Here is a 112,578-nt window from a genome sequence, read left to right as displayed (position 1 = left end):
GAAGGCCAGCGCGGCCTCGTGCGTCTCGGTCACGTAGCCGTCGGCGACATCGGCGTCGAGCGCCGCGAGCACCGGCGGCTGGCTGGCCGGCGCGGCCGGCCGGTCGTCGAACACGAACGCCTGCCGCGCGTCGAGCGCGACGCCGCGCTCGTGCCACGCGCCACCGGCCTTCGCGAACAGCCGCACGGGCATCGCGTCGAGCACCTCGTTGCCGACCACGACGCCCTCGAACCGCTCGGGCAGCGCGTCGAGCCAGCGCACCTTCGCGGCGAGCGCGGGCGCGTCGGCCGCGATCGTGTCGCGCTGCCGTTCGCGCAGTTCGCCGGACAGGTCGACGATCAGGTATTCGTCGAGTTCTGCGCCGAGCGCGTCGAGCGCCCCGAGCAGCCCGGCCGCGAGCTTGCCCGTGCCGGCGCCGAACTCCATCACGCGGCGCGTGCCGCTCGCCGCGAGCGCTTCCGCGACCGGCTGCGCGAGGGTCTGCGCGAACAGCGGCGACAGCTCGGGGGCGGTGACGAAGTCGCTGCCGTCGTCGGCGCGGCGCCCGAACTTGCGCGCGCCGCCGCTGTAATAGCCAAGGCCCGGCGCGTACAGCGCGCGTTCCATGAAGCGGTCGAACGGCAGCCAGCCGCCGGCCGCCGCGATCTCGTCGCGCAGTTGCGCGGCGAGGGTTTCGGACTGCGCGAGCGCGTCAGGGCCGGGAGCAGGTAAACTAGCGGGTTCGTGAGCTTTCGGGTTCATCCCGGCATTGTAAATGACCGTTTCAGCCGATACGTCGACCCAGCGCGTGGTGCTCGTCGCAGGCGCCCTGGGCAGTGCGGCCGACGCCGCGTCGATCGGCCGTGCGCTCGCGACGGGTTTTGCGCGGCGCGGCTGGGACGTCGCGCTGCAGCGCGGCCAGGGCGCGCCGCGCGCGGCCGCCGATGCGATCGTCGCCGAAGTCGCGGCGCTCGGCCGCCGCGCGGCCGTGCTCGACGCCGATCTGGCCCTGGAAGCCGACGCAGCCGCGCTCGTCGCCGCATGCGGCGCGGCGCTCGGCCGGCCCGCGTGCGCGGTGTTCGTGAGCGCCTGTGCACTCGCCGACGACGCGCATACGATAGACAGCACGTCGCTCGCCGGCGCCCTCGCGCGCAACGTGACGGCGCCGCTCGCGCTGGCCCGCGCGCTCGCCGATGCGACGCCCGACGCCGCGTGCGAGAACGAAGCGCTGCGCGCGTGCGCGATCCACGTGCTGGATCAGGCGCTGTTTCACCCGGCGCCGCAGCAGTTGTCGCACGCGCTGATGCAGGCCGCGCTGAACCGCGCGACGTCGGCGCTGGCGCTGGCGCTCGCGCCGAAAGTGCGGGTCGCGGCGCTCGTGCGCGGCCACGCGCCGCACGCGGACGACATCGCGGCGGCCGCCTGCTACCTCGCGAGCGCGCCCGGCGTCACGGGCGCGACGCTGACCGTCGACGGCGGCGAGCACCTCGTGCCGCCCGCCGCCGGCCCGAATGAATGAACTGCGCGGATCGCGCGGCCTGACTGCCGCCGCCCGCGCCGCTTTGCGTGCACGCACGCCAATTTGACTGGGACGACCATGTTTTCCGCTCTCCTGCACCCCCGCCTCGCGGATTGCCGCAGGCTCTACCTGCGCGATTACGAGGTGCACATCAACATCGGTGCCTTCGAACACGAGAAGCGCGGCGAGCAGCGCGTCGTCATCAACGTCGACCTGTTCGTGCCGCTCGCGCTGTCCACCCCCGTCGACGACCGGCTGCATGAAGTCGTCGACTACGACCTGATGAAGCAGAGCGTCGCGCAATGCGTGGCGCGCGGCCACATCCACCTGCAGGAAACGCTGTGCGACGCGATCGCCGCGCGCCTGCTGGCGCACGATGCCGTGCGCGCGGTACGCGTCTGTACCGAGAAACCGGACGCCTATCCGGACTGCGACGCCGTCGGCGTCGAAGTCTTTCGCATCAAGGACGAGGAGCGCGCATGAACGCCCCCCACATGAATGACACGGCGGCCGATGCCGCCACCCTCGACGACGCCGCCCCGGCCGGCCGCCAGGCGCTGACGCGCCGCGAGCAGAAGGAAGCGTACGAGAACAACAAGCTGTACAAGCGGATCGTGCGCCAGGTCGGCCAGGCGATCGGCGACTACAACATGATCGAACAGGGCGACAAGGTGATGGTCTGCCTGTCGGGCGGCAAGGACAGCTACGCGATGCTCGACGTGCTGCTGCGCCTGCGCGAGCGCGCGCCGATCGATTTCGACATCGTCGCGGTGAACCTCGACCAGAAGCAGCCGGGCTTCCCCGAGCACGTGCTGCCCGAATACCTGAAGCAGGTCGGCGTGCCGTTCCACATCGAGAACCAGGACACCTACAGCATCGTCAAGCGGCTCGTGCCCGAAGGCAAGACGACCTGCTCGCTGTGCTCGCGGCTGCGCCGCGGGATCCTGTACCGCGTGGCCGGCGAGCTCGGCGCGACCAAAATCGCGCTCGGCCACCACCGCGACGACATCGTGCAGACCTTGCTGCTCAACATGTTCTACGGCGGCAAGCTGAAGGGAATGCCGCCGAAGCTGCAGTCGGACGACGGCAAGAACATCGTGATCCGCCCGCTCGCGTACGTGAAGGAAACCGATCTCGAGAAATACGCGGAACTGCGCGAATTCCCGATCATCCCGTGCAACCTGTGCGGCAGCCAGCCGAACCTGAAGCGCGCGGAAATGAAGGCGCTGATCCGCGATTGGGACAAGCGCTTCCCGGGCCGCGTCGAGAACATGTTCAACGCGCTCGCGAAGGTCGTGCCGTCGCACCTGATGGACACGACGCTGTTCCCGTTCACGTCGCTGCGCGCGACAGGCGAAGCCGATCCGCAAGGCGACATCGCGTTCGACGAGGAGCCGTGCGCGTCGGGCGACGACGCGGCGGCGCCGGGCGGCGCCCAACCGATCTCGATCGTCCAGTTCGACGACCTGTAAACAGGGTCGGAGTACCCGCCGGAACCGGGCGCCGGCCGCCCTTTCCGGCGTTGCCGCCCCGCCGCGGCAGGCCCGGAGCGGCGGGGGCCGCATGCTAAAATGGACGGCTTCGAACTCTTCTGACAAGCTGGCGCCATGAATATCGTGATTTTGGCGGCAGGCACCGGCAAGCGCATGCGTTCCGCGCTGCCGAAAGTGCTTCACCCCCTGGCCGGCAGGCCGCTCCTCTCCCACGTCATCGACACCGCGCGCACGCTGCAGCCGTCCCGGCTCGTCGTCGTCGTCGGCCATGGCGCCGAGCAGGTCCAGGCCGCCGTCGCGGCGCCCGACGTCCAGTTCGCGGTGCAGGCCGAACAGCTCGGCACCGGCCACGCGGTGCGCCAGGCGCTGCCGCTTCTCGATCCCGCGCAACCGACGCTCGTGCTGTACGGCGACGTGCCGCTCACCCGCGCATCGACGCTGCAGCGTCTCGTCGACGCCGCGCGCGAAGGCCGCTACGGGATTCTGACCGTCACGCTCGACGACCCGACCGGCTACGGCCGCATCGTGCGCGACGCGTCCGGTTTCGTCACGCGCATCGTCGAGCAGAAGGACGCGTCGCCGGAGCAACTGAAGATCGCCGAGATCAACACCGGCATCATCGTCACGCCCACGGCCCAGCTGTCGATGTGGCTCGGCGCGTTGAAGAACGAGAACGCGCAGGGCGAGTACTACCTGACCGACGTCGTCGAGCTCGCGATCGAGGCCGGCTTCGAGGTCGTCACGTCGCAGCCCGACGAGGAATGGGAAACGCTCGGCGTGAACAGCAAGGCGCAGCTCGCGGAGCTCGAACGCATTCACCAGCGCAATGTCGCGGACACGCTGCTCGTCGAAGGCGTCACGCTCGCCGATCCGGCGCGCCTCGACGTGCGCGGCTCGCTGCGCTGCGGCCGCGACGTGTCGATCGACGTGAACTGCGTGTTCGAAGGCAACGTGACGCTCGCCGACAACGTGACGATCGGTGCGAATTGCGTGATCCGCAACGCGTCGGTCGGCGCGGGCACGCGCATCGACGCGTTCTCGCACATCGACGGCGCGCAGCTCGGCGCGAACACCGTGATCGGCCCGTACGCGCGGCTGCGCCCCGGCGCGCAGCTCGCGGACGAAGCGCACGTCGGCAACTTCGTCGAGGTGAAGAACGCGGTGATCGGCCACGGCTCGAAGGCGAACCACCTCACGTACATCGGCGACGCCGACATCGGCGCGCGCGTGAACATCGGCGCGGGCACGATCACGTGCAACTACGACGGCGCGAACAAGTTCCGCACCGTGATCGAGGACGACGTGTTCGTCGGCTCCGACACGCAACTCGTCGCGCCCGTACGCGTCGGCCGCGGCGTGACGATCGCCGCCGGCACGACGATCTGGAAGGACGTGGCCGACGGCGTGCTCGCATTGAACGAGAAGACCCAGACCGCGAAGACGGGCTACGTCCGCCCGGTCAAGAAGAAAAGCTGAACCTTTTGCGGGCGCCCGGGCGGCGCCCGCATCGACTTACAGGACTGATCACTCATGTGTGGCATTGTCGGCGCAGTTGCGCAACGTAATATCGTTCCGGTGCTGATCGAAGGTTTGCGGCGCCTCGAATACCGCGGCTACGACTCGTGCGGCGTCGCCGTGCTCGAGCCCGGCGCGCCGAAGCGCGCGCGCAGCGTCGCGCGCGTCGCCGATCTCGACACGCAGGTGCGCGAGTCGCATCTCGAAGGCACGACCGGCGTCGCACACACGCGCTGGGCGACGCACGGCGCACCCGTCACGCACAACGCGCACCCGATCTTCTCGTCGGACGCGCTCGCGCTCGTGCACAACGGCATCATCGAGAACTTCGAGCCGCTGCGCGAAACGCTGCGCGCGAAGGGCTACGAATTCGTGTCGCAGACCGACACCGAAGTGATCGCGCACCTCGTGCACAGCCTGTATCGCGGCAACCTGTTCGACGCCGTGCGTGAAGCCACGCAGCAGCTGCATGGCGCGTACGCGATCGCCGTGATCCACAAGGACCAGCCGCACACCGTCATTGGCGCGCGCCAGGGTTCGCCGCTCGTCGTCGGCCACGGCGACGGCGAGAACTTCCTCGCGTCCGACGCGCTCGCGCTCGCGGGCAGCACCGACCGCTTCACGTTCCTCGAGGAAGGCGACGTGTGCGAGCTGTCGCTCGACGGCGTGAAGATCGTCGATCGCAACGGCGCACTCGCGCAGCGCGAGATCCGCGTGGTCAGCGCATACGGCGGCGCAGTCGAGCTCGGCCCGTATCGCCACTTCATGCAGAAGGAAATCTTCGAGCAGCCGCGCGCGATCAGCGACACGGTGCCGCAAACCGACGCGTTCGATGCAACGCTGTTCGGCGATGCCGCGCCCGCCGCGTTCGCGGAAATCGACAGCCTGCTGATCCTCGCGTGCGGCACGAGCTACTACTCGGGCCTCACCGCGAAGTACTGGCTCGAATCGATCGCGAAGATCCCGACGCAAGTCGAGATCGCGAGCGAATACCGCTACCGCGAATCGGTGCCGAACCCGCGCCAGCTCGTGCTCGTGATCTCGCAGTCCGGCGAGACGGCCGATACGCTCGCGGCGCTCAAGCATGCGCAGTCGCTCGGCCACACGCATACGCTCGCGGTCTGCAACGTCGCGACGAGCGCGATGGTGCGCCTCACCGAGATGCAGTTCCTGACGCACGCGGGCACCGAAATCGGCGTTGCGTCGACGAAGGCGTTCACGACGCAGCTCGTCGCGCTGTTCGTGCTGGCCGCGACGCTCGGCAAGCTGCGCGGGCATGTCGACGCCGCGCAGGAAGCCGAATTCCTGAAGCAATTGCGCCACCTGCCGGCCGCGCTGAACAGCGTGCTCGCGCTCGAGCCGCAGATCATCGCGTGGTCGGAAGAATTCGCGCGCAAGGAAAACGCGCTGTTCCTCGGCCGCGGCCTGCACTATCCGATCGCACTCGAAGGCGCGCTGAAGCTGAAGGAAATCTCGTACATCCACGCCGAAGCCTATCCGGCGGGCGAACTGAAGCACGGGCCGCTCGCGCTCGTCACGGAAGCGATGCCGGTCGTCACGATCGCGCCGAACGACACGCTGCTCGAGAAGCTGAAGTCGAACATGCAGGAAGTGCGCGCGCGCGGCGGCGAGCTGTACGTGTTCGCCGATGCCGATACGCAGATCGTCAACGACGACGGCCTGCACGTGATCCGGATGCCGGAACACTACGGCCAGTTGTCGCCGATCCTGCACGTCGTGCCGCTGCAACTGCTCGCGTATCACACCGCGTGCGCGCGCGGCACCGACGTCGACAAGCCGCGGAATCTCGCGAAATCGGTGACGGTGGAGTAACGCCGGTCGACCGGGATGGCCCACCGGGCCGTCCCGGCCAAGCATCGGCGTGAAGCAGACCATTCGGCCAGGTCGAAATATGTACCACATAGTGGTATATAATCCTGTGCTAACTCGATCGGCTCGACATGCCTGCTTCCGTACGACGCGTCTTCAAGACGAAGTGGTTTCACAAGGCAGCCAGAAAAGCCGGTATCGCGGATACCGAACTCTGTCGCGCCGCGCGGGAACTGGCGCGCGGCCAAGGCACCGAACTCGGCGGCAACGTCTGGAAAAAGCGCCTGGACGGGAATCGCCAACGCGGGATCGTGCTGAGCAAGGTCGGACAGGCGTGGGTTTTCGTGTTCCTGTTCGCAAAACGCGACAGGGACGACATCGACGAACGCGAACTGCGCGCCTTCAGAAAGCTCGCCGCGGATGTCGGCCGCCGCACCGACGCCGATATCGCGACGCTGATCGCACTGAAAGAGCTTGTGGAGATTTGCAATGGCTAAGAGTCGATTCAAGAGCGACGCGACGGAGGCGGTCCACAGCGCCGCGTCGGGCCTCTATCGCGCAAACCTGATCGACAAGAAAACGATGCGCGAATACGACGACCTCTGCATCGAAGCCGCCCCGCAATTCGATCCGCAAGCGATCGCCCGCATCCGTCAATCCGTCAACGTCAGCCAGAGCGTGTTCGCGCTCTACCTGAACACGACGACGTCGACAATCCGCCAATGGGAACAGGGCGACAAACGGCCGAGCGGCATCGCCGCCCGAATGCTCCAGATCGTCGAGAAACACGGGCTCGAGGTGTTCTCCTGAGCCGGCTTCCCCGAATGCGCATGCACGGCCGATCCGACGCGGGCCGCACCGATACCGCGACGCGAGCCGCAAGAAATATGACGGAGAGACAATGGTAAGACTGTTTGGATGCGGATTGCTGGCGCTGACGTTCGCGTCGACGGGCTGGGCCGCCGAGCACTACGTCGAGGTCTGGAACCCGCCCGAGGCACGGCAGCCGGCAGCACGCACGCCGGCCACGCGCGCGGGCGCCGACGCGCGCACCGGCAAAAGCGCCGAGAAGCACGCGAGCGCCACGCCGAAAGCCGCCGCGAAGCCGCACAAGCGCCGCGTCGCGCAGGCCGTCAAAGCCGGTTCGCATCGTCCGCCCGCCGCCGCGGCCGACGCGCCGGCCGCACCGCGCCCCGTCGCGCAACCCGCGCCGGGCCGTCTCACGGTGATGCAGCCTGCCGCCCCCGACACGACGCACGCACTCAATTTCTCCGACATCCCGCGGCAATACACGCCGGACGGCAACGTGCTGCGCGTCGGCACGCACAACCGCTCCGCGGAGGTGACTCGATAATGGAAGCACAGACCTACCTCGGCTACCAGATCTGGGGCCACTCGATCCTGCAGCAGGACGAGATCCTGCAACCCGAACGCTTCGCGGCGAGCGGCACGATCACGCAGAACAACAAGCTCGTCGAAGCGTCCGGCGTGCTCGGCGTATTCGACACCGAAGACGACGCGCGCGAGGCCGGACTCGAATGGGCCCGTGCGTGGATCGACAGCCACCGCTGACCGGCGCGCGGCCGGCGCGCACCGCAACAAGAAAGAAGGGGCGTCCACGACGCCCCTTCTTTCATTCGAACCCGGAAAACCTCATGCAACGGGTCGCGGCGGCCGCATCGCCGCCTGCGGACGGCCGACGAGCCGCGTCAGCACGACGATCGCCGCCAGCGTCCCGACGTACGCGGCGATCTGGATACCCGCCGGACGCGCCGTATAACCGATCAGCGTATGCAGCGCCTTGCCGACGATGCTCGTCTCCTTCAGCAGCCACGACGTATCCCAGATCATGTCGCCCCACGACGGCACGAGGCCGGCCGCCAGCAGGAAGCCGACGCACTGGCTCGCCATCCCGGCCGCCAGCAGCACGATCAGCCCGTTGGTAACGGAGAACAGGCGCTTCAGCGGAATCTGCAGCAGCCCCGCATACATCGCATAGCCGAGCCCGGCCCCGCCGAGCACGCCGAGCAGCCCGCCGGCGATCATCTGCGGCGTCTGCCCCGGATCGCCCGCGGCGATGCCGTACAGGAACAGCACGGCCTCGGAACCTTCGCGCAGCACCGCGACGCCGACCACGATCGCCAGCCCCGTCAGCGGCCGGCTGCCGGCCGCGACGGCCCGTCCGACTTCGCCCATGTGCAGCGCCATCTCGCGGCCGTGCCGGCTCATCCAGATGCAGTGCCAGGCCAGCATCAGCGTGGCGACGAACATCACGCCGGCGTTGAATACCTCCTGCCCCATGCCGGACGCCCATTGCGAGATCACGTCGGCGAACGCCGCGATCAGGCCCGCGCCGACCACCCCGCCGGCGAGCCCGCCGCCGACCCACCAGCCGCGCCGCGGCACGCCCTTCGTGGCGGCCATCACGATCGAGACCACCAGCGCGGCCTCGAGCACTTCACGAAAGACAATCAGCGCGGTAGACAGCATGGCGGGATTCGCTTACTTGACGGTCAGGTGGGTCTTCGACTGCGCTTCGTGATACTCGTCGTGAAACTCGTAGGTGCCGGCCTTCAACGGCCCGACCAGGATCTCGGCCGACTTGCCGGCGGGAATCACCTTCTCGGCCTTGAAATCGTCGCTCTCGAATTCCGCAGGCGTCGCATCGAGGTTCTTCACGATGAACTTCACTTTCTTGCCGGCCGGAATCGTCACGCCATCGGGCGAAAACTTGTGGTCCTTCAACGTCAGGTTGACGGCGTCGTCGGCGGCGAATGCGGTAGCGGCCGACGCGCCCAGCAGGGCCACGGTGAAACCCAGTGCGAAACGGTTCATGTGCGTAACGAGGTGAAATATCGAAGGGCACTGATAGTAAGATCGATTCGCATTTCCCCATCACGTACCCTTACCGCGACTATGGAGATAGCGCTTCACACGGGCGCGCCGCGCCTTGCCTGGCAAGGCGCGCATCATGTGCCGCCAGCGGCGCACCGGCGTCAATCGGGAAAGATGCCGACCGGCGCACGCGACGGCCCTTCGATTCGTCAGACCTCACGCCGGCGAGCGCTGTCGACGTACCGGGTCGCCATGCCTGTGTCAGACTGCATGAACGCGCTTGACCTTCCCACCATGGCAAGCTTCATGCTGACGTGGCTCGTCAATCGTCAACTCAGGAGAACACGATGGAATTCGAAGTCCAGGACATGACCTGCGGCGGCTGCGCCAACGCGATCACGCGCGCGGTGACGGCCGCCGATCCCGCCGCGAAGCTCGACATCGACGTCGCGGCCAAGACCGTCAAGGTCGAATCCGCACAAGGCGCCGAGCGCGTGCAGTCGATCATCGAAGCCGCGGGCTTCCACCCGGCGCTGCGCACCGCGTAACCCCGGCTGCGGGCGCATCGCCGAACGGCAACGCGCCCGCCTCCGGCTTCAGCGCAGCCGGATCAGCGTCGACTTCAGCTCGGTGTACTTCTCGAGCGCGTGCAGCGACTTGTCGCGGCCGTTGCCCGACTGCTTGTAACCGCCGAACGGGAAGTTCATGTCGCCGCCCTCGTCATAGCAGTTCACCCACACCGTGCCCGCACGCAGCCGGCGCGACACGTCGTGCGCGGTCGTCAGGTTCGACGTCCACACCGCCGCGGCCAGCCCGTATTCGGTATCGTTGGCGATCCGCACCGCCTCGTCGACGTCGTCGAACACGATCACCGACAGCACGGGCCCGAAAATTTCCTCGCGCGCGATCTTCGCATCGGGCTTCACCTCGAACACCGTCGGCTCGACGTAGAAGCCGCCCGTCTCCGCCCTCACGCGCGCACCGCCCGTGACCAGCTTGCCTTCGCTGCGCCCCGCCTCGATATAGCCGAGCACGCGCTCGAGCTGGATGCCGTCGACGATCGCGCCCATCGACACCGACGGATCGAGCGGATTGCCCGGCACGTATGCGCGTGCGGCCGCCACGAGCTTCTCGATGAACGCATCCTTGATGTCGCGATGCACGAGCAGCCGCGAGCCGGCCGTGCACATCTCGCCCATGTTGTAGAAGATCGCGCCGGCGGCGGCCTGCGCAGCGCGGTCGAGATCCGGACAATCGGGCAGCACGATGTTCGGCGACTTGCCGCCGAGTTCGAGCCACGCGCGCTTCAGGTTCGACTGCGCGGCGTACTGCATGATCAGCTTGCCGACCGCGGTCGAGCCCGTGAACGCGATGCAGTCGACATCGCGATGCAGCGCGAGCAGCTTGCCGGGTTCGCCCGCGCCCGGCACGACGTTGAACACGCCGGCCGGAATGCCGGCTTCATACGCGAGCTGCGCGACACGGATCGCGGTCAGCGGCGATTTCTCCGACGGCTTCAGCACGACGCTGTTGCCTGCCGCGAGCGCGGGGCCGAACTTCCATGCAGCCATCAGGATCGGGAAGTTCCACGGCACGACGGCCGCCACCACGCCGACCGGCTCGCGCGTGACGAGGCCGACGAGATGATGATCGGCCGGCGCGACTTCGCCGCCGACCTTGTCGATCGCTTCCGCGAACCATTCGACGCAGTACGCGGCGCCCGGCACGTCGACCGTCGTCGTGTCGCCGATCGGCTTGCCCGCATCGAGCGTTTCCAGCAGCGACAGTTCGTCGAGATGCTCGCGCATCAGTGCGGCCCAGCGCAGCAGCACGGCCTTGCGCGCACGCGGGTTCAGGCCGGCCCACACACCCGCGTCGAATGCGCGGCGCGCGGCCACGACGGCGGCGTTCACGTCGGCTTCGCCGCAATCGGCGACCTTCGCGAGCACGCGGCCGTCGATCGGGCTCACGCAGTCGAACGTCTTCCCGCCGTGCGCGTCGCGCGACGCGCCGTCGATGAATGCGCGCCCTTCGATCTCGAGCGACGCCGCCTTGTCCTGCCAGTCAGCCAAAGTCAACTTGTTCATCAGGATGCCTCAATGTGTTGGCATTCGCGATGCGACGCGCCGCGCGCGTCATGCGCGGGCCGTCAGCGAATGCGGTGACGCGCGGTCAGAAGGTCGCCGGCGAATTGGCCGAGACGACCTCGCAGATCTGTTCCGCGCTGGGATTGCGAAAACGGTGCGGCAAACGGCTTTCGAAGTAGTAGCCGTCTCCGGGGTCGAGCAGCCACGTCGCGCCGTCGACGGTCAGCTCGAGCCGGCCCGACACGACGACGCCGCCTTCGTGCCCCGCGTGCACGAGCATCTCGGGGCCCGTGTCGGCGTACGGCTGATAGATCTCGCGCAGGATGCACATGTTGCGGTCCTTCACGCTCGCGCCGACCAGATGAAACGCGAGCGTGTCGTTGCCGAGGTTCGGCATCTCGTCTCGACGCGACACGACCGAGCGCGATTCGACGAGCTCGAACGTGAAGAACTCCGCGAGACTCATCGGGATGCATTCGAGCAGTTTCTTCAGCGAGCCGACCGACGGGCTCACGCGGCCCTGTTCGATCAGCGAGATCGTGCCGTTGGTCACGCCCGCGCGCTTCGCGAGTTCACGTTGCGACAGGCCATGCTTGTTGCGCACGAAACGCAGGCGCTCGGCGACTTCGGTGGACATCGATTCGGTTTCGGACACGATAAGTGCGATGACAAAGTGAAACGACGCAGTGGACAGCCGTTGAATATTCTAATCACTTTATGCCGCACATCAGCGGGGAAAACCCTGAAAGGCGTTCGAAATAATGAACACCGTGTCGATTATTCCGTTTGCGAATCTTTTGTTCGCACTGCCCGGGAAAGCCCTGATGCAGGACCGTTAAAAAACATTTGACGCCGTTTTTGGCTCGTATATGCTGGCTCTCAGGCCAGCGTCATCAGACTTTCATAGGCAGCAAAATGCGTTATCGCAACGCAAAAATTGATGCCCATCAATGTAAATGACGCAGGACCGGCGCCTTGATTATTTTAAACGCCCAGCGCGTCGAAACGATCGGGTGTTCAATACTTTCAACAACCCAGTCGAGTGTAATCGTGAGAGTCCGTGGCCCTCTGGTGAGGTGGGATCGAAGCGTGGCGCGAAGTTCGCGCAGCGCGGCGTCCCCTTCCGATGGCAGTTGCGGCTGGCATAGTCCTCGCCTGCAGCATCTGTCGATCTACACCATCCTGTCTCGTCGTTCCGTTCGGCGCCACAACGCCGTTTCCGCACGCGCATTCGTCGCCGTCGATACCGACGAAGTGGCGTCGCTGCTGCCGTAGCGCCTCTCCTTTCTTCACGTCGTTCGTTTCGTCTGCTGATTCGCCAACCGCATCGTCCATGCGGTGACGGAACGCGTTCGCGCATTCGTTGCCGCGTCGCGTGTCGCAAACAGAACGAACGACGGCCTGATCGTCGCGCGCAGCGCGGATCGCCACGCCATCCCGTTGCGCCCATTCACGAGCGGCCTTGCGCTTTGCGCCAGGCTGCGGGGCGGCTGCACGCCTGCGTTTCGCCACATTCGGCATGAGGCGCGCAGCAACCCTACGGATAACTGATTGACGTCATGGAAAGGAAACCCCTCGTCGGCATCACTGCCGACCTCACGCAGATCGGCGCACACGCGTCGCATACGGTCGGTGACAAATACGTCGCCGCGATCGTCGACGGTGCGCATGCGCTCGCGATGGTGCTGCCCGCGCTCGGCGATCGCCAGTCGGCCGACGACGTGCTCGATGCGGTCGACGGCCTGCTGTTTACCGGCAGCTACTCGAACGTCGAGCCGCACCTGTACGGCGGCGAACCGAGCGAACCCGGCACGAAGCACGACCCGGCACGCGATGCGACGACGCTGCCGCTGCTGCGTGCGGCGATCGCAGCCGGCGTGCCCGTGCTCGCCGTATGCCGCGGCTTCCAGGAGCTGAACGTCGTCTGCGGCGGCACGCTGCACCAGCGCGTGCACGAAGTGCCGGGCCTCGCCGATCACCGCGAGGACGACGATGCGCCGATGGATACGCAATACGGCCCCGCGCACATCGTGCGCCTCACGCCCGGCGGCAAGCTGCACGCGCTCGCCGGCGGCCGCGACGAAGTGCACGTGAACTCGCTGCACAAGCAAGGCATCGCGCAGCTCGGCTCCGGCCTCGCCGTCGAAGCCGTCGCGCCGGACGGCCTGATCGAGGCCGTGAGCGTCGTCGATGCGCCGGCTTTCGCACTCGCCGTGCAATGGCACCCGGAATGGCGGCATGCGCAGGACCCGCTGTCGAGCGCGATCTTCCGCGCCTTCGGCGATGCCTGCCGCGCCCGCCGCAACGCCCGCACGCGCACCACGGTCGCTGCCGCGCTCGCCTGAGCGCGCCGACCCAACCAACGAGAACAGACATGCAAGACATCGAAGGCTTTCTGAAGCAACACCGGATCACCGAAGTCGAAGCGATCATTCCCGACATGGCCGGTATCGCACGCGGCAAGATCACGCCGCGCAACAAGTTCACGTCCGGCGAATCGATGCGCCTGCCGCAGGCCGTGATGGTGCAGACCGTCACCGGTGAATATCCGGAAGACGGTTCGCTGACCGGCGTGACCGACCCGGACATGGTGTGCGTGCCCGACGAATCGACGATCCGACTGATCCCGTGGGCCGTCGACCCGACCGCGCAGGTGATCCACGACTGCGTGCACTTCGACGGTTCGCCGGTCGAGATCTCGCCGCGCTACGTGCTGCGCCGCGTGCTGGAGCTGTACAAGGCGAAGGGCTGGAAGCCCGTGGTCGCGCCGGAACTCGAGTTCTATCTGGTCGACATGAACAAGGACCCCGACCTGCCGCTGCGCCCGCCGGTCGGCCGCACGGGCCGCCCCGAAACGGGCCGCCAGTCGTATTCGATCGAGGCCGTCAACGAATTCGATCCGCTGTTCGAGGACATCTACGAGTACTGCGAAGCGCAGAACCTCGACATCGACACGCTGATCCACGAAGTCGGCGCCGCGCAGATGGAAATCAACTTCATGCACGGCGACGCGCTGTCGCTGGCCGACCAGGTGTTCCTGTTCAAGCGCACGGTGCGCGAGGCCGCGCTGCGCCACAACATGTACGCGACGTTCATGGCCAAGCCGATGGAAGACGAGCCGGGTTCGGCGATGCACGTGCACCAGAGCATCGTCGACGAGGAAACGGGCCAGAACCTGTTCACGTCGCAGGAGACGGGCGGCGCGACGTCGATGTTCTACAACTACCTCGCGGGGCTGCAGAAGTACACGCCGGCGCTGATGCCGATCTTCGCACCGTACATCAACTCGTACCGCCGCCTGTCGCGCTTCATGGCTGCGCCGATCAACGTGCAGTGGGGCTACGACAACCGCACGGTCGGCTTCCGCATCCCGCACTCGGGCCCGTCGGCGCGCCGCATCGAGAACCGCATCCCGGGCGTCGACTGCAACCCGTACCTCGCGCTCGCCGCGACGCTCGCGGCCGGCTACCTCGGCATGACGCAGCGCCTGGAGCCGACCGAGCCGCTCGTCAGCGACGGCTACGACCTGCCGTACCAGTTGCCGCGCAACCTCGAGGAAGGGCTGACGCTGATGGCCGCATGCGAGCCGCTCGGCGAAATTCTCGGCCACAAGTTCCTGAAGGCGTATTTCGCGCTGAAGGAAACCGAATACGAAGCGTTCTTCCGCGTGATCAGCTCGTGGGAACGCCGTCATCTGCTGCTGCACGTATAAGCGCGCGCACAACCGCCATACGGAATCACGGAGGAAACATGACTTACCGCAACGAATCTGCCTGGATCCAGCCGGCCGCGCCGGCCGTCGCGCCGCGCGCGACGCAGGCCCGCTCGACCGCCGAATACCGCACGCTCGACGCCGCGCACCACATTCATCCGTTCTCGGACATGGGCGCACTGAACCGCGCCGGCAGCCGCGTGATCGTGAAGGGCGAAGGCGTCTACCTGTGGGACTCGGAAGGCAACAAGGTCATCGACGGGATGGCCGGCCTCTGGTGCGTGAACGTCGGCTACGGCCGCAAGGAACTCGCCGACGCCGCGTATCGCCAGCTGCAGGAACTGCCGTTCTACAACACGTTCTTCAAGACCACGCACCCGCCGGTGATCGAGCTCTCCGCGATGCTCGCGGAAGTGACGCCCGCAGGCTTCAACCACTTCTTCTACTGCAACAGCGGCTCGGAAGGCAACGACACCGTGCTGCGCCTCGTGCACCAGTACTGGCGCGTGCAGGGCAAGCCGCAGAAGAAATACGTGATCTCGCGCAAGAACGGCTATCACGGCTCGACGATCGCCGGCGGCACGCTCGGCGGGATGGGCTACATGCACGAGCAGATGCCGTCGAAGGTCGAGCACATCGTGCACATCGACCAGCCGTATTTCTTCGGCGAAGCGCAGCCGGGCGAAACGCCGGAGGCGTTCGGCCTCGCGCGCGCGCAGCAGCTCGAAGCGAAGATTCTCGAACTCGGCGCGGAGAACGTCGCAGCGTTCATCGGCGAGCCGTTCCAGGGCGCGGGCGGCGTGATCTTCCCGCCGTCGACGTACTGGCCGGAAATCCAGCGGATCTGCCGCAAGTACGACATCCTGCTCGTCGCCGACGAAGTGATCGGCGGGTTCGGACGCACCGGCGAATGGTTCGCGCACCAGCACTTCGGCTTCGAGCCGGATCTCATCACGATGGCGAAGGGGCTGACGTCGGGTTATGTGCCGATGGGGGCGGTCGGCATTCACGAGCGCGTCGCACGCCCGATCATCGACAACGGCGAATTCAATCACGGCCTCACGTATTCGGGGCACCCGGTGGCGGCGGCCGTCGCGGTCGCGAACCTGAAACTGCTGCGCGACGAAGGGATCGTCGAGCGCGTGAAGAACGACACGGGCCCGTACTTCCAGGCACTGATGCGCGAGACCTTCGCGCATCACCCGATCGTCGGCGAGGTGCACGGCCACGGCCTCGTCGCGAGCCTGCAGCTCGCCGAAGCGCCGGCCGAACGCCGCCGCTTCGCGAACGGCGGCGACGTCGGCACGATCTGCCGCGACTTCTGCTTCAACGGCAACCTGATCATGCGCGCGACCGGCGACCGGATGCTGCTGTCGCCGCCGCTCGTGATCTCGCGTCAGGAAATCGATGAACTCGTATCGAAGGCGAAAAAGGCCGTCGATGCGACCGCCCAGCAACTGGGTATTTCGTAACGGCCTTGCCTACAGGCGTGCGGCGGGCGCCGCACGCCGCCATAACCAGGGGAATTCCACCATGCGTGCCTGCTTTCTTCGCCAAGCCTGTTCTGTTGCCGCCCTCGCCGCCGCGGCAGCGTTCACATCGGTCGCCAGCCCATCGGCGCATGCCGACGAGCTGAACGTCTACAACTGGTCCGACTACATCGCACCGGACACGATCCCGAACTTCCAGAAGCAGACGGGCATCCACGTCAAGTACGACAACTACGACAGCGACGACACGCTTCAGGCGAAGCTGCTTGCCGGCAGCTCGGGTTACGACATCGTCGTGCCGACGTCGAACTACATGGCCAAGCAGATCCAGGCCGGCGTGTACCAGAAGCTCGACAAGTCGAAGCTTCCGAACCTCGCGAACCTCGACCCGCTGCTGATGAAGATGATCGCCGATGCCGACCCGGGCAACCAGTACGGCGTCCCCTGGGCCTACGGCACCGACGGCATCGGCTACAACGCGCAGGCAGTGAAGAAGGCACTCGGCGACAAGGCGCCCGTCGACAGCTGGGCGCTGGTGTTCGACCCGGCCAACATGGAGAAGCTGAAGAGCTGCGGCGTGTCGTTCCTCGACCAGGCCGTCGACGTGTTCGCCGCCACGCTGCAGTACATGGGCAAGAACCCGAACAGCACCAACCCCGGCGATTACCAGGCTGCATTCGAAGTCCTGAAGAAAGTCCGCCCGTACATCACCCAGTTCAACTCGTCCGGCTACATCAACGACCTCGCGAACAACGACGTGTGCGTCGTGCTCGGCTGGTCGGGCGACGTCGGTATCGCGCATCGCCGCTCATCCGAAGCGAAGCGTTCGTACGACATCAAATTCACGAACCCGAAGGAAGGCGGCCTGCTGTGGTTCGACGTGATGGTGATCCCGAAGGATGCACCGCACCCCGAGAGCGCACTGAAGTGGATCAACTACGTATCCGATCCGAAGGTCAACGCGGCGATCACCAACACGGTGTTCTACCCGACCGCGAACAAGGCCGCGCACCAGTTCGTCACGCCGGCCGTCGCGCAGGACCCGACCGTCTACCCGCCCGAAGACGTGCTGAAGAAGATGGTGCTGATGAAGCCGATGCCGGCCGACATCCTGCGCCTCGAGAACCGTCTGTGGGCGCAGCTGAAGACCGGCCACTGATCGCGATGCCTGACGGCGGCGCAGGCTTCGCAAGACGCCTGCCCGTCTGAGATCCGCGGACTTCCGTCCGCCCGCGCGCGCCGCGCGCACTGTTCCATCCGGCACGAGCCGTTGTCCGCGAGTCGCGTTGCGCGCCTCGCGCGGGGACGCTCACGCCTGCAATCCGTGAAGAACGAATGGTGACTCCCATGCAATCGATACCCTCTTCCGCTGCTGCACGACAGACCCAACCGGCCGCTGCCGCCGCCCGCTCGCCGAACGACGCCTTCGTACGCATCGAAAACGTCGTGAAGAAATTCGGCGACAGCACGGCCGTCGACAACGTGAACCTGACTATCGCGAAGAACGAACTGTTCGCGCTGCTCGGCAGCTCGGGCTGCGGCAAGTCCACGCTGCTGCGCATGCTCGCCGGGCTGGAAACGGCCACCTCCGGCAAGATCTTCGTCGACGGCGAGGACCTCGCGTCGCTGCCGCCGTACCGCCGCCCGGTCAACATGATGTTCCAGTCGTACGCGCTGTTCCCGCACATGTCGGTCGAATCGAACGTCGCGTTCGGCCTGAAGCAGGAAGGCACGCCGAAGAACGAGATCAAGGAGCGCGTGGCCGACGCGCTCGCGCTCGTGCAGATGAGCAAGTACGCGCAGCGCAAGCCGCACCAGCTCTCCGGCGGCCAGCAGCAGCGTGTCGCGCTGGCCCGCTCGCTGGTCAAGCGCCCGAAGCTGCTGCTGCTCGACGAGCCGATGTCCGCGCTCGACAAGAAGATCCGCCAGAAAACCCAGCTCGAACTCGTCAACATCATCGAGAAAGTCGACGTGACCTGCGTGATGGTCACGCACGACCAGGAAGAAGCGATGACGATGGCCAGCCGCCTCGCGGTGATGAGCGAAGGCAAGATCGTGCAGATCGGCGCGCCGGGTGAAGTGTACGAGTTTCCGAACAGCCGCTTCTCGGCCGAATTCATCGGCTCGACGAACCTGTTCGAAGGCCGCGTCGTCGAGGACGAGCCCGATCACATCTTCGTCGAAAGCGACGATCTCGAAGCACGTATGTACGTGAGCCACGGCGTGACGGGCCCGCTCGGGATGCCGGTCGGCATCTCGGTGCGCCCCGAACGCATCCACGTGTCGCGCGAGAAACCGGGCTCGAAACACAACTGGGCGCGCGGCGTTGTGACCGACATCGCGTACATGGGCAGCTACTCGCTGTATCACGTACGCCTGCCGAGCGGCAAGACGGTCGTGTCGAACCTGTCGAGCTCGCACCTGATGAACGATGACGCACCGGCCTGGAACGACGATGTGTTCGTGTCGTGGTCGCCGGCCAGCGGCGTCGTACTGACGCAGTGAGGACGACACGATGAGAACCTCTGCTTCCACTCCGTCCGCATCGGTGTCGTCGAGCGCCGCCAGTACCGGCGCTGGCCGGCCGCGCCCGAACCGTTTCGCCGCGCTGTCGCGTTTCCTGCCGTCGGGCCGCAGCGTCGCGATCGGCGTGCCGTTCCTGTGGCTGGCCGTGTTCTTCGCGCTGCCGTTCGTGCTGGTGCTGAAGATCAGCTTCGCCGACCAGGTGATGGGCATCCCGCCGTACACGTCGCTCGTCGAGTTCAAGGACGGCGTCGTGCACTTCGCGCTGCAGCTGTCGCACTACGCGTTCCTGCTGCAGGACGACCTGTACATCGCGACCTACCTCAGCTCGCTGAAGATGGCCGCCGTGTCGACGGTGCTGTGCCTGCTGATCGGCTACCCGATGGCGTACTACATCGCGCGCTCGGAACCGAACCGGCGCAACGTACTGATGATGGCCGTGATGCTGCCGTTCTGGACGTCGTTCCTGATCCGCGTGTACGCATGGATCGGCATCCTGAAGGACGACGGCCTGCTGAACCACACGCTGATCGCGCTGGGGATCATCCACACGCCGCTGCGGCTGTATCACAGCGATGCGGGCGTCTACATCGGGATGGTCTATTCGTACCTGCCGTTCATGGTGATGCCGCTGTATGCGCACCTCGTGAAGATGGACCTCACGCTGCTCGAAGCCGCATACGACCTCGGCGCGAAACCGTGGGTCGCGTTCACGCGGATCACGTTGCCGCTGTCGAAGAACGGGATCATCGCCGGCAGCCTGCTGGTGTTCATCCCGGCGGTGGGCGAGTACGTGATTCCGGAGCTGCTGGGTGGCGCCGACACGCTGATGATCGGCCGCGTGATGTGGGATGAGTTCTTCAACAACATGGACTGGCCGATGGCGTCCGCGGTGACGGTCGCGATGGTGATGCTGCTGCTGGTGCCGATGGCGCTGTTCCAGTACTACCAGGTCAAGGAACTGGAGGAAGCGAAATGATCAAGCCGAGCAAACCGCTGTCGACGGGCGTCCTCGCCTTCGGGTTCCTGTTCCTGTACATCCCGATCATCAGCCTGATCGTGTACTCGTTCAACGAGTCGAAGCTGGTGACGGTGTGGTCGGGCTTCTCGCTGAAGTGGTACGCGGCGCTGCTGGACGACGACGAGCTGCTGACGGCCGCGTGGCTGTCGCTGAAGATCGGTCTGCTGACTGCCACGGCGTCGGTCGTGATCGGCACGTGGGCGGGTTTCGTGCTCGCGCGCTTCGGCCGCTTCAAGGGCTTCACGCTGTACACGGGGATGATCAACGCGCCGCTGGTGATTCCGGAAGTGATCCAGGGCATCTCGCTGCTGCTGCTGTTCGTGGCACTGGAGCAGATGTTCGGCTGGCCGAAGGGTCGCGGGATGGTGACGATCTGGATCGGTCACGTGATGCTGTGCGTGTCGTACGTGGCGATCATCGTGCAGTCGCGCGTGAAGGAGATGAACAAGTCGCTGGAGGAGGCGGCGCTGGATCTGGGCGCGACGCCGCTGAAGGTGTTCTTCGTGGTGACGCTGCCGCTGATCTCGCAGGCGCTGCTGTCGGGGTGGCTGCTGTCGTTCACGCTGTCGATCGACGACCTGGTGCTGTCGGCGTTCCTGTCGGGGCCGGGGTCGACGACGCTGCCGCTGGTGGTGTTCTCGCGGGTGCGGCTGGGGCTGAACCCGGAGATGAACGCACTGGCGACGCTGTTCATCACGGCCGTGACGATCGGCGTGATCGTCGTGAACCGGATGATGATCGCGCGTGAACGACGCCGGGTGGCCGACATGAAGGCGGCGTTCGCGGTGGCGTGACGGCCCGCTTCCCGCTTCGAAGATAACAAGCACTGCAGACAAGCAAGACGCGCTGCCCCAGGGGGGGCGCGCGATTCGATCCCGATTTGACAGGCGCACGACAAGGAGAATCCGCAATGAAGAAGAAACTGATCTGCCTGCTGGTGGCCAGCGCGTTGCCGGGCATCGCGCTGGCCGACTCGACATCCGCCGAGATCAAGGCGCTGCAGGCGCAGGTCGCGGCGTTGCAGAAACAGATGAAGGCCATGCAGGCGCAGCTCACCGCGAAGCCGGGCGGCGCCGCTGTCGCGCAGGCCGGTGCGAAGGCTGGCGCGGCGCCGGTCATGGTGGCAGCCGATCCTGCCTCGCCCGATTACGGCAAGGCGCAGGCCGCGCTGACCAACGATGAAGTCAGCGAAATGAAGCAGCAGATCGCGAACCAGCAGCTGAAGGTCGACTCGCTGACGGACGCCGCCAACACGGGCCCGCTCGCCGGCCTGTCGGTGACGGGCTACATCGATCCGACCTACATGTACAACCGCGCGGCCGGCACGTCGTCGTTCCTGTTCGCGAACCACGAGAACGCGTACAACTACTTCAACAGCACGTTCGGCGATCTCTACCTCGACATCAAGAAGACGTTCGGCGTCGGCCCGATGGCGCCGTCGGCTGAAATCACGTTGATGCCGAACCGCGGCAACGGCATCACGCTGCTGCAGAACTCGCGCGGCTCGATCACCGACAACCTGCTGAACACGGCGATCATCAACGTGCCGATCACGGCCGAGACGACGCTGGTCGCCGGTTTGATCCCGAGCTTCGGCGGCTACGAGGTGCAGCAGTCGAACCAGATGCTCACGCTCACGCACAACCTGCTGTACGATTTCTCGGACCCGGGCAGCTACGTCGGTATCGGCGCGAACTACACGAAGGGCAACTGGGCGTGGAAGTTCTTCCTCGGCAACGAGCAGTACCGCACGTACGGTTCGGTCACGCAGAAGGGCGTGAATGCGCTCGGCGATCCGATCACCACGAGCAACAAGGTGCCGACCTTCACCGCGCGTGCCGACTACACGTGGTCGAGCGCGCTCGACCTCGGCGGGTCGTTCAACATCGGCCGGCAGACGCTGTCGTCAGCCGCCGTGACGGATCCGGTCACCGGCCAGCAGATCGGCGTCAACTACGGCCCGGGCGGCGCGGCGCCGAGCGCATACGGTTCGTTCTTCTTCGGCGAACTCGATGCGACCTACACGCTCGCCGATATTCAGTACAACGCCGAAGTCGACTACGGCCGGCAGCAGCATGCGGCGTTCAACGGCGGGCTCGCGCAGTGGTACGGCCTGTCGCTGCTCGCGCACCGCAAGTTCAACGCGCCGGTGGTCGGCCGCATGGGCGTGACGCTGCGCTACGACCTGCTCGCCAACTCGAAGAACGGCGGCGGCGGCGGCGGCATCGCGTTGAACGGCAACGGGATGGACCCGAACAACGGCTTCGGCGTCGACGCGGACTGCCTCGCGATGTCGAAGGCCGGCGGCGGCCTCGGCTTCGAGTGCAAGGGGGCCGTGCGCCAGGACGTCGCGCTCGACCTGCTGTTCTATCCGACCCAGCAGATCACCGTGAAGGTCGAATACCGGCACGACTGGGCGAACAACAAGGTGTTCCTGCGCAACGACGGGTCGTACGGCAAGTCCAACGACCTGCTCGCGACGCAGTTCATCTATTCGTTCTGACGCAGCACACGCGGGACGCCGTGCCGCGCGCACGGCGTCCCGCGCCGTTTTCAGGGGCGGCTGCCGGCAGGTCGCAGGCCGTGGCAGCCTTTTCGAGGGAGTCGGTTTCATGACGCAGTCTTTCACCCGCCGCGCCGATGCGCTCGCGCGCGACTCGTACTACGAAGCGACGGCCACGCGGCCCGTCGTTGACGACCCGGTGCTCGACGATGCGATCGACGTCGACGTCTGCGTGATCGGCGCGGGCTTCGCGGGCCTGTCGACGGCGCTCGACTGCCGCGCGCGCGGGTTGTCCGTCGCCGTGATCGATGCGCACCGTCCCGGCTGGGGCGCGTCGGGCCGCAACGGCGGCCAGGCGATCACCGGCTTCGCGAAGGACGAGGAGATCGAGCGGCAGCTCGGCGCCGACGGCGCGCGCGCCGCGTGGTCGCTGTCGCTCGACGGCGTCGCGCTGATCGCCGAGCGGATCGCGCACTACGGGATCGACTGCGATTTCACGCGCGGCTACCTGACGGTCGCGACGAAGCCGCGCCGCATCGACGACCTGCGCGCGTGGATGGACGCCGCGACGTCGCGCTGGGGCCATCCGTCGCTCGCGTGGCTCGACACCGGCGCGATCCAGGCGCGCATCGCATCGACACGGTATCTCGCCGGCGTGCACGATCCGCTGTCGGGCCACCTGCATCCGCTCAAGTACTGCCTCGGCCTCGCCGAGGCCGCGCGCCGCGAAGGCGTCGCGCTGTTTGCGCACACGCCCGCGCTCGACATCGTGCGCGGCGCGCGGCCCGTCGTGCGCACGCCGTCGGGCGAGGTGCGCTGCCGCTTCGTCGTCTCGTGCTGCAACGCGGGGCCCGGCGGCGTGCTGCCCGCCGCGACCGCCGCGCGCATCGCACCGATCGCGTCGTACATCATCGCGACCGAGCCGCTCGGCCAGGCACGCGCCGATGCGCTGATCGCGCAGCGCGAAGCCGTGTGCGACAACAATTTCTTCCTCGACTACTTCCGGCTGTCGGCCGACCACCGGATGCTGTTCGGCGGCCGCGCGAATTCGGCCGGCGCTTCGCCCGCCACGCTGGCCGAAACGATCCGGCAGCGCATGACCGGCGTGTTCCCGCAGCTCGGCGACGTGCGCGTCGAGCACGCGTGGGGCGGCTTCGTCGACGTCACGCGCAACCGCGCGCCGGACTTCGGCGCGCTCGACCCGAACTTCTTCTACGTCCAGGGCTTCAGCGGGCACGGCGTCGCGCTCACCGGCATCGCCGGACGCGCGATTGCCGGTGCGATCGCGGGCGATACGCGCGCGTTCGACCTGTTCGCGCGCCTGCGTCACCGGCGCTTCCCCGGCGGCGACGCATGGCGGCAACCCGCGCTCGAACTCGGGATGCTGTACCACCGTGTACGCGAGCTGTTCTGAGCCCTCTTTCTCCGTTCTCCAGACCATGCAGACATTCGCCAACCAGCCGCACGTCGCGTCCTACTACGCGGCGACCGCCAACGATACGACCCGCCATGCGCCGCTCGCCGGCGCGACCGATGCCGACGTGTGCGTGATCGGTGCGGGCCTCACGGGCCTGTCCGCCGCGCTCAACCTCGCCGAGCGCGGCCATTCGGTGACCGTGCTCGAAGCATCTCGGGTCGGATGGGCGGCGAGCGGCCGCAACGGCGGCCAGCTGATCGGCGGTTTTGCGTGCGACATCGACACGTTCGCGCAATTCATGCCGGAGGGCGACGTGAAGCGCATCTGGGACATGGGGCTCGAAACGCTGTCGCTCGTGAAGTCGCGCATCGCGCAGCACGACATCGACTGCGCGCTGGTGCCCGGCTACCTGACCGCGGCGAACACCGAGCGCGACGCCGATTCGCTCAAGCGCTGGCGCGACGAAGCCGCGAAGCGCTTCGGCTACGACCGCTTCCACTTCGTCGAGGAAGACGAGATCGGCGACTACGTGCAATCGTCGCGCTATCGCGGCGGCCTGTACGACCCGGACAGCGGCCACCTGCATCCGCTCAACTACACGCTCGGCCTTGCCCGTGCGGCGACCGATGCGGGCGTGCGCATCCACGAGGACAGCTGCGTGACGCGCGTGCGCGACGTCGCGGGCGGTCACGTCGTCGAGACGAGCGAAGGCCACGTGCGTGCACGCTTCGTCGTGCTCGCGTGCAATACCTACGTGGGCACGCTCTCGCCCGCGCTGTCGAAGAAGATCATGCCGGTCGGCACGTACGTGATCGCAACCGAGCCGCTCGGCGAAGCGCGCGCCGCCGCGCTGATGCCCGCGCGCGCGGCGATCTGCGACAGCCGCTTCGTGCTCGACTATTTCCGGCCGGCGCCCGACACGCGGCTCGTGTGGGGCGGCAAGGTCAGCTATTCGACACGGCAGCCGCGCGATCTCGCGGCGGCGATGCGCGAGGACATGCTGAAGACGTTCCCGCAGCTCGCGGACGTGAAGGTCGACTACGCATGGGGCGGCTTCGTCGACATCACGATGAACCGCGCGCCGCACTTCGGCCGCGTCGCGCCGACGATGTACTTCGCGCAGGGATTTTCCGGGCACGGCGTGAACACGACCGCGCTCGCGGGCAAGCTGATCGCCGAAGCGATCGACGGACAGGCGAGCCGCTTCGACCTGTTCGACAAAATCCGGCATCGCGACTTCCCGGGCGGCGCGGCGCTGCGCACGCCGGCGCTGGTGCTCGCGATGGGCTGGTATCGGCTGCTCGACGCATTCGGCATGCATTGAGCATCGTGAAGCATCGGCACGGCGCGAGCGGTACACGCACGCGGCGCGCCGATGCAAAACGGCCGCGCACGCGCGCGGCCGTTCGGGTGAACCATCGGATTGCGCGGCGACCGGCGAATATTCACACCCGCCGCCGCACGACGTACGCCGTGCCTGCGCCGATCAGTCCGTGCCGTACTTCGGCGAATGCGGCCCGTAGAGCAACCCGTTCGGCGGGCCGGCCGACAACAGCCGGTTGCTCGTGAACGCGGCGATGTCGTGGCTCTGATCCATCAGCGAGTTCGCGATCTGCTTGACTGCAGCCACCACGAGCATGCCGATCAGTCCGCCACCACCGTTGTTGCCGCCTTCGTCGCTGCTCGCGCTCGCCTGGCCCTGCCACAGCACGTCGCCCGTGCGCAGGTCGACGAGCTTCGCCGAGGTCGATACGACCGTCGCGCTCGTGATGATCCGGTACACGGTGCCGTACTGCGAAACCTTCGAATACAGCGCGGCGTCCGCGCCGAAGATCTCGCGCAACTTCGCGGGCGGCGTCTCCTGGATCTCGGCCGCGTTGGTCAGGCCGTTCTGCTTGAACGTCTCGTCCATCACCGCGACCGGCACCACGTAATAACCGGATTCGGCGAGCGGCAGCGTCATCTGCGACAGCACCCCGTAGGTCGCCGCGACGTCCGAGGTTTCGTTGACCGGCGGCAGCACGAGAATCGAGCGCGGCTGGCTCTTCTTGAACGCCGTGTAATCGGGGCGTTTCACCGGCTGCGCGCACGCGCTCAGCAGCGCGACGATCGACAGCACGGACATCAGCTTGAATGAGAGTGTCTTGAACATGGCGGGCACGTCACTGTTTGGCGGAATTCGAATCGGCGTTCTTCTGGCCGGCGATCGTCTGGCCGGCGGCGCCTTGCGCGGCCGCCTTCTGATCCGCGGGTTTCGTCGCGCCGGTTTTCTTCTTCAGCAGGAAATCCATGTAGGTCGACGATTCCGGGAACAGCTGTTTCTCGGCCTGCAGCTCCTGCTCGGCCTGCTGCTCGTTGCCGACGCTCGCGTACAGCATCCCGAGATGCGCATGGAAGCCCGGCGGCGGCGTATGGCCCTTCCCGCGGATCTCCTGCAGCGCCTTTTCGAGCGCATCGATCTGCTCTTGCGGCGACTTCTGCCCCTTGAAGTATTCGTACACCTGCGGCTGGTAGCCCGTCCACTGATAGAGCGGCGGCGTGGAGCTCGCGCAGCCGGCGAGCAGCAATGCGGCTGCCGTCGCCGGCAGCCAGTTACCCCGTTTCATGGTCTTTTCTCTTTTGATGTCGTGGTCAATCGGTCGAGCGCGACGCCGGCCCTGGCGCCCGCTGCAACACTTGCTTCGATGCTGGCCGCGCGATTTACTGCGATACCTTCAGCGCCCCGGCGTCCACCTGTTCGGCCAGATGGTTCACGGCTTCCTGGATCGCGAGATCCAGCACCTTGCCGTTCAACGTCGAGTCGTAGCCGGCCGTGCCGCCGAAGCCGATCACTTCGCGATTCGACAGGCTGAACTCGCCCGCGCCCTGGCTCGATGCGACGACTTCCGACGTCGTCGTGTCGACGATGTTCAGGTTGACCTTCGCGTAGGCGACCTGCGTCTTGCCGCGGCCGAGGATGCCGAACAGCTGGTGATCGCCGACGTCCTTGCGGCCGAACTCCGTCACGTCGCCCGTCACCACGTAGTTCGCGCCCTTCACCGCCTGCGCCTTCTTCATGAAGCCGGCTTCCTGCTTGATCTCGTCGAGGTTCTCGCGATCGAGGACGTTGAAGCGGCGGCTCTGCTGCAGGCGCGTGACGAGGATCGTCTTCGCCTGTCCGCCGAGACGGTCGATGCCGTCCGAGAAAATGCCGCGCATGTAGCTCGAGCGGTTGTCGAACTTGCCGACCGCGATCGCAACGGGTTTGCCGGCATACGGCTTCTGCGCGCTGCTCACGGCCGGCACGTCGAGCGTGCGCGACGATTCGGTCGCGCAGCCGGACAGCGCGGCGACAACCGCTGCCGCGACGAGAACGGTGCGTCGTGTCTGAATGTTCACTGCTGGTCTCCTTGCGTGAAGAAATTGCCCGGAATGGGCACGCCGGCTCGAGAACGAGCCGGCCGTCGAAACGGCCGCGGCGCGAACGGGCACGCGCATCGGCGCGATGCGCGCGCATGCGAATGCATCGCCGGGCCGGCGATGGCTACAAGTGAAGGAAAGGCGCGCGCAACGGAGGTGTGGCGGCGAAAAGCGGATGGACGGCGCCCTGCGCGACAGGTTCGCGCGCGCCGGTTGCATCGTTGTTGTGGTTACTGCGCTGTTGATCGCGCATCATCGGCCCCGTATATGATTTTGCGCGATCATACCAAGCCTGTTTATCAGGACGCGGCGTATTGAAAAAAATTGACGAATTCTGTGGCGCGGCAGCACATCGGCCGCGATCGCCCGAATCGGGACCGGTCCGAACCGCCGACGGCGCGCGCTGTTCATCGCCTGGTGGCGACGGCCATCGCGAACGCGATGATCGGCGATTGGCGCACGCCAACCAATAGCGAACAAGACACCGGCTCAACATCCCGGCATCCGGAAAGCCATCGGGGCAGGCAATCGAATGCGCGATTGCCATGCCGCCTGCGCGCCTCGCGCCGCTAGTCGGCCACCTTCTGCCGCATCGTCACGAATTCTTCGGCCGCGGTCGGGTGGATGCCGATCGTGTCGTCGAACTGCGCCTTCGTCGCGCCCGCGCGAATCGCGATCGCGATGCCCTGGATGATCTCGCCAGCGTCGCGGCCGACCATGTGCGCGCCGATCACGCGCTGGCTGTCGCGCGCGACGACCAGCTTCATCAGCGTGCGCTCGTCGCGGCCCGACAGCGTGTGGCGCAGCGCCTTGAACGACGTGCGATAGATGTCGACTCCGCCGTGCGCGGTACGCGCATCCGCCTCGGTGAGGCCGACCGTCGCGACCTCGGGCTGGCTGAACACGGCCGACGGCACCCATTCGTGATCCGCCGCGACGCGCGACCCGCCGAACAGCGTGCGCGCGAGCAGCCCGCCGTCACGTGTCGCCACCGGCGTGAGCTGCGGCCGCGACGTGACGTCGCCGATCGCATGGATCGACGCGACCGACGTCGCCGAATACGCATCGACGGCGATCGCGCCGCCCGCGTCGAGCAAAACGCCCGCCTGTTCGAGCCCGAGCCCGTCGACGTTCGGCACGCGGCCGGTCGCATACAGCACCTGGTCGTACGGCCCGTGCCACGCATCGCCGACGCGCACGCTCAGCGTGCCGTCGTCCGCGCGCGCGATCGCTTCGACCACCGCGCGCGAATGGATCGCGACACCCTGCTTCGTCATCTCGTCGGTCAGGAATTGACGTACGTCGTCGTCGAAGCCGCGCAGGATCTTCTCGCCGCGATAGAACAGGTCGACCTGGCTGCCGAGGCCGTTGAAGATGCCCGCGAACTCGACCGCGATGTACCCGCCGCCGACCACCGCGATGCGCCTGGGGCAAGCCGCGAGCGACAGCGCCTCGCGCGACGTGATCGCATGCTCGATGCCGGGCCGCGGCGGCAGCGACGGACGCGAGCCGGTCGCGATCGCGATGTGGCGCGCACGGATCGTGCGTCCGCCGACGGCCACCGTGTGCGCGTCGACGAGCGTCGCGCGCCCCGCATGCATGTCCACGCCCGATTGCTGCAGCAGGCTGATGTAGATGTCGCTCAGGCGGTTGATCTCGCGATCCTTCGCGGCGATCAGCGCGGGCCAGTCGAGCGTGCCGGCGCCGAAGGTCCAGCCGAAGCCTTTCGCGTCCTCGATCTCGTGCGGATAGTGCGACGCGTAGACGAGCAGCTTCTTCGGAATGCAGCCGCGCAGCACGCAGGTGCCGCCGATCTGCTCTTCTTCCGCTATGCCGACGCGCGCGCCGTATGACGCCGACATCCGTGCCAGCCTCACGCCACCCGAGCCGGCCCCGATGACGAACAGGTCGTAGTCGAAATCCATCGCATTGCCTCATCGCAGTTCGGATGACGGCACGATAGCAAGATTCCGGATTTCTTGCGGGGTGCGGCTCGAACCGGCGCGCGCCCAATAAAAAACGGCGAGAGACGTTGCCTCTCGCCGGTCAACCCGACTGCCGGGTGTGTCATGCGTCACCGATCGACCGCATGCCCGACCTGCCGGCTGCGCGGCACCGGTCCGCCCGGGCGCGCGAACGGCGCACCCGCGGCCGGACCAGCCGCCATGCTCATGCCTGCGACGTGTCGCTGCCGTCCGTCGCCTGCGTATCGTCGGCCTGTTGCTCGGGCTGCTCTTCCTTCTTCTTCTCGAGCATGCCTTCGATCGCTTCGGCGCCCTTGAAGCCGGCGACGGCCGCGGCCGCCTTGGTCAGCAGGCCCGCATCCGGATCCAGCTTTTCCGCGCCTTCGACAGCCGCCACTGCGCCAGCGATTTCACCTACCGTGTCCAGGATACCCATCGTCATCCCCTTTCAAGAAAATCGTGAGCGCATCGTCCCACGAAAAAAACCGGCGCACCGCGATTGTCATCACCGGATACACAAGTTACGCACCAGGCCGGCCACGCGCGTGGAGCGCCTGCCGGAACGATGCACGCGCGTGCACGACGGCACGCAACGGGCAATGCACGCAGCGTAGCGGAAAGCCTTCGCGCGCACTGTAAAAGTATGTTCTGGAATGCCGACGGATCGCTTACGGCGCGGGACTTGCGCAATGGAGCGATTGCCGAATAGTCGTGTGCGCGTATGAACGCCGCATGACGAAAAAAAGAGGCGCCTTGCGGCGCCTCTTCGATGCATGCCGGACGAATGCCGGCGCGTGCGTTCCGACGTTCGTCAGAAGATATTGCGCAGGCCGATCGCGATGCCCGTCTGGTTGCTGCGACCCGGCAGCTCGACGTTCGCCGCGCCGTTCGTCTTGTTGAAGTCGACGGTGCCGTAGATTTCGGTGCGCTTGCTCAGCGCGTACTCGGCGATGCCGACGATCGCGTAGCGGTTGCCGCTCGCGAGCGTGCCGTTCGTGGTCATCGCATTGCGCATGTGGTCGTAGTAGAACGCGCCCGTCAGCGTCAGCGGCGTGCTGACCTGCCAGCTCACGCCCGCGAACGGACCGTCGTCGATCCGGCCCGTGCCCTTCGCGACCGGAATCGTCTGCTGCGCGAGCAGGCTGTCGACGAAGCCCGTGTCGTCCTTCGAGCGCAGGTAGCCCGCGTAGATCTTCGCCTTGCTGAATGCATACACGACGTTCGCGTGGTAGATCGTCTGCTTGCGTGCCGAGTTGTCGCTGTTCTGCTGCGCGCCGGCCGCGATGCTGAGCGGGCCCATCACGTACGACAGCGACACGCCCCACGCATTGCCCTTGCCGAGCGAACCCGGAATCTGGCCCGAGAAGCCGCCGGCGCCGGTCGATTCGTAGTTGGTGCCGGTCGAGTACATCGCCTTCGCGGTCAGGCCCGCGAACTTGCCCGTGTACTTGATCTGGTTGTCCGCATACAGGCCGCCGCCGAGTGCGACCGGCAGCCACGCGTTTTCGAGGTAGTTGCCGACCGTCAGCGGATCGTAGGTATCCGACAGCAGGTCGAACAGCGGCGTCTTCTGGCGGCCGAGGGTCACCGTGCCGTACGGGCTCTGCAGGCCGACGTACGCTGCGCGGTTGAACAGGCGGCCGCTGTCGGCGAATGCGCCGTTCTGCAGGTTCACGCCGCTTTCGAGATTGAACACGGCCTTCAGGCCGCCGCCGAGGTCTTCCGTGCCGTAGATGCCGAAGCGGCTGTTCGTGATCGCGCCGTTGGTCATCGACAGCAGGCCGTCGTTCTTGGCGTTCGCGTTGGTCAGGTAGCGGACGCTGGCGTCCGCGACGCCCCACAGCGTGACCGAGCTTTGTGCTGCCGCGTACTGGCTGGCGAATGCGAGCGCGGCGCCCCCTGCGATGGCTGCGAGTCGGGTGGTCTGCTTCATGAGCTTTCCTTTTTGTAGGTGTCTCCGTTCATTGCCGGCCGCGTGCGCAGCCGGGTGGCGATCGCGTACGTTCTTGGCGCGCGCGATGTGGGCTGAATCATATGACGACTGCAATCGCTGAAAGAAATTGAAATGCGCGGTAATCGCGCGTTTGTCGCCCGAGAACAACGTTTCCCGCGCCTGGCTTGCCTCGCGAGCCGGCGGGGCGGGTTGAGGCGGTGCCGGCGGGGGCGCGCGGCGCTGTAAGGATCGGCGAGGAGGCGGTGCGGTCAAGGCCGCTTCGCGGCGGGATGTTCGGCGTGGCCGGTGCGGCGGAACGTGCGATGAACGCTGGCATCGGCAGCGGCCGGTGCAACCGGCCCGCGTTCGGGAGCACCGGCGGATTGGTGTTTCGGTGTTTCGGTGTTTCGGTGTTTCGGTGTTTCGGTGTTTCGGTGTTTCGGTGTTTCGGTGTTTCGGTGTTTCGGTGTTTCGGTGTTTCGGTGTTTCGGTGTTTCGGTGTTTCGGTGTTTCGGTGTTTCGGTGTTTCGGTGTTTCGGTGTTTCGGTGTTTCGGTGTTTCGGTGTTTCGGCGAATTGATGAAGCACCGAAGCGTTGCTTCAGCCGATCCTGAACGCGGCGCACCAGCCGCCGCGTCGGAACACACCATCAGGCCGTTTGCGCCGCCTCGCCGCCGTCATTGGCGTCGCCGCCGCCGTTCCCCGCGCGACGCCACGCGCGCCGCACGATCTCCGCGAACGCGCCCACGAGCAGCAGCACGGCACCCCACAGCGCGATGTCCGGCGCGAGCCGCGTGGCGAGCCCGCCGACCACCGCGCCGGCCAGGAAGCAGAAGCTGATCGTCGCGAGCAGCGCCGAATCGTGCAGCGCGCCCGCGTCGTAGCGCGGGATCAGCCCGACGAACAGCTTCTGCGCGGCGCGCCGCAGGTTGCCGGTCGTCATCACCGACGTGTACGACAGTTCCTCGAGATGGGTGAACGACAGCGTCTGCAACGTCGCGACGAACGAAATCCCTGGAATCAGCCACGCGCTCGATGCGCCGACGAGGCCGCTCGCGGCGACGCCGAGAAACGCGATCTCGACGATCAGGCTCGCGAACGCCGTGTGCCGCATCCAGCCGCGTTGCGCGGCGAGCCCGAGCAGGTGCGCGACGAACACCGCGATCACGAAGCCGACGAGCGGCGGCACGTGATGCAGCGCGGCGGCCCATTCGCCGGCCGACAGGTTGATGCCGAGCAGCGCGACGTTGCCGGTCATCGTGTTCGCGAACACATGGCCGTGGCCGACATACGTGTACGCGTCGAGATAGCCGCCGGACAGCGTCAGCAACGCGGCGACAGTGAGATTGCGGCTGGCGCCGTCGAGATCCATCGATCCTCCCGTGATGCACGCCACCCGGCCGCTCGCGGCGGGCGGTGCGAAATTCAGTGATGCCGGCACGCGCGGAACGCCGCCGGCCCGACGCGGCCGCGCATCGCCACATCGCCACATCGCCACATCGCCACATGGCCGCTTGCCGCTTGCCGCTTGCCGCTTGCCGCTTGCCGCTTGCCGCTTGCCGCTTGCCGCTTGCCGCTTGCCGCTTGCCGCGCGCCAATATAATGCTCTGCGCCAGGTGCGGATTCCCGTCGCGCATCGCGGCCAGCCGGCACGTATCGATATCGCCGCGCATGTATCGCCGCGAAAGACCGGCCGAGTATACCGGGCCGGGTGCGGCCCGACGGCGGCCCGCGCGCCGCTTCACCGAGCCTTCGAATGACACTCGCGAAGTTCTTCCTGCGCTACACCGTGATCCCGTTCGCCGCGATCGTGCTGGTGGCCGTCTGGGCATTCACCCGCGAATCGGGCGAGATCGATGCGCGCCAGTACGCGGCGCTGGTGGCCGCCTATCCGTCGTTCACGCCGAAGCTGAAGCACGAAGTGGCCGACGCGTTGCGCGGCGGCCGGCTCGCGAAGGCCGATTACGGCACGATCATGCGCGATGCGCTCGATGCGGGTTACGTGATCGACTGGCCGCCCGCGACGGACGACGTGAGCAGCGAGCGGGGGCGGCTGCTCGGCCTCGTGCACAGCGAAGCATCGCAGTAGCGCGCGGCCGGGGCAGGCAACGGCCGGCCGGCTGCGTGGCGGCTCACTGCCCGAAGCCGGTGAGCCCGATCAGCGCGCCGCCCGCGAGCAGCCACAGCGGATGGATGCGCGTGCGCCATGCGAGCACCGCGCACGCGGCCGTGATGCCCCACTGGATCGCCGTGCGGTTCGACGCCTCCGAGATCAGCACCGCGCTCGCGGCGACGAGCCCGGCGGTGACCGGCATCATCCCCTGCTGCACGTAGCGGCGCCACGGCCGGTCGCGAAAGCGCTCCCACGCATGCAGCGCGAGCACGGTGACGACCGACGACGGCCCGAACTTCGCGATCGACGCGACGAGCAGCCCGGCCCAGCCGGCCACGTGCCAGCCGACCAGCGACACGATCATCATGTTCGGCCCGGGCGCCGCCTGGGCCAGCGCGAACAGCGCGGTGAACTCGTGCGCGCTCATCCAGTGATGCACGTCGACGACCTGCCGCTGCATCTCCGGCAGGATCGTGTTGCCGCCGCCGAACGCCAGCAGCGACAGCTGGCTGAAGATCGTCGCGATCGCGACCAGCGTGTCGTTCATGGCCGGCCTCCGTGCTGCGCATCGCGCGCTGCCGCGGCCGGCGCCGGCTGCGGCGTACCCGCATCGCGGTGGCGCGACGCCAGCCAGATGCTGATCGGCGTCAGCACGAGCATCGTGGTCAGCAGCGGAACGCGCAGCACCGCGATCGCGACGAACGCGAGCGCCGCGATGCCGGCCGCCGCGCGCGCGTGACGCAACGGCTTCGCGACCTTCACGGCCATCGCGACGAGCAGCCCTGCGGCCGCGGCGGCGAGCCCCGCGAACAGGTGCTGCACGTGCGGATCGTTCTGCGTCTTTGCATACAGCACGCCGAGCGCGACGACGACGAGCGTCGGGCCCGCGATCAGCCCGAGAATGCCCGCGAACGCGCCAGCGACGCCGCGAAAACGCATGCCGACCGCGACCGACAGGTTGATCACGTTGCCGCCCGGCAGGAACTGGCACAGGCCGAGCAGATCGGTGAATTCGTCGGCGGAAAGCCACTTGCGCTCGTCGACGATCGTGCGCCGTGCGAACGGCAGCGCGCCGCCGAACGACATGAGGCCGAGCGCCAGGAAACCGGTGAACAGCTCGGCGAGGCCGACGCTGCGGGGCGACGCGGCAGGCGGCGGGGAAACGGATTGCATGGGGCTCCTCATCAAACGGTCAACCGAGGTTACCGCCGTTCAGGATGCCGGCAAAACGATTTTATCGGCGCGCCCTTGTGATCTAGAATCACAAGCATGGCACGCGATCTCCCACCCTTTTCCGCGCTTCGGGCCTTTGAAGCCGCGGCACGACATGAAAGCTTCAGCGCCGCCGGCGACGAGCTGCATGTGACTCACGGTGCCATCAGCCGGCAGATCGCCGCATTCGAGGCCTGGCTCGGCAAGCCGGTGTTCCACCGCTACGGCAAGCGCGTGAAGCTCACCGACGAAGGCCGCCGCTATCTCGACACCGTGCGCGCGGCGTTCGACAGCATCGCGCATGCGACCGAGCAACTGCGCAACACGGGCGCGGCGCGCGTGCTGCGCATCAATGCGCTGCCGACCTTCGCGATGAAATGGCTGCTGCCGCGCCTGTCGCGGTTCCAGCGCGACGTGCCGAACGTCGAGCTGAAGCTGTCGACGTCGAACGCGCCGCTCGACGCGCTCGACGGCTTCGATGTCGCGATCCGCCGCGGCCCCGGCCACTGGCCGAACTGCACGAGCGGCCACTTTCTCGACGAAAGCGTGATTCCGGTCTGCAGCCCCGCGCTGCTCAAGCGCACGCCGATCGCACGCGCGGACGATCTCGCGCGGCACGTGCTGCTGCATTCGGATACGCGGCCGGAAGGCTGGCGCGACTGGTTCGCGGCGGCCGGCGTGACGATGAAGGGGCGCAAGCGGCAGTCGTTCGACCACTTCTACCTGGCGCTGCAGGCGGCCGTCGACGGGCTCGGCGTCGCGCTCGGCCCGCTGCCGCTGATCGACGACGAGCTGGCGAGCGGCCGGCTCGTGATGCCGCTGCCCGGGCCGCGCATCGCGACGCGCAGCTACTGGTGGATCACGCCGCACGCGCCGGCCGACGATCCGCTCGTCGCGCAGTTCTGCGCGTGGCTGCAGGGGCAGTCGAATACCGGCGCGTAAGGGCGCGCCGGCGGGCGGCGCGGTCTGCCCGCTGCCGCCCGTGTTTCGGTCAGACCACCGGACCCGGTTCCTTTTCCCTGCGCAGGATCGCGTACAGGATGATCGCGCCGAACGTTGCGGTGCCGATCCCGCCGAGCCCGAAGCCGCCGATCTTCAGCGAGAAATCGCCGGCGCCGAGCACCAGCGTGACGGCCGCGACGATCAGGTTGCGGTTGTCGGAGAAGTCGACCTTGTTCACCACCCAGATGCGCGCGCCCGTCACCGCGATCAGCCCGAACACGACGATCGACACGCCGCCGAGCACCGGGCCCGGGATCGTGTGGATCACCGCGCCGAATTTCGGCGAGAAACCGAGCCCGATCGCGATCAGCGCGGCGACTGCGAACACGAGCGTCGAGTAGATCCGCGTGACGGCCATCACGCCGATGTTCTCCGCGTAGGTCGTCACGCCCGTGCCGCCGACGCTGCCCGACACGATCGTCGCCAGGCCGTCGCCGATGAACGCGCGGCCGACGTAGCGGTCGAGGTTGTGCCCCGTCATCGCGCTGACGGCCTTGATGTGGCCGAGGTTCTCGGCGACCAGGATCACCGCGATCGGCGCGAGCATCAGCATCGCGTGCGGGTCGAACACCGGCGCGCTGAACGCCGGCACGCCGAACCACGCGGCATGCGCGACGATCGAGAAGTCGACCGGCTTGCCGAGCCCCATCCCGTTGGTCGCGATCGCGTAGATCACGTACGCGATCACGAGCCCGACGAGGATCAGCAGGCGCTGCATCATCCCGCGCGCGAACACCGCGACGCCGCCGACGCACAGCACCGTGACGAGCGCCATCACCGAGTCGAAGGTCGACGCCGACACGCCCTTGACCGCGATCGGCGCGAGGTTCAGCCCGATCACCGCGACGACCGCGCCGGTCACGACGGGTGGCATCAGCGTCTCGATCCAGCGCGTGCCGATCGCCTGCACCAGCGCGCCGAGCGCGACGTACACGACGCCGCACGCGACGATCCCGCCGAGCGCGACCGGGATGTTCGGGTTCGGGCCGCTGCCGCCGTAGCCCGTCACCGCGATCACGAGGCCGATGAACGCGAAGCTCGAGCCGAGGTAGCTCGGCACGCGGCCGCCGACCAGCACGAAGAACAGCAGCGTGCCGATGCCCGACATGAAGATGCACAGGTTCGGGTCAAAGCCCATCAGCAGCGGCGCGAGCACGGTCGAGCCGAACATCGCGACGACGTGCTGCACGCCCATCGCGACCATCTGCGGCCACGGCAGGCGCTCGTCGGGGCCGACCACGCGCGACGCCGCGCCGGTCGATTGCACCCGCCAGCGCGGGAAGTAGGAATCGGACATGGGGAAAGAGCTCCTGTCGGTCGCCGGCTGCGGAGGGTGCGCCGGTCTGGAATCTGGCGCGAGTTTACGGAGCGGAAATGGGGCTGGCAAGCGCGGGGCGCGGTGTGCCGCGTGCGCGAACCGGGGCGCGACCGCGCAACCGGTGAATCGGCCGCCGCGCCTGGCGCGCGGGCGGCGTCGAACGAAGCCGGCGGCGATGTAAGCGTGCGCTCACATTGCCGCCGGCCCATCGTGCATCAAGGATTGATGTACTGGAACAGCGACAGGTTCTGCAACTGCGCGTAAGCCTTCTGCGAGCCCGTCAGCGCATTCTGCATCTCGAGGAACTGGCTGATCGTCGACACCATGTTGGTGCTCGTCAGGTCGGACAGGTTGCTGGTGATCTGCAGCGTGTTGGTCTGGTTCACGGTCTGCATCGCCTTGATTTCCTGCTCGCGGCCGCCGACCGACGCCTGAACGGTGAGGACGTTCGTCATCATGTTGTTCAGCTTCGTCGTGCCGGTGGTCATCGCGTTCGCGAGCGCGGCAGCAGCCGTCGTGTTGCTGCTGACCGGCACCTTCAGCGCGGCGATCATCGAGTCGAGCGCGCCGAACACGTCGGTGCCGGCCTTCGGCGCGGGCGTGATCGTGAACGTGTCGCCGGCGGCCGGCGTGCCCGAGACGGGCACCGACAGGCCGTTGCCGAGCGTGATCCCGGCGCCGGCCGAATACGCCTGCGCGGGGGTCGTGGTCGGCGGCGCGGCGGTGTTGTCGGTGACCGTGTACGTCGGCGCAGCCGCCGTGCCGCCGAACGTGATCGTGAACTGGTGCGTGTTGGTCGCGGCCGACGGGCTCGTGATCGACACGCCGCCGATCGTGCCCGTGCCCGTGTTGCCCGTGCCCGCGAGCGGCACCGGCTGGCTGCCGAGCATCGGCACCGACAGGAACACGCTCGCGCCGTTGTCGCCCTGCGAGATCGCGCGCGAATCGGCGATCTGCACCTGGCGCGAGCCCATGTCGCCGCTGTAGGTCACGCCGCCACCCGGCGCGTTCGAGAACGGCGCCGTGGTCGACTGGAAGCCCGCGAACAGGTAGTTGCCCGAGCCGTCCGTCGAGTTGGCGAGCGTCAGCAGCTGGTCGCGGTAGCCCTGCAGCTGCGTCGACAGCGCGGAGCGGTCGCTGTCGGACATCGAGCCGTCGCCGGCCTGGATCACGACCGTATGGATGCTGTTCAGCAGGTTGTTGACGCTGATGAGCGTCTGGTCTTCCTTCTGCAGCGACGACAGCGCGGTGTTCTGGTTCGACGCGTATTGCGCGAGCGTCGCCGACGTCATCGACAGCTGCACGGCCTGCGCCGCGCCGAGCGGGTTGTCGGCCGGCGTCGCGAGGCTCACGCCGCTCGAGATCTGCTGGTACAGCTGCGCAAGCTGGGCCTGCTGGTCGCTCATCTGAGCGACGTTCATCTGGAAGAACTGGGTGGTGGAAATCCGCATCGCATCGGTCCCCGAAATCAGTTGAACAGGCCAAGCACGGTCTGGAACAGCGTCCCCGCGGTCTGGATCACCTTCGCGTTCGCCTGGTAGAGCTGCTGGTACTGCATCAGGTTGGCCGCTTCCTCGTTCTGGTTCACGCCCGACGCCGACTGCTGCGCGCTCGTGATCTGGCCGATCAGCGCGGTCTGCGCGGCGCTCGAGGACTTCAGCTGGCCCGCCGTGTTGCCGATGCCGTTCACGTAGCCTGCGTACGCGCTCGTCAGCGTCATGCCGTTGCCGAACGCCGTCGAGTTGACGAGCTTCGACAATGCGAGCGCGTTGCTGCCGTCGTTCGTGCCGCCCGTGTTCGGGCCGACCTTGAACGTGTCGCCGGCCGTCGGGGAACCCGACACCGTCACCGTGACGCCCGCCGTCAGCGTGATCGGCGAGCCGGCCTGGAACGGCTGCGCGGCGGTGGTCGTCGGCGGCGAAGCCGTGTTGTCGGTCACCGTGTAGGTCGGGCTGGCGGCGGTGCCGCCCATCGTGATCGTGTAGTTGTGCGGGTTGGCCGCGCCCGCTGCGCTCGTGACCGTCGCCCCGCTGATCGTCCCGGTGCCCGTGTTCGTCGTGGTGGTCGCCGTCGAATACGGCGACGCCGCCGCGATCGCGGAGCCGTTCGAGGTCGCGAGGCCGAAGCCGTTCAGCGCGCCGCGCGTCGGCTGCACGGTGAACTTGTCGCCGGCGTTCATCGAGCCGGACGAGAACGAGAAGTTCAGCCCGCCGATCGACCCCGGCATCGTCGTCGACGTGCCGACCACCGAGCCGCTCGCGCGGTCGGTCAGCGTGTATTTCGCGCCGTCGTACGACAGCGTGTAGTCACTCGTGGTCGGTTGCGCCGCGTTCGCGAACGACACGGACAGCGCCGCGTTGCCGGTGTTGCCCTGGTTCGCATAGGTGATCGGCGAGCCGGTCGTGAACAGGTTGCCGCCCGCCTTGCCCGACAGGTCGACGCCGAGCGCGTTCTGCGCGTTGACTTGCGCGGCGAAGCTGGTCGCGATCGCGCCGAGCTGGGCTTCGGCCGGGTCGAGCGTCTGGCTGCGGAACGCGAGCAGGCCGCCGAGCGTGCCGCCCGACAGCGAAGCATCGGACAAGTACTGGTTCGGGCCTTGCGGATTCGCGCCGGCGAGCCCCTGCGACACGACGGTCAGCTCGCTCGGATCGGACGGCGACGTGACGGCCGCGAGCTGGTAGCTCTTGTCCGCGACGACGAGCGGCGTGCCGCCCGCGAGAAACACGCTGTAGCCGTCGCTGTTGCGCACGACCTGCACGCCCGCGAGGTTCGACAGGTTCGACACCGCGAGGTCGCGCTGGTCCATCAGCTGGTTCGGCGGCTGGCCCTGGCTGCTCGCGGCCGCGATCTGCTGGTTCAGCTGCGCGATCTGCGCGGTGTACGCGTTGATCTGCGTCACGGTGCTCTTGAGTTGCGTGTTCACGCTCTGGCGCAGTGCGTCGTACTGCTGGCCGGCCGCCGTGATCTGGTTCGCGAGCGTCTGCGCGTTGCTCATCGCGGTCTGGCGCACCGACGGGTCCGACGCGCTGTTCGCGACGTTCTGCAGCCCGGTGAAATAGCTCGTGATCGCGGTCGAGATGCCGGACGTCGGGTTGCCGACGTAGTTGTTCAGCTGCGTGACGAGCGAATACCAGGTCGACAGCGCGCCGCCCTGCGTCTGCGCGCCGTTGAGCTGGTCGCCCAGGTACTGGCTGTATTGCCGCTGCACGGTGACGGTGTTCACGCCCTGCGGCATGTAACCGCTGCTCGTGTACTGGCCGCTCGCCTCGGCGTAGACGGGACGTTCGACCGAATAGCCGGGCGTCGCCGCGTTGCTGATGTTCTGACCGGTCGTCGTGAGGCCCCAGAGCGCGGCATTCAGGCCGCTGATACCGAGGTTCATGAGTGAGTTGGACATGCGCGATCCTGATGAGCCGGCCGCGCTGCGGCCGCCGGGTTGCGTGACTCCCGGTATAACGGCTGCCGCTGGAAAAAATTGAGGAAAAAATGCACGCGCGACGCGCGCTCGCGCGTCGCCGGTCGAAGCGTCCGGCAACCGGTGCCGGCGAAGGGGAGCGGGGCGGCCCTGCGGGGCCGGCGGCCGCGTGCGCGTCAGGCCCGCGCGAGCGAGCGGCGCTTCATCTCGAGCTGGGTAATCAGCCGCTGCAGCGTGTTCTCCGCGCTGCCCGGCAGCGACATGTAACGGAAACCGAGCTGGTAGCGGCGCGACCCGTTCGGCATCTGCGTCGAGCGCTGCGACACGAGCTGCAGGTCGAGCGACAGCTTGCCGTGGCCGGTCAGCTCGAGTTCGACGTCGGGCAGCAGCGTGCCGACCTCGAGCGCCTCGACGCGCTCGTCGGCCGTGCGCAGCCCCACGCCGCCCAGCGACAGGTTGTGCACCTCGAACAGGAAGCTCTCACCGTCCGGCAGCTTGCCGCGGCACAGGAACGGATCGACGATCGGCGCATCGACGCGGAAATATTCACGGCGCTGGATGCACATCAGCACGTCGGGGAAATCTGCGACGAACGCGGGCAGCCCCTCGTAGCGCGTCTCGCGCGGCGTATTCGTGGTGAATTCGACCCGCACGCCCTCCGGCGCGGCCGCGAACGTGCAATGCGACGCGGCGAGGATGCCGGCGTTCTGCTCGGACAGCGCGCCCCAGTCGAACGTGAACGTCCGCGCGCCGACATCGACCTCGAGCAGGCGCGTGACGAGCTGCCCGCCCGGATACTGGACGGTCAGGAAATCGCCCCGGTTCACGAGGTTGCGCAGCTGCACGCCGATCTCCAGCGGATTGCGGCGGGCATAGTCGGGCCCGGAGTGGCCTGCATCCAGGCTGGGGTCCGTCGACGTTTCGATATTCATGGCTAGCCGGTCTTTCTTGTCATGGGCGCCCGGACAACCGGTGCGCAGTAAAACCGGGCCAGATCAGGGGCCCGGTCGCAGGTCTCTCACACTTAGCGGCAGTGCTGACCGAAAGTTTAGATCGATTTGCCGTTTTTTTTCGCGCAAACGTTGAAACCGCGCGCGGCGGTATGCCGGGCGCGGTTCAGAGGGGTGTTGCAGGCGGCGCGGGCGGTGCCGTCAGCCGATCTGCTGCATGATCGAGATCAGTTTCTTCGCGTAGTTCGGGTCGGTCGCGTAACCGGCCTTCTGCATCCCGTGCGCGAAGCCTTCGACGCTGCGGCTCGCGCTCAGCACGCCCGAGTAGCGCGGATTGTTCTTCAGCAGGTTCGCGTAGTCGGTCATCGCGTGCTCGTACGAATCGTACGCGCGGAATTTCGCGACCACGCGGCGCGGCGTGCCGTTCACGTATTCAGTCGTCAGCGCCGAGACCGTGCGGCCCGTCCAGCTCTTGCTCGCCTTGATGCCGAACACGTTGTAGCTCGTCGAGCCGTCGGTCGCGCGGATCTCGCGCTTGCCCCAGCCCGATTCGAGCGCGGCCTGGCCGACGATGAAGCGCGCCGGGATGCCGGTCGACGCGCTTGCCGCCTGCGCGGGGCCCGCGAGCCGGTCGACGAACGCGTCGGCGTCCGGCGCGCCGCTCGCGCCCTTCAGCGGCGGCGTCAGCGCGCTGCCGGCCGAGTAGCCGCGCGAGCCGGCGAGGCCGCCGTTGTTCCCGGCCGCGTTCGCGTATGCGCGCGCCATCGCGTTCATCGCGGCGAGGCTGCCTTCGTTGCCGGCCGTGCCGCCGAGCCCGGCCGCGCCGACGTCGGCCGCCGAGTCGGCGCCCGCGCCCTGCCCTGCATTGCGCAGCAGCTGCTTCATCAGCGCATCGGCGACGCCGATCCCGCGCTTCGACATCTGCTGCGAGAGCTGCTGGTCGAGCATCGACGTGTACATCTTCGACGTATGCGAATCGAACAGGCCGCCCTCGGGCGACGCGTCGCGCATGCTCTTGAGCATCATCTGCGTGAACATCGCGTCGAACTGGCCCGCGACGGCCTTCACGCCGGCCTGCGGCGACTGCTTCACCTGCGCACGCAGCGCGTCGAAACCCTGTGTGTCGAGCGCGAAGCGCTGCGTCAGGTCGTTTGCGTTCGGGAGATTCGCTGCCATTTAGATGACCTCCAGGTCGGCGCGCAACGCGCCGGCCGCCTTCATCGCCTGCAGGATCGACATCAGGTCCGCCGGCGTCGCGCCGAGCGTGTTCAGCGCCTTCACGACGTCGGCGAGGTTCGCGCCGGCCGTCACCATCTTCAGCGCGCCGTTGTCCTGCTTCAGCTGGATCTGCGACTGCTGCGCCACCACCGTCTGCCCGTTCGAGAACGGCCCCGGCTGCGACACGACCGGCTGCGTGTTGACGACGACCGACAGGTTGCCGTGCGCGACCGCGCAGCTTTGCAGCGTGACCATCTGGTTCATCACGATCGAACCGGTGCGCGCGTTCAGGATCACCTTCGCCGCGGCCTTGTCCGGGCTCACGTCGAGGTTCTGCAGCCGCGCCATGAACGCGACCTGCTGCGCCGAGTCGGCCGGCGCCGCGAGCTGGATCGTGCGGCCGTCGAGCGCCGTCGCGGTGCCCGGGCCGAAGCTCGAGTTGACCGCCGAGACGATCCGCTGCGCGGTGCCGTAATCCATGTCGTTCAGTTGCAGCTGCAGCGTGCCGTTCATCTGCGCGATCGCGTTCGGCACGCCGCGCTCGACGATCGCGCCGCCGACGATCCGGCCGGCCGCGAGCTGGTTCACCTGCACGCGGCTGCCGTTCGCGCTGGCGCCCGCGCCGCCGACCGCCATGTTGCCCTGCGCGAGCGCGTACACCTGCCCGTCCGCGCCTTTAAGCGGCGTGAGCAGCAGCGTGCCGCCGCGCAGGCTCTTCGCGTTGCCGAGCGACGACACGGTCACGTCGAGCGCCTCGCCGGGCCGCGCGAACGGCGGCAGCGTGGCGGTCACCATCACGGCTGCGACGTTCTTCAACTGCATGTTGCTCAGCGACGACGGGCCGCCGTTGGCCGAGCCGTTGTTGATCGAGATGCCGAGGTTCGCGAGCATGTTCGCGAGCGTCTGCGTCGTGAACGGCGTCTGCATCGTCTGGTCGCCCGTGCCGTCGAGGCCGACGACGAGGCCATAACCGATCAGCGGGTTGTCGCGCACGCCCTGGATCTGCGCGAGATCCTTCAGGCGTTCCGCGTGCGCGGGCGCCGCGCCGAGCAGGCAGGCCGCGGCCGCGAACGCGACGGCGAACCGAGCGGCGGCACGCGCGCGGGACGACAGGCGGTTGAACAGGGTCGTCTGCATCGTCATCACCACGGCGCGATGTTGAGGAAGAAGCGCTGCAGCCAGCCCATCGTCTCGGCTTCGTTGATGTAGCCCTTCGACGAGTATTCGATCTTCGCGTCGGCGACCTGCGTCGAGTAGACGGAGTTCGCGCCCGAGATCGTGTTCGGGTTGACGACGCCCGAGAAGCGCACGAATTCGTTGCCCTGGTTGATCAGCATCTGCTTCTCGCCGCTGACCATGAGGTTGCCGTTCGGCAGCACGCCGGTGACGGTCACCGTGATCGTGCCGTTGAACGTGTTCGCCGCGCTCGCGCCGCCCGTCGCGTTGAACTTGTTGGCGCCCGTCGCCGACAGATTCGCCTTCGCGAACAGCCCGCCGAGGAAGCCGGCCGTCGGCACGTTGAAGCTGGTGTCGCCCGCACGGTTGGTGTTCGCGCCGGACGACTTCGTCGCGTTGATGTTCTCCGCGATCATGATCGTCAGGATGTCGCCGACGTTGCGCGGCCGCTGATCCTCGAAGAGCGGCCGCCCCGCGTAACCGGGGTTGTAGATCGAGCCGGGCGCCTGCATCGACATCGGCGCGGGCGGCTGCGCCGTCATCGGCTGCTGGATGATCGGATCGCGCGGGATCTGCGCGCAACCGGCGAGCGCCGCCACCGCGACCGCGCAGGCGGCGCGGGCGGTGGCTGACGGGAGGAGGCGAACCTGCTTCATGGCGACGACGGGACTTTCCGGTTAGCTCTTCATCTGCGTGACGGTCTGCAGCATCTGGTCGGACGTCGTCACGGCCTTGCTGTTGATCTCGTAGGCACGCTGCGTCTGGATCATGTTGACGAGCTCCTGCACGACGTTCACGTTCGACGCTTCGACGTAGTTCTGGTTGAGCACGCCCGCGCCGTTCAGCCCCGGCTGCGACACGTTGGGCGCGCCCGACGACGTGGTCTCCGCGAACAGGTTCTCGCCCTTCGCCTCGAGGCCGGCCGGGTTGATGAAGGTCGCGATCTGCAGCGAGCCGATCTGCACCGCGTTGCTCGAGCCCGGCTGCGTGACCGACACGACGCCGTCCTTGCCGATCGTCAGCGACTGCGCGTTCTGCGGCACCGTGATCGCCGGCAGGATCTGGTAGCCGCTCGACGTGACGAGCTGGCCCTGCGCGTTGGTCTGGAACGAGCCGTCGCGCGTGTACGCGTTCGTGCCGTCCGGCATCAGCACCTGGAAGAAGCCCGCGCCGTTGATCGCGACGTCCTTCGAGTTGCCGGTCTGCGTGAGGCCGCCCTGCGTGTACAGGCGCTCGGTCGCGACCTGCTGTACGCCGGTGCCGAGCTGCAGGCCCGACGGCAGCTCGGTCTGCTGCGTCGAGTTCGCGCCCGGCTGGCGGATCGTCTGGTAAAGCAGATCCTCGAACACCGCGCGCGACGCCTTGAAGCCGTTCGTGCTGGTGTTCGCGAGGTTGTTCGAAATCACGTCCATCTGCGCCTGCTGCGCATTCATGCCGGTGGCGGCGATATAGAGAGAACGGTTCACGTGTAGGGTCTCCTGCGTAGGCTGGCGCGGGCGCTCAGCTGAAGTTGAGCAGCTGGTTCGCGGTCTGCTCGTTCTGGTCGGCCGTCTGGATCAGCTTCGACTGCAGCTGGAACGCGCGCGCGTTGTCGATCATCGCGACCATCGCGGTCACCGGGTTGACGTTGCTGCCTTCGAGCGAATTCGGCGTGACGACCACGGTCGCGTCGGCATCGGCCGGATTGCCGTCGGCGGTGCGGAACAACCCGTCGTTGCCGCGCGTGAGCGTGGCGGGATCGGGATTGACGAGCTTCATCTGGTCGACGATCGCGACCGCCGTCGGCGGGTCGCCCGGCATCAGCGCGGACACCGTGCCGTCCTTGCCGATCGTCACTTCCGCGTTCGGCGGCACCGAGATCGGGCCGCCGTTGCCGATCACCGGCAGGTTGCTCGCGTTGACGAGCTGGCCGTTCTCGTCGACGTGCAGGTTGCCGGCGCGCGTGTACGCCTCGCCGCCGTCGGCCGTCTGCACGGCCAGCCAGCCGGCGCCCTGCACGGCGACGTCGAGCGGGTTGCCGGTGCGCGTGATCGCCCCCGGCGCGAAATCCGCGCCGGGCGTCGACGCGAGCACGTAGGTGCGCGTCGTCGTCGGGTCGATCGTGCTGCCGTCGCCGAAATTCATCGGCACCGCGCGATACGTCGCGAGCTGCGCGCGAAAACCCGTCGTTGACGTGTTCGCGAGGTTGTTCGCGACGACCGCCTGCTGGTCGAGCGACTGCGATGCGCCCGTCATCGCCGTGTAGATCAGTCGGTCCATGGCTGCCGGTTATCCGTGCGTCACAGGTTGATGAGCGTCTGGTCGACGGTCTGCTGCGTCTTGATCGTCTGCGCGTTGGCCTGGTAGTTGCGCTGCGCGGTGATCAGGTTCACGAGCTGCGAGGTCAGGTCGACGTTCGAGTTCTCGAGCGCGCTGCCCTGCAGCGTGCCGTGGTTCGTGCTGCCCGGCGCGGAGACCTGCGGCACGCCCGATGCGGCGCTTTCCGCGTACTGGTTGCCGCCGAGGTTCACCAGCCCGTTCGGGTTGTTGAAGTTCGCGAGCGCGATCAGGCCGAGCACGGCGGTCTGGCCGTTCGAGTAGTTGCCGGTCAGCTTGCCGTCGGCGCCGATCGAATAGGTCGTCAGCGTGCCGCTCGCGTAGCCGTCCTGCGCGAGGTTGTTCACGCCGTCCTTGCCGCCGTACTGGGTCGTGCCGGTCAGGTCGAGCGTGAGGTTCTGCGGCGTCGTCGAGCCGTCGGTGTTCGGCACCGTGAACTGGAACTGGCCGAGCGACGCGGTCGGCGCCGGCGGCGTGCCCGTCGTCGTGCTCTGGATGCCGCCCGACGAATTGAACGTGACCGTGCCGAGATCGGTCGTCGCGCCGCCCTGCACGCCCGCGTACGCTTCCCACGTGCCGGCCGCCGACTTCACGAAGTACATGTTGACCGCCTGCGAACCGCCGAGCGAGTCGTACACCTGGATCGACGTCGAGTAGTTGTAGGTCGTGTTGTCGGTCGCGCTGAACGGCGTCTTGGCCGGCACCGTGTCCTGCGAGTTCAGGTTGAACTGGCCGGTGATCTTGGTCGTCGCGGTCGGCGCGATGTTGTTGGTCGGCGCCTGCAGCGGCACGGTCTGCGCGGTGTTGATCACGCCGCCCGCGTTGGCTGCGTAGCCCATCAGGTTACGGCCTTGCGAATCGACGATGTAGCCGTTCTTGTCGCGCTGGAACGTGCCGTCGCGCGAGTACGTCGTCACGCCGTTGTTCGACATCTGGAAGAGGCCGTTGCCGTTGATCGCGACGTCCAGCGAAGACTGGGTCGTATTGATCGTGCCCTGCCCGAAGTTCTGCTCGACCGAGTTCAGCGACGTGCCGATGCCGATCTGCGTGTTGACCGACGTCGCGACCGAGTTCGCGTACATGTCGGCGAACTGCGCGGTGCTCGACTTGAAGCCGACCGTGTTCGCGTTCGCGATGTTGTTGCCGATCACGTCGAGCGCGTTCGATGCGCCGGCGAGGCCGCTCAGACCCTGTTGATAACCCATTTCGGTCTCCGTTTCGAGAAAGCTCGATCAGTTGGAAGTGCTGCCGCCGGACGAGGACGACGACGACGCGGTATTCGGGAAAATCGACGCGATCTGGGTGAGCCCCACCGTCGTGCCGTTCGACAGCACGAGCCCCGCCGTGCCGTCCGCCTGCTTGACCACGCTCTGCACCTGCGAGGCCGCGAGCGTCGTGACCGTCTGCGGCGTGCCGTTGGCGTCGGTGTAGGTCGCGCTGACCGTGTACTTGCCGTCCGGCAGCGCGTTGCCCGCCGCGTCGGTCGGCGTCCAGTTGAACGGCACGGTGCCGGCCGACTGCGCGCCCGCGTTGATCGTGTTCACGACGGTCCCCGCCGAATTCTTCACGGTGATCGTCAGGTTCGACACCGCGCTCGACAGCGACACGCCGAACGGCGAGGCCGCGCCGCTCTTCACCGCGACGGCGTTGCCCGGCGCGAGCACGTTCGTGCCGATCAGCATCGCGGCCTGCGTCTGCTGGCCGGCCGTGAGCTGCGTCGACAGCGACGTGAGCGACGTGTTCAGCTGCGCGATGCCGCTCACCGTGTTGATCTGCGCGAGCTGCGACGTCATCTGCGAGCTGTCGACCGGGCTGGTCGGGTCCTGGTTCTGCAGCTGCGTGACGAGCAGCTTCAGGAACGTCGCCTGCAGGTCGCTCGCCGACGTGCCGTTGGTCGACGACACTTTGTTGGTGTTCATCGTGTCGGTCGGCAGGTTCGACACGTTCGTGCCGTTGCTGCCGATCGTCGTGTTGGAGGAGGTCATCCTGGGTTGCCTTCTGTCGGAACTGTCGGGTCTGTGAGGGCGGCTTACGAGCCGATCGTCAGCGTCTTGAGCATCAGCGTCTTCGCGGTGTTCAGCGTCTCGACGTTGGCCTGGTACGAGCGCGACGCCGAGATCATGTTCACCATCTCCTGCACCGGATCCACGTTCGGCATCTGCACGTAGCCGTTCGCGTCGGCGGACGGGTTCGCCGGGTCGTAGGTCGACTTCATCGGCGACGGGTCGTCGACCACCTTCGTCACGCGCACGCCGCCCACGCCCTGGCCGGACGCGGTGCGCGCGCCGCCCATCGGGTCGGTCGCGAACACGACCTGCTTGGCCTTGTACGGCTTGCCGTCGGGGCCGGTGGCGCTGTCGGCGTTCGCGAGGTTCGACGCGGTGACGTTCAGGCGCTGCGATTGCGCGGACAGCGCCGAACCGGCGACGCCGAAGATGTTCATCAACGAAGGCATGGAGGCTCCTTGTGCGTGGGTTCGGAAGCGGCGCGCTTACGAGTTCGTCGTGATCGCGGCGATCATCGCCTTGATCTGCTGGGTCATCACGGTCATCCCGGTTTCGTAGTGCAGCGCGTTGTTCGCGAACTGCACGCGCTCGACGTCGAGATCGACCGTGTTGCCGTCGAGCGACGGCTGCAGCGGCATCCGGTACTGCGCGCGGCCGTAGTCGTCGGCCGGGCCGCCCGTCGGGATCAGCTTCGCCGCGCCGGCCATGTGGCCCGGCGCCGTCGACACCATCGACATGCCGCTCGTCACGCCGGCCGGCTGCGTCATCGGCAGTTGCGCGGCGTTGCTCGGCGCGAGGCCGCCGTTCGCCTGCTTCAGCGAGCGCGCGAGCGTCGACGAGAAATCGACGTCGCGCGCCTGGTAGCCGGGCGTGTCGGCGTTCGCGATGTTCGACGACAGCAGTTCCTGCCGGTAGGCGCGCACGTCGAGCGCCTGTCGGCCGAACGCGAATTCCGCATCGAGTTTGTCCAGCATGTGTGCGTCTCTCCGTATGAAGCGCTGCACGCCTCTCGCGCCGGATGGCGACTCGAGAGGCTTTTTTCCATGACAGCGATGGTAGGCGTCGCGCGCAACAGGCAATCGGGCGAATAACGCGGCAAAGGCCCCCTCTATTCATCGTTTGCGCGACGGCCCCGCTCCCTAGAATGCGAATCGGATCAACGGATCGAGGACACGGCGATGACGGGCAGCGCACTTCGCGGAAGGAACGGGCGGCAAACGCGCGTCCGGCGTGTGTGTGCGCTCGCCGCGGCGCTGTGGATCGCGATGCCGTCCGCCCGCGCGGACGACGGGATGATCGTCATCCCCGGGCGCGGCGAGACGGCCGAAACGGCGCTTGCCCACGCCAATGCGGCGAGCGGCGGGCAGTTCGGCGGGAATGCGGGTTCGGGTTCGGGTTCGAGTTCGAGTTCGGGCGTCGCGCCGGACGCGGGCGGCCCGGCGGCCGGCACGAGCGCCGCGGCCGGTGCGTCCGGCGCGGCCGGCACCGGCTATGCGGCGCAGCCCGCCGGCGCGATGGTCGTGACGACCGTCCCGCCGCCGGCCCCCGTCGCTGCGCCCCCCCGCGCGAACACCGGCTACGGCGCGGCGCGCGCGGCCGATCCGGCCGCCGTCGCGACGGTCGTCGCCGGCACGGCCGAACCCGCTTCGAATACCGCTCGGCCGACGCCGCAGCAAGCCATGGCCGCACGCCTGGCGGCGGCCCGCGCCGCATCGGCCGCGCAGGCGCCGCGTGCGCAGGCGGCGTCCGCCAACGCAACCGCCACGGCCCCTGCGGCGGCGCCCGCGACGCCGCCCGGCCAGCAGGACCCCGAGACGATCCGGCGCGCGGCCCTCGCATTCCTGCAGCAGCAGATCGCGGGCCTGCCCGGCAAGACCACCGCCACCGTCACGACCGCGTTTCCGCGCGGGCTCGCCGCGTGCACGACGCTCGAACCGTTCCTGCCGACCGGCGCGCGCCTGTGGGGCCGCACCACGGTCGGCGTGCGCTGCGCGGGCGAGCGGCCGTGGACCGTCTACCTGCAGGCGAAGGTCACCGTGCAGGCCACCTATTACGTCGCCGCGCGCCAGATCGCGCCCGGCGAGCCGCTGACCGCCGCCGACCTGGTCGCGCGCGACGGCGACCTGACGGTGCTGCCGCTCGCGGTCATCACCGATCCGGCGCAGGCGGTCGGCTCGACCGCGCTCGCGCGCATCTCGGCCGGGCTGCCGCTGCGGCAGGACATGCTGAAGAGCGCGGCGTCGGTGTCGGCCGGCCAGACGGTACGGGTCGTCGCGGCCGGGCCCGGTTTCACGATTTCGGCCGAGGGCAGCGCACTGGCGAATGCGGCGCCGGGCCAGTCGGTGCGGGTGCGGATGGCGGCCGGCCAGATCGTCACGGCGATCGTCAAGGACGCCGGCACCGTGGAAATTCCGTTATAGGGACGGATATCCTCGTCAGATTGTAAAGAATTGTTTATTCGGAGAATTCCAGGCTCACGGTGCTAAAGTTCGGGCCGACCCGGCCGTTATCTGGGTCAAACCGTACAGGAAACCCATCGTGAAGATCGATTCCACTCCGAACCCGAGCCCCCTGGCGCCGACCGGCAACGGCGCGACCCGTGCGCAATCCGGCACGGCCCAGTCGTCCGCGCAGGCAGGCGACGCAGGATCGACCGGCGGCGACACGACCGTGAACCTGTCGGGTCTGTCCGGCCAGTTGCGTTCGGTATCCGCGTCCGGCAACGCCGATATCGATACGGGCCTTGTCCAGTCGATCAAGGACGCGCTGAACAACGGCACGCTGACGATCGATGCGAACAAGATTGCCGACGGCGTATTGAACACCGCCCGCGAACTGCTGCAGCAGCAGCGACCGCAGGGCAGCTGAGCCGGCCGCCTCGCGGCCGGTCCCCCGGTTTGCCGGCGCACCGCACCACGCGCGCCGGCGCGACGAGCATGACGCGATGAGAGAAGAGCTGCTGGCCACGGTCAACGACGAACACGCGACGGTCGAGGCGTTCGCGTCCCTGCTCGTCTACGAGGAAAAGGCGCTGACCACGCCCGAGCCGCTCGAGATGCTGCCCGGGATCGTCGAGAAGAAAACCGCACTGATCGACCGGCTCGCGCAGCTCGAACGCACGCGTGACACGCAGCTTTCCGCACTCGGCTTCGCGCCGGGCAAGAAGGGCATGGACCAGGCCGCCGAGCGCGATGCACGCCTCGCCGGCCGCTGGCAATTGCTGCAGCAGGCCGCCGAACGCGCGCGCCAGGCCAACGCGAACAACGGGATGCTGATCCGGATCCGGATGGACTACAACGAGCGCGCGCTCGCGGTACTGCGCTCGGCGCCCGCGCCGGCTGGCGTCTACGGCCCCGACGGGCGCGTCTCGGCGCTGATGCGCTGATGCGCTGACACTCAGCGACACTCAGCGACACTCAGCGATACGCCTCGATACGTCGCAACGGCCCGCGCCCCGGCCCGTCGCGCCACCCGCTTCACCCGAATTCTGCTTCGACAGACCGGGCTCCAGCCCGGCACATGCGTCCCCTCGATACCATGACGATCCAACAACAATAGATCGGAGGGCATCGATGCATCATTCCCGTCTTGAATCCGCGCGCCGTCTGGCCGCCACCGCCACGCTCGGCGCTGCGCTGGCGTTCACCGCCTCGCTCGCACCGGCCGCCGCGGCGCCGCTGCCGACCCCGACCGGCGACATGACGCTGTCGCCGTCCGGCCCGCTCGCGGCGCCGGCATCCGCACCGCCCGGCGCATCGCCGCGCGCCACGTCGCGCGCAGCGACACGCGCCGCTTCGCGCGGCAGCGACACCTACACCTACCTGCGCTGCTGGTACCGGATCAGCGACGATCCGCGCAAGCCCGAGGCGACCTACGAGTGGGCGCGCGATCCCGCGGGCGGCGACTGGTATCGCGTGCCCGGCTACTGGTGGGCGGACGGCGTCACGCAGTGGAAGAACATGTTCTACAGCACGACGGCGCAGGACACGCTCGCCGACGTCTGCCGCCGGACGCTCGATGCGCGCGGCATCCGCGCACCGCTGACGCAGGCGGTCGCGGCGAACAACGCGCTGTCGTTCAACTACACGGTCTGGACGATCGATTCCGCGCAGCAGGACGCGCGCGTCAACAAGCTGATCGTGTTCGGCGACAGCCTGTCCGACACCCAGAACATGTTCAACGCGAGCCAGTGGAAGCTGCCGAACGGCACGAGCTGGCACGCCGGACGCTTCAGCAACGGGCCGGTATGGGCCGAATACGTCGCGAACACGCTGCGGCTGCCGCTCTACAACTGGGCGATCGGCGGTGCGGCGACCGACCAGTACCTCGTTGTGCCAGGCCTCGTGCAGCAGATCGATTCGTGGCGCGAGTACATGGGTCGCGCGCCGGACTACCGGCCCGCCAATACGCTGTTCGCGGTGTTCGCGGGCGGCAACGATCTCGTGAACTACGGCCGCACGCCCGAGCAGGCGGCGAACGCGGTGCGGGACGGTCTCGAGCGGCTCGCCGCGGCCGGCGCGACGCGCATCCTGCTCGTCACGCTGCCCGACGTGTCGCGCGCGCCGGTGTTCGCGACACGCACCGACACCGCCAGCGTCGCCGCGCAGGTCACGGACTACAACCGGCGGCTCGTCGACGCGGCCGCCGCCGTGCGCGCCCGCTACGGCGCGACGCTGCGGCTCGAGGTGTTCGACGCACGCGCCGTTCGCCGACCTGCTGAGCCACCCCGCGCAATACGGTTTCGACGATGCGAAGCGGTCGTGTCTCGACATCCCGAAGCCGTCGTCGCTCACCTACCTCACCGCGCAGACGCCGCGCGCGGACTGCCGCGACCCGGCGCGCTTCGTGTTCTGGGACACGCTGCACCCGACGACGCGCACACACGCGTGGCTCGCCGAGCGGATCACGCCGTTCGTGCGCGCGCGGTTGCTGGATTGACGGGGAGACGCATGCGGCCCCGGTGAGTCGTCATCGATGACCGGCGGACAGCGGGCGGCCGACGCCGCCCGCGCCGGCGCCGCTTACAGCAACGGGCACGCCGTCACCTGCGTGCCTCGCGCCACGCACAACCGCTCGTAGTCGCGCAGGTACGCGCGCTCGCCGTCGTCCAGCAGGTCGAGATCGATCAGGTCCCAGTCGTAGCCGACCGTCACGATATTCTCGAACGTCACCGTGCCCGGCTGCGCGTCGTCCGGCTGCACGATCACGATGTTCTCGATCCGCACGCCGCCCTTGCCCGGCAGGTAGATGCCCGGCTCGACCGAAATCACCGCGTTCGGCACCAGCCCGTACTTCGCGCCCGGCGCGAACCGCACGCCGCCTTCGTGCACGTGAATCCCGACGCCGTGCCCGGTGCCGTGCCCGAAATCATGACCATGATCGCGGCACACCTGCCGCACGAGCGCATCGACGTCGCCGCCGGTCGCGGTGCTCGGGAAGCGCGCGACGAGCCCCTTGATGCAGGCCTTCAGCGCGACCGTGTAGATTTCGCGCTGCCACGGCTGCGCGACCGTGTCCGCACGCGTGCGGCGCAGGACGACGCGCGTGCAGTCCGTCGCGAAACCGGCGTCGTAATACGCGCCGCTGTCGAGCAGCACGAGTTCGCCTTCCGTCAGCTCGACGCCGGCGCTTGCCGCCGTGTAATGCGCGAATGCGCTGTTGGCGCCGTTCGCCGCGATCGACGGGAACGTCAGCGCGAGCGCCTCGCGTGCGCCGTATGCATCGTTGATCTTGCGGGCCAGGTCGTATTCGGTATGGCGCTGCCCCGGCTCGCCGGTCTTCGCCCAGCGCATCGTCTCGGCGATCGCCGCCGAGCTGCGCGCGAACGCGTCGCGAAACCGGTCGAGCACCGCCGGCGTCTTGCCGGCCCGCATCGCTTCGACCGGGTTGAAATCGGCATGCCGCGCATGCGGCCACACGCGGCTGACCGTGTCGACGAGCGCGCAGTTCACCGATTCGAAGCCGTAACACACGTGATCGACCGCGAACTGCGCGAGAAAGCGCTCGAGCGCCGCGACATCGCGCCGGATCACCTGCAGCGCCGGGTACGATTCGAGCGCGACCTCGCAGCGGTCGCAGCCTTCCGGCAGGAACAGCGCGACCTCGTCGCCGACCACGAACAGGAAGCCGAGGTGCGACGACGCATTCGGGATGTGATAGCCGCGGCTGTTCAGCAGATAAGCGAGATCGTCCGACGCGCAGGTGAAGAATGCGGTCCTGCCGTGGGCCGCGCCGGTGTGCGCGGCGAGCGTGCGGTTCAGCGTGTCGAGGTTGTGCGCGACGGTGACGCCGGTCATCGATTCCGGCAGCTCGAAGATCGGGCGCTCGACGGCCCAGCCCGGCAGCGCGATCGCGCGGTCGATCTCGCGATCGGCGAGGCTCGTCCAGTCGAACGACGCGGCCTGCGTCTGCGCGAGCAGACGGTCGCGTTGCCCGACGCTGATCCGCCGCCCGTCGTAGCCGACCCGCGCGAGCCGGCTCGCGTGCGCGACCAGCCAGTCGGCCATCGCCTGCCAGATCGTCACGTTCATCCCGGGCTTCTCGATGCGCACGCGCGCCGGATCGCACTGCTGCTCGGCCTGCAGGTGATAACGGCCGTCGACGAACAGCACGAACGGCGGCATGCCGAGCGCCTGCGCGGACGCCGCGCTCAGGAAGATCCCGCAGCCGGCCGAACCGTCGAAGCCCGACAACGCGTAGCGCGGATTGTTGCCGAGCGGCAGGTACTCGGTGACATATTCGTCCTGCGACGTGACCACCACCGCGTCGAGCCGCGCGGCATCGAGCAGGCGCGACAGGCCGGCCTGCGTGTCGACGACGGACGCGTCGTAGGAGGGAAGGCCGGAGAAGCTGTATTTCAGTCGATCGATCATCGGATGCCCGTTATTCATTGTTGTCGGCGGCCGGCGGCGGGGCGCGGCGGGGCGCATGCCGGAGACGACATGCCGCCGCGGCGCGGATGACGCCCGGCCCGGCGCACGGCCGGGCCGCGAAGCCGTTCCTGCGGCGCGCCCTGGGGGAATTTTTGTCTCACTTAACTTTGTTTGATGCGCGACAGAATCTAGAGCACGCTGAAATTGAGGTCAAGCTAAAATTTTCGTAGGACTAAAATCGTCGCGATGCTTGCGTATCCCGGCACAACGCAAATTCGCCCGGAGATGCTGCGCGGTACAATGCGCCGGCCTCGTCGTCCTGGCGGCTGCACCGCCCTGCCGCCCGCCTCCCGACTCGTTGCCACGAAAGAGATTCATGGATTCAGACATCATGCGTATCGGCCAGCGCATTCGCCGCCTGCGCCGGGAAGCGAAGAAGACGCTGCTGGAGGTCGCGACCGAAGCGAAACTGTCGGTCGGGTTCCTGTCCCAGGTCGAGCGCCATCTCACGGGCATCTCCCTGTCGTCGCTCGTCAACGTCGCGAAAGCGCTGGACGTACCGCTCAGTGCGCTGATCGACCAGCCGCGCCAGGCACAACCCGATTCGCACGAGGGCAGCCGCAAGCCGTACGCGGTCGACAGCGCGTCGCAGTGGTACGAACGGCTCTCCACCACGTTCGACGGCAGCCTGATCAACGCGGTCAAGGTGCAGATGATGGAAGGCTACCGTTCGGAATGGGTGTCGCACGGCGGCGACGAATTCGTCTTCGTGCTGACCGGCCGAATCTGCTACACCGTGGGCAAGAAGGATTACCCGCTGTCGGCCGGCGACTCGCTGCACTTTGACGCGCGCAAGCGGCACCGCGTCGCCAACGTGGGCGACGGGCCCGCCGAGCTGATCGTGGTCGGCACGCTGCCGCTGTTCGACGACGACAGTTGCGCCGAATTCGTATCGGCCACGATGGAAATCAGGCAGCCTGCGCCGGGCGAGCCGCGCGTGAGCCGCCGCGAGCCGGCGCCGAGACACGACCGCGACGCCGACGCCGCGCGGCCGGCCGGCGCCACGGGAAAGAAGGCATCCGCCGGCAAACGCCCGGCTGCGGCCACCCCGGCCCGCAAGGCGGGCACGCGCAAGAAGCCGTAACGGCTGACGGGCGCGCGCCGCCCTTGCGCACGTTATTCGCCGATCTCGAGCGCCTGCGCGACCGCCTGGATCCGTGCGCGATGCACGGCATCCTTGATCTTCTCCGCCTCGTTGCCGATCCCGCGCGCAATTGCGCCGGCATCGACGCTGCGCGCGGCCGCGAGCGCCACACGCAGCCGCTCCGCCTGCGGATACGGTTGCGCATCGAGCCCGAGCCGCCCGCGCGCATCCGATTCGCACGCCTGCAGCATCTCCGCGAAACGCGCCGGCTTGCGCAGCGCATCGCTGCGCTCGAAGAGCCGCACCAGCGCGGCCGCGCCCATCTCCATCACGCGATGCAGGTTGCCGTGCTCGCGCGCGACCACGAGCGCGAGATCGCGGCATTCGTTCGGCACGCGCAGCCGCTCGCACAACGGCTTGAGCAGATCGACGCTGCGGCCTTCGTGGCCGACGTGGCGCGGCAGCACGTCCGCGGGCGTCGTCGCCTTGCCGAGATCGTGCGTGAGCGCGGCGAAGCGCACCGGCAGCGAATAACCCTGCTTCGCCGCATAGTCGACGACCATCATCACGTGCACGCCCGTGTCGACTTCCGGGTGGTAGTCGGCGCGCTGCGGCACGCCCCACAGCGCATCGACCTCGGGCAGGATGCGCGCGAGCGCGCCGCACTCGCGCAGCACCGCGAACATCCGCGACGGCTTCGCCTCCATCAGCCCGCGCGCGATTTCCTGCCACACGCGCTCGGGCACGAGCGCGTCGACCTCGCCTGCGTCGACCATGCGCCGCATCAGCGCGAGCGTTTCGTCCGCGACCGTGAAATCCGCGAACCGCGCGGCGAAGCGCGCGATGCGCAGGATGCGCACCGGATCCTCGACGAACGCGTCGCTCACATGGCGGAACACCCGCGCACGCAAGTCGGCCTGCCCGTCGAACGGATCGATCACCGGCCCGACCAACGCGCCCTCCGGGCTCACCTCGCGCGCCATCGCGTTGATCGTCAGGTCGCGCCGCGCGAGATCCTCGTCGAGCGTCACGTCCGGCGCGTAATGGAACTGGAAGCCGTGATAGCCGGCCGCCGTCTTGCGCTCGGTGCGCGCCAGCGCGTATTCCTCCTGCGTGTCCGGATGCAGGAACACCGGAAAATCCTTGCCGACCGGCCGGAAGCCCTGCGCGGCCATCTGCTCGGGCGTCGCGCCCACCACCACGTAGTCGCGGTCCTGCACGGGCACGCCGAGCAATTCGTCGCGGATCGCACCGCCCACTGCGTAGATGTTCATGGCGTCGGCTCGTATTCGGCGATCACGGTCGTTTCGCGGCGTGCGGCGTCGATCCACCGCTGCACCGCCGGCAGCGCCGTCACGCGCGCCGCGTAGCCGGCCGCTTCCGGCGACAGGCCCGGCGCATACGTGTTGAAGCGCATCACGACGGGCGCGTACATCGCATCGGCAATCCCGAATTCGCCGAACAGGAACGGCCCGCCCGACGCCTCGAGGCACGCGCTCCACAGCGCATCGATGCGCGCGACGTCGGCGAGCGCATCGGGCGTCGCACCGCGCCCCGGCATCGACGCGCGCACGTTCATGCCCATCTGCGTGCGCAGCGCCGCGAAACCCGAATGCATCTCGGCCGCGACGCAGCGCGCATGCACGCGCTCGAGCGGATCGGCCGGCCACATCGGGAACTGCGGATAGCGCTCGGCGAGCGTCTCGGCGATCGCGAGCGAATCCCAGATCGCGACGCCGTGGTCGTCGACCAGGCACGGCACCTTGCCGGACGGCGAATACTCGAGGATGCGCGCGGCCGTGTCGTCGCGGCGCAACTCGATCGCGATCTCGTCGAACGGGATGCCGAAATGCGTGAGCAGCACCCACGGGCGCATCGACCACGACGAGTAGTTCTTGTCTCCAATGACGAGCTTCATGGCGGTGTTCCGGAAAACGCGAAAGTGAAAAGAAGGATGCCGAACGGCGGCGCCCCGGCCGGCCCTAGCGTCGCCGCGAGCGGAACCAGTCGAACCGGGACCGCTGCGCGGCGTTGCCGAGATACGCGGGCGCAATGCTTTCGAGACTCGCAGGCGAAATCCCGAGTTCCGGCGCGAGCGGCCCCGACAGCACGTTCGGCACCGACATCGTCGCGAGGTTGTCGCGCGTGAGCACGGGCTCGCCGGGCAGGCATTCGAACACGCTCGCCTGCAGCCGCGCGAGCGCGTCGGGCAGCCGCACGATGCGGGCCTGCCGGCCGACCAGCGTGCCGCAGTAGCGCACCAGTTCCTCGAGCGTGTAGACGGTCGGGCCGCCGAGCTCGTAGGTCTTGCCGTGCGCGGCCGCGAGATCGAGCGTGTTGACGAACGCGCGCACGACGTCGCCGACGAACACGGGCTGGAAGCGCGCGTCCGGCATCGCGAGCGGCAGCACGGGCACCGTGCGCTGCAGGTTCGCGAACGTGTTGAGGAACGCGTCGCCGGGGCCGAACACGACCGACGGGCGGAAGATCGTCAGCGCGAGCGAATCGGTCGCGGCGATCGCATGCAGCGCGGCCTCGCCATCGCCCTTCGAGCGCTGGTACATGCTCGCGCCGCGCGAATCGGCGCCGAGCGCGCTCATGTGCAGCAGGCGCTGCACGCCGACTTCGGTGCAGGCGGTCGCGAGCGCGGCCGGCAGCGCGACGTGCGCGCGCTCGAAGCCGGGCCCGTACGGCGTGCCGCGGCCGCCGTGCAGCACGCCGACGAGATTGATCGCCGCGTGCGCGCCGGCGACGAAGCGCGCGAGCGTGCGCGTGTCGAGCGCCTCGAGCTCGACGATCTCGACCGGCAGCATCTGCAGGTGGCGCGCGTGGTCGCGCCGCCGCGTGCCGATCCGTACCTGCTTGCCGGCGTCGATCAGCGCATTGACGAGCCGGCTGCCGATGAAGCCGGTGCCGCCCAGCAGCGCGACGGTCTGGCGATCCATGTTTCAGAGCCTCAAAAGAACACTGCCGCGTCTCGCGCGGCAGTGTGAAGATTGCGAATCAGGGCGAGATCATGCCTAGACGTTTCTTCAACGACTGCGGTTTGCCCTCGAAGAGCGCCGCGTAGTAGACGGTGTTCGACAGCACGTTCTTCACGTAGTCGCGCGTCTCGTTGAACGGAATCGTCTCCGCGAAGATCGCGCCTTCGATCGGCTGAGTCAACACCTGGCGCCACTGGCGCGGCCGGCCCGGGCCCGCGTTGTAGCCGGCGGTGGCCAGCACGGGCGAGCTGTCGAAGTTGTTGTAGATGTCCGCCAGATACCAGGTGCCGAGCTGGATGTTGGTATCGATGTCGTGCATCTGCGCGCGCGAGATCGTGCCCATGCCGAGCTTCTTCGCGACCATCTGGGCCGTCGCCGGCATCAGCTGCATCAGGCCGCCCGCGCCCACCGACGAACGCGCGCTGATGATGAAGCGCGATTCCTGGCGGATCAGGCCGTACGCCCATTCGATGTCGAGGCCCGTCGATTGCGCGTAGCGCTCGACGATATTGCGATACGGCGACGGGTAACGCAGCGTGAAATCGTGCTCGGCCTTCGTGCGGTCGGCCGTGTTGACCGTGCGGTCGAGCAGCTCGACGCGCTTGCCGTACTCGGCGGCCGCGAGCAGCTGGCGATCGGTCATGCCGCGCAGCGGCCAGTTCCATTCGCGGTTGCCTTCGAGGCGCAGGTTCAGCGCATAGAAGCGCTGCGCGAGCGCGAAGCCCGGAATCTTGCCCATCGCGTCGATCTCGGCGTCGCTCACCTTCGTGCGCGGCGGGATCGTCGTGCGCTGGCCGAGCTCTTCGCCGGCGAGCTGCCCGTAGAAGTTGAACTGGCCCGCGACCTGCTCGAATTCCTGGTTCGCCTGCAGCGTGTCGCCGCTCTGCTTGAGCGCGCGCGCATGCCAGTAGATCCATGCCTGATCGCTGCGCAGCGACGGCGGCATCTGCTCGATCGACCAGCGCACCATCGGCCAGTTGCCGGCGAGCAGCGCGGCGCGCGTGCGCCATTCGTAGCCCGGGTTCGACAGCGGCGCATTCGCGGATTTCGCGTACCAGACCGACGCGAGCGCCGAGCGCTTGATCGCACCCTGGTAGCCGATCGCGCCCCACGCGATCGCCTGCTCCTGCTTCGTGAGCGAGCCGGCGACCGACGTCAGCATCCCGGCGGCCGCGTCCGGATCGTTGCGCGCCATGCGGCCGAGCGCGATCAGCGCGAGCTGGTGCGACGTCGCGTCGGCGCCGACGCCGCGCGCGAGGTACAGCGGCGGCGCGCTCGTCGCTTGGTCGAAGCCGACCGGGCGCGGGCCGAGCGCGTCGACGATCTTGCCGCCGAGCGTCGTGTAGTTCTGCTCGTACGCGAGGCGCGCCTGCTGCCACACGTCGTCGCTCGTGAACTGCTGGTTGACCGTGAGCGCGGTGATCAGGTCGACGCATGCGTCGCCGTAGTTCTTCGGCTCGACGAGCAGCGCGCGCGCCGCTTCGGCGACGTTCTCGCCGCGCGCCGCGCGCGATTCGAGCGCATAGCACTTGACCTGCGTGTCGTCGTCGAGCACGAAGCGCTTGTATTGATCGTCGAAGCTGCGCCAGTCGTGACGCGCGCCGAGCACGAGCAGGTAATCGTTGCGCAGGCGGTCGGCGATCGCCTGGCCGTCGTAGCGCTGCAGGAACGACTGCACGGGCGCGTCCGGCGCATCGACGCGCGCGCGGCCCGTCGAATCGAACAACTGCGGCTTGATCTGGAAATACTCGACGTAGGACGGTACCGGATAGTTCGGGATCATCGACGCGAGCTGCGCGGCTTTCGCGGCGTCGTTGCGACGCGCGGCTTCACGAAGCTGCACGAAGATCTGGTCATCCCCGGCGACCGTGTCGTCGCCCGGTGCCGCGCAAGCGGCCGTGCCCGCGACGAGCGCGGCGGCGGAAAGCGTCAGCGCGACCGCGCGATATACTCGGAAAAGGCTGTTCGACATCGTTTTGAATGGAGCACGAAGTGACCGAAAGCATAGCACGCAACCCTGTGCCGAACCGGAAGGTTGCGCTGCGCAAAACGCTGTCCGGCGCGCGTCGCGACGCCGCGTCGCAGCCCGCCGCGAACGCCGCGCTCGACACGCGGTTGCGCTCGCTGCTCGAACGGCTCGCACCGCGCACGGTCGGGTTCTACTGGCCGCTGCCGGGCGAATTCGATGCGCGCGACGCGGTGCTCGCCTGGAGTGCGGCGAGCGCGGGCCGGTGCGCCGCGCTGCCCGTGATCGACGAGCAGCACGCGCCGCTCGCGTTCCATGCGTGGGATGCGCATACGCCGATGCGCGAAGGTCATCACCGGATTCCGGAACCGGCGTCGGGAATCGTCGTCGTGCCCGACCTGCTGCTGATTCCCTGTGTGGGATTCGATCCGCAGCGCTACCGGCTCGGATACGGCGGCGGCTACTACGACCGCACGCTGGCCGCATGGCCCGGCGACACGCCGCCGGTGACGGTCGGCATCGCCTATGAAGCGTGCCGCGTCGATGCGCTGCCGGCCGAGGCGCACGATCTCGCGCTGTGCTGGATCGTGACCGACGGCGCGCTGTACCCGCCCGCCGGATGACGCCGCGCGCCGCGCGATGGTCGCCGTTGCGCGCCCGTCAGCGCATGCCAGCGCGCAAGAATTACCGCAATCGTTTACAGCGACGCCGCCGCACGCGCGGCCGTGTCGTAGAGGCCCGATGCGTGGCGCAGCAACTGCGCCGCGTCGCCGATCTGCTCGTTGGTGAGCCCGCTGTCCTTCAGCGTCTCGATCAGGCAGTGCTCGCGCACCTCCCGATATTTCAGGCACAGGTCGCGCCCCTCGTCGGTCGCGAAAAAGAACACTTCCTTGCCGTTCTTCTCGCTCTTCACATAGCCGCGCGCGATCAGTTTTTTCAGCGCGTAGGTCGCGACGTGCGTATCCTCGATATTGAGCACGAAGCAGATGTCGGCGAGCTTCTTCTTGCGTTCGCGATGGCTGACGTGATGCAGCAGCGACACCTCGACCGCCGTCATGTCCTTCGCGCCGGCCGCCGACATGCAGCGCACCATCCAGCGGTTGAACGCATTGCCGGCCATGATGAGCCCGTATTCGAGTTCCGACAGCTCCGCGCTCGAATCGGAAACGAGGTGTTCGGATGACACGATCTTGGTCGGAGGACGCTTCATGGAAGGCGGCGAAAGCAGGCTGTCAGGGTGTGCCGAGTGTACGCCAGAAGCCCGGGTATACGGGCTAGGCGAAAACGCTTATTGGGAAGTTGTCGATATTTTATTGACAATGTGCGCTAACATTGCCGTCCGAACCGTGCCAGTCCGATGACGCAACCCCGCATTTATCCGCTCGGCGATGCCGCCCTCGTCTGCGAGGTGGCGCCGCCCGCCACGCTCGATTGCCAGCGCCGCGTCTGGGCCGTTGCCGAGGCCGCGCGCGCGTGGCCCGACGTGATCGACGTCGTGCCGGGCATGAACAACCTGACCATCGTATTCGACGCGCTCGCCGCGACGGCCGAATCGCTCACGCCGGCGCTGCGCGACGCGTGGGCCACGGCCGACGTCGAGCACGCGGACGGCCGCGAGGTCGAGATCCCGGTCGAATACGGCGGTGCCGCCGGCCCCGACCTGGCCGCCGTCGCCGCACACACGGGCCTGTCGGCCGACGAAGTCGTCACGCGCCACGCGGCCGGCGAATACGTCGTGTTCTTCGTCGGCTTCCAGCCGGGCTTCGCGTATCTCGGCGGCCTCGACGCATCGCTGCACACGCCGCGCCGCGCGGCGCCGCGCCTCGAGGTGCCGGCCGGCTCGGTCGGCATCGGCGGCGCGCAAACGGGCATCTACCCGGCCACGTCGCCCGGCGGCTGGCAACTGATCGGCCGCACGTCGCACGTCCTGTTCGATCCGTCGCGGCAGCAGCCCACGCTGCTGCTGCCCGGCGACCGCGTGCGCTTCACCATTGCGGGAGTCGACGCGCGATGACCCAGAGCACCGCACCCAGCAACATCGAGGTGTTGCGCGCCGGCCCGCTGTCGACCGTGCAGGATCTCGGGCGCCGCGGCGCGCGCCATCTCGGCGTCGCGCAGGGCGGCGCGCTCGACGGCCTTGCGCTCGAGGTCGGCAACCGACTGGTCGGCAACCGCCCCGACGCGGCGGCCGTCGAGATCACGATCGGCCCGGCCGCCTTCCGCTTCCCGCGCGCCACCCGCATCGCACTCACCGGCACCGAATTCGGCGCGACGCTCGACGGGCAACGCGTGTATTCGTGGTGGAGCCTGCCGGTCGACGCCGGGCAGACGCTCGTGCTGCCGGCCGCGAAACGCGGAATGCGCGGCTACCTGTGCATCGCCGGCGGCATCGACGTACTGCCGATGCTCGGCTCGCGCAGCACCGATCTCGCGTCGCGCTTCGGCGGCCTCGGCGGCCGTGCGCTGCGCGACGGCGATCGCCTCCCGGTCGGCGTGCCGCCGGCCGGCGCGGGCTGCCTCGCGGCCGATGCGCCCGAATTCGGCGTGAAGGCGCCCGCCTGGTGCGCGTTCATGCGCATCGACGAGCCGCCGCGCCGCCACCGCCCCGCGCATGCGCCGTGGGCGATGCCCGTGCGCGTGCTGCCGGGCCCCGACTACGCATCGTTCGCGGCCGATTCGCAGCAGGCGTTCTGGGACGAGGAATGGCTCGTCACCGCGAACAGCAACCGGATGGGCTATCGCCTCGCCGGCGCCGAGCTCGCGCGCGAGCGGCCGGTCGAGCTGCTGTCGCACGCGGTGCTGCCCGGCACGATCCAGGTGCCGCCGAACGGCCAGCCGATCGTGCTGATGCACGACGCGCAGACCACCGGCGGCTATCCGAAAATCGGCACGGTGATCCGCGCCGACCTGTGGAAACTCGCGCAGGCGCGGCTCAACCTGCCGATCCGCTTCGTGCGCACGACACCCGATGCCGCACGCGCCGCACTCGCCGCGGAACGTGCGTATTTGCGACAGATCGACGTCGCGATCGACATGCGCGAGGAAGCACGCCGCCGCGCCCAGTCGCGCGCGGCGTGACAATGGCCGAAGCAGTATGAAAGACGCGCCACGCAATCAGTGGACGAGGAACATCATGGAAATCGATCTGAATGCCGATCTCGGCGAAGGATGCGGATCGGACGAGGCGCTGCTCGACCTCGTCACGTCCGCGAACATCGCATGCGGCTGGCACGCGGGCGGCGCCAATGCGATGCGCGACTGCGTGCGCTGGGCCGTGCAGAAAGGCGTGTCGATCGGCGCGCACCCGAGCTTTCACGATCCGGAGAATTTCGGCCGCAAGGAAATGCAGCTGCCGGCCGGCGACATCTATGCCGGCGTGCTGTACCAGCTCGGCGCGCTGTCGGCGATCGCGCAGGCCGAAGGCGGGCGCATCGTGCACGTGAAACCGCACGGCGCGCTGTACAACCAGGCCGCGCGCGACCCGATGATCGCCGATGCGGTGGTGTCCGCGATCCACGACTTCGATCCGTCGCTCGCGGTGTTCGGGCTCGCGAACAGCGTGTTCATCGCGGCCGCGCGGCATGCGGGGCTCGCCGCGGTGGAGGAAGTGTTCGCCGATCGCGGCTACCACGCGGACGGTTCGCTCGTGCCGCGCAGCCAGCCCGGCGCGCTGATCGACGACGAAGAAGCCGTGCTCGCGCGCACGCTCGACATGGTGCGCAACCGGCAAGTGCGTGCGCTGAGCGGCGAATGGGTGCCGCTGAACGCGCAGACCGTCTGCCTGCACGGCGACGGGCCGCACGCGCTCGCGTTCGCGAAACGGATCCGCGCAGCGCTCGAGGCCGCCGGCGTCGACGTCGTGGCGCCGGGTGCGCTGCAGGCCGACGAAGGCGCGTAGGACCCGAGACGCGCGCCATGCGCGAAATCCGTCGCACAAAAGAAAAAAGCGCCCTCGTGGCGCTTTTCCGTTGGCGCAATCGCTGCGGCTTCGCCGTCTGTCGATTCGCCCCCCGAAACCGTCTTTCGACGGTGACCGGAAAAATCTTCCGGATTAAAAAACGTCCGCCGCCGCCCGATCACTGCATTCCCCGGTCAGACGACGGAACGTCACTTTTTTTGCAAGTCGGCCCGCATGCATGTGTTGTTCGACGATGATTGGCCCCGCCGTGCATGCAGACACTCCGCGGCCGGCACGTGCTTCACGTGCCGGCAACGCTAACCCCGCGCTTTATTTCTGCTACCCCGTAGAACTTATCTATTCTTTTCATTTTTTCAACTTGTGGGGTGAAGAATAGATATTGGCAGAACGGGATGTCAATCGTTTTAAACGCTATTTTCCGACGATTCAAGGGTTTTCCTTATCGATTGACACCACCGCTCAGGCGCCTCACGCCGTGCGCGCGCTGTCAAACAAACAGGGGAAGATCAGTGCGTGCAGCCGGGCGCGGTCAGTTCGCGTCGACCCGGTATCCTTGCTGGCGCAACAATTCGAGCACGCCGCGCGAGCCGCCCAGATGCAGCGCGCCGATCGCGACGAACAGCGGCCGGTTCGGCGCGGCGATTGCAGTCATCCGTGCAACGAAGCGCCGGTTGCGCTCGTACAGGATCTTGTTGTCGATCGACGCCGACAACGCCTTCGAACGCGCGAGCCGCTCGCTCTTCGCGACGGCCCATGCCGCGATGGCGTCGGCGTCGCCAATTCGCCACAGCCGGTGCAGCGACTTGATGTCGTCCGCGTTCTGCGCGGGGGTCTGCACCATGTCCTGCGCGAGCATCTCGCGCTGCTCGGCGAGCGTCAGCCCGGTGAATGCGCGCATCTGTTCGGCGAGCGTCTCGAGCCCGATCACGCGGCCGCCCTTCTTCTTCAGGAACACGTTCTGCAGTTGCGCCTCGGTGCCGTATTCGGTCTGCAGGCCGGCCGACAGCGAATCGTAGGTCTCGACGACGAGCGCCGCGAGCCACGGCCGCATCTTGCGGATCTCGACGAGCGCGGCCGGGTTGCCGCGCAGGCGCGCCGCGAGCCGCTGCCACAGCGGTTCGGGCAGCAGCCGCTGCAGGCACGGGTAGCGGCATACGCCGTACTTCGACACGTCGTCCTGCGATTCGAGCAGGTCGTCCGGCGACAGCTCCAGCGCCAGCGTCGGCGACGCGGCGAGCGCCGCGAGGATGCGCGGGCGGAACGGCTGCGCGCTCGGGTAATCGGACGGGTCGCCCGTGTGCAGCGTGCCGAGCACGTAGAGCGTGACCTTGCCCTTGGTCGCGACGTAGAACGGCATGCGCGCGGGCTGCACGCGCACCGTGCCGCGCGCGACCGTGCCGTCCGACACGGAAGGCGCATGGAAACCCGGCAGGCTCATGCCGGGCGGCGGGACCTGCGACGGATGAATCGGCGAGGTCGCCGGCGCGCGCCCTTCGGCGCGCGCCGACTCGACGGGAACAGCGAGGCTGGCCGCCACGCACGCGCCGGCCAGCGCCGCGCCCGTGACGGTGCGCACGCTCCAGCGCCGCGCGGTGCGGTACGCGCGCATCACGCGCGCGCTGCTTGCCCCGAACGGCGCACGCTGAATGCGCGCGCCGCCAACGCTTCAGGCATTCGCCTCCCCTACCTCCTCGGCGCGATGGCAGGCCACGCGCCGTCCGTCGACTTCACGCAACTGCGGTTCCTCGGCGCGGCAGCGCTCGACCGCGTACGGGCAGCGCTGGTGGAACGCGCAGCCCGACGGCGGATTGAGCGGCGACGGCAGCTCGCCCTGCAGCTTGATCTGCACGCGGCGGTCTTCCTCGAAGATCGCCGGCGTCGCCGACATCAGCGCACGCGTGTACGGATGGCGCGGCCGCGCGTAGATCGTCGCCTTGTCGCCGAGCTCGGCGACGCTGCCGAAGTACATCACCATCACGTCGTCCGCGACATGCTCGACCACCGACAGGTTGTGCGAGATGAACACGTAGCTCGTCTTGAACTGCTCCTGCAGATCCATGAACAGGTTCAGGATCTGCGCCTGGATCGACACGTCGAGCGCGGACACCGGCTCGTCGGCGACGACGATCCGCGGATCGAGGATCATCGCGCGCGCGATCGCGACACGCTGGCGCTGGCCGCCCGAGAACATGTGCGGATAACGCTTCGCGTGCTCGGGCCGCAGGCCGACCGTGCGCATGATCTGCGCGATGCGCTGCGCGCGTTCGGCGGCCGTCAGGTTCGCGTTGATCTCGAGCGGCTCGGCGAGCGTCTGCTCGACGGTCTTGCGCGGGTTGAGCGACGCGAACGGGTTCTGGAACACCATCTGCACGCGGCGGCGCAGTTCGGCGACCGTGTCGCGGCTCGCGCCGGCCACGTTCTTGCCGTCGATCGTCAGGCTGCCCGACGTGGGCGTCTCGATCATCGTGAGCTGGCGCGCGAGCGTCGACTTCCCGCAGCCCGATTCGCCGACGACCGCGAGCGTCTTGCCGCGCTTCAGCGAAAACGACACGCCGTTCAGCGCCTTCACCGTGCCCTGGCCGAACATCCCGCGCTTCACCGTGTAGTGCTTCGCGAGCCCGTCTGCCACCAGCACCGCTTCCTCGTCGTGCGGCGCGCGACGCGTATCTTGGACTGCATTCATCGTGCGCCTCCCGTCAGGTCGAGGTTGGAAACATGAAGCGGCTTGATGCAGCGCACGCGCATCGCATCGTTGGCCGGTACCAGCGTGTCGAGCGCCGGCCGCGCCTTGCGGCAATCGTCGACCATGTACTTGCAGCGCGGCGCGAACAGGCACCCGGACGGGCGATCATCGCGGCCGGGCACCATGCCGGGCAATGCGGCAAGGCGACGCGCCCCCTTATTGTGCTCGGGAATCGCGGCAAGCAGCGCTTCGGTGTACGGATGGTGCGGCGCGCGGAAGATGTCGGGCACGCGGTTGGTCTCGATGATCTCGCCCGCGTACATCACCGCGACGCGCTGCGCGACCTCCGACACCACGGCCAGGTCGTGCGAGATCAGCACGAGCGCCATGCCGCGCTCCTTCTGCAGCTTCACGAGCAGGTCCATGATCTGCGCCTGGATCGTCACGTCGAGCGCGGTGGTCGGCTCGTCGGCGATCAGCAGCTTCGGGTTGCACGCGACGGCCATCGCGATCATCACGCGCTGGTTCATCCCGCCCGACATCTGGTGCGGAAACGACGTGATGCGGTTCTTCGCATCGGGAATGCCGACCTGATCGAGCAGTTCGAGCGCGCGCCGGTCGAGCGCGTCGCCGCGCAGCCCTTCGTGCAGCTTCAGCACTTCCTTGATCTGGTAGCCGACGGTATAGCTCGGGTTCAGGCTCGTCAGCGCGTCCTGGAACACCATCGCGATGTCCTTGCCGACGATCTTGCGGCGCGCCTTCGGCGACGCCTTCAGCAGGTCGACGCCGTTGAACGTGACCTCGTCGGCCGTGACCTTGCCCGGCGCGTCGATCAGGCCCATCAGCGCCATCATCGTCACGCTCTTGCCCGAGCCCGATTCGCCGACGACGCCTACCACCTCGCCCGGCGCGATCGACAGGTTGATCCGGTCGACTGCGGGCAGGCCGTTGAAGTTCACCGCGAGATTGCGGATGGTCAGAAGATCCTGGTTCATGTCGTCCTCCGACGGGCCGCCCCAAGGAGGACGACCGCCCCCTCGAGGGGCAGCGAATAAAATGAGCGTGGGGGTTGTTTCATCTCACGCCATCCGTTTCAGTTTGGGATCGAGCGCGTCGCGCAGCCCGTCGCCGAGCAGGTTGATCGCGAGCACCGAAATCAGGATCGACAGCCCGGGCATCGTCACGATCCACCACGCGTTGTCGATGTAGTCGCGCGCGGACGCGAGCATCGCGCCCCACTCGGCGGTCGGCGGTTGCACGCCGAGGCCGAGGAAGCCGAGCGCGGCCGCGTCGAGGATCGCCGACGAGAAGCCGAGCGTCGCCTGCACGATCAGCGGCGCCGTGCAGTTGGGCAACACCTGCGAGAACATCAGGCGCAGCGTGCCGGCACCGGCCACGCGCGACGCCGTCACGTATTCCTTCTGCAGCTCGCCGAGCGCCGAGGCGCGCGTGAGGCGCACATAGGCCGGCAGCGCGACGATCGCGATCGCGAACATCGTGTTGGTGAGGCCCGGGCCGATGATCGCGACGACCGCGACCGCGAGCAGCAGCGACGGCAGCGCGAGCAGCACGTCCATGATGCGCATCACGGGCGTGTCGGCCCACTTCTGGAAGAACGCGGCGACGAGCCCGAGCACGATGCCGGGGATCAGCGCAAGCACGACCGACACGAAGCCGATCCAGAACGACATCCGCGCGCCGAACATCAGGCGCGAAAGAATGTCGCGGCCGGCTTCGTCGGTGCCGAGGATGAATTTCCAGTTGCCGCCGGCGAGCCACGCGGGCGGGATCTTCACGTAGTCGCGATATTGCTCGACCGGGCTGTGCGGCGCGATCAGCGGCGCGAGCAGCGCGATCAGGATCAGCGTGATCACGACGATGCCGGCGCCGACGGCGCCGCGGTTGCGCGAGAAGTTGGCCCAGAACTCGCGCAGCGCGAGCGCACGGCCGCCGGCCGGCGCGGATTCGCTCGGCAGGGTGTTTTGCAGATTGCTCATGGAATTACCTCGTGTGGCGGATGCGCGGATTCAGCACGCCGTACAGCAGGTCGACGACCAGGTTCACGACGATCACGAGCGTCGCGATCAGCAGGATGCCGCCCTGGACGACCGGATAGTCGCGGCGTCCGATCGCATCGATCAGCCACTTGCCGACACCGGGCCACGAAAAGAGCGTCTCGGTCAGCACGGCGCCGGCGAGCAGCGTGCCGATCTGCAGGCCGATCACGGTGACGACCGGGATCAGCGCGTTGCGCAGCGCGTGCACGACGACCACGCGCGCCGGCGACAACCCCTTCGCACGCGCGGTGCGGATGTAGTCCTCGCGCAGCACTTCGAGCATCGACGAGCGCGTCATCCGCGCGATCACCGCGAGCGGGATCGTGCCGAGCACGATCGCGGGCAGGATCAGGTGGCTGACCGCCGACTTGAACGAGCCTTCGTCCGGCGCGAGCAGCGCGTCGATCAGCATGAAGCCCGTCGGGTGCGGGAAGTCGTATTCGACGGCGATGCGCCCCGACACGGGCGTCCAGCCGAGGTATGACGAAAACACCATGATGAGGATCAGCCCCCACCAGAAGATCGGCATCGAGTAACCGGTGAGCGCGGTGCCCATCACGCCGTGATCGACGACCGAGCCGCGCCGCAGCGCGGCGATCACGCCGGCCGGCAGCCCGACCGCGAGCGCGAACACGAGCGCGCACAGCGACAGCTCGACGGTCGCCGGGAAGCGCGCGAAGAACTCGCCGCCGACGCTCGTGTTGGTGATGATCGACGTGCCGAGATCGCCGTGCAGCGCACGGCCGATGTAGTGGAGATACTGCACGGGCAGCGGCTGGTCGAGCCCGAGGCGTTTCATCGCCTCCGCGTGCATGGCGGGATCGACACCGCGCTCGCCCATCATCACTTCGATGGGGTCGCCCGGTATCAGGTGAATCAGCGCAAACGCCAGGATGGTGATGCCGATGAAAGTCGGGATCACCATGCCCACGCGGCGCAACACGAATGTGAACATGATGCGTCTCGTAATTTCTTGTGGGAAATGTGCGACCGGCGACGGGAAGCTCGTGGCCTCCCGCCGCCGGATGAGTTACCGGTTTCGGTCTTCGTAGACAGCTTACGCCGGTCGTATTACTTCACGCCGACACCGTCGAAGCGTGCGTAGCCGAGCGGCTCGATGCGCATGTCGACCACGTTCTTGCGCGTCGGCTGGTAGACCGTCGAGTTCGCGATCGGCGAGAACGGCAGTTGCTGCGCGAAGACCTGCTGGGCCTGCATGTAGAGCTTCGTGCGCGCGTCCTGGCCGGTCGTCGTGCGGCCCTTCTGGACCAACTCGTCGAACGGCTTGTAGCACCAGTGCGAGAAGTTGTTGCCCTTGATCGCTTCGCAGCCGAGCAGCGTGCCGAGCCAGTTGTCGGGGTCGCCGTTGTCGCCCGTCCAGCCGATCAGCATCGTGTCCTGCTCACCCGTGTGCGCGCGCTTGATGTACTCGCCCCACTCGTACGTGACGATCTTCGCCTTCACGCCGATCTTCGCCCAGTCGGCCTGGATCATCTCGGCCATCAGGCGGGCGTTCGGGTTGTACGCGCGCTGCACGGGCATCGCCCACAGCGTGATCTCGAAACCGTTCGCATAGCCGGCCTTCGCGAGCAGCGCCTTCGCCTTCGCGGTGTCGTAGGCGGCCATCTTCAGGTTCTTGTCGTACGACCATTGGGTCGGCGGCATCGGTGCAGTAGCAGCCTGGCCCGCACCCTGGTAGACGGATTCGAGGATCGCCTTCTTGTTGATCGCCATGTCGAGCGCCTGACGCACTTCGAGCTTGTCGACCGGCTTGTGCTCGACGTTGTACGCGAGGTAGCCGAGGTTGAAGCCCGGCTGCGACGGCATCGCGATGTCGGATTCGGCCTTCAGCGTCGCGATGTCGGCCGGACGCGGATAGCTCATCACCTGGCACTCGTTGCGCTTGATCTTCTGCACGCGCACGCCCGGGTCGGGCGTGATCGAGAAGATCAGCTTCGAGATCTTCACTTCGCCCTTCTTCCAGTAATCAGGATTGCCGTCGAAACGGATCGTCGCGTCCTTCGTGTAGCTGCGGAAGATGAACGGGCCCGTGCCGACCGGCTTCTGGTTGATGTCGGCGGCCTTGCCGGCCTTCATCAGCTGGTCGCCGTATTCGGCCGACAGGATCGACGCGAATTCCATCGCCATGTTCTGGATGAACGGCGCGTTCGGCTCGGCCAGCGTGAACTTCACGGTGTACGGATCGACCTTCTCGACCTTCGTGATCAGCTTGTCCAGGCCCATGTCCGTGAAGTACGGAAACGACACCGGGTACGCCTTGCGGAAGGCCTGGTTCGGGTCGAGCATGCGCTGGAACGTGAACAGCACGTCGTCCGCGTTGAATTCGCGCGTCGGCTTGAAGAAGTCGGTGGTGTGGAACTTCACGCCGTGGCGCAGGTGGAAGGTGTACACCTTGCCGTCCGGCGACACGTCCCACTTCTCGGCGAGGCCCGGCTCGACCTTCGTGCCGCCGCGCTCGAATTCGACGAGGCGGTTGTAGACGGTGAACGTGGCGGCGGTGAAATCGACGCCGGTCGTAAATTGCGCGGAATCAAAACCCGCCGGGCTGCCTTCTGAGCAGTAGACGAGCGTTTTGTTCGGGATCTGTGCGAATGCAGAGCCCGCGACGCCGAGCGATGCCGCTGCCACGCCTGCAATGGCGGTAACACGCAGGGTGTGCAACAGACGGTTGTATTCCATGTTTCCTCCAGGTCTCCAGATCGGAACCGGACCCGCCAGGGGCCGGCGTACGCGGATATTACTTGAGCTGACGATGCTGCAACAAGCTGGAGAAAAAACTCTTCGAGACAGGCCCGCGCGGGTTTTTGCGGATGTCGTGCCCGATTGAAAAATGCGACAACGCGCGCGAGCGACAATTCCGTTCATCTCGCGCAAGTTTCGTTCGAAGACTAAACAATTCGGGCGCGAACGCGAAGGTTCGGCGCGCCATTTCGCGCATCCGGCCGCACATCATTGCGTTTTGCGAAACGATCCGTTAACCCGGCATCACGCTGGCGCGTCGAGGTCGGCGCTGCGCGCGGGCACGAACGCCACCGCGACGATCGACAGCGCGAGCCCGGCCATCACGTAGTAGGTTGGCGCAAGCGGCGTCCCCGTGACCTTGATCAGCCACGTGACGATGAACTGCCCGAAGCCGCCGAACACCATCACCGCGACGTTGTAGGCGATCGACAGCCCGGTCGAGCGCACGTTGGCCGGGAACAGCTCGGCGATCATCGCGCCGAACGGCCCGTAATAGCCGGCGAGCGTCACCGACAGCACGGCCTGCACCGCGATCAGCCGCCCGATGCTCGGCGCCGCGTCGAGCCACACGAACAGCGGATACATCAGCGCGAGCGTCAGCACGAGCGACCACAGCGACAGCCCCTTGCGGCCGATGCGGTCCGACCATGCGCCCGCGACCGGCGACAGCACCATGAGCAGCAGGTTGCCGACGATCACCGCGTAGAACGATTCCGCGTACGACAGCTTCAGCTGCTTCACCGCGAAGGTCGGCAGATAGCTGATCAGCACGTAGATCGTCACCGTCAGCGCGATCACCGAGCCGAGCCCGCACAGCACCTCGCGCGAGTGGCGCGTGAACACGTCGCCGAGCGTCGCGCGTCGCGAGCTTTGCTGCGCATGCAGGAACGCTTCGGAATCGGCGAGATGGCGGCGGATGTAGAAACCGATCGGGCCGATCACGAGCCCGAGGATGAACGGCACGCGCCAGCCCCAGCTGTGCAGCGCGTCGTGCGACAGCCCGCGCGTGACGGCCGCGCCGACGAGCGCGCCGATCAGCAGCGCCGCTGCCTGGCTCGCCATCTGCCAGCTGCCGTAGAAACCGCGTTTCGAGAACGGCGCGGCCTCGATCAGCAGCGCCGTCGCGCTGCCGAATTCGCCGCCCGCGGAGAAGCCCTGCAGCAGCCGGCCCAGCACGATCAGGATCGGGCCGCCGATGCCGATCGCCGCATAGGGCGGCGCGACCGCGAGCAGGAAGATGCCGCCCGTCATCAGCAGGATCACGAGCGACAGCGCGGCCTTGCGGCCGGCGCGGTCCGCGTACAGGCCGAGCACGATGCCGCCGATCGGCCGCATGAAGAACGCGACGCCGAACGTCGCGGTGGTCAGGAGCAGCGACGAGTATTCGCTGGAAGTCGGGAAGAACAGCTCGGCGATCACGACCGTCATGAAGCTGAACACGGTGAAGTCGTACCACTCGAGCGCATTGCCGATCACGGCGGCGGCGACCGCGCGCCGGTTCAGCGCGCGCTCGGGCCTGATCGTTTTCGTTGAATTCGCAATCGTCGCCATGCGTGCCTCATCCTCGTGAATCCGACGTGTCGGGCGGTGCGGCGCGCGGCAGGCCGCGGCGCGCTGGTTTGCAGCGAGTGTAGAAAGCGACGGAACCGTTTTCAAGCAATAAAAAACGCCCGCCATCGAACGATGGCAGGCGTTTTGCGGTTTTCGCCACAATGCGGCATCGCAGGATGCCGCACGGGACTCAACCCATCTTCGAGAAGGCGCTGCACCAGCCCTTCGCCGACACCTGCTTGCCGGGGAAGGCGCCGCACGGGCCCGAAGCCGAACCCTTCTTGCCCTGGTACAGCATGCAGGCCGCGCAATCCTGGCCTGCTGCGTATTTCGGATACTTCGTCTTGTCGACCTTCGTGGCATCGGCCTTGTAGCCGAGCGCCACTGCGGTCGGATCGGTTTCCGGCAGCATCGGCGCATCGGCCAGCGCTTCACGCGACAGCGCCAGCGCGGACACGACGCCAACGCTCGAAATCAGGAAACTCCGACGGGATGTTTTCATGGGGGACTCGCTCCAACGTTATCGATATGAAAGCTGTTCTGGCGACAGCCGTTCGACAGAATACCGCTCAAGCGAATAAATGTGCGCGTCGAAATGCCGGAGATAAGGAATTTCACACGGCCGGCACACGGCCAGCACGTGCAGTCCGCGCGGGCCGCGTCAGCGGTAAGCGGCCATGTCGCCGACGCGCTGCGCGAGCGCAAGCGACGCGGTGAGCCCCGGCGATTCGATGCCGAACAGGTTCACGAGCCCGCGCACGCCATGCTGCGCGGCGCCCTGCACGATGAAGTCGGCCGGCGGCTCGCCGGGCCCCGCGACCTTCGGCCGGATGCCCGCGTACGCCGGCTGCAGCGCGTCGTCGGGCAGGCCCGGCCAGAACGCGCGGATCGACGCGTAGAACGCGTTCGCGCGCGCCGGATCGACTTCGTAGCGCAGCGAATCGCACCACTCGACGTCCGGGCCGAAGCGCGCTTGCCCGGCAAGGTCGAGCGTCAGGTGCACGCCGAGCCCCGCGCGATCGGGCATCGGGTAGACGAGATGCGAAAACGGCGCGCGACCCGACAGGCTGAAGTAATTGCCGCGCGCGAGATAAAGCGGCGGCACCCAGCGCGGATCGAGCCCGCGCGTGCGGCGCGCGAGCGCCTGCGCGCCGAGCCCCGCGCTGTTGATCACGCAGGCAGCCTCGATCTCGGCGGGCGCGTCGCCGCCCGTGCGCACGACGAAGCGCCCGCCGCGCAGCACGTCGATCGATTCGACCGGGGATTTCAGCGCACACACGGCGCCGTCGCGTTCCGCGGCGCCGAGCAGCGCGAGCATCAGCTGGTGGCTGTCGACGATGCCGGTGGATGGCGAGAACAGCGCTTCGACACATTCGAGCGCGGGCTCGAGCGTCTGCGCCTCGGCGCGCGTGAGCGGCAGCAGGTCGAGCACGCCGTTTTCGGCCGCGCGCGCGGCGATCGCCTTCAACTGCTTCACCTGCGCGGCGCTCGTCGCGACGAGCAGCTTGCCGGCCCGCCGGTGCGGCACGTGATGGGTTTCGCAGAAGTCATACAGCAGGTCGCGCCCGTGCACGCACGACATCGCCTTCAGCGATCCGCGCGGATAGTAGAGCCCGGCGTGGATCACTTCGCTGTTGCGCGAGCTGGTGCCCGTGCCGATCGCATCGGCGGCCTCGAGCACGAGCGTTTCCCGCCCGCGCGCGGCCAGCTCGCGCGCAATCGCAAGACCGACGACACCCGCGCCGATCACCACACAATCCGTCTGCTCCATGACTTTTCGCGCCATTAACGCGTCGAGGGGAGAGAAGGGATTGTACGTCCCGGTTCACCCGCCTGCCGAACGCATGTGTATCGCGACGGTGCGACGCATGACGCGGCACACGACGCGGCGCGCGCACGATGCCGCCGTGCGCGCGCCGCCGCCGGTTCAGAAGCCGATCGGCCTGCGTTTCGCGGCCCCTTCGTCCGCGCGGATGTCGCCCGGGCCGATCGCGTCGCGGCCGTCGAGCCGCGCGGCGCCGAATGCGTGCAGCAGCGCGCGGCGCATCGTGCGCGGCGGCGTCGCGACGAGCACGTCGAGCGCGTCGTCGCCGAGCGTGTCGGGGAAGCGCCGCCCCCATGCGTGCGACGTGCGGATTTCGTCGTAGATCGTCTGCGCGATCCGGCGCGCGCCGGCCGCATCGGGCGGTGCGATCTCGTACACGTTCATCCGGTTGAGCAGCGGTTCCGGAATCGCCTGCGCTTCGTTCGCGGTCGCGACCCAGATCACGTTGCCCGCATCGATCGGCACTTCCGCGAATTCGTCGACGAACGCGCGCGCGGTGTCGTGCTCGAGCAACGCGTACAGCGCGCCGAGCGGATCGTATTGCGCATCGCTGCCGGCCTTGTCGATTTCGTCGACCGCGATCACCGGGTTCGCGTAGCTGCCGTTCACGAGCGCGTCGAACACCTTGCCGGGCTTCGCGTTCTTCCATTGCGACGATGCGCCCGACAGGATCCAGCCGGCCGTCAGCGAACTCATCGGCACGTAGTGGTACGCGGTGCCGAGCAGTTGCGCGAGCGCCTTCGCGAAATGCGTCTTGCCGATCCCGGGCGGCCCGAGCAGCAGGATCGGCATCAGTTCGAGCCGGTCGTCCGTTTCGAGACACAGCGCGACCTGCTTGCGCACGTCGTCGAGCGGCTCGGTGAAATTGGGCAACGCTTCGCCGAGCGCGTCGAACGACGGCATCCGGTTCGGTTTCACGCAAAAGCGCAGATTGCCCGTCTTGAGCATCCTCTCGTAGGTTGCGCGCAGTGCGTCGCTCGCGCTCTCGTTCAGGTCGCTCAGCGCCGTCTCGACCTGCTCGAGGTCGTACACCGTGCTGAAGGACGCCACCGCCAGTTCCTGCTTCACCATCGCCGTCGTCATACCAACCTCGCTGCCGCTTGCCTTCACACGACCATCAGACCCTTACGATTTCAGTGTAGCGATCCCGCATCCCCGCGCAAGCAAGCAGCCGAGCGAGTGTGCTGCTAACACCGGGGCGCGCTGCATGCCCGCGCGCGCCGGCGTATGATCGTCGGTTCACCCACCCGCCGCGCCGGCCTCGCCGACGGCGCCCGCGCGGCGCTTCGCGCGCCGCCCCGAAGGTATGCCGATGTCCGTTCCCGCCGCCTCCCCGCGCATCGACACCGATGCGATCCACGCCGTCGATGCTGCGCTCACGTCGCGCCGCGCGGTCCGCGCGTTCCTGCCGACACCCGTGCCGCGCGACACGCTGGAGGCGATCCTCGAAGCCGCGAGCCGCGCGCCGTCGGGCACCAACATCCAGCCGTGGCGCGTGTACGTCGCGACGGGCGCCACGCGCGATGCGCTCGCCACCGCGCTCACCGCGGCCCACGACGATCCCGCGCGCGACGAAAAATACGTCGCCGAGTACGACTACTACCCGCGCGAATGGGTGTCGCCGTATATCGACCGGCGCCGCAAGGTCGGCTGGGACCTCTACGGGCTGTTGAACATCGGTCGTGACGAGAAGGCGCGCATGCACGCGCAACACGCGCGCAACTTCCGCTTCTTCGATGCGCCCGTGGCGCTGTTCTTCACGCTCGACCGCGTGATGACGCACGGCGCGTGGCTCGATTGCGGGATGTTCCTGCAGGGCGTGATGACGGCCGCCCGCGCACGCGGGCTCGATACCTGCCCGCAGGCCGCGTTCGTGCCGTTTCACCGGATCGTCGCCGAACACCTCGGCATTCCCGCCAACGAGCAGTTCGTATGCGGCATGTCGCTCGGCCATGCGGACCCCGACGCGATCGAAAACCGCCTCGTCACCGAGCGCGCGCCCGTCGCCGAGTTCGCGCGCTTTTTCGCTTGAAAACGCGTGACGCGGCCCTACCTTTCGAACAGGACCCCATCGTGCTGCGAACCTGTCGCGGCACGCCCTGTCACATCACGATCGAAATCGATCGGGCGTAAGATGTGCGTCCGTTCCCCGCTATCGCGCGTTTCCGGAGACGTTTCATGCTGAAACACGGCCTGGCCGTCCTGCTCGCGAGCATCACGCTCGCCGCCCATGCGCAGAGCCCCGCGCCGGCCTCCGTCGCGTGGGAGATCCAGGTGGTGCGCGACGGTCAGACGATCGACACGTTCCAGCAGCGCACCACCGTGGGGCAGACCCGCACCGATACCCATCGCTATCCGTCCGCCGTGCCGGTCGGCTGCGGCAACGACGCGCGCGTCGTGCCGACCGAGCGCTCGCGCGCGGTGACGGTCGCGCCGCTCGCGGTCGACGCAAACGCGAACACGGTGTCGCTCGCGCTCGACGTGCAGGAAACGCTCGACGACGAAAACGCGACGCGCAGCGATCCGTGCGTGCCGGCATCGCCGCGGCAAATCGTCGCGAGCCACCCCGGTCTCGCGGTCGGCAGCGACGCCTGGACCGACTGGACGCTCGTCGAGCAGCACCCGCATCTCGTCTACCGCGTGCGCGCGCACGTCGCGAAGGACTGAGCGTCATGTCCGCCGACGCCCTGTCCCTGCCGTTCGCCGAACCGCACGCCGCGCCCGACGAAATCACCGCGGTCAGCTGGAACCTGCACAAGGGCCGCTCGCCGCTCGGCTTCACCGCGTGGAACGCGATGCGCAACTGGATGCAGTCGACGCACGCCGACGTGTATTTCCTGCAGGAAGCGATGGCGCGCCGCATGCCGCGCCCGGTGCTCGCGCCCGGCTTCGGCGCGCAGATGGACGACGCGGTCGACGACGTCTGGCACTGCCAGGCCACCGAGATCGCGCACGCGCTCGACTGGCAGATCGCGCTCGGGCCGAACGTGTTCAAGCCGTCCTGGCGGCACGGCAACGCGATCCTGTCGCCGCATCCGCTCGACCTCGGCGGCCGCTGGGACATCTCCGCGCACCGCTTCGAGCGGCGCGGGCTGCTCGTCGCGCGCGCGACGCTCGCGGGCGCGCGGCCGGTCACGCTGCTGTGCGCGCATCTCGCCCTCACGCGCGCCGCGCGGCTGCGCCAGATGCACTGGATCGCGCACTGGATCGTGCGCAACGCGGGCGACGGCCCGCTGATGCTCGCCGGCGATTTCAACGACTGGCGCAATGACTCCGTCGCGCTGTTCGGCGAGATCGGGATGTCCGAGGTCGCGACGCTGCTCGGCGAATCGGGCCGCACGTTCCCCGCGTTCTCGCCGGCGCTCGCACTCGACAAGATGTTCGTGCGTGGCCTGACGCCGCTCGAATGGCGCGCACCGTCCGGCGAAGCCGCGTGGCTGTCGGACCACCTGCCGTACATCGCGCGCCTGCGCCTCGATCCGCAGTAACGGACCAGCAGTAACGATTCCCGGCCACGGCCCGATCCCGCTCGGCCGGAGCGCAATCGCGCGGGGCGCGCTACAGTAACGGCTTGCCCAATCCGCCACCGCCCGCCGCCGGGCGCGCCGTCATGACCTACCTGCCGATCCTGCTGCAAATCGCCGTCGTCTATCTCATCGCGGCAATCACCCCGGGCCCGAATTTCTTCATGATTTCGCAGTTGTCGCTCGCCGGGCGGCGCAGCCTGGGCGCCGCGTCGGCGCTCGGCGTCGGCACCGCGTCGGTCGCGTGGGCAACGCTCGCGATGCTCGGCCTCGCGGCCGTGCTGCACCAGGTCGAATGGCTGTACGAGACGATCCGGATCGGCGGCGCCGTCTATCTCGTGTATTTCGGCATCAAGCTGCTGCGCTCGGGCGTGCGCCGCGACGCGGCGCCGGCCGACGCGCCGGACGAACGCGCGCCGCTGGCCGCGCCGCACGCGCGCGACTACCTGCGCGCCTACCGCAGCGGCCTGTTCACCTGCCTGACGAACCCGAAATCGTGCGCGTTCTGGACCAGCGTGTTCGCGGCGATGCTGCCCGCGCACGTGCCGCTGTGGTTCAACGGCGCGGTGCTGGTGACGATCGGCGTGCTGTCGGCCGGCTGGTATTCGTGTGTCGCGTACCTGTTCGCGAGCCCGCGCGCGCAGCGCGGTTACCGGCGCGTGCGGCGCCCGCTCGACGCATTGTGCGGGGTGGCGCTGGTCGGTCTCGGCGCGAAACTCGCAGCCGATCGCTGAAAGCTGATTGAAATAATACGTTGCGCCAAATCCGCGCAACCACGGGGGTCAAGCCCGCGATCAGCGCCAACAGGGTAAAATAACCAGTTCGTCAATCGTCTGTCATCGAGAGGGCGCGTGTCCGACGCGCCGGCCGGCCGATCCTCGATCGGGCCGTCGCACTCGGTTTTTTTGCCCGTTTTTGGGCCCGTTACACGCGTTCGCTACGCGCGTCCGTTTTCAAAGCCATGAGCAAATACGACACCGCCACCGTCCAATCCGTCCATCACTGGACCGACACGCTTTTCAGCTTCACCTGCAGCCGTGAGGCGAGCCTGCGCTTCAACAACGGCGAATTCACGATGGTCGGCCTCGAAGTCGACGGCAAGCCGCTCGCGCGCGCCTACTCGATCGTCAGCCCGAACTACGAAGAGCACCTCGAATTCTTCAGCATCAAGGTTCAGAACGGCCCGCTGACGTCGCGCCTGCAGCACCTGAAGGTGGGCGACACGGTGCTGATCGGCAAGAAGCCGACGGGCACGCTCGTCGCCGACAACCTGCTGCCGGGCAAGACGCTGTGGATGCTGTCGACCGGCACGGGCCTCGCGCCGTTCATGTCGATCATCCGCGATCCGGAAATTTACGACCGCTTCGACAAGGTGATCCTGACGCACACGTGCCGCCTGAAGGGCGAGCTCGCGTACATGGACTACATCAAGCACGACCTGCCGGGCCACGAGTACCTGGGCGACATCATCAAGGAAAAGCTCATCTACTACCCGACCGTCACGCGCGAGGAATTCGAGAACGAAGGCCGGATCACCGACCTGATCGCGACGGGCAAGCTGTTCACGGATCTCGACGTCCCGGCGTTCTCGCCGGAAAACGACCGCGTGATGCTGTGCGGCAGCACCGCGATGCTGAAGGACACGACCGACCTGCTGAAGCAGGCCGGCCTCGTCGAAGGCAAGAACAGCGCGCCGGGCCACTACGTGATCGAGCGCGCATTCGTGGACTGATCTGCCCCGAAATTTGTGCCGCATCAAGAAACCGGAGCAAAAGCTCCGGTTTTTTTTCGCCCCTACTTGGCGAATTCGTAACAAACTGGGACCATCCCATCTCAAATAGTTACATTTGGATACGTCATCGTCCGGCGCTCGGGTGTCAGTGTTTTTCCTACAACACGTTCATTCCGATTATTCACATTTACCCTTAAATGTCCGTCCGACATGACCTTTTCAGAATTTTTGAGATATTATTCGGCCCGCGTGGTTGCCGTTCGGATGCAAGTGGAAGGGTCGGATGCAAGTGTTACAAGACGTAACTTTTGTTACCTCGGCATGGGGCGATTCTCTGGCGGCGACCGTCATCGAAACGGCAGCCGATTCACGCAGCCAGCCGGTGTCTGAACCGCTTTCTGACAGCAGGGAGAGTCATGGATACGTCGCTTAACGCGCCCTTGGGCGCCCACGCCCCGTTCCCGTCGCGGCAGCTCGTTCACAGCTGCGCCGCTACTCCGCCCATTGCCGAAACTCCGCCGAAACGCGGCGCATCCGCCGCACGGATCGCGGCGCTGTCCGCCCAACTGCTCGCCGCCGACGAAGCCGCTCGCCGCCACCTGGCCGGCGAGCTGCACGACGGGCTCGGGGCCGAACTGACCGCTGCTCGTTTCGCGCTCGCAAACGTTCAAACGTGGCTGCCGGCCGATGCGCCGGACGGTTGCCTGCGCGCGCTGGAGCTTGCGCAGCAGGCGCTCGACGCCGCCACCGACGCGAATCGCCGGCTGATCGACGAGCGCGACACGCCGGCGCTCGACGCGGGCGTGGTCGGCGCATTGTCGTCGTGGGTCGACAACCATGCGGCACGCACGGGCCTGCGCACGAGCTTCGTCTGCGCCGCCGACGCCCGCCTGACGCAAATCGCCGGCGCCAGCGCGCTCGCAGTGTTCCGCGTCGCGCAGGAAGCGTTGTCGAACGTCGCGAAACACGCGCGCGCCACGTCGGTCGACGTGCGGATCGTCACCGACGGCACGCATCTGTCTCTGATTGTCGCCGATGATGGGACCGGTTTCGCCCGGGGCCGCCGCAACGGCTACGGCCTCGCCGGCATGCGTGCCCGCTGCGAGGCGTTCGGCGGCAGCTTCGAGACGGCCACGCCGGAAACCGGCCGCGGCACGCGCGTCACCGCGCGCTTCGCGTGGGATTCGCTGCTGGCGGTGCCCGTCGCGGCACGCCGCGCGTCGATTTCGTGAGGTCGTCATGAGCCTGAACATCCTGCTCGTGGACGATCACGCGATCGTCCGGCAAGGGATCCGCCAGCTGCTGATCGACCGCGGCGTCGCGCGCGACGTCACCGAGGCCGAGAATGGCGGCGACGCGATGGCCGCCGTCGACAAACAGGAATTCGACGTGATCCTGCTCGACATCTCGCTGCCCGATACCAACGGCATCGAGGTGCTCAAGCGCCTGAAGCGCAAGCTGTCGCGCACGCCGGTGCTGATGTTCTCGATGTACCGCGAAGACCAGTACGCGGTGCGCGCGCTGAAGGCCGGCGCCGCCGGCTACCTGTCGAAGACGGTCAACGCCGCGCAGATGATCGGCGCGATCCAGCAGGTCGCGGCCGGCCGCAAGTACGTGAGCCCCGCGATGGCCGAAGCGCTCGCCGAATACGTGTCGTTCGAGAACGAGCCGCTGCCGCACGAGAAGCTGTCCGACCGCGAATACCAGACGCTCTGCATGCTCGCGTCGGGCAAGCGGCTCACCGATATCGCGAACACGCTGTCGCTGTCCGTGAAGACGGTGAGCGTGTACCGGTCGCGGCTGCTCGAGAAGATGCGGCTGTCGAACAACGCGGAACTCACGTTCTACGTGATGAGCAACCGGCTCGTCGACATGGCGCCCACGGCCGGCGCCTGATTCGCCCGATTCAACGGCGCGGCGCACGCCGCGCCGCCTTCAACCGCCGCCCGCAACAAGCGCAAGCGCTTGTTTTATCGGACGATTTCCCGACGATCCGCTGCGCCGCAGCGGGTCTTGTTCGTCAAATCGGCTAAAATTACGGGTTTTCACTCAGTCAGCGCCGCCGCGTTCGCGCGCACTGGCGATTCATCCTCAATGTCTCTCTTCCGCAAGAAAAACGTCGATCGCATGATCGCCGGCGCGCATGCCGCCGGGCTCAAGAAAGCGCTCGGCGCTGTCGACCTCACCTTCCTCGGCATCGGCGCGATCATCGGCACCGGCATCTTCGTGCTGACCGGCACCGGCGCCGTGCAGGCCGGCCCCGCGCTGATGCTGTCGTTCGTGATCGCCGCGATCGCGTGCGGCCTCGCGGCGCTGTCGTACGCGGAGTTCGCGTCGACGATCCCCGTCGCCGGCTCGATCTACACGTATTCGTACGCCACGCTCGGCGAACTCGTCGCATGGATCATCGGCTGGGACCTGATGCTCGAATACGGCCTCGCGGCATCGGCCGTGTCGGTCGGCTGGTCGGGCTACCTGCAGTCGCTGCTGCAGGGCTTCGGGCTCACGCTGCCGACCGTGCTGACGGCCGCGCCCGGCGCGGTGCCGGGCGTCGTCACGTGGTTCAACCTGCCCGCGTTCCTCGTGATGCTCGTGATCACGACGCTGCTGTCGATCGGCATCCGCGAGTCGACCCGCATCAACAACATCATGGTGTTCATCAAGGTGTCGGTGGTGCTGCTCGTGATCGCGGTCGGCGTGTTCCACGTGACGCCCGCGAACTGGAAGCCGTTCATGCCGCACGGCTGGAACGGCGTGTTCGGCGCTGCGGCCGTGATGTTCTTCGCGTTCATCGGCTTCGATGCGGTGTCGTCGGCGGCCGAGGAAGTGAAGAATCCGAAACGCGACCTGCCGATCGGCATCATCGCGTCGCTCGCGGTGTGCGCGGTGCTGTACGTGACGGTCGCCGCGGTCGCGACCGGCATCGTGCCGTCGGCCCGGTACGCGAACATCTCGCATCCGATCTCGTACGCGCTGCAAGCCGCCGGCGAGAACTGGGTCGCGGGCTTCATCGATCTCGGCGCCGTGCTCGGCATGCTGACCGTGATCCTCGTGATGAGCTACGGCCAGACGCGCGTGATCTTCGCGATGTCGCGCGACGGGCTGCTGCCGGCGATGCTGTCGCGCGTGCATCCGCGCTATGCGACGCCGTTCCTGACGACCTGGCTCGTCGGCCTGTTCTTCGGGCTGATCGCGGCGCTCGTGCCACTCAACGTGCTCGCCGAGCTGATCAACATCGGCACGCTCGCCGCATTCTCGATGGTGTCGATCGCCGTGCTCGTGCTGCGCCGCACGCACCCGCACCTGCCGCGCGCATTCCGCTGCCCCGGCGTGCCCGTGGTGCCGATCCTCGCGGTCGCGTCGTGCCTGTTCCTGATGCTGAACCTGCAGCCGATCACGTGGGCCGCGTTCGGCATCTGGCTCGTGATCGGCCTTGCGATCTACTTCCTGTACTCGCGTCACCACTCGAAGCTCGCGCACGGTCACCACGACACGCACTGACCTCCGCCGCTGCGCGCACACCGCGCGCAGCGGTGCGACGCCGCGCCGGGCCGTCACCGGCACCGCGCGGCACACCCTTCCCCAGTAGAACCTGCCGCCGGACACGCGCCGCCGCGCCATTCCCGCGCTCGCGCGCTGTCCGATCGTCGCAATGTCTTGCCCGATCCTCCGGATTTGCCCGCACGAGCCGCCGCGCGGCCTGCACGCGCGCGCGGGGCGGTTCATAATCCCGCCATCGAACGACGGCCCGGACCAGCGGGCCGCCCGGCAACAGGAAATGATGATGGAAAGCGTCGATCTCGATGTATTGAAATCCAGCGCGCGCTGGCTCGAAGAAGGGCGCCGCGTGCTGCTCGTGACCGTCGTGAAGACGTGGGGCTCGTCGCCGCGCCCCGAAGGCGCGATGCTCGCGGTACGCGAAGACGGGCTCGTGGTCGGCTCCGTGTCCGGCGGCTGCATCGAGGACGACCTGATCGCCCGCGTGCACGCAAGCGGGATCGCGGCCGATGCACGCCCGGAAGCGCTCAAGTACGGTGTCACGGCCGAAGAAGCGCACCGTTTCGGGCTGCCCTGCGGCGGCACGATCCAGCTCGTGCTGGAGCCGCTCACGCGCGACAGCGGCATTGCCGCGCTGTGCGCGGAAGTCGAGGCCGGCCGCCTCGTCACGCGCACGATGACGCTCGCGACCGGCCGCGCGTCGCTGTCGCCCGCGCAGGCGGCCGACGGGCTCGCATTCGACGGCGAGCGGCTCGTGACGATCCATGGGCCGCGCTACCGGATGCTCGTGATCGGCGCCGGCCAGTTGTCGCGCTATCTGTGCCAGATCGCGGTCGGGCTCGACTACCAGGTGACGGTGTGCGATCCGCGCGAGGAATACACGGATGCGTGGGACGTGCCGGGCACGCGCGTCGTGCGCACGATGCCCGACGACACGGTGCTCGACATGAAGCTCGATGCACGTTCCGCCGTGATCGCGCTCACGCACGATCCGAAGCTCGACGATCTCGCGCTGATGGAGGCATTGAAGACGCCCGCGTTCTACGTGGGCGCGCTCGGCTCGCGGCGCAACAACGCGGCACGGCGCGAGCGGCTGCGCGAGTTCGATCTGAACGAAGCGGAACTGGGCCGGCTGCACGGGCCGGCCGGCATCTACATCGGCAGCCGGACGCCGCCGGAAATCGCGATCTCGATCCTCGCCGAAATCACCGCCGCGAAGAATCACGTGTCGCTGCCGACGATCCTGCAGGTCGAAGGCGCGAAGGCTGCGCGCGAGATCGCGTCGAACAGCGGCGCGGCCTGCGGCCTCTGAGCCGCGCCGAACGCGCGGCTGGAACCGTTCGCGCCGGCGGGTCGGCCGGCGCGAACGCCGATCAGGTCAGGCCGGCGGCGAGCGCCGCGGCGACCGAACCGACCACCAGCACGACGCCGACCGTGCGGCGCTTGTTCAGCTCGGTCCACAACAGCACGCCCGTCAGCGACAGCAGGATCAGCGAGCCGGCGATCGTGTCCATCAGCAGCACCCAGCCGAGATTCATGCCGACGCCGCGATGCAGGTTGTTCAGCGTCGTCAGGAACGTGTTGCCCGTGCGCTTCACCGACACGTAGCCGTTGCCGACCCAGTATTCGGCCTGCAGGTTCTGGTGCGGGCCGAACACGCCGAACTGCCAGTGTTCGGGCTGCATCACGCGTTTGTCGCCCCACGCGACGGCCTGCGCGGGCTCCTTGCGCATGCGCCCCGGCTTGCCGTCGAAATGCAGCTCGTGCTGCAGCCACTTCGTCATCGCGGCGGGCGACTTCGGCGCCGGATCCGGCAGCGCGATCTGCATCTCCTCGACCTGCGGCTCGCCGGTCGAAATCTTCAGCGGCGGCGCGCGGTGGTTGAGCAGCACGCCCGTCACGCCGAACAGCAGCCCGAGCACCGCGCCCCACAGCCCGACCCAGCCGTGCACCTTGCGCAGCCACTTGATGAAGGTCGCGCGGCGCGAGCGCTGGCGGCGTGCGGCCAGTTCGTCGTCGGTCAGCGGGCGGGCCGCCGGGTGCAGCAGTGTGACGCCTGCGAGGGGCGTACCCGCGCGCGGCGGGTCGATGGTTTCGGGCGCGTTCACGCGAAAGTATCCATTCGTTCAAAACAACGGGCGGCGCGCAGGGAACGCGCGCCGCCCGGGAAACATGAAAATGAGAATGGATATCATTACATAAATCGAATTCCGGCTCAATCCGTCCGGGCACGCGGCGGCGGGCCCGACAAACGCGAAAATGCGGACGAAGCGCGCACGTTGGAGTGTGATGGTGATCGTTCGGGAATCGATGTCGACCGAATGACGATGCAAGCCTTGGACAGCACTTCGTAAGAAACCGCGCGATGCCGTGCCCGTCAGCGCAGCGGCGGCAGCGGAAAGCGCGGTGTGGCGTCGTCCGGTGCGGGCTCGGTGCGATCGAGCGCGTACAGCCACGCGAGCAGATCCGCGACGGCCTGATAGAGCTGCGGCGGAATCCGGTCGTCGAGGTCGACCTGCATCAGCAACGACACCATTTCCGGCGCCGTATGCACGTACAGCCCCGCATCGTGCGCGCGCGCGACGATCATCTCGGCGAGCACGCCATAGCCTTTCGCGACCACGCGCGGCGCCGCATCGCCGCCTTTCGGGTCGTAGACGAGCGCAGCCGCGCGCTTGCGGGACGTCATGCTCATCGCGGCGTCTCGTCGTCGGTGGCCCGAGCGCCAGATGTGCGCGGCGCGGGCCCGCCGGCCGCCCCGCTCGCATACGCGGCGGCGGCCGCCTGCGCGGCGAACAGGTCGAAGCCGTCCGGCCCGTCGTCGACCGCGCGGATCGACAGCCCGCCGACGCGCAGCCCCGATCCCTCGAGCCGCTGCCGCAGCGCGGCCTCGTGCCGCGCGAGGCGGTCGGCGCCCGACTGGTTCGCCCGCAGCCGAGCGACGAGCTGCGCACCGTTCAGCACCAGCTCGGCGTCGACCGTGCCAAGCGACGGCAACGTCAGCGTCAGGCGCGTGCGCCACGCGATGCCATCGCCCGCATCGTCGCCGCCGCGCGGCGCGCGGTTGCCCGGATCGTCCGGCTCGATCGTCCAGTCGAGCCGCGCGCCGGGCCACGCCTCGCCCGTCCAGCGGAACTGGTCGGTGGCGAGCGTATCGAGCTGCTGCCTGACGAGCGGCACGGCGGCCGGATGCACCGGGGCCAGCGTCTGCGGTTGCGGATCGGTCGAGGCGGCGGCCAGCGCGCCGCGAGCGGGTGTCCAGCTCGCGTCGGCGCGCGCATCGAGCGGATCGGCGGCGTCGGCCGGCAGCGACGCGCCCTGCCGGGCGCCCGCCGGCAAAGCCTGCGCGGCGTCGCGAGCCGGCGCGCCGGCCTGAGCCGGCATGCCCGGTTGCGCGGTCGCCCGCGTCGCGGCCGGCAACGGCGGACGCTGCGCGAGCAGTTCGTCGAGCACGTCGGTCGCGCCGGGCTGCGCGGCATCCGGATCAGCCTGCGCGAGCGCGGCCGCCAGACGCGCCTGCGGCTCGCGCATCAGCGCCGCGAGCGGACGCTGGCCGGCCAGCCACTGCGCCAGATGGGATTCGTAGAAGAGGCCGCTCTCGCTCACGGCCTGCGCGAGCGCCGCACGCAGCGCCGCGACCGCCGGCGGCGCTGCCGCCTCGCGCGCCGCCGCGGCGGACGATGCCGCAGCGGAAGCAGACGTGGAAGCCGCAGCCGGATCGGCCGGAGCAGGCGCGCGTGCCGGCACGGCCGTATCGGTCAGCAGCACGGTGGGATCGACCAGCAGCGGCGCACGCCCGGCAACGGGCGGCGTCGCGTCGCCGCCGGCGCGCGAGATCGCGTCGAGCACGCGCCCGACATCGGACAGCGCGGTTTGCGTGGAAGCCGGCGGCGCGGCAGGCGGGCCGCCGGCCGAAGGCGCGGGCGATGCGCCGGCGCCCGGCGTGCCGACCTGCGAGGTCGCGCCGCCGCCGGCGGGCGCCGATACGGTGCCGGTCAGCAGGCTGTCGAGGCGGCTCGCCAGCAGCGCGGCCGCAACGGAGTCGATACCGGTCATGATCGGAGCCTGCTCACCTCAGCCACATCGTTGCGAATCCGGAGGAACGGCTCGCCGGTGCTGCCCGTGCCGCCCACGCGCCTGCCACGTGCGGCAACGCGTCCGTCTCTCCGGAAAACAGGCCCTACCCGCGCGCGCGGTAGAGATCGGTCAAAACCCTGGTCGAGCGCCGCGCCTCGAACAGCGCGGACAGCCGCGCCACTTCCGGGCTCGCGAGATCGCGGATCGCGGCGTCGTCGGCGAGGATGCGGCGGATCAGGTCGAGCTTGCGGCCGAGATCCGATTCGTCGAGCGCGACGCCCGGATCGGCCTCCTTCAACCCGTCGACGAGCTGCAGGAATTCGGCCTGCAACCCCGGCAACGCGCTCCAGTCGGCGCCGCGCGCGGCGCACAGCATCCGGCCCGACACGGCTGCAAGCGCCTCGTAACGCGCGAAGTATTCGGCCTTGTGATTCATCGTGAAGCTTCCGCTGCCTGTTGCGCGGCCATGCGCGCGACTTCCGGGGCAATGCCCGTCCATGCTTCCTCCAGCGTCGCGAGCAGCCCGTCGACCTCGACCAGCATCGCGTCGCTGCCCTGCACGTTCGCTTCCAGCAGGCGTCGGCCGATGTACGCATACAGCGCGTCGAGGCGGCCGGCGATCTCGCCGCCCGCGTCGCGGTTCAGCGACGCCTGCAGCCCGCTCTCGACGATCCGGATCGCCTTGCCGATCGCTTCGCCGCGCGCGGCCACGTTGCCCTGCTGCAGATGCATGCGCGCCAGCGCAATCGCCTGCCGCGCGCCCTGGTACAGCATCGCGATCAACCGGTGCGGGGAGGCGCCCATCACCCCCGTCTCGACGCCGACACGCGCATAGGCATTGGCTCCAGCGTGTCCTGGGGAAAACATGCGCATCTCCTTGTTATGCCTTGGCTATACGGGAGCCGCCGCCGTGCGTCGCACGGCGCGGCCTTCTCCAGAGTTATCGGAAGGGATTTGAAAAGCTTTAGGCACGCGGGGCCGCCGGCGGGCGCGGGATGCCGGCTCCGTACGGACGCCCGGAAGGTCGTTCCCGGATGCCCGTTGCCGGATGCCCGTCGCGTCAGACGGACATCTGCGCGATTTCGTTGTAAGCGCTCACCAACTTGTTGCGGACCTGAAGCCCGAACTGGAAGCCGATGTTGGCTTTCTGCATGTCGACCATCACGTCGTTCAGCGACACGTTCGGCGCGCCGACCTCGAACGCCTTGGCCTCGCCGAGCGCGTGCTGCTGGTCGCCGCTGATCTTGTCGAGCGACGCCTTCATCGCGCTCGCGAACGTGCCGGCCGTCGCCGCGCCCGAGCCGGCCAGCGCCGCCGCCGGGCTCCCGACGCCGCCGGACGCCTGTGCGGCCATCGACTGCATCTGTTGCAACACCGAACCGATTCCGCTGACGTTCGCAGTCATGCTGTCCCCAGACTTGAGAGAAGAGACCCGGGCGCACCGGGCGTTTCCGCCGGGGCCGCACCACGCGCACCATGCCGGATCGCGAAAAAGGATAGCAGCGCGCCGCGCGGCAAAGCCGAGAAAGTACGGGGGAAACCCCGCTCTTTTCGGTCGATCGGAGTCCGCCCCGGATCACGATAATCGCATCGTGTCATTGTCCGCCCGCTCGTCCGAGCGAGCTCAGTCGTCCCGCTCCGGAGAAACTCGACGCATGGATTCGCAGGCCAACTCGCTGATCAATCCCGACGCCCGCGCGGGCCTCGCCAGCCCGGCGCCAGGCGCCGCCGCGGCCGCCGCGTTGCCGGGCGCGGGTGGCGCAGGCGCGGACTTCGGGCTTGGCGGCTTCGCGGAACGCATTCCCGGCATCTCGCGGATGAAGGGCAACCCGAAGCTGCCGTTCGTGATCGCCGTCGCGCTCGCCATCGCCGCGATCACCGCGCTCGTGCTGTGGAGCCGCACGCCCGACTACCGCGTGCTGTACAGCAACCTGTCGGACCGCGACGGCGGCGCGATCATTACCGCGCTCCAGCAGGCAAACGTTCCCTACAAGTTCGCCGATGCCGGCGGCGCGATCCTCGTGCCGTCGAGCCAGGTGCATGAAACGCGCCTGAAGCTCGCCGCGATGGGCCTGCCCAAGGGCGGCTCGGTCGGCTTCGAGCTGATGGACAACCAGAAATTCGGCATCAGCCAGTTCGCCGAACAGGTGAACTACCAGCGCGCGCTCGAAGGCGAGCTGCAGCGCACCATCGAATCGATCAACGCGGTGCGCAGCGCGCGCGTGCATCTGGCGATCCCGAAGCCGTCGGTCTTCGTGCGCGACAAGGAAGCGCCGAGCGCGTCGGTGTTCGTCGACCTCTACCCGGGCCGCGTGCTCGACGAGGGCCAGGTCCAGGCGATCACGCGGATGGTGTCGTCCGGCGTACCCGACATGCCCGCGAAGAACGTGACGATCGTCGACCAGGACGGCAACCTGCTGACCCAGTCCGCATCGGCGTCCGGCCTCGACGCGAGCCAGCTCAAGTACGTGCAGCAGGTCGAGCACAACACGCAGAAGCGCATCGACGCGATCCTCGCGCCGATCTTCGGCACCGGTAACGCACGCTCGCAGGTCAGCGCGGACCTCGACTTCTCGAAGATCGAACAGACGTCGGAAAGCTACGGCCCGAACGGCGTGCCGCAGCAGGCCGCGATCCGCAGCCAGCAGACCAGCAGCGCGACCGAACTCGCGCAGGGCGGCGCGTCGGGCGTGCCGGGCGCGCTGTCGAACACGCCGCCGCAGCCGGCCTCCGCGCCGGTCGTCGCCGGCAACGGCCAGAACGCGCCGCAGACGACGCCCGTGAGCGACCGCAAGGACCAGACGACCAACTACGAGCTCGACAAGACGATCCGCCACCTCGAGCAGCCGATGGGCAGCGTGAAGCGGCTGTCGGTCGCGGTCGTCGTCAACTACCAGCCGGTCGCCGACGCGAAGGGCCACGTGACGATGCAGCCGCTGCCGCCCGCGAAGCTCGCGCAGGTCGAGCAGCTCGTGAAGGATGCGATGGGCTACGACGAGAAGCGTGGCGACTCGGTAAACGTCGTGAACAGCGCGTTCTCGACCGTGAGCGACCCGTACGCCGACCTGCCGTGGTGGCGCCAGCCCGACATGATCGCGATGGCGAAGGAAGCCGCGAAGTGGCTCGGCATCGCGGCGGCCGCGGCGGCGCTCTACTTCATGTTCGTGCGCCCGGCGATGCGCCGCGCGTTCCCGCCAGCCGAGCCGGCTGCGCCGGCGCTCGCGGCGCCGGACGATCCGGTCGCGCTCGACGGGTTGCCTGCGCCGGTCAAGACCGAGGAGCCCGACCCGATGCTGCTCGGCTTCGAGAACGAGAAGAACCGCTACGAACGCAACCTCGACTACGCGCGCACGATCGCCCGCCAGGATCCGAAGATCGTCGCCACCGTCGTGAAGAACTGGGTGTCCGATGAACGCTGAAGGCTTGACCAAGAGCGCGCTCCTGCTGATGTCGATCGGCGAGGAAGAGGCCGCGCAGGTATTCAAGTTCCTCGCGCCGCGCGAGGTGCAGAAGATCGGCGCCGCGATGGCCGCGCTGAAGAACGTCACGCGCGAGCAGGTCGAGGACGTGCTGCAGGACTTCGTGAAGGAAGCCGAGCAGCACACCGCGCTGTCGCTCGATTCGAGCGACTACATCCGCTCGGTGCTGACGAAGGCGCTCGGCGAGGACAAGGCCGGCGTGCTGATCGACCGCATCCTGCAGGGCAGCGACACGAGCGGCATCGAGGGCCTGAAGTGGATGGACTCGGGCGCCGTGGCCGAACTGATCAAGAACGAGCATCCGCAGATCATCGCGACGATCCTCGTGCACCTCGACCGCGACCAGGCGTCCGAGATCGCGTCGTGCTTCGTCGAGCGGCTGCGCAACGACGTGATGCTGCGGATCGCGACGCTCGACGGCATCCAGCCGGCCGCGCTGCGCGAGCTCGACGACGTGCTGACGGGCCTGCTGTCCGGCAGCGACAACCTGAAGCGCAGCCCGATGGGCGGCATCCGCACCGCGGCCGAGATCCTGAACTTCATGACGAGCGTGCATGAGGAAGGCGTGCTCGAAAGCGTGCGCCAGTACGACGCCGACCTCGCGCAGAAGATCGTCGACCAGATGTTCGTGTTCGAGAACCTGCTGGAGCTCGAGGATCGCGCGATCCAGATGGTGCTGAAGGAAGTCGAATCGGAAACGCTCATCATCGCGCTGAAGGGCGCACCGCCCGCGCTGCGCCAGAAGTTCCTCGCGAACATGTCGCAGCGTGCGGCCGAACTGCTCGCCGAGGATCTCGACGCGCGCGGCCCGGTGCGCGTATCCGAAGTCGAGACGCAGCAGCGCCGCATCCTGCAGATCGTGCGCAACCTCGCCGAGAGCGGCCAGATCGTGATCGGCGGCAAGGCGGAAGACGCGTATGTCTGATTCGGCGAGCGATCGCGCGGGCACCCTCACCGCGTACCAGCGGTGGGAAATGGCGTCGTTCGACCCGCCCCCGCCGCCGCCTCCGCCCGACGACGCGGCCGCCGCCGCCGCCGCGCTCGCCGAGGAACTGCAGCGCGTACGCGACGCCGCGCATGCCGAAGGCCATGCGGCCGGCCACGTCGAAGGCCAGGCGCTCGGCTACCAGGCCGGTTTCGAGCAGGGCCGCGAACAGGGTTTCGAAGCCGGCCAGGCCGACGCGCGCGAACAGGCCGCGCAGCTTGCCGCGCTCGCCGCGTCCTTCCGCGAGGCCGTGTCGACCGTCGAACACGACCTTGCATCCGACATCGCGCAACTCGCACTCGACATCGCGCAGCAGGTCGTGCGCCAGCACGTGAAGCACGACCCGGCCGCGCTCGTCGCGGCCGTGCGCGACGTGCTCGCGGCCGAACCCGCGCTCGCCGGCGCACCGCATCTCGCGGTGAATCCGGCCGACCTGCCCGTCGTCGAAGCCTACCTGCAGGACGACCTCGATACGCTCGGCTGGAACGTGCGCACCGACGCGTCGATCGAGCGCGGCGGCTGCCGCGCGCACGCCGCGACCGGCGAGGTGGACGCGACGCTGCCCACGCGCTGGCAGCGCGTCGCCGCCGCGATCGGCAAGGTGAGCACGTGGTGACGCGGCCGCCCGAATCGCTCGCGCACGACGGTATGACGCCGCTCGAACGCGAACTCGCGCTCGCGTCGTTCGGCCCCGCCGCCTCTGAGGCCGCGCACGACACGACGGCACATGCCGGCGCGGGCACGGGCGCCGCTTCGGCCGCCCCCGACATCACGCCGCGCGCGCCGCACAACCCGCATCTCGCGCTTTGGCGCACGCACCTGAACGGCCTCGCGTCGCGCAGCCACCGTGCGCTGCCGCTGCGGCCGTGCGGGCGCCTCACGCGCGCGGCGGGCCTCGTGCTCGAAGCGATCGGGTTGCGCCTGTCGGTCGGCGCCGAATGCACGATCGAATTGCCGCCCGGCAGCACGCTGTCGCACGCGGAAGCGGAAGTCGTCGGCTTCGCCGGCGACCGCCTGTTCCTGATGCCGACCACCGACGTCGCCGGCGTGCTGCCCGGCGCGCGCGTGTGGCCGCGCGAAAGCGCGCCCGTCGCCGATCCGCTCGCGGGCGCGAAGCGCCTGCCGGTCGGCTGGGAAATGCTCGGGCGTGTGGTCGACGCATCGGGCCGCCCGCTCGACGGCCTCGGCCCGCTCGCGTCGAAGGTCGACGCGCCGCTGTCCGCGCCGTCGATCAACCCGCTCGAACGCGAGCCGATCCACCACGTGCTCGACGTCGGCGTGCGTGCGATCAACGCGCTGCTCACCGTCGGCCGCGGCCAGCGGATGGGCCTGTTCGCGGGCTCCGGCGTCGGCAAGTCGGTGCTGCTCGGCACGATGGCGCGCTACACGAGCGCCGAAGTGATCGTGATCGGGCTGATCGGCGAACGCGGTCGCGAAGTGAAGGAATTCATCGAACAGATCCTCGGTGAGGACGGGCTCGCGCGCTCGGTCGTCGTCGCCGCGCCGGCCGACGTGTCGCCGCTGCTGCGGATGCAGGGCGCGGCCTACGCGACGTCGCTCGCCGAGTATTTCCGCGACCAGGGCAAGCACGTGCTGCTGCTGATGGATTCGCTGACGCGCTACGCGATGGCGCAGCGCGAGATCGCGCTGGCGATCGGCGAGCCGCCCGCGACGAAGGGCTATCCGCCGTCGGTGTTCGCGAAGCTGCCCGCGCTCGTCGAGCGCACCGGCAACGGGCCCGAAGGCGGCGGCTCGATCACCGCGTTCTACACGGTGCTGACCGAAGGCGACGACCAGCAGGACCCGATCGCCGATTCGGCACGCGCGATCCTCGACGGCCACATCGTGCTGTCGCGCACGCTCGCCGAAGCCGGCCACTATCCGGCGATCGACATCGAGGCGTCGATCAGCCGCGCGATGACCGCGCTGATCGACGAAACGCATCTCGACCACGTGCGGCAGTTCAAGCAGATGCTGTCGCGCTACCAGCGCAATCGCGACCTGATCGCGGTCGGCGCGTACGCGCCCGGCCGCGACGCACAGCTCGACCGCGCGATCGCGCTCTATCCGCGCATCGAATCGTTCCTGCAGCAGGGCTTTCGCGAATGCGCGCCATTCGCATCGAGCCTCGCCGGGCTCGATGCGCTGTTCGACGCTTACGGAGGCTGATCCAGATGGCTCACGGCTTTCCCCTTCAGCTGCTGCTCGACCGCGCGCAGGAAGACCTCGACATGGCCGCGAAGCAGCTCGGCACCGCGCAACGCGACCGCACCGCGGCCGCCGAACAGCTCGACGCGCTGCTGCACTATCGCGACGAATACCACGCCCGCTTCTCGCAATCCGCGCAGAACGGGATGCCGGCCGGCAACTGGCGCAATTTCCAGGCATTCATCGACACGCTCGACGCCGCGATCCTGCAACAGCGCAATGTGCTGGCCGCGGCCGAAGTCCGCATCGACGAGGCGCGCCCGAACTGGCAACAGAAGAAACGCACCGTCGGCTCGTATGAAATCCTGCAGGCGCGCGGCGTCGCGCAGGAAGCGCAGCGCGACGCGCGGCGCGAACAGCGCGATGCCGACGAACACGCCGCGAAGATCCTGCGCATGCGGGCCGACGCGGCCCGCTCGTCGTAACCGACCACCGCATTCGAACGAGAGAACCGTCATGCCTCCCCTGCCCCTGCTCGGCGCACTGCTCGACACCGCCGGCGCCGCAATCAAGGCCGTCCGCGGCTCGGGTTCGTCCGGCGCCGCCGCCGGCAACGACGCGTCGACCGCTTCAACCACCCCGGCCGCCGTGCCGTTCGCGCAGACGCTGAAGCAAAGCGTCGTCACGCGTCGCGACGCGACGAATACCGCCGCGCCGGATGCGTCGACGATGCAGGCTGCGTCGACGCCGGCCGCCGCCGCGAAGCCGTCCGACACGAACGACGACAAGTCGACCGACGACACGACCGCCACCGCCAACCCCGACGCCGCCGCGCTCGCGGCCGCCGCGGCCGTGCAGGCGCAACTGCAGGCGCGCGCGGACAACGCGGCGACACCTGATGCCGCCGCCGCCGCTGCCGCCGCGCAAAAGACGGCCGTGTCCGGCCAGCCCGACGCGACGGCCACGCTGGCGGATCACGCGGCGAAGGATGTGGCCGCCCAGCCGGCCGCTACGGCGTCCGGCCGTGACGCGCTGCAAGCGGCGCTCGCCAGGCTGACGGACGGCGCGGGCGCGATCGCGATGCCCGCGACCGGCTCGACGGCGTCGGCCGCTGCAGCACCGGCATCGGCATCGGCTGCATCGGGCAACGCCGCCACCGCGCCGCTGATGCCGAAGGTGCCGACGTTCGACCGCACGCTCGCCGACGCGAAAGGCGCGATCGCCACGCAGCAGCCGGCGCAGGCCACCGCGCAGGCACTGCAGGCCGCCGCGAATGCACAGTCCGGCGCGCAGCATGCGCTCGCGGCAGCCAGCGACGCGACCGATCCGGCCGCCAGCGCGACGCTCGCGGCCGGCGCAACGGCCGCGGCTGCGGCGCAGGCGAACCTGCAGCTGTCGCCGGCCGCCGGCGCGATCGCCGCCGCCAACGCACACGTGCTCGCCCCGCACGTCGGCACTCCCGACTGGACGGACGCGCTGAGCCAGAAGGTCGTGTTCCTGTCGAATGCGCACCAGCAGAGCGCCGAGCTGACGCTCAACCCGCCCGATCTCGGGCCGCTGCAGGTCGTGCTGCGCGTCGCCGACAATCACGCGCACGCGTTGTTCGTGTCGCAGCACGCGCAGGTGCGCGACGCGGTCGAAGCCGCGCTGCCGAAGCTGCGTGAAGCGATGGAAGCAGGCGGGCTCGGGCTCGGCAGCGCGACCGTCAGCGACGGCGGTTTCGCATCGCAACAACAGCAGCAGAACCCGCAACAGACCTTCGCCGGCGGCCAGTCGCCGCGGCGCGGGAACGGCGGATCGTCAGCCGTCGATGCACCGGCCGACGCTGCGCAATCCGCACCGGCCGCCACGCGCGTGAGCCGCGCGGGCCTCGTCGATACGTTCGCCTGAGCATGGCTGCCCGGGTGCGCGCGCCGCTCAGCGGCCGTGCACCGCGGCCGCCTCGCCGCGCGGCACACCGCCCTTGCGCGCCGCGACGATGAAATCCGCCGCGCGTTCGCCGATCATCACCGACGGCGCATTCGTGTTCCCGCCGACGAGCGTCGGCATCACCGACGCATCCACCACGCGCAATCCTTCGACGCCGCGCACGCGCAATTGCGGATCGACGACCGCGCGGGCATCGGAACCCATCCGGCACGTGCCGACCGGGTGATAGATCGTGTCGGCATGCGCGACGATCGTCGCGCGCAGCTCGGCTTCGCTCTGGTCCGCCCGCGTGTACAGCTCGCGCCCGCCCTGCGACGCGAGCGGCGCCTGCGACAGGATCCGGCGCATCGCCTGCGTGCCGCGCACGAGCAGGTCGAGATCGCGCGTATCACTGAAGAAGCGCGGATCGATCAGCGGCGCCTCGCGCGCATCGCCGCTCGCGAGCGCCACCGTGCCACGGCTGTACGGCCGCAGCGCGCATACGTGCAGCGAATAGCCGAACCCCCAGTGCATCTTGCGGTTGTGGTCGTCGACGAGCGCCGTGCAGAAATGCAGCTGCAGGTCGGGACGATCGAGCGACGGATCGCTCTTGATGAAGCCGCCGGCCTCCGCGACGTTGCTCGTCATCATCCCGGTGCGGCTCGAGAAATAGCGCGCGAGCGCGGGCGTCATCTTCGCGATCCCGCGCAGGCACACGCCGACCAGCTCCGACGAATTCACGCGCGTGTTGATGATGAAGTCGATGTGGTCGATCAGGTTGGTGCCGACGTCCGGTGCGTCCTGCACCACCGCGATCCCGTGCCGGCGCAATTGCTCCGCCGGGCCGATCCCCGAACACATCAGCAGTTGCGGCGAATTGAACGCGCCGGCCGACAGGATCACTTCCGCGCGTGCGCCGAGCGTCTCGACGCGCCCGTTGCGCGATACCGCGACGCCGACCGCGCGCTTGCCGTCGAAGCCGACGCGCAGCACCGTCGCATCGGTGATCACGTGCAGGTTCGGCCGGTTGCGGCCGTAGATGTAAGCGCGCGCGACGCTGCAGCGCGAGCCGTCGCGGTGTGTGACCTGATAGAAGCCGACGCCTTCCTGCGTCGCGCCGTTGAAGTCGTCGTTCAGCGGATAACCCGCGGCGTGCGCGGCCTGGATGAATCGTTCGGAGAACGGATTGCGAAAGCGCAGATCCGACACCGACAGCGGGCCGTCCGCGCCGTGCCACGCATCGGCGCCGCGCGCGTTGCCTTCCGCGCGGCGGAAGTACGGCAGCACGTCCTGCCAGCCCCAGCCCGTCGCGCCGAGCTGTGCCCATTCGTCGTAGTCGCCCGGGTGGCCGCGCGTATAGATCATCGCGTTGATCGCGCTCGAGCCGCCCATCCCGCGCCCGCGCGGCTGGTAGCCGCGCCGCCCGCCGAGGCCCGGCTGCGGCACCGTCTCGTAACCGTAGTTGGTGCCGAGCTTGAACGGCACCAGCGCCGCGATGCCGACCGGCATGTTGACGAGCAGGTTGCGCTCCGAGTGCGAGCCGGCCTCGATCAGCGCGATGGTCGCGTCGGGGCATGCATCGGCGAGGCGTCCTGCCAGGCTCGACCCGCCCGATCCGCCGCCAACGATGATGTAGTCGTATTGCATGTCACGTCTCCTTCGTGTCATGAACGGCGCCCGGCGCGGCCCGGCTTCCGCCTGTAATGTTCGGGCATTGTAGGAATGGCCGTCACGCGCGCGGCGCGCGGATTCAAGAGCGATTCCTCTAAACGCCCGCGTGAACTAAATTTAAGATGTATCGATTCGCTTTGCGCGATGCGCCGGCCGCGAGAAGCCGATCCGTCGCGAAACGGGCGTGACGACGATGCAGCGCGACGTTCTGCAGGCCATGTGCCGACCGGGTCATCCGGATGCGACGCGCGCAGCCCGTATTTCATTTCAAACGGCCGCCCGCGCGGGAACCTGCAGCGTCATGCGCGCGGCCGATCGAAATCGAACGGTACGTGTCGTCGCCGACCGTTTGGACGGCGTGTCGCCGCAGCGGCACGGCGCGCAGCGGCCCGTATCGGCGTGCGCGCCGCGCCGCCCCGCTTCGGTGCGCCGGCAAGCGAGCGCGCGGCGGCAGCACGTGCCCGGCAACGGTCGCATCGCACCGCCCGCGCATGCGCAGCAACACGGCTTTCGGATGCGGATACCGTCGCGCGGATGCGACGCCCGCCGCACGCAGCAACCGGTTTTCGAGCGCACGTCGCATCCGGCCCCGCGCCGTGCGACGCGCACCACCCCGATCCGCGTCGCCGCGCTCGCCGAGCGCGCGCGTGCGGCGTGACGGCCGGCCGACCAGCCAGGCCCAACTGGAGGAGACGACATGAAGAACGACCTGCCCGAACTGGCCCCGCAAGCAGTACCGTCGGTCGATGCGCTGACGTCGCTGCTGCGCGACCAGCGTGCTGCCTACCTGCGCGCGCCCTATCCGGCATGGGAAACGCGCGTGCAGCACCTGCGCGCGCTGCGCACGATGCTGATCGACCATGCGGACGCGCTCGCCGAAGCGATCAGCGCCGACTTCGGCCATCGTGCGAAGCAGGAAGTGCTGCTATCGGAAATCTGGATGGCGAAGGAAGAGATCGACGACGCGCTCAAGCACGGCAAGCGCTGGATGAAGCCGATCCGCAAGCCGATGAACAAGTGGCTGCGCCCGGCGCGCGCGAAGGTGATTCCGCAGCCGCTCGGCGTGGTCGGCATCGTCGTGCCGTGGAACTATCCGGTGCTGCTCGCGGCCGGCCCGCTGATCTGTGCGCTCGCCGCCGGCAACCGCGCGATCGTCAAGATGTCCGAGCTGACGCCGCGCACGTCGGCACTGTTCGAGCAGCTGATCGCGAAGACCTTCGCGCGCGACCACGTCGCGGTCGTGAACGGCGACGCGGAGGTCGGCGCCGCGTTCAGCGGGCTGCCGTTCGATCATCTGCTGTTCACCGGCTCGACGCACGTCGGCCGCCACGTGATGCGCGCGGCCGCCGACAACCTCACGCCGGTCACGCTCGAGCTCGGCGGCAAATCGCCGGCGATCGTCGGGCCGAACGCGCGCTTCGACGCAGCGGTCGACGCGATCGTCGCGGGCAAGACGCTGAACGCCGGTCAGACCTGCATCGCGCCCGACTACGTCCTGCTGCCGCGCGGCATGGAAGCCGCGTTCATCGAGCGCGCGCGGGCGCGGTTCGCGAAGATGTATCCCGACCTGTCGGCCAACGGCGATTACACGACGATCGTGTCACCGCGCCATTACGCGCGGCTGCAGCAACTCGCGAGCGACGCGCAGGCGGCCGGCGCGCAATTGCATCCGCTGTCCGACGCACAGTCCGACCCTGCATCGCGCCGCTTCGTGCCGTGCGCGGTCACGCAGGTGCCGGCTGCGTCGCAGCTGATGCAGGAGGAAATCTTCGGGCCGCTGCTGCCGCTCGTGCCGTACGAACGGCTCGACGAGGCGATCGCATACGTGAATGCGCGCCCGCGTCCGCTGGCGCTCTACCTGTTCGACGAGGATGGCGGCACGATCGACCGCGTGATGCGCGAAACGATCTCGGGCGGCGTGTCGATCAACGAAACGCTGATGCACATCGCGTGCGGCAGCCTGCCGTTCGGCGGTGTCGGCGCGAGCGGCATGGGCGCGTATCACGGCTACGACGGCTTCGTGACGTTCTCGAAGATGAAGCCCGTGCTCACGCAGGCGCGCCTGAATGCACGCAACCTGCTCGCGCCGCCGTACGGCAAGCGCTTCGGCGCGCTGATCAAGCTGATGTTGAAGTTCTGAGCCGGAAGAACCGGACGGGCCGCGCGCATCGCGCCGCGGCCCGCTGCAGCATGCCGCGCGGCGCAGGTGCCGCGCGCGCCGTCACACGGGCCAGAGCGGCCCTTCCTGCATCGCGCCGATCTGTTCGCGCAGTTCGAGCACGCGCGCTTCCCAGTAGCGATGCGTGTTGAACCACGGAAATGCGGCCGGAAACGCGGGATCGTCCCAGCGCCGTGCGAGCCATGCCGCGTAGTGGATCAGCCGAAGCGTGCGCAGCGCTTCGACGAGATGCAGCTCGCGCGGCTCGAATTCGCAGAAATCCTCGTAACCGGCAAGCAGATCCGCGAGCGCGCGCGACGCGCCTTCGCGATCGCCCGGCAGCAGCAGCCACAGATCCTGGATCGCGGGCGCCATCCGGCTGTCGTCGAAGTCGACGAAATGCGGGCCGGCATCGGTCCACAGCACGTTGCTCGGATGGCAATCGCCGTGGGTGCGCAGCAGGCGGATTTCGCCCGCGCGCTCGAACGCGGCCTCGACGCCTTCGAGCGCGAGCGTCACCGCCGTTTCGTAGGCTGGCCGTACATCATCCGGAATGAAATCGTGCGCGAGCAGGAAGTCGCGCGGCTCGTAGCCGAATGTGCGGATGTCGAGCACGGGACGCGCGACATACGGCTGCGTCGCGCCGACCGCATGGATCCGGCCGATGAAGCGGCCGAGCCATTCGAGCGTGTCGCTGCGATCGAGATCGGGTGCGCGGCCGCCGCGCCGCTCGAAGATCGAGAAGCGAAAGCCGTCGAACGCGTGCAGCGTGCGGCCGTCGTCGAACGCGCGCGCGGGCACCGCCGGAATCTCGCGCGCGGCGAGTTCGGCGACGAATGCGTGCTCTTCGAGGATCGCTTCGTCCGACCAGCGCGCCGGGCGATAGAACTTCGCGACGACCGGCGGGCCGTCTTCGATGCCGACCTGGTAGACGCGGTTTTCGTAGCTGTTGAGGGCGAGCAGGCGCCCGTCGGTGCGCAGGCCGGCCGGCATCAGCACGCTGTCGAGCGCGTCGAGCACGCACTCGGGCGTGAGGCCGGCAAACGGCGGGCCGGCGGGAGAAGCGGGGGCGGAAGTAGCGTCTGTCATGCCCCGCATTGTGCCGCCAGCCGGGCCGAAAGACGAGCGCCCGGTGCGACGCGTGCGCTCAGTGAAGCGCCGCGCCTGCCGGCAGCACGGATTCGCCGGTGTCGATCAGATCCTCGAGAAAGAACGGCTCGGTGTTGAGTTCTTTCGACTCGCCCGGTACGCCCGCGTACCAGGTCACCATGGCCATGTCGCCCAGGACGCGCTGGACGATGCCGCGCGCGCCCTTCGGCACCGCGATATGGGTAGTGCAGACAATCGACCCGACATGCATGATGGTTCCCCACTCTTGAAACTTGAAACCCGGCCCGCTGGCGAGCCGGCAAATGCACGATCCGCGCCGCCCTCACCGGAGCGTTGCGCGTGATCCCATTGTTCACGGTTTATCGAAGCGCGAAAAGAAGAAGAAGCAGGCGAAGTGCCGCGAATTCGTCGAATGTCTCCAATCAACCACTGCGCCGGGCGTGCGCTTGCACGCGCGGTTACCCCCATCATACCCTGTCGAATGTGACTGCCCGCCGAATCCGCCCGGCGCCGCTGCGGGTACGTGATCGGCACGGCAAGCGGGTCGCCTGCGGGAGGCGCGGCCGCCCGGAGATTTCGCGCGGCCCGTGCCTGCCGGCAACATGTCGCCCGTGTCGCGTGCTGTCGCCGCCTCTTCCTGCGTCGAACACCTCGCTCAACCCTCGAATGCCGCTCGCGCAGCGAATGGCGTGCATGCATCGCATGCGCCGACGTACTCCCTCGCGACGCCGCGCCGCTCGGCAACGAGCCGCCCATCACGCGAAAAAACCATCTGTTGCCTGGCTGCCGGCGTTGCGTTACCTTTGACGCTCATTCGCGTTCAACCGCACTCCGACACGATGCATCCGCTCACGTCCGCCCTCGCAAAATCCCGGCCGCAGTTCGACTCGCGGCCGCAGGCGTGCGCGCATCCGTCGGTCCTCCCGCCTCCTGTCGCACCGCCGCTCGTCGGCGCCGCGCCGCCCCCGCCGGCGGCACGCGCCGGCTGACCAGCCGGCTTCCGTTTCGTCTTCCATTCGCCCGTCAGTGTCCGTTGGTGCGTCGTAACGCACGGCGTTTTGCTGCGCGCGCGGATGGAACATTTCGATCCGTTCGACAGGTGGATTCACATGGTTTCGTTCAAACGCGCGCTTGCCGCGCATGGAGCGACGTCGCTCTTCGTGCTGCTGTGGAGCAGCGGCGCGATCTTCGCTGAACTCGGTCTGCGTCACGCCTCCGCGTTCGTCTTTCTCACCGCGCGTTTCGCGCTTGCATCGCTTGTGCTGCTCGCGCTGGCCTTCATGCGCAGACGCTGGCTGCCGCCGCGCGGCGAGCGGCGCATGGCCGCGCTGACCGGCTTGCTGATGATGGGCGGCTATTCGATCTTCTACCTGCTTGCGCTCGAGCGCGGGATCGCGCCGGGCGTGCTCGCGACGATCCTCGGCGTGCAGCCGATCCTCACGCTCGCGATCGTCGAGCGGCGCTGGCAGCCCGTGCGCATCGCGGGGCTCGCGCTGTCTCTGGCCGGCCTCGCGCTCATCGTGTGCCGCGGCGTGGGCGGCGCCAGCCTGCCGGTCGCGGGCATCGTGTGTGCGCTCACGGCGCTCGTCGCGCTGACCGCCGGCTCGATGATGCAAAAGCGCATGCGCGCGGCGCCCGCCGACGTGCTGCCGCTGCAGAACGCGATCGGGCTCGCGCTGTGCGTGGCGATCTTGCCGTTCCGGCCGGTTTCGTTCGACATGAGCTGGGCGTTCGTCGTGCCGCTCCTGTGGCTCGGCATCGTGATTTCGGTGATCGCGCAACTGCTGTTCTACCGGTTGATGCAGCGCGGCGATCTCGTCAACGTGACGAGCCTGTTCTATCTCGTGCCCGTCGTCACGACGCTGATGGATGCGGTCTGGCTCGGCAACCGGCCCGAACCGCTCGCGCTTGCCGGCATGGGCGCTATCATCGCCGGGCTCGCGCTCGTGTTCCGCGCACCGGCCGTACGCGCGCAACCCGACCGCGCATGAGCGCGCGGGCCGCCGCCCCTGCGGGTGCGGCGGCCCGCATCGGACACATACGACGATTCCGCGAAAAACGAAAGGAACGAGAAAGATACGTGCAAGGCATTCGTCTCACTTGCAGGAAAAACGCGTGATTCCCCGGGCTTTCCGCTGATTTTTAATGGTTCGGATAGCGAAAAGCGCCACCGGTTGCCTATACTCGAAGTGACGACCCCGCTCGCAATCGGGTCGGACCAAGACTAGAAACACCCGGCATGGGGCTGGAGCACGCGCAGACGCGCAGGCTTCGGTCAATCCTGGAGACACGCATGACGACCTACTTCACGATCGGCGACTTCATCCTGTTGATCCCGATGGCGCTGGCCGGAGCGCTATTTCTCGGCGCGGTGCCATGCGCAACCGAATTCCGTCACAACCTGCTGCGCGTGCTGGGCGTCATCCTCGGCGTCGGCGTCGCGGTATTGCTCGTCGAAGGCCTGCCTGCGCTGATCTAGCGGCGCAACCCGCATCCGACGCGCATCGCTGCACCGCAGCGATGCGTCGCGCTGCCTGCAAGCCGGCGATACGGCACGCCATGCTTCGCATGCCGTATCGACTGCCGATCAGATCGCCTGATCGGTGGACGGCTTTTCCCAAAGATTGATGCCGCCTTCCGTCGCGTAACGATCGATCTCCGCGAGTTCCTCCGCCGAGAATTCGAGGTTCTTCAACGCGCCGACGTTTTCACGCACCTGTTCCGCACGGCTCGCGCCGATCAGCGCGGACGTCACGCGGCCTTCGCGCAATACCCATGCAAGCGCCATCTGCGCGAGGCTCTGCCCGCGCCGCTCGGCGATCGCGTTGAGCTTGCGCACATGGTCGAGGTTGTCCGCGCTCAGGTGATCCTGCTTCAGCGAACCGCCGCCCGGCTTGTTCACGCGTGCGTCGGCCGGCACGCCGTTCAGGTATTTCGACGTGAGCAAACCCTGCGCGAGCGGCGTGAACGCGATACTGCCCGCGCCGACGTCGTCGAGCGTGCCGAGCAGCTCGCTCTCGATCCAGCGGTTCAGCAGGTTGTACGACGGCTGATGGATCAGCAGCGGCACCTTGTACTGTGCGAGCAACCCGGCCATCTCGCGCGCCTTCGCCGCCGAATACGACGAGATGCCGATGTAGAGCGCCTTGCCCTGCTGCACGGCCGACGCGAGCGCGCCCGCCGTTTCCTCGAGCGGCGTGTGTGCGTCGAAGCGGTGCGAGTAGAAGATGTCGACGTAGTCGAGCCCCATGCGCTGCAGGCTCTGGTCGAGGCTCGCGAGCACGTACTTGCGCGACCCGCCGCCGCTGCCGTACGGCCCCGGCCACATGTCCCAGCCGGCCTTCGTCGAGATCAGCAGCTCGTCGCGGTACGGCCGGAAATCCTCTTTCAACAACCGGCCGAAGTTGGTTTCGGCACTGCCGTACGGCGGCCCGTAGTTGTTCGCGAGATCGAAGTGGTTGATGCCGAGATCGAACGCGGTGCGCAGGATCTCGCGCTGTGTCGAGATCGGCGTCGAGTCGCCGAAGTTGTGCCACAGGCCGAGCGACAGGGCGGGCAATTTGAGCCCGGATTTGCCGCAGGTGCGGTATTGCATGTCGGCATAACGTTCGGAAGCTGCTTCGTAGGCCATGAGTATTTCCCGTCAGGACGTCGGAGGGAGGGGCGCGCGCCGGCCGCGCACAGCGCGCGACGGCGGCGAAGGAAACGCACGACGGCTATGGTAACGAAGGCGACCGATGCGCGCACGGCGATGGACGCGACCGCGGCCGTCGCCTACACTGCGGCGTCTCGAATCATCGTTTCAGCGAGGTTGGTATGTCCCGGGTCATCTCGGTTGCGCTGCTCGTCGGCGGCGTCGTGCTGCTGTATTTCGGCGGCCAGTCGTTCCATTCGATCAACGACAACGTGTCGCGCTTCTTCACCGGTTCGCCCGCCACGAAGACGATCCTGCTGATCGTGGGCGGCGCCGTCGCATCGTTCGTCGGCCTGATCGGCCTCGCGATGCCCGGCGGCAAGCGCTAGAACGCGCGCCGCACGAACGGCCCGCGTCGCACGCGCGGGCCGCGCAAAACGAAACGGGCGGCCAGGCCGCCCGTTGCTTCATTTGCCCGCGATGCGCATCGGCATCGCACGGGCCAATCGATTCCGCCTCGCCACTCGCCTAGAACTGCACTTCCGGCTTCACTGCCGAACGCGTGCCCGGAATCGGCCGGTTGCTCGCGCCGTGATAGGTGTACACGAGCGAGAACTTCACCTGGTCGGAGCGGTTCTGCCCGGCCGAATGCAGCGTGTTGCTGTGGAAGAACACGACGTCGCCTGTCTGGAGCGACGGGCACGTGGCCGCGTCGATCATCTTGCGGTTCTCCGGCAGGTCGCCGCGGAAGAACTTCGCATCGTCGAACGCTTCGGGCCCGAATTCGGCCGTATGCGAGCCGGGCACGAGCCACAGCGCACCGTTCTCGTTCGTTTCCGGGCCGAGTGCGAGCCACACCGACACCATGTCCGGACGCTCGAACGACCAGTAGCGGAAGTCGCGATGCCAGCCGGTCAGGCTGCCGTACGCAGGATGCTTCGTCATCATGCAGTTGTGATGCGCACGCGACAGCACGGGCTCTTCACCGAAGTACTCGCGCATCCACGCGCCGATTTCGGGTGCGATCGCACGCTCGGCGAACGCCGGATCGCGCGTGTACGCATCGAGCAGCCGTCGCACCGTGTGCCCGCCCGGCGCATGCTTCGACTCGGGCGCGCCCGGGTAGCGCAGGTCCGCCTCGAACTCGATCGGCTCGGCGGCTTCCAGCAACTGGCGCTCCGCGATCTGCTTGAGGGCCGCGCATTGCTGCTCGCCGACGAGGCCACGCGCGACGACGAAACCGCGTTCGCGCAATTCCGCGACTTGCGCGCGGATCGATTCCGACTGCAATGGAGACGACATGGGATGCCAGACGTTTATTGTGTGAATGTGACGATTGTAAATCGGCGCCGGATGCCGCGAACAGCACCATTGTCGTGCGCAGGGGCATGCCAATCGGCTATTTGATCCGGCTCAAGGGAACTGTTCGGCGCGGCACTGGCCTCACCGACAGGCGGTATGCGGCACACGCCTTGTGGCACAAGGGTTTATCGCGACTTTTGCCCGTCATGAATCCCCTGTAGCCTGTCGCGGCCTGTCAATTCTGGCGGGCGCGGCGCGCAACGACATTCGGTAAGATGCGTTGCGCCATCCGAGGCCGTTCATACCAGTGCGCTCTTCAGGGCGCCATCCATACAAGCGAAGCATCGTTCACATGCCATTCCGTCTGACTTCACGTCTCAGCCGCGCTGCGAATCGCGTCGTGCCGTCCGCTCCTGCCCGCTCGCTGCGCCATCACGGCGCACGCACGCAGGCGCTGGCCGAGCGCGCGCCCGCGCACAGCCGGCTGGACGGCATCCGCGCGTGGTTCCACGCGTTTTTCTCGATGATGAGCGCGCAGGCGTTCGTACGCCGTGCCGGTCTGCGCTCGCTGCTGCAGAAGCCGTCGTCGCTGCGCGCGCTCGCGCTGCGTCGCTCGCGCGGCCCGCAACGCCGCGTCAACCGCCCGCGCCGCCTCGCGGCCAGCAACGGCTGGTTCGGGTTCGGCGCACGCTGAAGCAGCCCCGGCGGGCGCTGCCCGCCATGATCGCCGCCGTTGCGCCGGCGATCCGAACCCATAAAAAAAACCCCGGCATGCCGGGGTTTTTCGTTTTGGGCGAAGGACGCTTACGCGACGCGTGCCGTCGGCTCCACGCCAGCCGCTTCGGCCAGCGCGAGTGCCTTGTCGGTTGCTTCCCACGAGAATTCCGGCTCTTCGCGGCCGAAGTGGCCGTAAGCGGCCGTCTTCTCGTAGATCGGGCGCAGCAGGTCGAGCATCTTGATGATGCCCTTCGGACGCAGGTCGAAATGCTCGCGCACGAGCTTCGTGATCACTGCATCCGACACGCGGCCCGTGCCGAACGTGTTGACCATCACCGAGGTCGGCTCGGCAACGCCGATCGCGTACGACACCTGGATCAGCGCGCGCGACGCGAGGCCCGCAGCGACGATGTTCTTCGCGACGTAACGGCCGGCATACGCAGCCGAACGGTCGACCTTCGACGGATCCTTGCCCGAGAACGCGCCGCCGCCGTGCGGTGCGGCACCGCCGTACGTATCGACGATGATCTTGCGGCCGGTCAGGCCGCAATCGCCCTGCGGGCCGCCGATCACGAACCGGCCGGTCGGGTTCACGAGGAACTTGATGTCGCCCTTGATCAGGTCGGCCGGCAGCGTCGGCTTGATGATTTCCTCGATCACGGCTTCGCGCAGCGCGGGCAGTTCGATGTCCGGTGCGTGCTGCGTCGACAGCACGACGGTGTCGATCGAATCGGGCTTGCCGTCGACGTAGCGGACCGTCACCTGCGACTTCGCGTCGGGACGCAGCCACTGCAGGCGGCCGTCGCGGCGCAGGCTGGCCTGGCGCTCGACGAGACGGTGCGACAGGTAGATCGGCAGCGGCATCAGTTCCGGCGTTTCGTCGCATGCATAACCGAACATCAGGCCCTGGTCGCCGGCGCCCTGGTCGAGGTTGTCGTCGTGTGCGCGATCGACGCCCTGTGCGATGTCGGGCGACTGCTTGTCGTACGCGACGAGCACCGCGCAACCCTTGTAGTCGATGCCGTACTCGGTGTTGTCGTAGCCGATGCGCTTGATGGTGTCGCGCGCGATCTGGATGTAATCGATGTTGGCCGTCGTGGTGATTTCACCGGCCAGAACGACGAGACCCGTGTTGCACAGCGTTTCCGCCGCAACGCGGGAATATTTGTCCTGCTCGAGGATGGCGTCGAGAATCGCGTCCGAGATTTGGTCCGCGACTTTGTCCGGATGGCCTTCGGAGACGGATTCGGACGTGAAGAGATAATCGTTTGCCACTTTTTCAGGCTCCTGTGTGGTTACGGTTGGTTTCACGTAGCCAGCTTCGTTGGGCCTGAAGCGGCGACGCTTTAGCGGATTACCAGGACCGGGCAGTGCGTGTGGCACCAGCCGGCTTCGCCCCGCAAGTTGTCAGTTAACTCGGCGAAGCCCGTATTATAGCGGCTTTCCTGAATTGTCACAGAGCGCCGCCCGTGCTGCATCTTCCGCTGTTTTCCCAACCTGTTCTCGACATGCCGGCCAGCCGGTCCCATGGAGGTTTCGCATGCTAGGACGTCTAGCCACGCACCTCGCCATCGGCTTGCTGAAACTGCTCGCCCTGCTGCCGTACGGCTTGACCGCACGGTTCGGCGATGGTCTCGGCTGGCTGCTGTACCAGATCCCCAGCCGGCGAAAGGGCATCGTACACACCAATCTGAAACTCTGCTTCCCGGACTGGAGCGACGCGCGGCGCGAGGAAGTGGCAGGGCAGCATTTCCGCCATGCGATCCGCAGCTACGTCGAGCGCAGCGTGCAGTGGTTCGGTTCGGAGAAAAAGCTCGAGAAGCTGATCCAGGTCGACAGCGCGGTCGACCTCACCGATCCCGACCTGCCGCCGACGCTGTTCCTCGGCCTGCATTTCGTCGGCATCGAAGCCGGTTCGATCTGGCTCAACCGTTCGCTGCAGCGCCGCTGCGGGTCGCTTTACCAGCCGTTCTCGAACGCGGTGCTCGAGGAAGAGGCGAAGAAGGCGCGCGGGCGCTTCGACGCCGAGATGGTCGGCCGCGCGGACAGCGCGCGCGTCGTGCTGCGCTGGTTGCGCGACCGCAAGCCGGTGATGCTCGGTGCCGACATGGACTACGGGCTGCGCAACTCGACGTTCGTCCCGTTCTTCGGCGTGCCCGCCTGCACGCTGACGGCCGTCGGCCGGCTCGCGAAGACGGGCCGCGCGCAGGTCGTGCCGTTCATCGGCGAGGTGCTGCCGAACTACAAGGGCTACCGGCTGAAGGTATTCAAGCCGTGGGATCACTACCCGACCGGCGACGACGATCTCGACGCGCGGCGGATGAACGAATTCCTCGAGGAACAGATCCCGCTGATGCCCGAGCAGTACTACTGGGTCCACAAGCGCTTCAAGACGCGCCCGCCCGGCGAGCCGAGCCTGTACTGACCCCGCCATGCGAGCCCGCGGGCGCGCCGTCAGGTGCGCGCCTGCGCTCTCGCCACCTTCGGCGCGCCTTTCGCGCGCGCGCGCCACAGATCGAACGCAACCTGCTGCGCGAGCCATAGATCGGCCCGCCCGCCATTGTCCTCGCCCAGCCACGCCTCGAGACGCAGCGCCATTTCCGGCGAGATGCCGGCATGGCCGTGCAGGATCCGCGACAGCGCCGCGCGCGTCACGCCGAGCTGTGCGGCGGCCTCGGTGACGGAGAGACCGAGCGCAGGCAGCACGTCATCGCGCAGCGCTTCGCCCGGATGGGGCGGATTGAAGATGCCTGTCATGGCTTGAATCACCTCAGTGGTAGTCCTGGTAATTGACCAGGACGACATCGGAGCCCTCGAACCTGAACGTCAAGCGCCAATTATCGCTCACGTTGACCGCGTAGTAACCGTCCAGCCCACCGGCAAGGCCGTGAAAACGCCAGCCCGGCACGTTCATGTCGAGCGGCCGGCACGCCACGTCGAGACGGGCAAGCTGGCGCCGCAGCCTTGGAGCATGGCCCGGCAGGATGCCCGCCTTGCTCCCGTTCATGAAAAACGCTTCCAGCCCCTTGTGCTGCCATGACTTGATCATGGACCTCCCACACTCGACTCGCGAAGTCGACAGCATGGCCGTGAAGCGTATAGCCAAACTATACGAACCGCTTGATTTCCTTGTCAATTTGACCCGAACGAAAACGTGCGTCCGGCTCGTCCCGTGCTTTCGCCATGTATCGGGCGTGCATCGCCAACCCCGCCTTCGCTGCGGCAACGCCCGCCACACCGCATCAATTTGTCCGCTCGCTTCTGTCGCGACCAGTCGACCAATCGACAGATACGGCCCGCCTCGCCCTCACCGGCGACGTGAAACGCCCCGCCCGCGCAGGACGCCCCTGTCGGCTGCATGTATCATTTGCGGTTGAGATCAGCACGACGAACGAGGCCGCCCGGCGTGGCGGCGGGCCGTTCGCATCGTGCCGACCGCCTTGTTCGCCATGGAATTCCGGACCCAGTGAAACTCTCGTTCACCAAGATGCACGGCGCGGGCAACGACTTCGTCGTGCTCGACGGCTATTCGCGCGCGTTGCCGCCGCTCACCGAGGCGCAGGTGCGCGCGCTCGCCAACCGGCACTTCGGCATCGGCGCCGACCAGTTGCTGCTCGTCGAAAAACCGACCGTCGACGGCGTGGATTTCAAGTACCGGATCTTCAATTGCGACGGCGGCGAGGTCGAGCACTGCGGCAACGGCGCGCGCTGCTTCGTGAAATTCGTCAGCGACCGCGGCCTGACCGACAAGCGCAGCGTGCGCGTGCAGGTCATGAAGGGCCTGATCACGCTGACGCTGCAGGACAACGGCGAAGTCGTCGTCGACATGGGCGCGCCCGTGTTCGAGCCGGCGCAGGTGCCATTCGACGCGTCGGGTCTCGACGGCCGCACCGAAGGCCGCGACACGCTGTGGCCGCTCGACGTCGGCGGTGCGACGCGCTGGATCTCGACGGTGTCGATGGGCAATCCGCACGCGGTGCAGATCGTCGACGACGCCGAAGCGTATCCCGTGCTGGAGGAAGGCCCGCTGATCGAGCGCCACGCGCGCTTTGCGCAGCGCGTAAACGCCGGCTTCATGCAGATCGTGTCGCGCAGCGAAGTGAACCTGCGCGTGTACGAGCGCGGCGCGGGCGAGACGCTCGCATGCGGCACGGGCGCGTGCGCGGCGGTGGCGGCCGGCATCCGGCGCGGCCTGCTCGATTCGCCCGTGACCGTGCACACGCACGGCGGCACGCTGACGATCGGCTGGGACGGCGCGCGCGACGAAGCCGCCGCGCTGATGATGGCCGGCCCCGCCACGACCGTGTTCGAAGGCGAGATCGACCTGAACGCCTGACCCTGCAACGTCCCTGATAACTGAACGCTCCAGCCACATGAACGATCGCGAAGTCGCCGACTACCTGCTCGCCAACCCCGAATTCTTCGCGCAGCACGCCGAACTGCTCGCGACGATCCGTCTCGCGAACCCGCACGGCAAGGCCGCGATCTCGCTGCAGGAGCGGCAGATGGAGATGTTGCGCGACAAGAACAAGCATCTCGAGCGCCGGCTCGCCGAGCTCGTGCGCTACGGCCACGAGAACGACAGCCTGTCCGCGAAGTTCAGCCGCTGGACCGCGCGCGTGATCGCGGAACGCGATCCGTACGCGCTGCCGCGCACGATCGCCGACGGCATCGCCGACGTGTTCGACGTGCCGCAAACCGCGCTGCGCGTGTGGGACGTTGCCGACACCTACGCGCAGGCCGATTTCGCGCGCCAGGTCGGCGAGGAAGTGCGCCTCTTCACGAACGGCCTGTCGACGCCGTACTGCGGCGCGAACACGGGCTTCGAGGCCGCGCAGTGGCTCACGCCCGCGCTCGCCGCGTCGGCCGCGAGTGCGGCGGAAGGCGCCGAAGCCGCACCGGCCGGCGACGGCCCGGCCGCCTCGG

111 protein-coding genes and 1 pseudogene (2 of these 112 running past the window's edge) are annotated in these 112,578 nt (G+C 68.0%); 55 read left to right on the top strand and 57 right to left on the bottom strand.

Annotated features, from left to right (window positions below; translation table 11 throughout):
• Window positions 1-741, bottom strand: partial view of a class I SAM-dependent methyltransferase gene (locus BBJ41_RS13720; RefSeq protein WP_069746843.1) — the 5' portion only. It extends 456 nt beyond the left edge of the window; 741 of the gene's 1,197 nt are visible here — the first part of the coding sequence; its start codon is at window positions 739-741; the stop codon falls past the left edge of the window.
• Window positions 742-754: 13 nt separating this feature from the next.
• Here BBJ41_RS13720 and BBJ41_RS13715 point away from each other — a divergent pair, with 13 nt between their 5' ends.
• The 9 genes from BBJ41_RS13715 (at window position 755) to BBJ41_RS13675 (ending at window position 7,908) form a co-directional block, all read left to right on the top strand.
• Window positions 755-1,498 (top strand): SDR family oxidoreductase, encoded by a 744-nt coding sequence (locus BBJ41_RS13715; RefSeq protein ID WP_069746842.1) that lies wholly within the window; start codon window positions 755-757, stop codon window positions 1,496-1,498.
• 78 nt (window positions 1,499-1,576) lie between these two features.
• Complete coding sequence (locus tag BBJ41_RS13710) at window positions 1,577-1,981, top strand: dihydroneopterin aldolase (RefSeq protein ID WP_047899203.1); 405 nt, start codon at window positions 1,577-1,579, stop codon at window positions 1,979-1,981.
• Window positions 1,978-2,970, top strand: a complete 993-nt coding sequence (gene ttcA / locus BBJ41_RS13705) for a tRNA 2-thiocytidine(32) synthetase TtcA (RefSeq protein ID WP_069746841.1) — start codon at window positions 1,978-1,980, stop codon at window positions 2,968-2,970. The genes BBJ41_RS13710 and ttcA overlap by 4 nt, the downstream gene beginning before the upstream one ends.
• A 135-nt stretch (window positions 2,971-3,105) precedes the next feature.
• Window positions 3,106-4,467: a bifunctional UDP-N-acetylglucosamine diphosphorylase/glucosamine-1-phosphate N-acetyltransferase GlmU gene (gene glmU / locus BBJ41_RS13700; RefSeq protein WP_069746840.1), complete on the top strand. Its 1,362-nt coding sequence runs from the start codon at window positions 3,106-3,108 to the stop codon at window positions 4,465-4,467.
• Between the two features lie 54 nt (window positions 4,468-4,521).
• Complete coding sequence (gene glmS, locus BBJ41_RS13695; RefSeq protein WP_069746839.1) at window positions 4,522-6,339, top strand: glutamine--fructose-6-phosphate transaminase (isomerizing); 1,818 nt, start codon at window positions 4,522-4,524, stop codon at window positions 6,337-6,339.
• Window positions 6,340-6,467: 128 nt separating this feature from the next.
• A complete protein-coding gene (locus BBJ41_RS13690; protein WP_069746838.1) occupies window positions 6,468-6,833 on the top strand; it encodes a type II toxin-antitoxin system RelE/ParE family toxin in 366 nt (121 codons plus the stop codon).
• Entirely contained in the window at window positions 6,826-7,146 is a 321-nt protein-coding gene (locus tag BBJ41_RS13685) for a helix-turn-helix domain-containing protein (RefSeq protein WP_069746837.1), read from the top strand. The genes BBJ41_RS13690 and BBJ41_RS13685 overlap by 8 nt, the downstream gene beginning before the upstream one ends.
• Window positions 7,147-7,237: 91 nt before the next feature.
• Complete coding sequence (locus BBJ41_RS13680) at window positions 7,238-7,690, top strand: hypothetical protein (RefSeq protein ID WP_069746836.1); 453 nt, start codon at window positions 7,238-7,240, stop codon at window positions 7,688-7,690.
• Window positions 7,690-7,908, top strand: coding sequence for a hypothetical protein (locus tag BBJ41_RS13675; RefSeq protein ID WP_069746835.1), 219 nt, complete (start codon window positions 7,690-7,692; stop codon window positions 7,906-7,908). Before BBJ41_RS13680 ends, BBJ41_RS13675 begins: the two co-directional genes overlap by 1 nt.
• Before the next feature lie 81 nt (window positions 7,909-7,989).
• Here the strand turns inward: BBJ41_RS13675 and BBJ41_RS13670 are convergent, their stop codons facing one another.
• A complete protein-coding gene (locus BBJ41_RS13670) occupies window positions 7,990-8,826 on the bottom strand; it encodes an FTR1 family iron permease (RefSeq protein WP_069746834.1) in 837 nt (278 codons plus the stop codon).
• 12 nt (window positions 8,827-8,838) lie between these two features.
• Window positions 8,839-9,171: a cupredoxin domain-containing protein gene (locus tag BBJ41_RS13665; protein ID WP_069746833.1), complete on the bottom strand. Its 333-nt coding sequence runs from the start codon at window positions 9,169-9,171 to the stop codon at window positions 8,839-8,841.
• 347 nt (window positions 9,172-9,518) lie between these two features.
• On the opposite strand from BBJ41_RS13665, the gene BBJ41_RS13660 reads away from it, so the two are divergent.
• Window positions 9,519-9,719, top strand: a complete 201-nt coding sequence (locus BBJ41_RS13660; RefSeq protein WP_044849094.1) for a heavy-metal-associated domain-containing protein — start codon at window positions 9,519-9,521, stop codon at window positions 9,717-9,719.
• 48 nt (window positions 9,720-9,767) lie between these two features.
• Here BBJ41_RS13660 and BBJ41_RS13655 read toward each other — a convergent pair whose 3' ends face one another.
• Complete coding sequence (locus BBJ41_RS13655) at window positions 9,768-11,258, bottom strand: aldehyde dehydrogenase (RefSeq protein ID WP_069746832.1); 1,491 nt, start codon at window positions 11,256-11,258, stop codon at window positions 9,768-9,770.
• 85 nt (window positions 11,259-11,343) lie between these two features.
• A complete protein-coding gene (locus tag BBJ41_RS13650; protein ID WP_069747701.1) occupies window positions 11,344-11,895 on the bottom strand; it encodes a cupin domain-containing protein in 552 nt (183 codons plus the stop codon).
• Between the two features lie 413 nt (window positions 11,896-12,308).
• Here BBJ41_RS13650 and BBJ41_RS41570 point away from each other — a divergent pair, with 413 nt between their 5' ends.
• From BBJ41_RS41570 to BBJ41_RS13595, 11 genes are all read left to right on the top strand, one after another.
• The gene (locus BBJ41_RS41570) at window positions 12,309-12,533 is read left to right on the top strand and encodes a hypothetical protein (RefSeq protein WP_072437498.1); all 225 of its coding nucleotides are present in this window, start codon (window positions 12,309-12,311) and stop codon (window positions 12,531-12,533) included.
• Window positions 12,534-12,817: 284 nt separating this feature from the next.
• Complete coding sequence (locus BBJ41_RS13640; protein WP_069746830.1) at window positions 12,818-13,603, top strand: gamma-glutamyl-gamma-aminobutyrate hydrolase family protein; 786 nt, start codon at window positions 12,818-12,820, stop codon at window positions 13,601-13,603.
• A gap of 29 nt (window positions 13,604-13,632) precedes the next feature.
• Window positions 13,633-14,970, top strand: a complete 1,338-nt coding sequence (locus BBJ41_RS13635) for a glutamine synthetase family protein (RefSeq protein WP_069746829.1) — start codon at window positions 13,633-13,635, stop codon at window positions 14,968-14,970.
• 38 nt (window positions 14,971-15,008) lie between these two features.
• A complete protein-coding gene (locus BBJ41_RS13630; RefSeq protein ID WP_069746828.1) occupies window positions 15,009-16,442 on the top strand; it encodes an aspartate aminotransferase family protein in 1,434 nt (477 codons plus the stop codon).
• 61 nt (window positions 16,443-16,503) lie between these two features.
• Entirely contained in the window at window positions 16,504-17,619 is a 1,116-nt protein-coding gene (locus BBJ41_RS13625; RefSeq protein ID WP_069746827.1) for a polyamine ABC transporter substrate-binding protein, read from the top strand.
• Between the two features lie 188 nt (window positions 17,620-17,807).
• The gene (locus BBJ41_RS13620; protein WP_069746826.1) at window positions 17,808-18,965 is read left to right on the top strand and encodes an ABC transporter ATP-binding protein; all 1,158 of its coding nucleotides are present in this window, start codon (window positions 17,808-17,810) and stop codon (window positions 18,963-18,965) included.
• Between the two features lie 10 nt (window positions 18,966-18,975).
• Window positions 18,976-19,962, top strand: a complete 987-nt coding sequence (locus BBJ41_RS13615) for an ABC transporter permease subunit (protein WP_069746825.1) — start codon at window positions 18,976-18,978, stop codon at window positions 19,960-19,962.
• Entirely contained in the window at window positions 19,959-20,798 is an 840-nt protein-coding gene (locus tag BBJ41_RS13610; protein ID WP_069746824.1) for an ABC transporter permease subunit, read from the top strand. The genes BBJ41_RS13615 and BBJ41_RS13610 overlap by 4 nt, the downstream gene beginning before the upstream one ends.
• A 116-nt stretch (window positions 20,799-20,914) precedes the next feature.
• Window positions 20,915-22,507 carry a DUF3138 family protein gene (locus BBJ41_RS13605; RefSeq protein WP_069746823.1) on the top strand — a complete coding sequence of 531 codons (1,593 nt, stop codon included), beginning with the start codon at window positions 20,915-20,917 and terminating at the stop codon, window positions 22,505-22,507.
• A gap of 109 nt (window positions 22,508-22,616) precedes the next feature.
• Window positions 22,617-23,921 carry an NAD(P)/FAD-dependent oxidoreductase gene (locus BBJ41_RS13600; RefSeq protein ID WP_069746822.1) on the top strand — a complete coding sequence of 435 codons (1,305 nt, stop codon included), beginning with the start codon at window positions 22,617-22,619 and terminating at the stop codon, window positions 23,919-23,921.
• Window positions 23,922-23,946: 25 nt separating this feature from the next.
• Complete coding sequence (locus BBJ41_RS13595) at window positions 23,947-25,248, top strand: NAD(P)/FAD-dependent oxidoreductase (protein ID WP_069746821.1); 1,302 nt, start codon at window positions 23,947-23,949, stop codon at window positions 25,246-25,248.
• A gap of 162 nt (window positions 25,249-25,410) precedes the next feature.
• On the opposite strand, the gene BBJ41_RS13590 is transcribed toward BBJ41_RS13595, so the two are convergent.
• The 7 genes from BBJ41_RS13590 to BBJ41_RS13560 form a co-directional block, all read right to left on the bottom strand.
• Complete coding sequence (locus BBJ41_RS13590) at window positions 25,411-26,076, bottom strand: DUF799 domain-containing protein (RefSeq protein ID WP_069746820.1); 666 nt, start codon at window positions 26,074-26,076, stop codon at window positions 25,411-25,413.
• Between the two features lie 10 nt (window positions 26,077-26,086).
• Complete coding sequence (locus tag BBJ41_RS13585) at window positions 26,087-26,530, bottom strand: DUF4810 domain-containing protein (protein WP_069746819.1); 444 nt, start codon at window positions 26,528-26,530, stop codon at window positions 26,087-26,089.
• 94 nt (window positions 26,531-26,624) lie between these two features.
• A complete protein-coding gene (locus BBJ41_RS13580; protein WP_197680897.1) occupies window positions 26,625-27,296 on the bottom strand; it encodes a CsgG/HfaB family protein in 672 nt (223 codons plus the stop codon).
• Window positions 27,297-27,892: 596 nt separating this feature from the next.
• Window positions 27,893-29,248 carry a glutathione-disulfide reductase gene (gor, locus tag BBJ41_RS13575; protein ID WP_069746817.1) on the bottom strand — a complete coding sequence of 452 codons (1,356 nt, stop codon included), beginning with the start codon at window positions 29,246-29,248 and terminating at the stop codon, window positions 27,893-27,895.
• Between the two features lie 244 nt (window positions 29,249-29,492).
• A complete protein-coding gene (locus BBJ41_RS13570; protein ID WP_069747700.1) occupies window positions 29,493-29,723 on the bottom strand; it encodes a hypothetical protein in 231 nt (76 codons plus the stop codon).
• Window positions 29,724-30,098: 375 nt separating this feature from the next.
• A complete protein-coding gene (locus BBJ41_RS13565; protein ID WP_069746816.1) occupies window positions 30,099-31,220 on the bottom strand; it encodes a porin in 1,122 nt (373 codons plus the stop codon).
• 648 nt (window positions 31,221-31,868) lie between these two features.
• On the bottom strand, window positions 31,869-32,591 hold the full coding sequence (locus BBJ41_RS13560) for a YoaK family protein (protein WP_069746815.1): 723 nt from the start codon (window positions 32,589-32,591) through the stop codon (window positions 31,869-31,871).
• A 384-nt stretch (window positions 32,592-32,975) separates the two neighbouring features.
• On the opposite strand from BBJ41_RS13560, the gene BBJ41_RS13555 reads away from it, so the two are divergent.
• Entirely contained in the window at window positions 32,976-33,308 is a 333-nt protein-coding gene (locus tag BBJ41_RS13555) for a hypothetical protein (protein ID WP_069746814.1), read from the top strand.
• A gap of 43 nt (window positions 33,309-33,351) precedes the next feature.
• On the opposite strand, the gene BBJ41_RS13550 is transcribed toward BBJ41_RS13555, so the two are convergent.
• Window positions 33,352-33,879 (bottom strand): chromate transporter, encoded by a 528-nt coding sequence (locus tag BBJ41_RS13550; RefSeq protein WP_069746813.1) that lies wholly within the window; start codon window positions 33,877-33,879, stop codon window positions 33,352-33,354.
• Window positions 33,876-34,505, bottom strand: coding sequence for a chromate transporter (locus BBJ41_RS13545; protein WP_069746812.1), 630 nt, complete (start codon window positions 34,503-34,505; stop codon window positions 33,876-33,878). The genes BBJ41_RS13550 and BBJ41_RS13545 overlap by 4 nt, the downstream gene beginning before the upstream one ends.
• Window positions 34,506-34,601: 96 nt before the next feature.
• Between BBJ41_RS13545 and BBJ41_RS13540 the strand changes: the two genes are divergently transcribed.
• Window positions 34,602-35,486 carry a transcriptional regulator GcvA gene (locus BBJ41_RS13540; RefSeq protein WP_069746811.1) on the top strand — a complete coding sequence of 295 codons (885 nt, stop codon included), beginning with the start codon at window positions 34,602-34,604 and terminating at the stop codon, window positions 35,484-35,486.
• 49 nt (window positions 35,487-35,535) lie between these two features.
• On the opposite strand, the gene BBJ41_RS13535 is transcribed toward BBJ41_RS13540, so the two are convergent.
• The 13 genes from BBJ41_RS13535 to flgB all read right to left on the bottom strand — a co-directional run bounded on the left by BBJ41_RS13535 (window position 35,536) and on the right by flgB (window position 48,919).
• Entirely contained in the window at window positions 35,536-36,843 is a 1,308-nt protein-coding gene (locus tag BBJ41_RS13535; RefSeq protein WP_069746810.1) for a solute carrier family 23 protein, read from the bottom strand.
• Window positions 36,844-37,079: 236 nt separating this feature from the next.
• Complete coding sequence (gene flgL, locus BBJ41_RS13530) at window positions 37,080-38,315, bottom strand: flagellar hook-associated protein FlgL (RefSeq protein WP_069746809.1); 1,236 nt, start codon at window positions 38,313-38,315, stop codon at window positions 37,080-37,082.
• 17 nt (window positions 38,316-38,332) lie between these two features.
• Complete coding sequence (flgK, locus tag BBJ41_RS13525; RefSeq protein ID WP_069746808.1) at window positions 38,333-40,261, bottom strand: flagellar hook-associated protein FlgK; 1,929 nt, start codon at window positions 40,259-40,261, stop codon at window positions 38,333-38,335.
• A 194-nt stretch (window positions 40,262-40,455) separates the two neighbouring features.
• Window positions 40,456-41,211 (bottom strand): flagellar brake protein, encoded by a 756-nt coding sequence (locus BBJ41_RS13520; RefSeq protein WP_069746807.1) that lies wholly within the window; start codon window positions 41,209-41,211, stop codon window positions 40,456-40,458.
• A gap of 219 nt (window positions 41,212-41,430) precedes the next feature.
• On the bottom strand, window positions 41,431-42,405 hold the full coding sequence (gene flgJ / locus BBJ41_RS13515) for a flagellar assembly peptidoglycan hydrolase FlgJ (RefSeq protein WP_069746806.1): 975 nt from the start codon (window positions 42,403-42,405) through the stop codon (window positions 41,431-41,433).
• Window positions 42,406-43,584 carry a flagellar basal body P-ring protein FlgI gene (locus BBJ41_RS13510; RefSeq protein ID WP_069747699.1) on the bottom strand — a complete coding sequence of 393 codons (1,179 nt, stop codon included), beginning with the start codon at window positions 43,582-43,584 and terminating at the stop codon, window positions 42,406-42,408.
• Window positions 43,585-43,589: 5 nt separating this feature from the next.
• Window positions 43,590-44,279, bottom strand: coding sequence for a flagellar basal body L-ring protein FlgH (flgH, locus tag BBJ41_RS13505; RefSeq protein ID WP_069746805.1), 690 nt, complete (start codon window positions 44,277-44,279; stop codon window positions 43,590-43,592).
• A gap of 21 nt (window positions 44,280-44,300) precedes the next feature.
• Window positions 44,301-45,089: a flagellar basal-body rod protein FlgG gene (gene flgG, locus BBJ41_RS13500; protein ID WP_069746804.1), complete on the bottom strand. Its 789-nt coding sequence runs from the start codon at window positions 45,087-45,089 to the stop codon at window positions 44,301-44,303.
• Between the two features lie 34 nt (window positions 45,090-45,123).
• On the bottom strand, window positions 45,124-45,882 hold the full coding sequence (gene flgF, locus BBJ41_RS13495) for a flagellar basal-body rod protein FlgF (protein ID WP_069746803.1): 759 nt from the start codon (window positions 45,880-45,882) through the stop codon (window positions 45,124-45,126).
• Window positions 45,883-45,902: 20 nt separating this feature from the next.
• On the bottom strand, window positions 45,903-47,144 hold the full coding sequence (flgE, locus tag BBJ41_RS13490; RefSeq protein WP_069746802.1) for a flagellar hook protein FlgE: 1,242 nt from the start codon (window positions 47,142-47,144) through the stop codon (window positions 45,903-45,905).
• A 27-nt stretch (window positions 47,145-47,171) separates the two neighbouring features.
• Complete coding sequence (locus tag BBJ41_RS13485; RefSeq protein WP_069746801.1) at window positions 47,172-47,924, bottom strand: flagellar hook assembly protein FlgD; 753 nt, start codon at window positions 47,922-47,924, stop codon at window positions 47,172-47,174.
• Window positions 47,925-47,968: 44 nt separating this feature from the next.
• On the bottom strand, window positions 47,969-48,394 hold the full coding sequence (gene flgC, locus BBJ41_RS13480) for a flagellar basal body rod protein FlgC (protein WP_069746800.1): 426 nt from the start codon (window positions 48,392-48,394) through the stop codon (window positions 47,969-47,971).
• Between the two features lie 36 nt (window positions 48,395-48,430).
• Window positions 48,431-48,919, bottom strand: a complete 489-nt coding sequence (gene flgB, locus BBJ41_RS13475) for a flagellar basal body rod protein FlgB (RefSeq protein ID WP_069746799.1) — start codon at window positions 48,917-48,919, stop codon at window positions 48,431-48,433.
• Between the two features lie 204 nt (window positions 48,920-49,123).
• Here flgB and flgA point away from each other — a divergent pair, with 204 nt between their 5' ends.
• From flgA to BBJ41_RS13455, 4 genes are all read left to right on the top strand, one after another.
• Window positions 49,124-50,365, top strand: a complete 1,242-nt coding sequence (flgA, locus tag BBJ41_RS13470) for a flagellar basal body P-ring formation chaperone FlgA (RefSeq protein WP_069746798.1) — start codon at window positions 49,124-49,126, stop codon at window positions 50,363-50,365.
• Between the two features lie 118 nt (window positions 50,366-50,483).
• Window positions 50,484-50,813 carry a flagellar biosynthesis anti-sigma factor FlgM gene (flgM, locus tag BBJ41_RS13465; protein ID WP_069746797.1) on the top strand — a complete coding sequence of 110 codons (330 nt, stop codon included), beginning with the start codon at window positions 50,484-50,486 and terminating at the stop codon, window positions 50,811-50,813.
• Between the two features lie 76 nt (window positions 50,814-50,889).
• Window positions 50,890-51,330, top strand: coding sequence for a flagella synthesis protein FlgN (locus BBJ41_RS13460; protein WP_069746796.1), 441 nt, complete (start codon window positions 50,890-50,892; stop codon window positions 51,328-51,330).
• 187 nt (window positions 51,331-51,517) lie between these two features.
• A complete protein-coding gene (locus tag BBJ41_RS13455; RefSeq protein ID WP_236872031.1) occupies window positions 51,518-52,909 on the top strand; it encodes an SGNH/GDSL hydrolase family protein in 1,392 nt (463 codons plus the stop codon).
• Window positions 52,910-52,966: 57 nt separating this feature from the next.
• On the opposite strand, the gene BBJ41_RS13450 is transcribed toward BBJ41_RS13455, so the two are convergent.
• The gene (locus BBJ41_RS13450) at window positions 52,967-54,817 is read right to left on the bottom strand and encodes a M24 family metallopeptidase (RefSeq protein WP_069746795.1); all 1,851 of its coding nucleotides are present in this window, start codon (window positions 54,815-54,817) and stop codon (window positions 52,967-52,969) included.
• A 376-nt stretch (window positions 54,818-55,193) separates the two neighbouring features.
• Between BBJ41_RS13450 and BBJ41_RS13445 the strand changes: the two genes are divergently transcribed.
• Window positions 55,194-55,961 carry a helix-turn-helix domain-containing protein gene (locus tag BBJ41_RS13445; protein WP_069746794.1) on the top strand — a complete coding sequence of 256 codons (768 nt, stop codon included), beginning with the start codon at window positions 55,194-55,196 and terminating at the stop codon, window positions 55,959-55,961.
• 32 nt (window positions 55,962-55,993) lie between these two features.
• Here BBJ41_RS13445 and BBJ41_RS13440 read toward each other — a convergent pair whose 3' ends face one another.
• The 4 genes from BBJ41_RS13440 to BBJ41_RS13425 form a co-directional block, all read right to left on the bottom strand.
• Window positions 55,994-57,235, bottom strand: a complete 1,242-nt coding sequence (locus tag BBJ41_RS13440) for a multifunctional CCA addition/repair protein (RefSeq protein ID WP_069746793.1) — start codon at window positions 57,233-57,235, stop codon at window positions 55,994-55,996.
• Window positions 57,232-57,879, bottom strand: a complete 648-nt coding sequence (locus BBJ41_RS13435; RefSeq protein WP_069746792.1) for a glutathione S-transferase family protein — start codon at window positions 57,877-57,879, stop codon at window positions 57,232-57,234. The genes BBJ41_RS13440 and BBJ41_RS13435 overlap by 4 nt, the downstream gene beginning before the upstream one ends.
• A 64-nt stretch (window positions 57,880-57,943) precedes the next feature.
• Window positions 57,944-58,906: a complex I NDUFA9 subunit family protein gene (locus BBJ41_RS13430; protein WP_069746791.1), complete on the bottom strand. Its 963-nt coding sequence runs from the start codon at window positions 58,904-58,906 to the stop codon at window positions 57,944-57,946.
• 58 nt (window positions 58,907-58,964) lie between these two features.
• On the bottom strand, window positions 58,965-60,917 hold the full coding sequence (locus BBJ41_RS13425; RefSeq protein ID WP_069746790.1) for a lytic transglycosylase domain-containing protein: 1,953 nt from the start codon (window positions 60,915-60,917) through the stop codon (window positions 58,965-58,967).
• A gap of 8 nt (window positions 60,918-60,925) precedes the next feature.
• Between BBJ41_RS13425 and BBJ41_RS13420 the strand changes: the two genes are divergently transcribed.
• Window positions 60,926-61,534, top strand: coding sequence for a 5-formyltetrahydrofolate cyclo-ligase (locus BBJ41_RS13420; protein ID WP_069746789.1), 609 nt, complete (start codon window positions 60,926-60,928; stop codon window positions 61,532-61,534).
• A 74-nt stretch (window positions 61,535-61,608) separates the two neighbouring features.
• On the opposite strand, the gene BBJ41_RS13415 is transcribed toward BBJ41_RS13420, so the two are convergent.
• Window positions 61,609-62,121 (bottom strand): winged helix DNA-binding protein, encoded by a 513-nt coding sequence (locus tag BBJ41_RS13415; RefSeq protein WP_069746788.1) that lies wholly within the window; start codon window positions 62,119-62,121, stop codon window positions 61,609-61,611.
• A 147-nt stretch (window positions 62,122-62,268) separates the two neighbouring features.
• Between BBJ41_RS13415 and pxpB the strand changes: the two genes are divergently transcribed.
• Genes pxpB through pxpA form a run of 3 tightly spaced genes read left to right on the top strand, consistent with a single transcriptional unit; the run spans window position 62,269 to window position 64,809 of the window.
• The gene (pxpB, locus tag BBJ41_RS13410; RefSeq protein ID WP_069746787.1) at window positions 62,269-62,925 is read left to right on the top strand and encodes a 5-oxoprolinase subunit PxpB; all 657 of its coding nucleotides are present in this window, start codon (window positions 62,269-62,271) and stop codon (window positions 62,923-62,925) included.
• Entirely contained in the window at window positions 62,922-63,989 is a 1,068-nt protein-coding gene (locus BBJ41_RS13405) for a 5-oxoprolinase subunit C family protein (RefSeq protein ID WP_069746786.1), read from the top strand. The genes pxpB and BBJ41_RS13405 overlap by 4 nt, the downstream gene beginning before the upstream one ends.
• Before the next feature lie 55 nt (window positions 63,990-64,044).
• Complete coding sequence (pxpA, locus tag BBJ41_RS13400) at window positions 64,045-64,809, top strand: 5-oxoprolinase subunit PxpA (protein ID WP_069746785.1); 765 nt, start codon at window positions 64,045-64,047, stop codon at window positions 64,807-64,809.
• 550 nt (window positions 64,810-65,359) lie between these two features.
• Here pxpA and BBJ41_RS13395 read toward each other — a convergent pair.
• The 10 genes and pseudogenes from BBJ41_RS13395 to BBJ41_RS13350 all read right to left on the bottom strand — a co-directional run bounded on the left by BBJ41_RS13395 (window position 65,360) and on the right by BBJ41_RS13350 (window position 76,792).
• Window positions 65,360-66,504, bottom strand: a pseudogene (locus BBJ41_RS13395) (TraB/GumN family protein).
• Entirely contained in the window at window positions 66,497-67,513 is a 1,017-nt protein-coding gene (locus BBJ41_RS13390; protein WP_069746783.1) for a peptide ABC transporter ATP-binding protein, read from the bottom strand. The pseudogene BBJ41_RS13395 and the gene BBJ41_RS13390 overlap by 8 nt, the downstream one beginning before the upstream one ends.
• Complete coding sequence (locus BBJ41_RS13385) at window positions 67,510-68,508, bottom strand: ABC transporter ATP-binding protein (protein ID WP_069746782.1); 999 nt, start codon at window positions 68,506-68,508, stop codon at window positions 67,510-67,512. Before BBJ41_RS13385 ends, BBJ41_RS13390 begins: the two co-directional genes overlap by 4 nt.
• A gap of 84 nt (window positions 68,509-68,592) precedes the next feature.
• Window positions 68,593-69,510, bottom strand: a complete 918-nt coding sequence (locus BBJ41_RS13380) for an ABC transporter permease subunit (RefSeq protein ID WP_069746781.1) — start codon at window positions 69,508-69,510, stop codon at window positions 68,593-68,595.
• Window positions 69,511-69,514: 4 nt separating this feature from the next.
• Window positions 69,515-70,525: an ABC transporter permease subunit gene (locus BBJ41_RS13375; RefSeq protein WP_069746780.1), complete on the bottom strand. Its 1,011-nt coding sequence runs from the start codon at window positions 70,523-70,525 to the stop codon at window positions 69,515-69,517.
• 116 nt (window positions 70,526-70,641) lie between these two features.
• A complete protein-coding gene (locus BBJ41_RS13370; RefSeq protein WP_069746779.1) occupies window positions 70,642-72,270 on the bottom strand; it encodes an ABC transporter substrate-binding protein in 1,629 nt (542 codons plus the stop codon).
• A 306-nt stretch (window positions 72,271-72,576) separates the two neighbouring features.
• Entirely contained in the window at window positions 72,577-73,884 is a 1,308-nt protein-coding gene (locus BBJ41_RS13365; RefSeq protein ID WP_069746778.1) for an MFS transporter, read from the bottom strand.
• Window positions 73,885-74,074: 190 nt separating this feature from the next.
• Window positions 74,075-74,386 carry a high-potential iron-sulfur protein gene (locus tag BBJ41_RS13360; RefSeq protein WP_069746777.1) on the bottom strand — a complete coding sequence of 104 codons (312 nt, stop codon included), beginning with the start codon at window positions 74,384-74,386 and terminating at the stop codon, window positions 74,075-74,077.
• Between the two features lie 159 nt (window positions 74,387-74,545).
• Entirely contained in the window at window positions 74,546-75,655 is a 1,110-nt protein-coding gene (locus BBJ41_RS13355) for an NAD(P)/FAD-dependent oxidoreductase (protein ID WP_069746776.1), read from the bottom strand.
• A gap of 156 nt (window positions 75,656-75,811) precedes the next feature.
• Complete coding sequence (locus BBJ41_RS13350) at window positions 75,812-76,792, bottom strand: AAA family ATPase (RefSeq protein ID WP_069746775.1); 981 nt, start codon at window positions 76,790-76,792, stop codon at window positions 75,812-75,814.
• 229 nt (window positions 76,793-77,021) lie between these two features.
• Between BBJ41_RS13350 and BBJ41_RS13345 the strand changes: the two genes are divergently transcribed.
• From BBJ41_RS13345 to BBJ41_RS13305, 9 genes are all read left to right on the top strand, one after another.
• Window positions 77,022-77,741, top strand: a complete 720-nt coding sequence (locus tag BBJ41_RS13345) for a nitroreductase (RefSeq protein WP_069747698.1) — start codon at window positions 77,022-77,024, stop codon at window positions 77,739-77,741.
• Window positions 77,742-77,887: 146 nt separating this feature from the next.
• Complete coding sequence (locus BBJ41_RS13340; protein WP_069746774.1) at window positions 77,888-78,376, top strand: hypothetical protein; 489 nt, start codon at window positions 77,888-77,890, stop codon at window positions 78,374-78,376.
• A gap of 5 nt (window positions 78,377-78,381) precedes the next feature.
• Window positions 78,382-79,197: an endonuclease/exonuclease/phosphatase family protein gene (locus BBJ41_RS13335; protein ID WP_034190285.1), complete on the top strand. Its 816-nt coding sequence runs from the start codon at window positions 78,382-78,384 to the stop codon at window positions 79,195-79,197.
• Between the two features lie 122 nt (window positions 79,198-79,319).
• Complete coding sequence (locus tag BBJ41_RS13330) at window positions 79,320-79,967, top strand: LysE family translocator (protein ID WP_069746773.1); 648 nt, start codon at window positions 79,320-79,322, stop codon at window positions 79,965-79,967.
• A 227-nt stretch (window positions 79,968-80,194) separates the two neighbouring features.
• Entirely contained in the window at window positions 80,195-80,965 is a 771-nt protein-coding gene (locus tag BBJ41_RS13325; RefSeq protein ID WP_069746772.1) for a ferredoxin--NADP reductase, read from the top strand.
• 416 nt (window positions 80,966-81,381) lie between these two features.
• Window positions 81,382-82,197, top strand: a complete 816-nt coding sequence (gene rqpS, locus BBJ41_RS13320; RefSeq protein ID WP_069746771.1) for a quorum system sensor histidine kinase RqpS — start codon at window positions 81,382-81,384, stop codon at window positions 82,195-82,197.
• Between the two features lie 7 nt (window positions 82,198-82,204).
• Window positions 82,205-82,861, top strand: coding sequence for a response regulator transcription factor RqpR (gene rqpR / locus BBJ41_RS13315; protein ID WP_069746770.1), 657 nt, complete (start codon window positions 82,205-82,207; stop codon window positions 82,859-82,861).
• Between the two features lie 198 nt (window positions 82,862-83,059).
• Window positions 83,060-84,466, top strand: a complete 1,407-nt coding sequence (locus tag BBJ41_RS13310; RefSeq protein WP_069746769.1) for an amino acid permease — start codon at window positions 83,060-83,062, stop codon at window positions 84,464-84,466.
• A 283-nt stretch (window positions 84,467-84,749) separates the two neighbouring features.
• Window positions 84,750-85,775, top strand: coding sequence for an XdhC family protein (locus tag BBJ41_RS13305; protein WP_069747697.1), 1,026 nt, complete (start codon window positions 84,750-84,752; stop codon window positions 85,773-85,775).
• Window positions 85,776-85,836: 61 nt separating this feature from the next.
• Here BBJ41_RS13305 and BBJ41_RS13300 read toward each other — a convergent pair whose 3' ends face one another.
• The 6 genes from BBJ41_RS13300 to fliE all read right to left on the bottom strand — a co-directional run bounded on the left by BBJ41_RS13300 (window position 85,837) and on the right by fliE (window position 89,945).
• Complete coding sequence (locus BBJ41_RS13300; RefSeq protein ID WP_069746768.1) at window positions 85,837-86,571, bottom strand: PepSY-associated TM helix domain-containing protein; 735 nt, start codon at window positions 86,569-86,571, stop codon at window positions 85,837-85,839.
• Between the two features lie 269 nt (window positions 86,572-86,840).
• A complete protein-coding gene (locus BBJ41_RS13295; protein WP_060058607.1) occupies window positions 86,841-87,158 on the bottom strand; it encodes an EscU/YscU/HrcU family type III secretion system export apparatus switch protein in 318 nt (105 codons plus the stop codon).
• Entirely contained in the window at window positions 87,155-88,519 is a 1,365-nt protein-coding gene (gene fliK, locus BBJ41_RS13290) for a flagellar hook-length control protein FliK (protein WP_069746767.1), read from the bottom strand. The genes BBJ41_RS13295 and fliK overlap by 4 nt, the downstream gene beginning before the upstream one ends.
• Window positions 88,520-88,643: 124 nt before the next feature.
• The gene (locus tag BBJ41_RS13285) at window positions 88,644-88,976 is read right to left on the bottom strand and encodes a flagellar protein FliT (protein WP_069746766.1); all 333 of its coding nucleotides are present in this window, start codon (window positions 88,974-88,976) and stop codon (window positions 88,644-88,646) included.
• Window positions 88,973-89,407, bottom strand: coding sequence for a flagellar export chaperone FliS (fliS, locus tag BBJ41_RS13280; protein WP_069747696.1), 435 nt, complete (start codon window positions 89,405-89,407; stop codon window positions 88,973-88,975). The genes BBJ41_RS13285 and fliS overlap by 4 nt, the downstream gene beginning before the upstream one ends.
• A gap of 193 nt (window positions 89,408-89,600) precedes the next feature.
• A complete protein-coding gene (fliE, locus tag BBJ41_RS13275) occupies window positions 89,601-89,945 on the bottom strand; it encodes a flagellar hook-basal body complex protein FliE (protein WP_069746765.1) in 345 nt (114 codons plus the stop codon).
• A gap of 250 nt (window positions 89,946-90,195) precedes the next feature.
• Here fliE and fliF point away from each other — a divergent pair, with 250 nt between their 5' ends.
• From fliF to BBJ41_RS13245, 6 genes are read left to right on the top strand one after another with little or no spacing between them, the layout of a single operon-like run.
• Window positions 90,196-91,959, top strand: a complete 1,764-nt coding sequence (fliF, locus tag BBJ41_RS13270) for a flagellar basal-body MS-ring/collar protein FliF (RefSeq protein ID WP_069746764.1) — start codon at window positions 90,196-90,198, stop codon at window positions 91,957-91,959.
• Entirely contained in the window at window positions 91,949-92,944 is a 996-nt protein-coding gene (gene fliG, locus BBJ41_RS13265; RefSeq protein WP_069746763.1) for a flagellar motor switch protein FliG, read from the top strand. The genes fliF and fliG overlap by 11 nt, the downstream gene beginning before the upstream one ends.
• Window positions 92,937-93,620, top strand: coding sequence for a flagellar assembly protein FliH (fliH, locus tag BBJ41_RS13260; protein WP_069746762.1), 684 nt, complete (start codon window positions 92,937-92,939; stop codon window positions 93,618-93,620). Before fliG ends, fliH begins: the two co-directional genes overlap by 8 nt.
• The gene (fliI, locus tag BBJ41_RS13255; RefSeq protein WP_069746761.1) at window positions 93,614-95,173 is read left to right on the top strand and encodes a flagellar protein export ATPase FliI; all 1,560 of its coding nucleotides are present in this window, start codon (window positions 93,614-93,616) and stop codon (window positions 95,171-95,173) included. Before fliH ends, fliI begins: the two co-directional genes overlap by 7 nt.
• Window positions 95,174-95,178: 5 nt before the next feature.
• A complete protein-coding gene (gene fliJ / locus BBJ41_RS13250; protein WP_069746760.1) occupies window positions 95,179-95,637 on the top strand; it encodes a flagellar export protein FliJ in 459 nt (152 codons plus the stop codon).
• A 31-nt stretch (window positions 95,638-95,668) separates the two neighbouring features.
• Window positions 95,669-97,042: a flagellar hook-length control protein FliK gene (locus BBJ41_RS13245; protein WP_069746759.1), complete on the top strand. Its 1,374-nt coding sequence runs from the start codon at window positions 95,669-95,671 to the stop codon at window positions 97,040-97,042.
• Between the two features lie 27 nt (window positions 97,043-97,069).
• Here BBJ41_RS13245 and BBJ41_RS13240 read toward each other — a convergent pair whose 3' ends face one another.
• A complete protein-coding gene (locus tag BBJ41_RS13240; protein ID WP_069746758.1) occupies window positions 97,070-98,707 on the bottom strand; it encodes a GMC family oxidoreductase in 1,638 nt (545 codons plus the stop codon).
• A gap of 721 nt (window positions 98,708-99,428) precedes the next feature.
• Between BBJ41_RS13240 and BBJ41_RS13230 the strand changes: the two genes are divergently transcribed.
• On the top strand, window positions 99,429-100,871 hold the full coding sequence (locus BBJ41_RS13230; protein ID WP_069746756.1) for a coniferyl aldehyde dehydrogenase: 1,443 nt from the start codon (window positions 99,429-99,431) through the stop codon (window positions 100,869-100,871).
• Between the two features lie 81 nt (window positions 100,872-100,952).
• On the opposite strand, the gene BBJ41_RS13225 is transcribed toward BBJ41_RS13230, so the two are convergent.
• Together BBJ41_RS13225 and BBJ41_RS13220 are read right to left on the bottom strand one after the other, a co-directional pair.
• A complete protein-coding gene (locus BBJ41_RS13225) occupies window positions 100,953-101,978 on the bottom strand; it encodes a serine/threonine protein kinase (RefSeq protein ID WP_083281870.1) in 1,026 nt (341 codons plus the stop codon).
• A gap of 58 nt (window positions 101,979-102,036) precedes the next feature.
• A complete protein-coding gene (locus tag BBJ41_RS13220) occupies window positions 102,037-102,249 on the bottom strand; it encodes a hypothetical protein (protein ID WP_011353523.1) in 213 nt (70 codons plus the stop codon).
• 859 nt (window positions 102,250-103,108) lie between these two features.
• On the opposite strand from BBJ41_RS13220, the gene BBJ41_RS13215 reads away from it, so the two are divergent.
• A complete protein-coding gene (locus BBJ41_RS13215) occupies window positions 103,109-103,990 on the top strand; it encodes a DMT family transporter (protein WP_069747695.1) in 882 nt (293 codons plus the stop codon).
• Between the two features lie 302 nt (window positions 103,991-104,292).
• Complete coding sequence (locus tag BBJ41_RS13210) at window positions 104,293-104,478, top strand: hypothetical protein (protein ID WP_011353526.1); 186 nt, start codon at window positions 104,293-104,295, stop codon at window positions 104,476-104,478.
• Between the two features lie 108 nt (window positions 104,479-104,586).
• On the opposite strand, the gene mgrA is transcribed toward BBJ41_RS13210, so the two are convergent.
• The gene (gene mgrA, locus BBJ41_RS13205; protein ID WP_069746754.1) at window positions 104,587-105,630 is read right to left on the bottom strand and encodes an L-glyceraldehyde 3-phosphate reductase; all 1,044 of its coding nucleotides are present in this window, start codon (window positions 105,628-105,630) and stop codon (window positions 104,587-104,589) included.
• A 185-nt stretch (window positions 105,631-105,815) separates the two neighbouring features.
• On the opposite strand from mgrA, the gene BBJ41_RS13200 reads away from it, so the two are divergent.
• On the top strand, window positions 105,816-106,022 hold the full coding sequence (locus BBJ41_RS13200; RefSeq protein ID WP_006477510.1) for a DUF3185 family protein: 207 nt from the start codon (window positions 105,816-105,818) through the stop codon (window positions 106,020-106,022).
• Between the two features lie 139 nt (window positions 106,023-106,161).
• On the opposite strand, the gene BBJ41_RS13195 is transcribed toward BBJ41_RS13200, so the two are convergent.
• Complete coding sequence (locus tag BBJ41_RS13195; RefSeq protein WP_069746753.1) at window positions 106,162-106,935, bottom strand: phytanoyl-CoA dioxygenase family protein; 774 nt, start codon at window positions 106,933-106,935, stop codon at window positions 106,162-106,164.
• 352 nt (window positions 106,936-107,287) lie between these two features.
• Here BBJ41_RS13195 and BBJ41_RS13190 point away from each other — a divergent pair, with 352 nt between their 5' ends.
• Window positions 107,288-107,629, top strand: a complete 342-nt coding sequence (locus BBJ41_RS13190) for a hypothetical protein (protein WP_069746752.1) — start codon at window positions 107,288-107,290, stop codon at window positions 107,627-107,629.
• Between the two features lie 110 nt (window positions 107,630-107,739).
• On the opposite strand, the gene metK is transcribed toward BBJ41_RS13190, so the two are convergent.
• Complete coding sequence (gene metK, locus BBJ41_RS13185) at window positions 107,740-108,927, bottom strand: methionine adenosyltransferase (RefSeq protein ID WP_069746751.1); 1,188 nt, start codon at window positions 108,925-108,927, stop codon at window positions 107,740-107,742.
• A 265-nt stretch (window positions 108,928-109,192) separates the two neighbouring features.
• Here metK and lpxL point away from each other — a divergent pair, with 265 nt between their 5' ends.
• Entirely contained in the window at window positions 109,193-110,077 is an 885-nt protein-coding gene (lpxL, locus tag BBJ41_RS13180; RefSeq protein ID WP_069746750.1) for a lauroyl acyltransferase LpxL, read from the top strand.
• Window positions 110,078-110,106: 29 nt separating this feature from the next.
• On the opposite strand, the gene BBJ41_RS13175 is transcribed toward lpxL, so the two are convergent.
• Together BBJ41_RS13175 and BBJ41_RS13170 are read right to left on the bottom strand one after the other, a co-directional pair.
• Window positions 110,107-110,409, bottom strand: a complete 303-nt coding sequence (locus tag BBJ41_RS13175) for a HigA family addiction module antitoxin (RefSeq protein WP_069746749.1) — start codon at window positions 110,407-110,409, stop codon at window positions 110,107-110,109.
• Window positions 110,410-110,422: 13 nt separating this feature from the next.
• Window positions 110,423-110,701 (bottom strand): type II toxin-antitoxin system RelE/ParE family toxin, encoded by a 279-nt coding sequence (locus BBJ41_RS13170; RefSeq protein ID WP_069747694.1) that lies wholly within the window; start codon window positions 110,699-110,701, stop codon window positions 110,423-110,425.
• Between the two features lie 417 nt (window positions 110,702-111,118).
• On the opposite strand from BBJ41_RS13170, the gene dapF reads away from it, so the two are divergent.
• Complete coding sequence (gene dapF, locus BBJ41_RS13165) at window positions 111,119-111,988, top strand: diaminopimelate epimerase (protein ID WP_069746748.1); 870 nt, start codon at window positions 111,119-111,121, stop codon at window positions 111,986-111,988.
• A gap of 37 nt (window positions 111,989-112,025) precedes the next feature.
• On the top strand, window positions 112,026-112,578 hold the 5' portion of the coding sequence (locus BBJ41_RS13160) for a DUF484 family protein (protein ID WP_069746747.1). 173 nt of this gene lie beyond the right edge of the window; only the first 553 of its 726 coding nucleotides appear in the window; the start codon lies at window positions 112,026-112,028; its stop codon lies off the right edge, out of view.

It is taken from the genome of Burkholderia stabilis, assembly GCF_001742165.1.
Lineage (GTDB): Bacteria > Pseudomonadota > Gammaproteobacteria > Burkholderiales > Burkholderiaceae > Burkholderia > Burkholderia stabilis.
This window is presented reverse-complemented; position numbering and strand designations above follow the sequence as displayed.

Coding starts and splice junctions, on each gene's coding strand:
- BBJ41_RS13715 (WP_069746842.1), top strand. CDS start 755: ATGACCGTTTCAGCCGATACGTCGACCCAGCGCGTGGTGCTCGTCGCA.
- BBJ41_RS13710 (WP_047899203.1), top strand. CDS start 1,577: ATGTTTTCCGCTCTCCTGCACCCCCGCCTCGCGGATTGCCGCAGGCTC.
- ttcA (WP_069746841.1), top strand. CDS start 1,978: ATGAACGCCCCCCACATGAATGACACGGCGGCCGATGCCGCCACCCTC.
- glmU (WP_069746840.1), top strand. CDS start 3,106: ATGAATATCGTGATTTTGGCGGCAGGCACCGGCAAGCGCATGCGTTCC.
- glmS (WP_069746839.1), top strand. CDS start 4,522: ATGTGTGGCATTGTCGGCGCAGTTGCGCAACGTAATATCGTTCCGGTG.
- BBJ41_RS13690 (WP_069746838.1), top strand. CDS start 6,468: ATGCCTGCTTCCGTACGACGCGTCTTCAAGACGAAGTGGTTTCACAAG.
- BBJ41_RS13685 (WP_069746837.1), top strand. CDS start 6,826: ATGGCTAAGAGTCGATTCAAGAGCGACGCGACGGAGGCGGTCCACAGC.
- BBJ41_RS13680 (WP_069746836.1), top strand. CDS start 7,238: ATGGTAAGACTGTTTGGATGCGGATTGCTGGCGCTGACGTTCGCGTCG.
- BBJ41_RS13675 (WP_069746835.1), top strand. CDS start 7,690: ATGGAAGCACAGACCTACCTCGGCTACCAGATCTGGGGCCACTCGATC.
- BBJ41_RS13670 (WP_069746834.1), bottom strand. CDS start 8,826: ATGCTGTCTACCGCGCTGATTGTCTTTCGTGAAGTGCTCGAGGCCGCG.
- BBJ41_RS13665 (WP_069746833.1), bottom strand. CDS start 9,171: ATGAACCGTTTCGCACTGGGTTTCACCGTGGCCCTGCTGGGCGCGTCG.
- BBJ41_RS13660 (WP_044849094.1), top strand. CDS start 9,519: ATGGAATTCGAAGTCCAGGACATGACCTGCGGCGGCTGCGCCAACGCG.
- BBJ41_RS13655 (WP_069746832.1), bottom strand. CDS start 11,258: ATGAACAAGTTGACTTTGGCTGACTGGCAGGACAAGGCGGCGTCGCTC.
- BBJ41_RS13650 (WP_069747701.1), bottom strand. CDS start 11,895: ATGTCCACCGAAGTCGCCGAGCGCCTGCGTTTCGTGCGCAACAAGCAT.
- BBJ41_RS13640 (WP_069746830.1), top strand. CDS start 12,818: ATGGAAAGGAAACCCCTCGTCGGCATCACTGCCGACCTCACGCAGATC.
- BBJ41_RS13635 (WP_069746829.1), top strand. CDS start 13,633: ATGCAAGACATCGAAGGCTTTCTGAAGCAACACCGGATCACCGAAGTC.
- BBJ41_RS13630 (WP_069746828.1), top strand. CDS start 15,009: ATGACTTACCGCAACGAATCTGCCTGGATCCAGCCGGCCGCGCCGGCC.
- BBJ41_RS13625 (WP_069746827.1), top strand. CDS start 16,504: ATGCGTGCCTGCTTTCTTCGCCAAGCCTGTTCTGTTGCCGCCCTCGCC.
- BBJ41_RS13620 (WP_069746826.1), top strand. CDS start 17,808: ATGCAATCGATACCCTCTTCCGCTGCTGCACGACAGACCCAACCGGCC.
- BBJ41_RS13615 (WP_069746825.1), top strand. CDS start 18,976: ATGAGAACCTCTGCTTCCACTCCGTCCGCATCGGTGTCGTCGAGCGCC.
- BBJ41_RS13610 (WP_069746824.1), top strand. CDS start 19,959: ATGATCAAGCCGAGCAAACCGCTGTCGACGGGCGTCCTCGCCTTCGGG.
- BBJ41_RS13605 (WP_069746823.1), top strand. CDS start 20,915: ATGAAGAAGAAACTGATCTGCCTGCTGGTGGCCAGCGCGTTGCCGGGC.
- BBJ41_RS13600 (WP_069746822.1), top strand. CDS start 22,617: ATGACGCAGTCTTTCACCCGCCGCGCCGATGCGCTCGCGCGCGACTCG.
- BBJ41_RS13595 (WP_069746821.1), top strand. CDS start 23,947: ATGCAGACATTCGCCAACCAGCCGCACGTCGCGTCCTACTACGCGGCG.
- BBJ41_RS13590 (WP_069746820.1), bottom strand. CDS start 26,076: ATGTTCAAGACACTCTCATTCAAGCTGATGTCCGTGCTGTCGATCGTC.
- BBJ41_RS13585 (WP_069746819.1), bottom strand. CDS start 26,530: ATGAAACGGGGTAACTGGCTGCCGGCGACGGCAGCCGCATTGCTGCTC.
- gor (WP_069746817.1), bottom strand. CDS start 29,248: ATGGATTTCGACTACGACCTGTTCGTCATCGGGGCCGGCTCGGGTGGC.
- BBJ41_RS13570 (WP_069747700.1), bottom strand. CDS start 29,723: ATGGGTATCCTGGACACGGTAGGTGAAATCGCTGGCGCAGTGGCGGCT.
- BBJ41_RS13565 (WP_069746816.1), bottom strand. CDS start 31,220: ATGAAGCAGACCACCCGACTCGCAGCCATCGCAGGGGGCGCCGCGCTC.
- BBJ41_RS13560 (WP_069746815.1), bottom strand. CDS start 32,591: ATGGATCTCGACGGCGCCAGCCGCAATCTCACTGTCGCCGCGTTGCTG.
- BBJ41_RS13555 (WP_069746814.1), top strand. CDS start 32,976: ATGACACTCGCGAAGTTCTTCCTGCGCTACACCGTGATCCCGTTCGCC.
- BBJ41_RS13550 (WP_069746813.1), bottom strand. CDS start 33,879: ATGAACGACACGCTGGTCGCGATCGCGACGATCTTCAGCCAGCTGTCG.
- BBJ41_RS13545 (WP_069746812.1), bottom strand. CDS start 34,505: ATGCAATCCGTTTCCCCGCCGCCTGCCGCGTCGCCCCGCAGCGTCGGC.
- BBJ41_RS13540 (WP_069746811.1), top strand. CDS start 34,602: ATGGCACGCGATCTCCCACCCTTTTCCGCGCTTCGGGCCTTTGAAGCC.
- BBJ41_RS13535 (WP_069746810.1), bottom strand. CDS start 36,843: ATGTCCGATTCCTACTTCCCGCGCTGGCGGGTGCAATCGACCGGCGCG.
- flgL (WP_069746809.1), bottom strand. CDS start 38,315: ATGCGGATTTCCACCACCCAGTTCTTCCAGATGAACGTCGCTCAGATG.
- flgK (WP_069746808.1), bottom strand. CDS start 40,261: ATGTCCAACTCACTCATGAACCTCGGTATCAGCGGCCTGAATGCCGCG.
- BBJ41_RS13520 (WP_069746807.1), bottom strand. CDS start 41,211: ATGAATATCGAAACGTCGACGGACCCCAGCCTGGATGCAGGCCACTCC.
- flgJ (WP_069746806.1), bottom strand. CDS start 42,405: ATGGCAGCGAATCTCCCGAACGCAAACGACCTGACGCAGCGCTTCGCG.
- BBJ41_RS13510 (WP_069747699.1), bottom strand. CDS start 43,584: ATGCAGACGACCCTGTTCAACCGCCTGTCGTCCCGCGCGCGTGCCGCC.
- flgH (WP_069746805.1), bottom strand. CDS start 44,279: ATGAAGCAGGTTCGCCTCCTCCCGTCAGCCACCGCCCGCGCCGCCTGC.
- flgF (WP_069746803.1), bottom strand. CDS start 45,882: ATGGACCGACTGATCTACACGGCGATGACGGGCGCATCGCAGTCGCTC.
- flgE (WP_069746802.1), bottom strand. CDS start 47,144: ATGGGTTATCAACAGGGTCTGAGCGGCCTCGCCGGCGCATCGAACGCG.
- BBJ41_RS13485 (WP_069746801.1), bottom strand. CDS start 47,924: ATGACCTCCTCCAACACGACGATCGGCAGCAACGGCACGAACGTGTCG.
- flgC (WP_069746800.1), bottom strand. CDS start 48,394: ATGCCTTCGTTGATGAACATCTTCGGCGTCGCCGGTTCGGCGCTGTCC.
- flgB (WP_069746799.1), bottom strand. CDS start 48,919: ATGCTGGACAAACTCGATGCGGAATTCGCGTTCGGCCGACAGGCGCTC.
- flgA (WP_069746798.1), top strand. CDS start 49,124: ATGACGGGCAGCGCACTTCGCGGAAGGAACGGGCGGCAAACGCGCGTC.
- BBJ41_RS13460 (WP_069746796.1), top strand. CDS start 50,890: ATGAGAGAAGAGCTGCTGGCCACGGTCAACGACGAACACGCGACGGTC.
- BBJ41_RS13455 (WP_236872031.1), top strand. CDS start 51,518: ATGCATCATTCCCGTCTTGAATCCGCGCGCCGTCTGGCCGCCACCGCC.
- BBJ41_RS13450 (WP_069746795.1), bottom strand. CDS start 54,817: ATGATCGATCGACTGAAATACAGCTTCTCCGGCCTTCCCTCCTACGAC.
- BBJ41_RS13445 (WP_069746794.1), top strand. CDS start 55,194: ATGGATTCAGACATCATGCGTATCGGCCAGCGCATTCGCCGCCTGCGC.
- BBJ41_RS13440 (WP_069746793.1), bottom strand. CDS start 57,235: ATGAACATCTACGCAGTGGGCGGTGCGATCCGCGACGAATTGCTCGGC.
- BBJ41_RS13435 (WP_069746792.1), bottom strand. CDS start 57,879: ATGAAGCTCGTCATTGGAGACAAGAACTACTCGTCGTGGTCGATGCGC.
- BBJ41_RS13430 (WP_069746791.1), bottom strand. CDS start 58,906: ATGGATCGCCAGACCGTCGCGCTGCTGGGCGGCACCGGCTTCATCGGC.
- BBJ41_RS13425 (WP_069746790.1), bottom strand. CDS start 60,917: ATGTCGAACAGCCTTTTCCGAGTATATCGCGCGGTCGCGCTGACGCTT.
- BBJ41_RS13420 (WP_069746789.1), top strand. CDS start 60,926: ATGGAGCACGAAGTGACCGAAAGCATAGCACGCAACCCTGTGCCGAAC.
- BBJ41_RS13415 (WP_069746788.1), bottom strand. CDS start 62,121: ATGAAGCGTCCTCCGACCAAGATCGTGTCATCCGAACACCTCGTTTCC.
- pxpB (WP_069746787.1), top strand. CDS start 62,269: ATGACGCAACCCCGCATTTATCCGCTCGGCGATGCCGCCCTCGTCTGC.
- BBJ41_RS13405 (WP_069746786.1), top strand. CDS start 62,922: ATGACCCAGAGCACCGCACCCAGCAACATCGAGGTGTTGCGCGCCGGC.
- pxpA (WP_069746785.1), top strand. CDS start 64,045: ATGGAAATCGATCTGAATGCCGATCTCGGCGAAGGATGCGGATCGGAC.
- BBJ41_RS13390 (WP_069746783.1), bottom strand. CDS start 67,513: ATGAATGCAGTCCAAGATACGCGTCGCGCGCCGCACGACGAGGAAGCG.
- BBJ41_RS13385 (WP_069746782.1), bottom strand. CDS start 68,508: ATGAACCAGGATCTTCTGACCATCCGCAATCTCGCGGTGAACTTCAAC.
- BBJ41_RS13380 (WP_069746781.1), bottom strand. CDS start 69,510: ATGAGCAATCTGCAAAACACCCTGCCGAGCGAATCCGCGCCGGCCGGC.
- BBJ41_RS13375 (WP_069746780.1), bottom strand. CDS start 70,525: ATGTTCACATTCGTGTTGCGCCGCGTGGGCATGGTGATCCCGACTTTC.
- BBJ41_RS13370 (WP_069746779.1), bottom strand. CDS start 72,270: ATGGAATACAACCGTCTGTTGCACACCCTGCGTGTTACCGCCATTGCA.
- BBJ41_RS13365 (WP_069746778.1), bottom strand. CDS start 73,884: ATGGCGACGATTGCGAATTCAACGAAAACGATCAGGCCCGAGCGCGCG.
- BBJ41_RS13360 (WP_069746777.1), bottom strand. CDS start 74,386: ATGAAAACATCCCGTCGGAGTTTCCTGATTTCGAGCGTTGGCGTCGTG.
- BBJ41_RS13355 (WP_069746776.1), bottom strand. CDS start 75,655: ATGGAGCAGACGGATTGTGTGGTGATCGGCGCGGGTGTCGTCGGTCTT.
- BBJ41_RS13350 (WP_069746775.1), bottom strand. CDS start 76,792: ATGACGACGGCGATGGTGAAGCAGGAACTGGCGGTGGCGTCCTTCAGC.
- BBJ41_RS13345 (WP_069747698.1), top strand. CDS start 77,022: ATGTCCGTTCCCGCCGCCTCCCCGCGCATCGACACCGATGCGATCCAC.
- BBJ41_RS13340 (WP_069746774.1), top strand. CDS start 77,888: ATGCTGAAACACGGCCTGGCCGTCCTGCTCGCGAGCATCACGCTCGCC.
- BBJ41_RS13335 (WP_034190285.1), top strand. CDS start 78,382: ATGTCCGCCGACGCCCTGTCCCTGCCGTTCGCCGAACCGCACGCCGCG.
- BBJ41_RS13330 (WP_069746773.1), top strand. CDS start 79,320: ATGACCTACCTGCCGATCCTGCTGCAAATCGCCGTCGTCTATCTCATC.
- BBJ41_RS13325 (WP_069746772.1), top strand. CDS start 80,195: ATGAGCAAATACGACACCGCCACCGTCCAATCCGTCCATCACTGGACC.
- rqpS (WP_069746771.1), top strand. CDS start 81,382: ATGGATACGTCGCTTAACGCGCCCTTGGGCGCCCACGCCCCGTTCCCG.
- rqpR (WP_069746770.1), top strand. CDS start 82,205: ATGAGCCTGAACATCCTGCTCGTGGACGATCACGCGATCGTCCGGCAA.
- BBJ41_RS13310 (WP_069746769.1), top strand. CDS start 83,060: ATGTCTCTCTTCCGCAAGAAAAACGTCGATCGCATGATCGCCGGCGCG.
- BBJ41_RS13305 (WP_069747697.1), top strand. CDS start 84,750: ATGGAAAGCGTCGATCTCGATGTATTGAAATCCAGCGCGCGCTGGCTC.
- BBJ41_RS13295 (WP_060058607.1), bottom strand. CDS start 87,158: ATGAGCATGACGTCCCGCAAGCGCGCGGCTGCGCTCGTCTACGACCCG.
- fliK (WP_069746767.1), bottom strand. CDS start 88,519: ATGACCGGTATCGACTCCGTTGCGGCCGCGCTGCTGGCGAGCCGCCTC.
- BBJ41_RS13285 (WP_069746766.1), bottom strand. CDS start 88,976: ATGAATCACAAGGCCGAATACTTCGCGCGTTACGAGGCGCTTGCAGCC.
- fliS (WP_069747696.1), bottom strand. CDS start 89,407: ATGTTTTCCCCAGGACACGCTGGAGCCAATGCCTATGCGCGTGTCGGC.
- fliE (WP_069746765.1), bottom strand. CDS start 89,945: ATGACTGCGAACGTCAGCGGAATCGGTTCGGTGTTGCAACAGATGCAG.
- fliF (WP_069746764.1), top strand. CDS start 90,196: ATGGATTCGCAGGCCAACTCGCTGATCAATCCCGACGCCCGCGCGGGC.
- fliG (WP_069746763.1), top strand. CDS start 91,949: ATGAACGCTGAAGGCTTGACCAAGAGCGCGCTCCTGCTGATGTCGATC.
- fliH (WP_069746762.1), top strand. CDS start 92,937: ATGTCTGATTCGGCGAGCGATCGCGCGGGCACCCTCACCGCGTACCAG.
- fliJ (WP_069746760.1), top strand. CDS start 95,179: ATGGCTCACGGCTTTCCCCTTCAGCTGCTGCTCGACCGCGCGCAGGAA.
- BBJ41_RS13245 (WP_069746759.1), top strand. CDS start 95,669: ATGCCTCCCCTGCCCCTGCTCGGCGCACTGCTCGACACCGCCGGCGCC.
- BBJ41_RS13240 (WP_069746758.1), bottom strand. CDS start 98,707: ATGCAATACGACTACATCATCGTTGGCGGCGGATCGGGCGGGTCGAGC.
- BBJ41_RS13230 (WP_069746756.1), top strand. CDS start 99,429: ATGAAGAACGACCTGCCCGAACTGGCCCCGCAAGCAGTACCGTCGGTC.
- BBJ41_RS13225 (WP_083281870.1), bottom strand. CDS start 101,978: ATGACAGACGCTACTTCCGCCCCCGCTTCTCCCGCCGGCCCGCCGTTT.
- BBJ41_RS13220 (WP_011353523.1), bottom strand. CDS start 102,249: ATGCATGTCGGGTCGATTGTCTGCACTACCCATATCGCGGTGCCGAAG.
- BBJ41_RS13215 (WP_069747695.1), top strand. CDS start 103,109: ATGGTTTCGTTCAAACGCGCGCTTGCCGCGCATGGAGCGACGTCGCTC.
- BBJ41_RS13210 (WP_011353526.1), top strand. CDS start 104,293: ATGACGACCTACTTCACGATCGGCGACTTCATCCTGTTGATCCCGATG.
- mgrA (WP_069746754.1), bottom strand. CDS start 105,630: ATGGCCTACGAAGCAGCTTCCGAACGTTATGCCGACATGCAATACCGC.
- BBJ41_RS13200 (WP_006477510.1), top strand. CDS start 105,816: ATGTCCCGGGTCATCTCGGTTGCGCTGCTCGTCGGCGGCGTCGTGCTG.
- BBJ41_RS13195 (WP_069746753.1), bottom strand. CDS start 106,935: ATGTCGTCTCCATTGCAGTCGGAATCGATCCGCGCGCAAGTCGCGGAA.
- BBJ41_RS13190 (WP_069746752.1), top strand. CDS start 107,288: ATGCCATTCCGTCTGACTTCACGTCTCAGCCGCGCTGCGAATCGCGTC.
- lpxL (WP_069746750.1), top strand. CDS start 109,193: ATGCTAGGACGTCTAGCCACGCACCTCGCCATCGGCTTGCTGAAACTG.
- BBJ41_RS13175 (WP_069746749.1), bottom strand. CDS start 110,409: ATGACAGGCATCTTCAATCCGCCCCATCCGGGCGAAGCGCTGCGCGAT.
- BBJ41_RS13170 (WP_069747694.1), bottom strand. CDS start 110,701: ATGATCAAGTCATGGCAGCACAAGGGGCTGGAAGCGTTTTTCATGAAC.